Source organism: Stenotrophomonas sp. STM01, assembly GCF_014852135.1.
Classification (GTDB): Bacteria; Pseudomonadota; Gammaproteobacteria; order Xanthomonadales; family Xanthomonadaceae; genus Stenotrophomonas; species Stenotrophomonas capsici.
On sequence record NZ_JACVBA010000001.1, the window covers coordinates 1138201 to 1252327 of the forward strand.

A 114127-nucleotide genomic window follows, 5' to 3' on the forward strand; every position below is an offset into this window, starting at 1 on the left:
TCTCGCTGGCGAGCAGGCCTTCCCACTCGCCATGGGCGATTTCCTGCAGGTCCGGCTCGGTCAGCAACATCTCCGCGCGGGCGGTGCCCAGCGCGGCCTTCGCCGTGCTCTGCGCGCGGCTCAGCGGCGAGGCGACGGCGCGGGTGATCTGCACATCCGCCAGGCGCTCGCCCAAGGCCTTGGCCTGGGCCTGGCCCACCGGCGAAAGGGGAATGTCGATCTGGCCCTGGTAGCGGCCTTCGGCGTTCCACGGCGTTTCGCCGTGACGGGCAAGCAGGATGCGCATGCAGCAAGTTCCATTCTTGGGTGTGGGGCCCGCCCGGTGCTGGCAGCGGGAGGCGCATCATAGCCCGAGCAGACGGTGACGCCGCCCACGGTTTCCTTCGATACGGATCCCCCGCGGCGCCCGGATCCGGCGCATCACCGCAACAGACCACAACATGCGTGACACAGTCGCGCGCCTGTTCCTCGCGTACGATAACGGCTCCCTATCGGTGCCACGGTGTCGCATGAGGGCCAGCACCCTCCACGCCCCCGACGCGGCATGAGCAGCCCTTCCCCACCTTCGACTCCCGTCCCCGCTGAATTCCGCAACGAACGCCGCGATCGCTGGTTCGCGGCGCTGATCAGCCTGCAACTGCACCTGCTGATGCTGGTGCTCCTGCTGCACTCCAATCCACCGGTGGTTTCCTCGCCGCAAGGCGCTTCCGGCGGTGGCGGGCGGGTCAAGGTCGATTTCGTCGGTGAAGCGCCGCCGTCGCCGCGACCGGCCCAGAAGCCGCCGCAGCCCAAGCCCAGCACCACCCCGCGCGCGCAGCCCAAGCCGCAGGCCCAGCGCCGCAGCGAGGACCGCAAGCCGGTGCCCGAGGCCCGTTACATCGAGCCGCCCAGCGCTCCGGAACCGGACAATACGCAGGCACCGGTGCAGGCGCAGGCCGAGGCCACCCCGGCGACGGCGGAAGCTCCCTCGGACAGCGTGCAACGCCGTCCGCAGACCTGGACCGGGCGCCCGCCCGGCTGGGTGGAGAAGCCCACCGTCCCGGAAGACGGGGTTTCCAGCGGCATGGGCAACCGCACCGGCAACCGCGTCGACCGCAGCGGCGGCGAGCCCTCCATGGAAGTGGGCGGCTACCAGATCATCTACGACCTGATCAGCGACACCAAGCTGCGCACCTGGATGGAACAAGGCAAGACGGAACTCTCCATCCCGCTGCCCGGCACCACCTACCTGATGGTCTGCCCGGCCGAAGTCGCCCTGCGCCGCGGCTCCAGCAAGTGCCGCATGGTGCCGGCCGGCTCACCCGAGCTGAAGGACATCGGCGACGCGCGCGATTTCGTCATCGTGATGTACGTCTACCGCTACGGTGAACTGCTGTGGCGTGGCCCCGGGCCGTATCGCTGAGGCAGGTGACGGCGGCCGGAGCCCTGCCGCCCCACACGCAGAAGGCCCGGGCAGTCTCCCGCACGGGCCTCCATTCAAGCGAACCGACGCGCGCTTACTTCGACGCTTCGTCCATTTCCTTCAGCAGCTGCGGTGCCGGCGCCACTTCCTGCATGATCCAGCGCATGTAGCGCTCGTCCACCGAGATCATGCGGGTCATCACCGGGTCGAACACCCAGTTGCTGGCGACCGATTCCCAGATGCCGTCGAAGGCCAGGCCGACCAGGCGACCGTGCGCGTCGAGCACCGGCGAGCCGGAGTTGCCGCCGGTGATGTCCAGGTCGGACAGGAAGTTCACCGGCACGCTGCCCAGGCGGGCATCCTCGAAGCCGCCGTAACGTTTGGCCTTGACCGCATCGATCAGTGCCTTCGGCGAATCGAACGGATCGGCACCGGTTTCCTTGGCGACCACGCCTTCGACATTGGTGAAGGACGGCTGCACCTTGCCATCCAGGCCGGTGTAACCCTTCACGTTGCCGAAGGTGATGCGCAGCGACAGGTTGGCGTCCGGGTAAACGAACTCGCCCTGGCTCTTCTTGTAGTCGGCGATCGCCTGCAGGAACAGCGGACGCGCCACCAGCTCCTCACCGGTACGCACCTTGCGCTGGTGCTCGATCTCCAGCAGCGCCGGCATCACCGCCACCGCGTACTGGATGGCCGGGTCGGTGCTGGCCTCGAAGGCGGCCTTGTCGGCGTTGAGCCACTTCAGGCGTTCGTCCAGGTTGCCCAGCTTGGAGCCGTCCAGGCGCGCGACGGTCGCGTTGACCGCAGCGGCGTCGGTGCCACCGATCCACGTATCGAATGCGGCCAGGTGCTGGTTGGCCGGCAACTGCGCGTACTGCTGCAGCCAGTACTGCTGGAACTGGCGGTCCATCGCCGCCACGTAGCGGCGGTCCATCTGCTTCAGGCCACCTTCGATGGCCGGCAGGTCACGCTCCTGGTAGCCCTCTTCGCGCTGCGCGTCCGGCTTGGCCTTCTCGATGGCCAGGCGGTACAGGCGCACGGCGGTGCCCAGCGTACCGGTGCGGTTGAGCATGGCCAGGTTGAGGTCACGGGCCTGGTTGGCGCGCGACTGCAGGCCCAGTGCCTGCAGCTGGGCATAGGCATCGGCCGCCGGCTGGCCGGCGGCGCCGCGCCCGCGCAGCCATTCCAGCACCGCCGCTTCCTCGCGCTGCTTGTGCGCCAGCACGTTGTTGCGCTTGAAGCCGTCCAGCTGGCCGTCGTAGTTCTTGCTGGTGTTGTTCCAGCCGGCCATGCTGGCGGCGTACTTCACCGCGATGTCCGGGTTGTCCTTGCTGGCCGCCTCGACCATCGCGATCTGTTCCTTGTAGGCCTTGGCGATGCTCGGGTAGGTCCAGTTGGCGGTGTTCTCGAACTCGCTGACCAGCGCGTAGCGGTCGGTGCGGCCCGGGTAGCCGGCCACCATCACGAAGTCACCCTCGCCCAGCGGCTGGTTGGCCAGCTTCAGCCAGTGCTTGGGCTGGTACGGCACGTTGTCGGCGGCGAACGCGGCCGGCTTGCCGTCCTTGCCGACGTAGGCGCGGTAGAACGAGAAGTCACCGGTGTGGCGCGGCCACATCCAGTTGTCGATGTCGCCACCGAACTTGCCGACGCTGCCCGGGGGCGCATAGGCCAGGCGCACGTCCTTGATTTCCATGTTCTTGAACAGGCGGTAGGTGTTGCCGCCGGAGAAGCTGTACAGGGTGCAGCTGTAGGCGTCGTCGCTTTCGCACTCGGCGATCAGGCGCTTTTCCAGCGCTTCCAGCGCCTCGGTGCGCTTGAGCGGGTCGCGGCCGGCGCCGGCGATGGCAGCCTTGGCCTGGGCGGTGACGTCGGTGATGTCATCGAGCACGTAGATGCGGGCGTTCGGGCCGGCGCTCAGCTCGTCCTGCTGGGTCGGCGCGTTGAAGCCGTCCTTGATCAGGTTCTTCTCGGCGGTCGAATTCAGCTGGATCGAGCCGTAGGCGCAGTGGTGGTTGGTGACCACCAGGCCCTGCGGCGAGACGAAGCTGGCGGTGCAGCCGCCCAGCGCGACCACGGCGCCCATCGGGTCGCCGGTCAGGTTGGCCAGCTGTTCCGGGTCCAGCTTCAGGCCGGCCTGCTTGAGCGGGCCGGCGATCTCCGGCAACTGCTGCGGCACCCACATGCCTTCAGCGGCCTGGGCGGCCTGGGCCATGCCCAGCCCGGCGACGATGGAAAACGCAAGCAAATTCACGCGCATGAGGCAGTTCCGAAAGGTTGGAACGGCCGATTGTAACGATTGGAACCGCCAGCTTCCCCTGCCATCGGTCAGTACGGGGCGGTTACGGCGTCGGGCATATAATCGCGGCTCTTTTTCACACTGCGGTTTTCCTGCAATGGCACAGACGATGAAGGCGCTGGTGAAGCGCGAAGCGACCAAGGGCATCTGGATGGAAGAGGTGCCGGTGCCCACGCCCGGCCCGAACGAAGTGCTGATCAAGCTGGAGAAGACCGCCATCTGCGGCACCGACCTGCACATCTACCTGTGGGACGAGTGGAGCCAGCGCACGATCAAGCCGGGCCTGACCATCGGCCATGAATTCGTCGGCCGCATTGCCGAAATCGGCCCGGGCGTGACCGGCTATGAAATCGGCCAGCGCGTCTCGGCCGAGGGCCACATCGTCTGCGGCCACTGCCGCAACTGCCGTGGCGGCCGCCCGCACCTGTGCCCGAACACCGTCGGCATCGGCGTCAACGTCAACGGCGCCTTCGCCGAGTACATGGTGATGCCGGCCAGCAACCTGTGGCCGATCCCGGACCAGATCCCGTCCGAGCTGGCCGCCTTCTTCGACCCGTACGGCAACGCCGCGCACTGCGCGCTGGAATTCGACGTGATCGGCGAGGACGTGCTGATCACCGGTGCCGGCCCGATCGGCATCATCGCCGCCGGCATCTGCAAGCACATCGGCGCACGCAACGTGGTGGTCACCGACGTCAATGATTTCCGCCTGAAGCTGGCCGCCGACATGGGCGCCACCCGCGTGGTCAACGTCGCCAACCAGTCGCTCAAGGACGTGATGAAGGAACTGCACATGGAGGGCTTCGACGTGGGCCTGGAAATGAGCGGCAACCCGCGCGCGTTCAACGACATGCTCGACTGCATGTACCACGGCGGCAAGATCGCCATGCTCGGCATCATGCCCAAGGGCGCCGGCTGCGACTGGGACAAGATCATCTTCAAGGGCCTGACCGTGCAGGGCATCTACGGCCGCAAGATGTACGAGACCTGGTACAAGATGACCCAGCTGGTGCTGTCCGGCTTCCCGCTCGGCAAGGTGATGACCCACCAGCTGCCGGTGGACCGCTTCCAGGAAGGTTTCGACCTGATGGAACAGGGCAAGGCCGGCAAGGTCGTGCTGAGCTGGAACTGATCGCCAGCGCGATGCACACGAAAGGCGCCGCAAGGCGCCTTTCGTACATCTGCAGCAGCCCCGCAGGAGCGGCCTTGGCCGCGAAGCAGATGGTGTTCCAGATGCCAGATGGCAGGCATGCCTGTCGCGGCATGGACGTCATGCTTCGCGGCCAAGGCCGCTCCTACCGATGAAATAAAAAAGGCGCCTTCCGGCGCCTTTTTCATTACGCATCAAACAAGGATCAGGGCACGTCCACCGACACGGTGAACACCACGCCCGGCTTGTAGGTGTCCGACTCGCGGCGCAGCGCCGGCGCGTCCGAACCGAAGGTGTCGTAATAGCCCAGGGTGGCGGTGGCCGGGCCAAAGCCCTTGGAGACCGACACCGAACCATCGTAGTAGTCCGAGCGGCGCGGCCATTCGTTTTCCTTGGCCTTGATGGTGGTGTAGCCAACCGAGGCGCCGACCGAGAAGCCGGTATCGCCGATGTCATAGCTGGCTTCCACGGCGCTGTAGGTCTGCTTGGCATCGCTGTTGCTGTAGTCGTCGGCATAGCCGAGCAGGCCGCTGACGGTCACCGGGCCGTTCCAGGTCACCTTGGCCAGGTATTCGTTGTAGTCGATGTTGCCGTAGCCGGAAGACGAACCGACGTAGGTGTAGCGGTTCACGCCCAGGTCCAGGTTCCAGCTGTCGGACAGGTCCTTGTTCCAGCCGACGGTGTAGTCGACTTCGAAGTTCGGGCCGCCTTCGCCGAAATCGACGTTGGAGCCCCACACGCCGGCATACAGGCCGAACGGAGCGGTGTAGGTGGCACCGGCCTGGAAGGCAGCGCTGTTGTCGCTCTGCGACACGCCACGGAACACGTAGTCGGTGGTCACCCCGTAGGTAAGGCTGAACGGGGAGCTCGACTCCTCGCTCTCCTGGGCGCAGACGGCGAACGGAACGGACAACAGGGCGGCGCAGGCTACGGCGACAAGGCGCTTGCTGTGCATCATGCGGATCTCCAGGCAGTGGGGGGCGTCGGCCGGCGGCAGCGCCGGTTCACGAATTTTTAACCACAATGATATTGCGATGCAACATCCATCGCCCCCACGCACACGCCCCTGCCCTGTTCAGCCGCTTTCGGCGGCGAACACACCGTAGCGGCGCGCCGCCAACCGGATGGCCTGCCCGGAGGCATAGGCCGGGCTGCCGGGCGGCAGTTCGACCTCCACGTCCGCCGCGCTTCCCTGCAGCTGCGCCCGCAGCCGTTGCCGCGGCCCGCTGCGCTGCACCGAGCCGACCGTGGCGGGCCAGTCGCCTTCGGCGTCCACCACCAGATCCTCCGGCCGCACGAAGACCTCCAGCGCCTCGGCATCCGGCAGCACCGCCGTCCGCGGCCACCGCGCGCCCGCCACCTCCAGCACCGGCCCCTGCAACCGCGCCGGCAAGCGGTTGGCCTCGCCGACGAAGCCATACACGAACGGCGACGCCGGCCGGTCGTAGACCTCGCCGGGCGTACCGACCTGCTCGATGCGGCCCCGGTTGAGGATCGCCACGCGGTCGGCCAGCTCCAGTGCTTCTTCCTGGTCGTGGGTGACGAACACGGTGGTCAGGCCGGTGCGGTCATGGATCTCGCGCAGCCAACGGCGCAGGTCACGCCGTACCTGCGCATCCAGCGCACCGAACGGCTCATCGAGCAGCAGCACCCGCGGCTCGATGGCCAACGCGCGGGCCAGGGCCACGCGCTGGCGCTGGCCGCCGGACAGCTGCGCCGGATAGCGCCCGCCCAAGCCTTCCAGCTGCACCAGCGACAGCAGTTCCTCCACCCGCGCGTTGATGCGCGCCTTCGGCCAGCGCTCGGCACCGCGCCGCACCTCCAGCCCGAAGGCGATGTTGCCGCGCACGTCCAGGTGCTTGAACAGCGCGTAGTGCTGGAACACGAAGCCGGCCCGGCGTGCCTGCACGCTCAGGTTGGTGGCGTCCTCGCCATCGAACAGCAGCTGCCCCTGCTCGGGTTGCTCCAGCCCGGCGATCGCGCGCAGCAGCGTGGTCTTGCCCGAGCCGGACGGGCCCAGCAGCGCCAGCAGCTCGCCGCTGCGGATGTCCAGGCTCACGCCATCCAGTGCCGGAAACGCACCGAAACGCTTGCCCAGATGTTGGATGCGGATGTTCATCGTGACTCCTCAGTGGCGGTGCGCGGCGGACAGCGATTGGCCGTGGCGCCATTCCAGGAAAGACTTCAGCACCAGCGTCAGCAACGCGGTGCCAGCCAGCAGCGAAGCGCAGGCAAATGCCGCGCTGTAGGCGTACTCGTTGTAGAGGATCTCCACGTGCAGCGGCAGCGTGTTGGTGCGCCCGCGGATGTGGCCGGACACCACCGACACCGCGCCGAACTCACCCATCGCCCGCGCGCTGCACAACAGCACGCCGTACAGCAGGCCCCAGCGGATGTTGGGCAGGGTCACCTTCCAGAACATCTGCCAGGCGTTGGCGCCGAGCGTCAGCGCGGCCAATTCCTCGTCGCTGCCCTGCTGCTCCATCAGCGGCATCAGTTCGCGGGCAATGAACGGGAAGGTCACGAACACCGTGGCCAGCACGATGCCGGGGATGGCGAACACGATGCGTGGCAGCTGCAACAGCGTGTCGCCCAGCACCGGCAGGTGCAGGCGCAGGCCGTCCTCGATCAACGGCCAGAACCAGCCATCGCGCCCGAACAGCAGGATGAACACCAGCCCCGCCACCACCGGCGACACCGAGAACGGCAGGTCGATCAACGTCACCAGCCAACGCTTGCCCGGGAAGCTGTGCTTGCTGACCACCCACGCCGCCGCCACGCCGAACACCAGGTTCAACGGCACCACGATGGCGGTGACCAGCAAGGTCAGCTTCACCGCGGACAGGGCGTCCGGTTCGCTGATCGCCACCCAGAACGCCTGCACGCCCCCGCGCAGCGCTTCGACGAACACCAGCAGCAGCGGCAACAACAGGAACGACAGCAGGAACCCCAGCGCACCGAGGATCAACAGCACCTGCACCCCGCGCGGCTCGCTGGTCACCTGCTGCCGCGCACGCACCTTTTCACCCTGCTCCACCTGCACCGGCAACTCCAGGACCTGTTCGTTCATCGCGTGCCCCGCCGTTGCAGCCAGGCCTGCAGGCTGTTGACCAGCAACAGCACCGCGAAGGACAACAGCAGCATCGCCCCGGCAATCGCGGTGGCGCCGGCGTAATCAAACTCTTCCAGGCGGATGGTGATCAGCAGCGGCGCGATCTCGGTACGGTTGGGCAGGTTGCCGGCGATGAAGATCACCGAGCCGTACTCGCCCACGCCGCGTGCGAAGGCCAGCGCGAAGCCGGTCAGCATCGCCGGCCACAATGCCGGCACCACCACCCGCGTGATGGTCTGCAGGCGCGAGGCGCCCAAGGTCGCCGACGCCTCTTCCAGCTCGCGCTCGGCCTCGGCCAGCACCGGCTGCACGATCCGCACCACGAACGGCAGGCCGACGAACACCAGCGCCACGACGATGCCCAGCGGCGTGTAGGCGATCTTCAGGCCCAGCGGTTCCAGCCATTGGCCCAACCAACCCTGGCCGCCGTACAACGCGGTCAGGGCGATGCCGGCCACCGCGGTCGGCAATGCGAAAGGCAGGTCGATCATCGCGTCGAACACACGCCGGCCCGGGAACGAATAGCGCACGAACACCCACGCCACCCATGTCCCCATCACCGTGTTGAACGCAGCGGCGGCAAAGGCCGTGCCGAAGCTCAGGCGCAGCGCGGCCAGCACGCGCGGCTCGGTCCAGATCTGCCAGATCCCGGCCAACCCCAGTCCGGAGGCCTTGAGGAACACGCCGGCCAACGGGATCAGCACGATCAGGCCCAGCCAGAACAGCGTCACGCCCATCCCAAGGCCAAAGCCGGGCAGGACCCGGCGTGGGTGCCGCACGCGCGGCGGCAGTGCTTCAGCGCTTGCGGCCACCGCTTACTTGCTCGCCTGGATCTGGTCGAACAGGCCACCGTCGGCGAAGTGCTCGGCCTGTGCCCGTTCCCAGGAGCCGAACGCCTGGCGGATGGTGACCAGCTGCACCTGCGGGAAGCGCGCGATGTCGGCCGGCGCGGCGTACTGCGGGTTGCGCGGCCGGTAGTAATGGCGGGCGGCGATGCGCTGCCCTTCCGGCGAATACAGGTACTGCAGGTAGGCCTGCGCCACCTCGCGGGTGCCATGCCGGTCGACGTTGCGGTCCACCAGCGCCACCGACGGTTCGGCCAGGATCGACTGGCGCGGCACCACGATCTCGAACTTGTCCGGGCCCAGTTCTTCCTGCGCCAGGAAGGCCTCGTTCTCCCAGGCCAGCAGCACGTCGCCGATGCCGCGCTGCACGAACGTGGTGGTCGCGCCGCGCGCGCCGGTATCGAGCACCGGCACGTTGCGGAACAACGCGCGCATGTAGTTCAGCACCTTGTCGCGGTCGCCCTTGAAGATATGGTCGGCGTAGGCCCAGGCGGCCAGGTAGTTCCAGCGCGCGCCGCCGGAGGTCTTCGGGTTCGGCGTCACCACCGACACGCCGCTGCGCAGCAGGTCCGGCCAATCGCGGATGCCCTTCGGATTGCCCTTGCGCACCAGGAACACGATCGTGGAGGTGTACGGCGCGCTGTTGTCCGGCAGGCGGCTTTCCCAGTTCGCCGGCAGCAGCTTGGCCTTGTCGGCGATCGCATCGACGTCATAGGCCAGGGCCAGCGTCACCACGTCGGCCTCGATGCCATCGATCACCGCACGCGCCTGCTTGCCCGAGCCGCCATGCGAGGTTTCGATGCTGACGGTGTCGCCCTTGGTTTCCTTCCAGTGCTTGGCGAAGGCGGCATTGAAATCACGGTACAGCTCGCGGGTGGGGTCGTAGGAAACGTTGAGCAACTGCACGTCACGCGCGACGGCGGTGCCGGCTCCGAGGGTCAACAGCAGGGCCAGCGTGGCCACGCCGATGCGGGGGAGGAAGGAATGCTTCACGAAGGCTCTCCGTCAGAAGGAAACTTGCAGGCGCGAGAAAACGGCTTTTTCATCCGGCAGCCGTGCGGCGCCGGCAGTGGCATCGAAGCGGCTCTGCAGGTAGTTGGTGGCCAGCTTGAGGTTCGGCGTCAGGTACCAGTTCGCCCCCACCGTCCAGGCGCGGATGTGCGAGGCCGAGGTAGCGGGATCGGCGTAGAACGGGAATGCCGCCTCGTCGATCTCCAGTTCGCCATAGCGCGCGGTGAGTTCGAACGCACCCCGCCCGCCGTTGACGCCAAACGGGCGCGACGGTGTCACTCCGCGGTAGCTGGCGTCCTCGCCGCTCAGCACGTAGCTGGCCGTGGCCTGCCAGGCGCGGTGTTCCAACGCCGTGCGCCGTGCATCCCGCGCCACTTCCTGCCGCGAGGCAATGTACTCGGCCTGCAGGCCGAAGCCATTGCGGTAGAACCACCCCTGCGGCGACCAGCGCAGCGTGTCGCCGTCGGCGATCACCGCGCTGCGGTAGTTGAAGAACGTCGCCTGGCCGGGCGAGCGGTAGCGCGGCAGGAAGTTGTTGCCGCTGCCATGCTTCTGCCCGGCGCTGGCCCCCAGGCCGAAGCCCAGCCCTGCCCACGCGCTGTCCGTGCCCTTGAGCGGCTCGAAGAACACGCGACCGGCATACTCGAAATCATCGTCCGGGTTGCTGGTCACCGCATCACGGCCATCGACCGTGCCGTTGAACACGCCCACCGCGTAACTGAAGCGGCCCTTGCCCAGCTCACCCTGCAGCTGCACGCCCAGGTCACGGTTGGGCGCCAGCTCGCTGACCAGCGCCCGCTCGACGTCCACCAACGCGGCCGACGACTGCAGGCGTTCCAGCCCGACCGGCGAGGTGAACTTGCCCACCCGTACCGTGTAGGCCGGATCGAACCGCAGATCCGCATAGGCATCCACGATGGTGGCGCTGTCTCCGGCGAACTCCGGGGTGAAGCGATAAGCCACCCGCTTGCCCAGCGAACCTTCCAAGGTCGGTCGTGCGGTACGCAGCAGGAAGGTGTCGTTCTGACTGCTGTTGCCGACGAACACGCGGGCATCGCCCTGCAGCAGGCCGCGCAGCTTCAGTTCGTAGTTGCCATCGCCGGACTTGAACGAAGCCCCCTTCTGGTCGACGGTGATCTTCGGCGCGGCCTTGGCTGCGGCCACGCGTTCCTCTTCCTGCAGTTCCAGACGGCGCTCGATGATGCGCAGACGCTGGTCCAGATCGGCCAGACCGGCACCTTCGGCCGGCGTGCCGTCGGACACCCCGGCCAGACGCTCCAGACGTTCCAGACGCTGCTGCAGTTGCTCGACCGTCAACTGCTGCGCCTGTGCCGATGACCAGGCCCCACACACCGCCAGGGCCAGGCTGAGGGACAACAGCTTCCTGGTCGGCAGGGTGAACAGGGGGCGTGGCGCGGTCATCGACGGCTCCTGGCGGGCATTGGGCAGGCTGCTGATGCTGCGGGCGCACACGTCCGGGGAGAAATGACTTCCGGCGCGGCGCTTATAGCCATCGCGCATGACGCCCGCCGCGCTCACCCCGGTGCCGGTAAAATCGGCGTTCCTTTCCACCGCAAGACCCTGCCATGACCGCAACCGCGAACACCTCCCCGCTCACCCGGCACTACGCCGAGGAACTGGACACCATCCGCGCGCAGGGGCTGTTCAAGTCCGAACGCATCATCACCAGCCCGCAGTCGGCCGAAATCACCCTGGACGATGGCCGCAGCGTGCTGAACTTCTGCGCCAACAACTACCTGGGCCTGGCCGACCACCCGGACCTGATCCAGGCGGCCAAGGATGCGCTGGACACGCACGGCTTCGGCATGGCCTCGGTGCGCTTCATCTGCGGCACCCAGGACCTGCACAAGCAGCTGGAGAAGCAGATCGCCGAGTTCTTCGGCAAGGACGACACCATCCTCTACGCCGCCTGCTTCGACGCCAACGGCGGCCTGTTCGAACCGCTGCTGGGCGAGAACGACGCGATCATCTCCGACGCGCTCAACCACGCCTCGATCATCGACGGCGTGCGCCTGTGCAAGGCCAAGCGCTTCCGCTACGCCAACTGCGACATGGCCGACCTGGAAGCCCAGCTGCAGGCCGCCGACGCTGCGGGTTGCAAGACCAAGCTGATCACCACCGACGGCGTGTTCTCGATGGACGGCTTCATCGCCCCGCTCGATGAAATCACCGCGCTGGCCAAGAAGTACAACGCGCTGGCGCACATCGACGAATGCCACGCCACCGGCTTCCTCGGCGACACCGGCCGTGGCTCGGCCGAGGTGAAGGGCGTGCTCGACAAGATCGACATCATCACCGGCACCCTCGGCAAGGCCATGGGCGGTGCACTGGGTGGCTTCACCTGCGCCAGCGCCGAAGTGGTCGAACTGCTGCGCCAGCGCTCGCGCCCGTACCTGTTCTCCAACTCGCTGCCGCCGCACGTGGTGGCCGCCGGCATCAAGGCCTTCCAGATGCTGGCCGCCGCCGACGACCTGCGTGCCACTCTGCGCGAGAACACCGCGTATTTCCGTGAAAGGATGACCGCCGCCGGTTTCGACGTGAAGCCGGGCGTGCATCCGATCAGCCCGGTGATGCTGTACGACGCGCCGCTGGCGCAGAAGTTCGCGCAGCGCCTGCTCGAGGAAGGCATCTACGCGATCGGCTTCTTCTTCCCGGTGGTGCCGAAGGGCCAGGCGCGCATCCGCACCCAGATCAGCGCCGCGCACAGCCGCGCCCACCTGGATCGCGCGATCGATGCCTTCACCCGCATCGGCAAGGAACTGGGCGTGATCAAGGGTTGATCCAGCCCCACCGCGACAAACGAAAACAGGCGCCCCAGGGCGCCTGTTTTTTTTCTGCTGGCGCGGCGCCGGGTTCCGCTGGCGCCTTACCGATTTGCCCGGGCATCGCCTGCCAGGCCTGGCCCATCACACCAGGCCCTCACCTGCATCAGTTCTTGGCCGCCGCGTCCGCCGCTGGCGCGCCCTTGGCCACGCGGATGCCGTTGGCCTTCATCCAGGCGTCGAACTGGTCGGCGCTCATCCTGTTCTCACCCTGCTGCATCAGGAACCGGTAATTGCCCAAGGCATCCTTTTCGGCGGTCGGTTCCTGCACGGTCACCGTGATCGGCTTTTCCTCGACCTGTGCCACCGGCTTGCCCGACGACGCGCAACCCACCATCGCCGCCAACGAACCCATCAACACCGACACTCCGGATACGCGGATAAGAGCTTGCATGACCATCACCTCTGGAAAACTGAGGGCCAGTCTAATCCATCACTCCAACAAATCCAGCTATTTCACTGAATTCTATGGAATAAATCAGCCGCAAGGTGCGCGTAGCGCATTCAGCTCCGCGGCATCCAGTTCCCGCCACTGCCCCTTGCCCAGCGTCCCCAGCTGCACCGGGCCGATCGCCACCCGCATCAACCGCAGCACGTCGAAGCCCAGCACCTTGAGCAGCCGGCGGATATGCCGGTTGCGGCCCTCGTCGAGCACCACTTCCAGCCAGGCATTGCGTCCGCCCTGCTGCAGCACCTGCACCGAATGCGCGGCAAGGTGTTCACCGGCATCGTCGATCCCTTCGTGCATGCGTGCCAGCTGCGCCGCATCCGGCACGCCGTCGATCTGCACGCGATAGGTCTTCAACGGCCCCGTCGCCGGGTCGGTCAGGCGCGCGGCCCACTCCGGGTCATTGCTGAAGAACAGCAGCCCTTCACTGGCCTTGTCCAAGCGCCCGACCGGCGCCAACCACGGCAAGCCCGCCCCGTCGAAGCACTGGTATACCGTCTGCCTGCCCTGCTCGTCCTGCACTGTGGTCACCAGGCCGCGCGGTTTGTTCAGGGCGATGTAGATGCGCCTTTCCGCCACCAGCGGCTGGCCATCGAGCAGCACCACGTGGCGTCCGGCAACCACGGGGAACTCCGGGTCGCGCACCAGGCGCCCATCCACGCTCACCCGCCCCTCCAGCACGCGCCGGGCCGCTTCGCTGCGCGAGCACACCCCGGCCTTGGACAGCACCCGCGCCAGTCCGTGCCGCACCTGCGTCGCCGCGGCGCCCTTGGCCGAATGCAAACGCCCGCCTGGCTTGGCCGGGCGGGCGTTCGGGGAAGACGTGGGCTTGCGCGGACGCATCAGCAGCGGCGCACGGCGCCTTCGTCCTTACTTGGTTTCGGTGGCCGGCTGCGCTGCCGGTGCCGCCTCGGCGGTGGCGGCCGCATCCGGGGCCGGGCGCGCCTTGACCACGCGCACGCCACGCGCCTTCATCCAGGCATCGAACTCCTCGGCGGTCATGCGCTTGCCGTTCTGGCTCATGTCAAAGCGCCACGGCGTGTTGTCGAACTCGGTCTGCGGCTTGTAGGCGGCCGGGTCATTGGCATTGATCGCCGGGCGGGCCGGGATCGCGCTGGCGACGTTGTTGCAGCTTTCCACGCGCAGGCGCATCAGCACGCGGTCCAGCGACTGCTCCTCGCCACCGGCCGAACTCAGCACGCCGGACGGCATGCCCAGCTGGCCCGGGCGCACGTACAGCTCCGAGGCAACCGGGGCGATCACCGTGGCCGGCAGCGGAGCGGGCTGCATCGACGGCGCCGAGCAATCCACTGCTGCGTGGGCGGCCGGCACAGCGGCCAGCACGACGAGACCAGCCAGGGCGATACGCAGCATCAGCAATTCCATTAGCGAAGAGAACGCGGCGAGTGTAGGCAGCCCCCGCACCGCTTTCAACCGCTACGTGCAGCTGTCTGCGGCTGACTGCGATCCACGTCATGCCATGCACGGTGCCGGCGCAAAAAAACAAGGCCCGGCTTTCGCCGGGCCTTGCATTGCATCAAGTGAAGCGTCCGATCAGTTCTGGACGTTCAGCTCGGTGCGGCGGTTCTTGGCGCGACCTTCCGGGTTGTCCGAACCATCAGCATTGGTGTTCGGAGCAATCGGACGGCTCTCGCCGTAGCCGATCGGGCCCTGCAGACGCGAAGCCGACACACCGTTGGTGGTCAGGTAGTCATACACGGCCTTGGCGCGGCGCTCGGACAGCTTCTGGTTGTAAGCGTCGGTACCCTTCGAGTCGGTGTGACCGGCAACTTCAACGCGCAGATCCGGGTAACGCTTCAGGATCTCGGTGGCCTCGCTCAGGATCGCAACAGCGTCCGGACGCAGGGTGGCCTTGTCGAAGTCGAAGTTCACGCCCTTCAGGTCGATGGAGACCGGCACCGGGCAACCGTCCGGACCGATGGTCTGACCCGGCTGCGAGTTCGGGCACTTGTCGTCGCAGTTGTTGACGCCGTCACCGTCGTCATCCAGGTCAGCGCAGCTCGGAGCAACCGGAGCCGGTGCCGGAGCAACAGCGGCAACCGGGGCCGGGCCCAGCGGGATCACGACGCCGACCGAAGCCAGCACGTCGCCGAACCAATCCTGGTCGTCGCCAGCCAGCGACGGAGCGATGCTCTTGTCGTCGAAGTCAGCGCGGTAGGCCAGTTCGGCACGAACGGCAACACGCTTTTCGAAGGTGGTCTGCAGACCGACGCCGACCTTGGCGGCCAGGTTGCCGTCCTTGCGGTCCAGCAGGTTGCCGGCCTGGGTCAGGTACTCTTCTTCAGACTTCTGGTAGCCCAGGCCTGCCAGCAGGTACGGGTTCCAGCCACGGCCTTCCTGGATGAAGTGGCGACGCAGGTCCAGCGAGACGCCGTACTGCGACCAGTTCTGGTCCTGGTTCTTGTCGAAGTTCGGGTTCTGGTAGTTCAGCTCACCGTCCAGCGACCAGTTCGGGCTGATGAACTTACCCAGGCCCAGCGTGGCGAACGGGGCATCGTTGGTGCCGCGATCGCCGTCCTGGAAGTTGAAGCCGGCCGAACCGGTCAGGTACCAGCGGTCGTCGAATTCCTGGGCCGAAGCGGCCTGGGCGAAAGCCAGACCACCGAGCAGTGCGGCGGTAAGGATCTTCTTGTTCATGAAATACAGCTCCTTGTTTCGGGGGTATGAAACCGGTAGAGGCATGGTCCAGCACAGCGATATCGTTCGTCGCGTTCAGAGACGGCCGTTTCCGCACGCCATCGCGGTGCACATTATGCGCTGGGCCGTGAAGGCGATGTTAACGGTCATATAACAAATTGCGCGACCACCAGACCTCTACGTGTCCGGCTGAGCGCACCGTATACAGCTTCATCAACCCGTGCAAGAGCCTGACACAGCAGGGTTTCCCGGCTTTTTGCTGCAATGCGGTCAATTTCGTCCGTTAAGCCCGTGAAAATACTGGGATGCCGTCGCAGTTACCGCCAGCTGAACCGTTTGCTGAGTATGATCCGGCGATCCCCCCTGCAACGGAACTTTCCCGCATGAAAGCGATCGGCCTGACCCGTTACCTGCCCATCGAAGATCCCGATTCGCTGCAGGACCTGTCCGTGGACCCACCTGCCAGCCCACAGGGACAGGACATCCTGGTCCAGGTACAGGCGGTATCGGTCAATCCGGTGGACACCAAGCTGCGCGCCCCCAAAGCCGGTGAGGAAAGCCCGGCCCGCATCCTGGGCTTTGACGCCGCCGGCATGGTGGTCGCGGTCGGCCCGGAGGTCACCGCGTTCGAGGTCGGCGACGAGGTGTACTACGCCGGTGACGTGACCCGCCCCGGCTGCGACGCGCAACTGCAGCTGGTGGACGAACGCCTGGTCGGGCGCAAACCCACCACGCTGGACTTCGCCGAAGCCGCCGCGCTGCCGCTGACCACCCTGACCGCCTGGGAGCTGCTGTTCCAGCGCATGCCGTTCCAGCTGGATGGCCGCCGCAATGCCGGCAGGACCCTGCTGGTGATCGCCGGTGCCGGCGGCGTCGGCTCGATCGCGATCCAGCTGGGCCGGCATGCCGGCTTCACCGTGGTGGCGACCGCCTCGCGCGAGGCCAGCGTGCAGTGGTGCCGGCTGATGGGGGCCGAACATGTAATCGACCATCGCCAGCCGCTGGCCCCGCAACTGCAGGCACTGGGCATCACCCAGGTGGATGCGGCACTGAACCTGGCCGACACCGACCTGTACTGGCAGCAGCTCGGCGAGCTGCTGGCGCCGCAGGGTCATGTCGGCCTGATCGTCGAGCCGTCCGGCGCGTTGCGCATCGGCGACCCCTACAAGGCCAAGTGCATCGGCATCCACTGGGAAATGATGTTCGCCCGTGCCCGCTTCCGCACCGCCGACATGATCGAGCAGCACCGCATCCTGACCCGCGCTGCCAGCCTGATCGATGCCGGCGAACTGCGCACCACGCTGACCGGGCGGCTCGGCAGCATCAACGCCCGGAACCTGCGCCAGGCGCACCAGCAGCTCGAGTCCGGCCGCACCATCGGCAAACTGGCGCTGGAAGGCTGGGACTGACCCCGCCGCGTTGCAGCCTGCCAGGCGGTGTCGCCGGACGATGCCGCCTCCCTTCCTGCAGGGCCGTCGCACGCGCGGCGGCCCGCCACTGGTCGACGTCCATGCCCCGCCTGTTCTTTCCCCGCCTGCTGCAACTGCTGCTCGGGCTGTTCCTGTTCGGCATCGCCTCGGCGCTGATGATCCGTGCCAGCATCGGCATCGCCCCGTGGGACGTGCTCAGCCAAGGCGTTTCCCTGCGCAGCGGGTTGTCGTTCGGCTGGGTCACCAACCTGATCGGCGTGGCGGTGCTGCTGATGTGGCTGCCACTGCGCCAACGCCCCGGGCTGGGCACGGTACTCAACGTCCTGTTGATCGGCCCCAGCGCGCAGCTCGGCCTGAACCTGCTGCCGCCGGCCAGTGGCCTGGTCTGGCAGGTCCTGCTGTTCGCCGCCGGCCTGCTGCTGATGGCGCTGGCCACCGGCCTCTACATCGGCGCCCGATTCGGTCCGGGCCCGCGCGACGGCCTGATGACCGGGTTGCATGCACGTACCGGCTGGCCGATCTGGAAAGTGCGCACCCTGATAGAAGCCAGCGCGCTGCTGCTGGGGTGGTGGCTGGGCGGCAACGTCGGCTGGGGCACGCTGGCCTTCGCCGTGTTCATCGGCCCCTTGTGCGGGCTGACCCTGCCGCTGTTCGATCGCCAGCGCGCGCTGTCCCCTGCCGCGGACGGCCGCCGGGCCTGAGCCCGTTCGCGCGGTATTGCCCAAGGCAACACACCGGACCTCAGCGCCGCTTCTGCAGCACCTGGTCGCGGATGTACCAATCGCGCAATGCCACCCCGGCAGCGACGCGGCGTGCGCGGGCCGCGGTCGCCGCGTCCGGTGCGACGCCTTCGACGGCCAGGTGACGGGCGTCCTTCCACGCATGCAATTGGGGGGTGGCGAGCGGCCACAGCACGCCCTGCGGGGTGTACAGGCGATCGAACTGGGCCAGTGCATCGCCGCCGTCCCCGGCGGCGCCCCACAGGTTGCGACCGGTGGCGAAGTACGACTGCCCCGGCAACGCCAGCGACACCACGGTCGGGATCAGGTCGGCATGCCCGGCGAAGGCGCGGGTATCGGGCACGCTGCCCGCGGGAGCGAAGGCCTGCGGCACCCGCAGCCAGGCGAACACGCGGTCCACGTCGACCTGCTCGGCCGGCAGGTCGTAGCGGTAGTGGGTCCGCAGGTTGTGGTCGCCGGCCGCGGCGATGATGGTGCGCTCGCCGAGCGGGCTTTCCCGCAACGTCTGCAGGAACGCGCCGAACTCGTCGGCCTGGTACTGGTAGGTGGTCAGCATGCGCCGCAGCTCGGCGGTGTCGGGCAGCGCGCGCGGGCCCAGTGCCGCCGGATCCTGCGGCAGCGCGCGGTGCGCGGTGTCCAGTTGGAACGGCGGGTGGTTGCTGGTGGTCAGCAACACCAGGAACAGCCGCTCGCCATCGGCATCGGCCTTGGCCAGCAGCGCCTGGGCGAAACGGAACAGCCAGGCGTCATACAGGCCCCACTCGGTGCCATCGGCCTTGGGGAACTGCTGGCGGATGTCACGCGCGTCGTAGACGCGGTCGAAGCCCTGGCGGGTGAACGTGGTGCCGATCTCACGCCAGTCGCTGCCACCGCCGTAGACGAAGGCGGTGCGGTAGCCGGCGCGCTTGAACGGCAACGCGGCGGAACTGTCGAAGGTGATGCGTGCGTTGCGGCCGACGGTCAGCGGCGTGATCGGCGACCCGAGCAGCAGGTTCTCCAGTTCCGGGTGAGTGCCGTTCTGGCCGGCGATGAAGTTGTCGAAACGGTAGCCATGGGCGAGCTCGCCACGCAGGCGTCCCAGCATGTCGTTGCCGGGGCCGTCGCTGTACAACAGGTCCTGGCCGAACGACTCCAGCAACCCGACCACCACGTGCGGCGAGCGGGACAGCGTGCGCGGCGTACCGGGTGCGGTCGGGAACAGCGCGGCCCGTACATGGCCCGGTTCACCGGAAGGCAGGCCCGCGGCGTGGGCCGCTTCCTGCAGGCTGGCGAACCCGAGCCGGTGCACGCCGACCAGCGGGTCGGTGCCGACGTCGGTTTCCTTGGCGCGCACGCGTGCGGCGCGGTAGAGCGTCAGCGGCGCGTTGAGCACCAGCGCATTGACGAACGGGTCGGCCGAGACGGTGACGTCGCGACGCACCAGCGGGAAGGTCCCCACCGAACCGCGCGCCAGCAGCAGCAACAGCACGCACTGCACGACCAGCACGGCGGCCTTGCCCCAGCCACCGGACCCGGCCGGCCAGCGCAGGCCCAGCCATTGCCCCAGCCGCGGTACCAGCCAGCCCAGCGCGAGGCCGGCAACCAGCAGGGCCAGCACGCCGGGGACGACCGGGTAGTCGTCCCAGACGGTCTGCAGGATCGCCCCGGTATCGTCCTCGAACATGCCGAAGACGATCGGGTCGAACCGCGTCTTGTAGAAGGCGTAGTAGAAGTGCTCGCAGATGGACAGTAGCGCGAACAGCAGCAGGATCGCGACCAGCAGCCATTGCGCGCAGCGCACCGCCTGCTCGCGCCGGCCCGACAACCACAGCGGTGCGGCCAGCAGGGCCACCAGCAGCGCGGACACCGCGCCGGCCACCAGGTCATAGCGCATGCCCTGCCACAGCACCGGCCACAGCAGCTCGCTGCCCCGGCCCGCGCCGGCATAGGCCAGCCACATCGAGACCCGCGCCACCGCACCGAACATGGCAATCCCTGCCACCAGCAGCCACAAGCGCGGGAACAACCTCGCCCCTGCGGGCGAAGAAATCTGTGTATTCAAAATAATGACGCCCCTGTCCTGCCAGCGCTGGAACCCGGCCGGCCGGCACGGATTGTAATCCGTTGGCAACAACCATTTGCTAGGCGGGGCGCCTTCCCCGCCAGCGGTTCCGGCGGGGTGCCAGAGCGAGGATTGAGAAAAGGCGGCCTTGCCCCTCAGAATGGGGGCATTCCGTACGCAAGCGTATCCAAGATGACGCCAGCCACCGACACCGCCTATCCGCACCTGTTCGCACCGCTGGACCTGGGCTTCACCCAGCTCCGCAACCGCATCCTGATGGGCTCGATGCATACCGGCCTGGAGGACCACAGCCGCGACTTCCCCAAGCTGGCCGCCTATTTCGGCGAGCGCGCGGCCGGCGGTGCGGCGCTGCTGGTCACCGGCGGCTTTTCACCGAACATCGCCGGCTGGCTGGCGCCGTTCGGCAGCAAGCTGTCCTGGCCCTGGGAAGTGGGCCGGCACCGCCCGGTCACCGCGGCAGTCCACGCGCACGGCGCCAAGATCTGCCTGCAGCTGCTGCATGCCGGCCGCTACGCCTACCATCCGTTGCAGGTGGCCCCCTCGAAGCTGAAGGCACCGATCAACCCGTTCACCCCGCGCGCGCTGAGCAGTTGGGGCGTGGACCGCCAGATCGCCAGCTACGCCCGCGCCGCCCGGTTGGCCCGCGAGGCCGGCTACGACGGCGTGGAGGTGATGGGCTCGGAGGGCTACCTGATCAACGAGTTCATCGCCCCGCGCACCAACAAGCGCAGCGATGCCTGGGGCGGCGACGCCAGCAAGCGCATGCGCTTTGCCGTGGAGATCGTGCGCCGGATCCGCGAGGCCTGCGGCCCGGACTTCATCATCATCTACCGGTTATCGCTGCTGGACCTGGTCGAGGACGGCAGCAACTGGGAAGAGATCCTGCTGCAGGCCAAGGCCATCGAAGCGGCCGGGGCCACGATCATCAACTCCGGCATCGGCTGGCACGAGGCGCGGGTTCCGACCATCGCCACTTCGGTGCCGCGCGCGGCGTTCACCGGCGTGACCGCCAAGCTGCGTCCGCACGTCAACGTGCCGGTGGTGGCGGTCAACCGCATCAACATGCCGGACGTGGCCGAACGGGTGCTGGCCGATGGCCACGCCGACATGGTCTCGCTGGCACGCCCGTTGCTGGCCGACCCGCACTGGCCGGCCAAGGCCCGTGCCGGGAAACCGGAGACCATCAATACCTGCATCGCCTGCAACCAGGCCTGCCTGGACCACATCTTCGTCAACAAGCGCGCTACCTGCCTGGTCAACCCGCGCGCCGCGCACGAGACTGAACTCGTCTACCGCCCGACCCCCGCGCCCAAGCGGGTAGCGGTGGTCGGCGCCGGCCCGGCCGGCCTGGCCTGCGCCACGGTCGCGGCCGAGCGTGGCCACCAGGTCACCCTGTTCGATGCCGCCGACGAGATCGGCGGGCAGTTCAATGTCGCCAAGCGCATCCCGGGCAAGGAAGAGTTCCACGAGACCCTGCGCTATTTCCGCCATCGCCTGGCCGACACCGGCGTGGACGTGCGCCTGGACACCCGCGCCGACGCCGCCACGCTGGCCGGCTTCGACGAGGTCGTGGTCGCCACCGGCATCCTGCCGCGCCGGGTGGACTTCCCCGGTGCCGACCACCCGATGGTGGTGAGCTACCTGGACGTGCTGCTGGGCCGGGTCCACGCCGCCGACAAGGTGGCGATCATCGGCGCCGGCGGCATCGGCTTCGACGTCGGCGAATTCCTGGTCCACGAAGGCCCTTCGCCGGCGCTGGACCCGGCACGCTGGATGGCCGAATGGGGCGTGGACCCGAGCTTCAGCAACCGGGGCGCGCTCACCCGCCCGCAGCCCGAAGCGCCGGCCCGCAAGGTCTGGCTGCTGCAGCGCAGCCCGGGCAAGCCCGGCGCGCGCCTGGGCAAGACCACCGGCTGGATCCACCGCGCCACGCTCAAGGCCAAGGGTGTGCAGATGCTGGGCGGGGTCGAGTACCTGGGCGTGGACGACCACGGCCTGCGCATCCGCGTGGATGGCCAGGAGCAATTGCTGGACGTGGGCACCGTGGTGGTCTGCGCCGGCCAGGAGCCGCAGCGCAGCCTGGCCGCCGAGCTGCAGGCGCAGGGCCGCAGCGTCCACATCATTGGCGGTGCCGACGTCGCCGCCGAACTGGACGCCAAGCGGGCCATCGACCAGGGCAGCCGGTTGGCCGCGGCACTCTGAGGGGCCTTGCACGCCGGGCAACCCGCCCGGCGGCGCCGCGTCACCGACCTGCGCGGCACGCACTGCCGTCCTTTCCGTGATGCAAAGCACAGTCACGGCCCGGGCGGCGGGGTCGAAAACGGTCCTGCCGTCCGGTTCCGGCCCCTGCAACAAACCTGAATGTCAAGAATCCGCATTCAGGAAAAGTTTGGGATCACCCCCCTACCTTGCGCGCACTTCTCGCTCACCCACCAGTTCCGGTGAGCAAGGCGCGGCCCTCCCCGATCTGATCGAGGGCCGCCCACGGGGCGGCCCCGATGCCACGGCCGCCTCCCCATAACGCCAAGTCGCGGTTGTCCCTGGTTCCATCCGATATCCGGAACCCGGCGGCCGTGGCCCACACGGAGCAAGGAGATTTATGAAACTGGCCTGGATTCTCTGGCTGTCGCAGATGTTGCCGCAGCCGGCAGCCGACTCGTTGTGCCTGAGCACCACCGTTTACCTGGAAGCCCGCGACCAGACCCTGCGCGGCCAACAGGCCGTCGCCGAAGTCGCCCTGCGCCGCCTCGACAGTGGCCTGTGGGGGGACTCGATGTGCCAGGTGGTGACGGCACGCAAGCAGTTCGCCCCTACCCTGGTGGCACCGGGTACCCAACTGCGCAATGACGACGCCTGGGCCGAAGCCGTCGACGTGGCCTTCGCCGCCGAGCGCAACTGGGCGCTGCCGGCCGGGGAGCGCAAGGAGATCGTGCCGGGCGCCAGCCACTTCGCCGCCCACGCCATCGCCAGCCCAAGCTGGCGCAACGCCTATCAGGTGGCCACCATCGGCGGGCACACCTTCTATAAGGTGCAGTCGCTCAAGCCGCGTTCGTCCTGAGCCCGCGTCCCAGCGTCCGGACAGTGCGTGCCACCGCGCCATCACCGGTCATTCCCCGGTTGTGGCGATAATGCGGGTCCATTCCTTTCCTCCAGGACCCGCATGAAGCTCTACACCAAGCCAGGCGCCTGCTCGCTGGCCGACCACATCACCCTGATCTGGTCCGGCCTGCCGTTCGAGGCGGAGGTTGTCGACTACGCCACCATGAAGTCGCCGGAATTCCTGGCCAGGAACCCGGCCGGTGCGGTGCCGGTGCTCGAGGACGACGGCTGGGTGCTGACCCAGAATGCCGCCATCCTGCACTACATCAGCGGCAAGGCCCCTCAGGCCGCGCTCGATGGTGGCAGCGACCTGCGCACCCGTGCCGAAGTGGACCGTTGGCTGTCCTTCGTCAACGCCGACGTGCATCCGGCCTTCCACCCGATCTTCGGTTCGACCAAGTACCTGGGCGACGAGGCGGCCATCGCGCTGACCCAGCAGAACGCGCGCGAGAAGCTGCGCGGCTACTTCCAGCGCATCAACGACCGCGTGGCACAGGTCGACTGGCTGGGCGGCACGCCGCGCCCGTCGATCGCCGATGCCTATGCCTTCGTGACCCTGCGCTGGGCCCGTGGCACCAAGGTCGACCTGAGCGGCCTGGACGCGCTGGACCGCTATGAGCAGCGCCTGCGCGCCGACGCCGCGGTGCAGGCCGCGATGCAGGCCGAAGGCCTGAGCTGAGCCTCGCGCCACCGCGCACATCACGGGCCGCCGGTACAGTTGCCGGCGGCCCGTTGCGTTTTCGGCGCCCTCGCCGGCTCAGCGCACCGACACCGTCATCATCAGCTGCGGCGTCTGCCGGTACAGGGCCGGGTACTGCTGCCTGAGCGCCTCCACCTTCGGCAGGTCGTTGATGCGCACGTACAGCGCATCCGGATGCAGCGCGAGGTAGTTCTGGTGATAGCCCTCGGCCACGTAGAACGCCTTGCCTCCGTCCACGCGGGTGGCCAATGGCGCGGGGAACACGCCACTACGCTGCAGCTGCGCGATGTAGGCCAGGCTCGCCGCACGCATGCCCGCATCGTCGGCATAGATCGCCGAACGGTACTGGCTGCCATGGTCCGGCCCCTGCCGGTTCAACTGGGTCGGGTCGTGCACCACCGAGAAGAACACCTGCATCAGCTGCGCGTAACTGACCTGGGCCGGGTCGTAGGTGACCTGCACCGCTTCGGCATGGCCAGTGGTTCCGCTGCTGACCCGCGCATAGTGGGCGTCGGCAGCGCTGCCACCGATGTAACCGGACGCCGCGCTCTGCACGCCCTTCACGTGCTGGAACACGCCCTGCACGCCCCAGAAGCAGCCACCGGCAAACACCACCCGGGCGTGCCGCATGCCAGGCTGGTGCAGGTCCGCCGCGCCGGCGGCGGCCGGCACCGGGACCTTGGCCGGCGCCGCCTGCACCGGCCGGCCCATGCCCAGCACCATCGCCATCAGCAGGCCGGCAACGGCCATCGCTATGCCGCCGGCCACCCATTTTTCCGTTGCGATCTTCATCGTCTGCTCCCGGTTCAACCAAAGGTGAAGGCGTAGGCACGCACGTCCGGATCCAGGAATTCGATCTCGAAGCTGCGTTCCTGGACATCGCCGTGTTGGCGGATCAATTGGTACAGGCGGTTCTCGTCGACACGGCCCTCACCGCTGGCCGATACGTCGCCGCCGGCGTCGGCACCGGGTGCCTTGCCATCGATGCGCACGCGGAAGCGCACCGGATGGGCCGGGTCGCGGGGCGCCAGCACCAGATGCAGGTCACGGGCATGGAAACGGAACACGATGCGACCGCCGCGCTGCTGCAGCTGCGCGTCTTCGCCCTCCACTTTCCAGCGGCCGGCGAGCGCCCACTGGTTGAGCTGCAGCGACGTCGGCGCCCGGTAGTCAGCCACCTGGCCGGGCTTCTGCCCGCCCGGCGAGGCAAAGTGCTCGGCGCGCGCATGGCCGATGTAGGTTTCCGGCGACCGCAGGTTGTCCATGTCCGCCTGCAAGGCCACGCCTTCCTGTGCGCCACCCATCATGGTCGGCGCCTCGCCGGGCAACGGGTTGCCCGCCTCGCGCAGCAGCTGGCGGATGATCTGCTCGGAGTTGGCGTAGTCGCCCTCACCGAAGTGGTGGGCACGGATGCGCCCCTGCGCATCGATGAAGTAGTGCGCCGGCCAGTAGTGGTTGTCGAAGCCGCGCCAGATCGCGTACTCGTTGTCGATGGCCACCGGATAGGTGATGCCCAGTTCCTTCACCGCACGCTCCACGTTGTCGCGGTCACGTTCGAAGGCGAACTCCGGTGCATGCACGCCGATCACCACCAGCCCGTGGTCGCGGTAGCGCTCGGCCCACTGCCGCACGTACGGCAAGGTGCGCAGGCAGTTGATGCAGGAATAGGTCCAGAAATCGACCAGCACCACCTTGCCGCGCAGCGTTGCGGCCTCCAGCGGCGGGCCGTTGAGCCAGGCCGTTGCACCGGCCAGCGAAGGCAATGCGCCCTCGACCGGCAAAGCCGCACCCGCGCTGGGGTCAGCGGCCATCATCATCATCGCCGGCCCCGCCCCGCGGGCAGGCGTGTGCCAGCGGTCCAGCAGGCCCTGCTCCAGCCGGGTGGTACTGGGCGTGGAGGCACGGGTCAGCAGCCCGGTGTCCCAGCCCATTGCGATCGCAACCACCGCCAGCAATGCCGCCGCGCCCAGGCCCCGCCGGATCCACTCGCTGGTCCCCAGCCGCCGCTTCAACGCCGCGAACACGCGCCCGCCGACCCACACTGCCAATCCCAGCGCAGTGGCCGCGCCCAGCGCATAGGCCAGCAACAGCCCGGAGGTGCCGGCATTGGCGCCCTGCAACGCCGCGCCGGTCAGGATCAGGCCGAGGATCGGCCCGGCACAAGGCGCCCACAACAGGCCAGTGGCCACGCCCAGCAGCAGCGAGGTCATCACCCCGCCCCGGCCGGCATCGGCGGCACTGTCAGCCACCGTGCCCAGCCGCGCGCCCAGCCGCTGCAGCGGCGACAACAGGCGCTCAGCCAAGGCCGGCCACAACAACGCCAGCGCGAACAGCGCCATCACCACCAGCGCGATCCAGCGCCCGACCTGGTTGGCCTGCACCACCCAATGGCTGCCGACCGCCGCCAGGCTCGCCACCACCGCGAACATCAACGCCATCCCCAGCAGCAACGGCAGGCCGCTGCGCAGGAACGGCCGGTCGGCCCGGGCGAACACGAACGGCAGCACCGGCAGGATGCAGGGGCTGAGCAGGGTGAGCACGCCACCCAGGTAAGCAAGCACGAACAGGAGCATGGAGGAATCCTTGTCGGGGAACGTGGACGGCGCTCAGGCCGCCATGAACTGCAGGGCCACGCCGTTCATGCAGTAGCGCAGGCCGGTCGGGCGCGGGCCGTCATTGAAGACATGGCCGAGATGGCCGCCGCACCGGTGGCAGTGCACGGCCGCACGCACCATGCCGAAGCTGGTGTCGCGCGCCTGTTCCACCGCGCCGTGCAGCGGTGCCCAGAAACTGGGCCAGCCGGTGCCGCTGTCGAACTTGGTGGCCGAGGAAAACAGCGGCAGCGCGCAACCGGCGCAGGCAAACGTGCCGCGCCGATGCTCGTCGTTGAGCGGGCTGCTGAACGGCCGCTCGGTGCCCTGCCCGCGCAACACCGCGTACTGCCCCGGCGTCAGCAGCTGCCGCCATTGCGCCTCGCTGTGCATGACCTCGAAGCGGTGCCCGGTGGCGGCGGTCGCCGGCGCGGCACGGCCGCAGCCACTGAGGCCGAACAGGCTGGCCGCGGCCAGGCTGCCACCGATGCCCAGCAATCTGCGACGGGTGAGGGACATGGCCAATCTCCTGGTAGGGATGATGTGCCCATGCTGTGCCCGCGACGGTCAACGAATCCTCACGCAGAGTTAAATTTTCCGTGACACATCGCCGCCGTTATCCATCGACAATGGCGCCATCTCCCCGCTGGCTCCGACCTGCCGATGAGCAGTGCAAAACGTGTCCTGATCGTCGAAGACGATGCCCACATCGCCAACCTGCTGCGCATGCACCTGCGCGACGAAGGCTATGACGTCACCCACGCCGCCACGGGTGACGAAGGCCTGCGCCTGCTCGAGGACCAGCAATGGAGCGCGCTGGTGCTGGACCTGATGCTGCCCGGCGTGGACGGGCTGGAGATCTGCCGGCGTGCGCGTGCGATGACGCGCTACACGCCGATCATCATCACCAGCGCGCGTGCCAGCGAGGTGCACCGCATCCTTGGCCTGGAACTGGGCGCCGACGATTACCTGGCCAAGCCGTTCTCGATGCTGGAACTGGTGGCACGGGTCAAGGCGCTGCTGCGCCGTGTCGAAGCCATGGCGCAGAACGCCCGCGTCGATGCCGGCGAGATCGAGACCGCCGGCGTCCGCATCGACCCGGTGGCACGCACCGCCCAGGTGGACGGCACCCCGCTGGACCTCACTCCGCGCGAGTTCGACCTGCTGTACTTCTTCGCCCGTCATCCGGACCAGGTGTACTCGCGCATGGACCTGCTCAACCAGGTCTGGGGCCATCGCCATGATGGCTACGAACACACCGTCAACACCCACATCAACCGCCTGCGCAACAAGATCGAACGCGACCCGGCCGAACCGCGGCGCATCCTCACCGTGTGGGGGCGCGGCTACAAGCTGGCCAGCGACGACGGGAGCACGGCATGAACCGGCTCACCCTCTCCCAGCGCCTGTCGGTGGTGTTCTGCGCATTGCTGCTGGTGTGCTGCGGCGCGTTGGCGTGGATACAGATGCGCAGCACGCGCATGCACGAGCAGGAAACCGTGCAGCGCCTGTCGCGCGGCCTGGCCGAGCACATCGCGCGCCGCGGCGAATTGATGGATGCCGGCGGCATGCGCGAAGGCGAGGTCCGCGCGCTGTTCGGCAAGCTGATGGCGGTCAACCCCAGCGTCGAGGTCTACCTGCTCGACGACCAGGGCCGCATCCTCGGCCACGACGCGCCGGATGGGCACCTCAAGCGCGACCGCGTCGACCTGGCCCCGGTGCAGGCGCTGCTGGCTGGCGCGGCCTTGCCGATCCTCGGCGACGACCCGCGCAGCCTCGGCGGGCGCAAGGTGTTCAACGCCGCGCCGCTGGTCGTGCAGGGCCGCCAGGTCGGCTACATCTACGTGGTGCTGGTCGGCGAACAACACGAGGCATTGGCCGCGAACGTCGCCGCCAGCACCAGCCTGCGCACCACGTTGTGGTCGCTGGCCATCGTCGCGGGGGTCGGCCTGCTCGCCGGCGTGGTCGCCTTCCGCTGGGTGACGCGGCCGCTGCGCCAGCTCACCGATGACATCCAGGCCTTCGACATGGAAGCCGGCGCACCGGCCAGGCTGCCCGCACCGCGCGCCCCGCGGCCGGGCGAACGCGATGAACTCACCATCCTGCAGCACAGCTTCACCCACATGGCCCAGCGCATCGGCGAGCAATGGCAGCAGCTGCGCCAGCAGGACCTGCAACGACGCGAACTGGTCGCCAACATCTCGCACGACCTGCGCACGCCGCTGTCCTCGCTGCATGGCTATCTGGAAACGCTGGCGCTCAAGGACGCCACGCTCAGCCCCGAGGAACGCCAGCGCTACCTCGCCATCGCCCTGTCACAGAGCAACAAGGTCGGCCGGCTGGCGCAGGCACTGTTCGAACTGGCGCGGCTGGAGCACGGCGGCGTGGTGTTGGACCTGCAGGCCTTCTCGCTGCCGGACCTGGTCCAGGACGTGTTCCAGAAATTCGAACTGGCCGCGCAGGCGCGCCGGCAATCGCTGCGCGCCGGGATCCCGGCCGGGCTGCCCGCCGTGGAGGCCGACCTGGGACTGATCGAGCGCGTGCTGACCAACCTGCTCGACAACGCCATCCGCCACACGCCGGAAGGCGGGCACGTGCAGGTGACCCTGCAGGCCGTTGCCGGCGAGGTACAGGTCAGCGTTTCCGATACCGGCCCGGGCATTGCCCCGGAGCGGCGCGCGCAGTTGTTCAGCACGCCGCCGGCACTGGGCAGCCAGCGCCCGGACAGCGGCGGGCTGGGCCTGTTGATCGTGCACCGCATCCTTCAGCTGCACCACCGCCGGATCACGCTCGCCGACGGCGACGAAGGCGCGCGCTTCGAGTTCTCGCTGCCCGTCGCCGGAAGGCACCCGCGCCCGTCCGGCAACTGATCGCCGTCCATCACCGGCGGCCATGCCTCAACCAATCTCGCGGATCACCTCACCCTGCCCGTCGCGCAGCAGCGTCGGCCGTACCTCCACCTGCAAGCGTCCGCCCGGCAGCGGGTAGAGGCCGCGCTCGGGCCGCACACTGGCCAGCATCGCCGCCAGGCTGGCATCGGACAGCACGCAGCGCACGCTGTCGGCGTCACTCTGCACATCGTCGGCGACACCCGGCTCGAAACGCCACTGGCGGTCATTGGCCAGGATCAGCAGCGGTTTGTCGTGATGCAGGCGCAACGGCAGCAGTTCCAGCACGCTGGCGACCTGGCCGGCGCCCAGCACCAGCGTGGTCAGTGGCCCTTCGACCGACCAGTCCAGCATCTCCACGAACAACATGCCGGTGCTGGAGCCTTCCCGCTGGCTGCCTGCCTCCAGTTGCGCCGCCACCGCCGGATCCTCCAGCAGCGAGGGCCGCGCCAGCTCGGTGATCCACAGCGGCATCGCCGGCAGGAACACATCCAGCACGCCCTGCGTGGACCAACGCTTGACCGCCGCCATCTCCTCGTCGGTCAGGCCGACCAGCTGCAGGAACGCGAGCCGGCCGTTGGCGCTGGGGATCGGCGGCAGCTGCGGGTCGTTCACGAATGCCAGGTGGCGCAGCTGGGTGGGGCTGTCCAGCGCGATCGGGCCATTGGCATCGAGGTGGTGCCCGGCTTCGAACACGTTGCCACTGCTGAACACATAGCGCGCGAGGTTCTGCAGCAGGTTCATCGGCCAGCTCGGCGGGGTGCCTTCACGGTGTTCGCCAGGTTGGGCGGCCAGCCGGAAGGTCAGCTCGAAGCCGAAGCCGCTTTCCTCCAGGTCCTCGCTCTGCTTGTCGTACAGCTCGGAGAACCCGTAGGTGACGTAATGCCAGTGCGGCTGCGGCGCATCGTTCCAGTAGATGCTGATCCCATCCAGCGGATCATTGCCACCGAGCGTATGCGACACCACGGTGCCGTAGTGCCTCGGCTCCTGCCCCGGGTACAGCGCCGCCAACGCGGCGTTGATGGCATCCCATCCCGCGGTGCTGATCCCGCCGTTGTCCTGCTGGTCCATGCCTGCTGCTCCACTGGGTACGAGCGGCCATGATAGTGCCCGTGCGGTGGATCGCCGGCATGCCGCGCGGCGGTCAGGCCAGTACCTTGGCGCGCGTCTCTTCCAGCCAACGGCTGGCGAATGCCGGGCTCTTGGCCTTGCCCAGCGCACCGGCCACGTCCGGCCACAGCTGTTCCAGCCCCGGTGCATCGCGGCAACGGTCGATCCTGAGCTGGATCATGTAGCCCTTCAGGCCCAGGTGCTTGCGAACCGTTTCGGACATCCAGTCACGCAACTGCTGGTAGCGCAGCGGATCGTCGCCCAGATGGCTGGTCAGCGGAGCCACCGGCGCCGCCGGTGCCCGATCGACGCTGCCACCGACCACTTCGATCAGCCCCAGCGCCGAGAGTTGTTCAAGCACGTCATCCGGCGCACGCAGCCCCAGCGCCATCTGCCGCAGTTCGTTGCCGTCACGCTGCCCGTCCACCAGCAGCAGTACCGACCGCAACCCTGCGGCCAGGCGCAGGCCACGGTCCTCGATTTCCTGGCGGCCAGCGGCCGTCTTGGCATGGATCAATGCCATTCCCCCTCCTCGGTTGTGCATCGCAAACACGGCACGCGCCATTGACCCGGGGCCCCCGCCCCGGATCCGCTTACCTGTACACGTACCGCCCCCTTGCGATCGCCGCCCTTGCGGCCCACCGGCCCGGCTGCGCTAGGTCCCCAGCGCGCGGCGGATTTCCTCCAGAGCGCCCGGGTCGTCGAGTGTCGACAGGTCCCCCGGGTCGCGCCGTTCCGCCAATGCCTGCAACGAACGCCTCAGCAGCTTACCCGAACGCGTCTTGGGAAGCGCGTTGACGATATGCACGTGGGCCGGACGGGCCACCGCTCCCAGCGAGCCGGTCACCCGTTGCACCATCTCCGCGGCCAGCCCCTCGACCTCCTCGGCCGTGGCGGCCTGCTTCAGGGTGACGAACACCAAGGGCACCTGGCCCTTGAGCTCATCGTGCACGCCGATCACCGCCGCCTCGGCCACCCGTGGATGCCCGGAGATGGCCTCCTCGATCTCGCGCGTGCCCAGCCGGTGCCCGGCCACGTTGATCACGTCATCGGTGCGGCCAAGGATGAAGGTGTAGCCGTCCTCGTCGCGGATCGCCCAGTCCAGCGAGCTGTACAGCAGCTCCTTGAAGTGGCTGAAATAGCTCTTGAGGAAGCGATCGTCGTCGTTCCAGACCGTGCTCATGCATCCCGGCGGCAACGGCGGCTGGATCACCAGCACGCCCTTCTGGCCCGGTGCCACTTCCGCCCCGCTCTGCTCGTCGATCACCTTCATCCGGTAACCCAGGTTGGGGAAGCCGGGGGAGCCGAACTTCACCTGCTTCATCTCCAGCCCCGGCAACAGGGTCAGCGCCGGCCAACCGGTTTCGGTCTGCCAGTAGTTGTCGATCACCGGTTTGTGCAGCGCACCGCTGATCCACTGCGCGGTCGGCTCGTCCAGCGGCTCGCCGGCCAGGAACAGGTACTTCAGCTCGGACAGGTCGTGGCGATGGATGAAGTCTACGTCGTGCTTCTTCAACACGCGGATGGCCGTGGGCGAGGAGAACATCGTGCGCACGCCGTACTGCTCGCACAGCGCCCACCAGATGCCGGCATCCGGATGGATCGGCAGGCCTTCGTATAACAGCGACGTGCAGCCACCAATCAGCGGCCCGTACACGTTGTAGGAATGCCCCACCGCCCAGCCAACATCGGACGTGGAGAACATCACCTGCCCCGGCGCGCAGTCGAACACCGTGCGCATCGACTGCGCCATCGCCACCGCGTAGCCCCCCACGTCACGCTGCACGCCCTTCGGCTTGCCGGTGGTGCCCGAGGTATACAGCAGATAGCTGGGCTCGTTGGATTCCAGCCACTCCACCGGCACCTCCGCCTCACCCACCTGCGCGCGCAGCGTGGCGTAGTCCTCGTCACGGCCGGGCACCTTCGGCTCGGCGGCATCCAGCCCGCGCGAGACGATCAGCACCTTCGGCGGCGGGGCCTGCGCTTCCGCACAGGCGGCATCGACCATCGGCTTGTAGGGGATCACCTTGCCGCCGCGCATGCCGGCATCGGCGGCGATCAGCAGCTTTGGCTGGGCATCGTCGATGCGCAGCGCCAAGTTGTGCGCGGCAAAACCGCCGAACACCACCGAGTGCACCGCGCCGATGCGTGCGCAGGCGAGCATCGCGAACACCGCCTCGGCCATGTTCGGCATGTAGATCACCACCCGGTCACCACGGCCGACCTCCAGCCGCTTGAGCACCGCGGCGAAGGCGTTCACTTCGCGGTACAGCTCGCGGTAGGTGATCTCGCGGGTGATGTTGGTCTCGGTGGAAATGGCGACCAGCGCCAGCTGGTCGGCACGTTCGGCCAGGTGCCGGTCGACCGCGTTGTAGCAGAGGTTGGTTTCACCACCGACGAACCAACGCCGGAACGGTGGATTGGAGTAGTCCAGGATCTGCTGCGGTGGACGATGCCAATGGATCGCCTTGGCCTCCTCGGCCCAGAACGCCTCCGGCGCTTCGATGGAACGGCGGTAGATCTGCTCGTACTGCATGACACCCTCCGGAACCTGCCTGGCCTGAGCCGAGCATAGTCCGGAGGACTGGGCCGCTCCCTGCGACGATGGTCGTACGACCAAAGCCGGCCCTCACCCCAACCCCTCTCCCGCGTGCGGGACTAGTGCCGTACGCGCCGCAGCAATTCGAGCCCCTCTCCCGCACGCGGGAGAGGGGTTGGGGTGAGGGTCGCTCCTGCCTCAAAAAGGGCTTTTCGAAACAAACTCCACAACCTGCCCGCTCACCGGGTGCACGAACCCCAACCGGCACGCATGCAGCTGCACGCGCCCTGCCGGCTGCGCCCCGTACATCACGTCACCCACGATCGGGTGGCCCAGGCTGGCCATGTGCAGCCGCAGTTGGTGGCTACGCCCGGTCACCGGCTCCAGCTCGACCCGCGTGCGTTGCGCCTCCACATCCCGCGCCAGCACCCGCCAGCGCGTCAACGCCGGCTTGCCGCGTTCGAAGTCCACCATCTGCCTGGGCCGGTTCGGCCAATCACAGATCAAAGGCAACGCGACTTCACCGGCATCCCCTTCGATCACCCCCTGCACCACGGCCTCGTAGCGCTTGCTGACCACGCGCTTTTCGAACTGCGCCGACAACGCCGCCTGTATCCCCTTGCCGCGCGCATACAACATCAGCCCCGAGGTCACCTGGTCCAACCGGTGCACCGTCAACGCATCCGGATACAGCACCTGCAGGCGCGACACCAGGCAATCCTGGTTCTCCGGCAGGCGGCCGGGCACGGACAGCAACCCGGCCGGCTTTTCGGCGACCAGCAGGGAGTCGTCAAGGTAATGGAGGATGGTTTCGTCGTTCATGCCGATCAACACAGCGCCTGGCATTGCAATACGCAGTGCCCTACAAAAAAGGGGAAGCCGTAGCTTCCCCTTTCCATTGCATCACGCTGGCGCGCTGCGATCAGAGCAGGTCGGCCACGCCGGCGCGCTCTTCTTCCAGCTCGCCCAGGGTGATGTCGATGTACTTCTTGGAGAAGTCGTCGATCGGCAGGTCCTTGATGATCGTGTACTGGCCGTTCTCGGTGGTCACCGGGAAGCCGAACACCACGCCTTCGGGGATGCCGTAGGAGCCGTCGGACGGCACGCCCATGGTCACCCACTTGCCGTTGCTGCCCAGCACCCAGTCATGGACGTGGTCGATGGCGGCGTTGGCGGCCGAGGCGGCCGAGGACAGGCCACGGGCGGCGATGATGGCCGCGCCGCGCTTGCCGACGGTCGGGATGAAGGTGCTGGCGTTCCATTCCTGGTCGTTGATCAGCTCGGCCACCGAGGCGCCGCCGGTGGTGGCGAAGCGGTAGTCCGGGTACATGGTCGGGCTGTGGTTGCCCCACACGGTGAACTTCTCGAAGCTGTCCACGGTCTTGCCGGTCTTGGCAGCCAGCTGGCTCAGCGCACGGTTGTGGTCCAAGCGCAGCATGGCGGTGAAGTTCTTCGGATCCAGGTCCGGGGCCGACTTCATGGCGATGTAGGCATTGGTGTTGGCCGGGTTGCCGACCACCAGCACCTTCACATCGCGCTTGGCGACGGCGTTCAGGGCCTTGCCCTGCACGGTGAAGATCTTGGCGTTTTCCAGCAGCAGGTCCTTGCGCTCCATGCCCGGGCCGCGCGGACGCGCGCCAACCAGCAGGGCCACGTCGACGTCCTTGAAGGCCACCAGCGGGTCAGCGGTGGTCACCACGCCGGCCAGCAGCGGGAAGGCGCAGTCTTCCAGTTCCATGACCACGCCCTGCAGGGCGGCCTGGGCCTTTTCGTTGTCGATCTCGAGCAGCTGCAGGATGACCGGCTGGTCCTTGCCCAGCATTTCGCCGGAAGCGATGCGGAACAGCAGGGCGTAACCGATATTGCCGGCAGCGCCGGTTACGGCAACACGAACGGGTGCTTTCATGGGGGTTTCCTCTGCTAAGAAGCGTTTTGTGGGGTCAAACCCGGCCGCCGCCGCACGGCGGAAACCGGGCCTCAAGCAAAAACGGCCGCCTGCACGGCGACCGTCGAATCCGGATCAGGCCGAGAGGACCTTGTTCCACTCAGCGACGCGGTCGGCCTTGGCGGCCAGCACGGCGTCGACATCGCCTTCGATGGTGATCTTGTTGATCGCATCACCCTGCTTGACCGCATCGACCACGTCCAGGCCTTCGAGCACCTTGCCGAACACGGTGTGCTTGCCGTCCAGCCAATCGGTCTTGATGTGGGTGATGAAGAACTGGCTGCCGTTGGTGTTCGGGCCGGCATTGGCCATGGACAGCACGCCGCGCTCATGGCGCACGCCGTTGTTGGTCTCGTCCTCGAAGCGGTAGCCCGGGCCGCCGCGGCCGGAGCCTTCCGGGCAGCCGCCCTGGATCATGAAGTCGGCGATCACGCGGTGGAACGCCAGGCCGTCGTAGAAGCCGTGCTTGGCCAGGTTGACGAAGTTGGCGACGGTCAGCGGCGCCTTGTCGGCGAACAGCTCGACCTTGATCGGGCCGCGGGACGTATCGAAGTGGGCGATCAGGGACATGTGGATCCTTGGGAAGTGTGTGTTTCCAGAGCCGCCTAGTTTACACCTCACTTTCCGGCCTCGCCCCCTGCCCAGGCGCCGGAGGCTGGCCTGTCGGGGGGCGTCAAGGCTTGCTGAATGGGCCATTCCGCCGGTCACACGGATTTTTCGCGAAACGTCATTGTCGACGTATAATGTTGAACTCATTTCTCCAAATCCGGCGCCGACTGGCCCCCTTTCGCATGTCCATCGAAAATCTTCGCAACATCGCCATCGTCGCCCACGTCGACCATGGCAAGACCACCCTCGTCGACCAGCTGCTCAAGCAGTCCGGCACCCTGTCCGAGCGCACCGTGCTGGCCGAGCGCGTGATGGACAGCAACGACCAGGAAAAGGAACGCGGCATCACCATCCTGGCCAAGAACACGGCCATCAAGTGGAATGGCAACCGCATCAACATCGTCGACACCCCCGGACACGCCGACTTCGGCGGTGAAGTGGAGCGCGTGCTGTCGATGGTCGACTCGGTGCTGATCCTGGTCGACGCGATGGACGGCCCGATGCCGCAGACCCGCTTCGTCACCCAGAAGGCCTTCGCGATGGGCTTCAAGCCGATCGTCGTGGTCAACAAGGTCGACCGCCCGGGCGCCCGTCCGGACTGGGTCATCGACCAGGTGTTCGACCTGTTCGACAAGCTCGGCGCCACCAACGAGCAGCTGGACTTCCCGATCGTCTACGCCTCGGGCCTGAACGGCTACGCCGGCCTGGAAGACACCGTCCGTGACGGCGACATGACCCCGCTGTACGAAGCGATCATGAAGTACGTGCCGGTGCCGGAAGTCGAGGCCGATGGCCCGTTCCAGATGCGCATCAGCCAGCTGGACTACAACAACTTCGTCGGCGTGATCGGCATCGGCCGCATCCAGCGCGGCAAGGTCAGGAAGAACCAGCCGGTCATCGTGATCGACCGTGAAGGCAAGAAGCGCCAGGGCAAGGTCCTGCAGGTGCTGGGCTTCATGGGCCTGGAGCGCATCGAGGTCGAGGAAGCCCAGGCCGGCGACATCATCGCCATCTCCGGCATCCAGGAGCTGACCATCTCCGACACCGTCTGCGCCCTGGACAACCCCGAAGCGCTGCCGGCGCTGACCGTCGACGAGCCGACCATCTCGATGACCTTCCAGGTCAACAACTCGCCGTTCGCCGGCAACAAGGACCTGTCCGGCGGCAAGTTCCTGACCAGCCGCCAGCTCAAGGAGCGCCTGGAGCGCGAGACCGTGCACAACGTGGCACTGAAGGTCGAGCAGCTCGAAGACGCCGACAAGTTCCTGGTCTCCGGCCGTGGCGAACTGCACCTGTCGGTGCTGATCGAAACCATGCGTCGTGAAGGCTACGAGCTGGCCGTCTCGCGCCCGGAAGTGATCATCAAGGAAATCGACGGCCAGATGATGGAGCCGATCGAGCAGCTGGTGGTGGATATCGAAGAGCAGCATCAGGGCGGCGTGATGGAGAAGCTCGGCACCCGCAAGGCGCTGCTGGAGAACATGGAACCGGACGGCAAGGGCCGCGTGCGCCTGGACTTCAAGATCCCGGCGCGTGGCCTGATTGGCTTCCAGAACGAGTTCAAGACCCTGACCCAGGGTTCGGGCCTGCTGTTCCACGTGTTCGACCACTACGGCCCGAAGGAACAGGGCGCCATCGCCAAGCGCCTGAACGGCGTGATGATCGCCAATGCCCCGGGTGCCACCCCGGCCTACTCGCTGGGCCCGCTGCAGGAACGCGGCAAGCTGTTCGCCGCTGAAGGCGACAACGTGTACGAAGGCCAGCTGATCGGCATCCACTCCAAGGACAACGATCTGACCGTCAACGCGATCAAGACCAAGCCGCTGACCAACATGCGCGCTTCGGGCAAGGACGACGCGATCCAGCTGACCCCGGCGATCAAGTTCTCGCTGGAACAGGCCCTGGACTTCATTGATGACGACGAACTGGTCGAAATCACCCCGAAGGAAATCCGCCTGCGCAAGAAGCACCTGACCGAGAGCGACCGCAAGAAGGCCTCGCGCGCGGGCTGATCCACTTGGCCGGCAACACGCCCTACAACCCGGATCCGCATGCGCATCCGGGTCTGGCAGCCATCGCGCTGCTGGAAGCGGGAAAGGCCGTCCTGGCCTTTCTCGCCGCCGCTGGCCTGGAAATCTCCGGGCCGGCGCCGCTGCGCACCATCATCAATGCGCTGATCCTGCGCATCGGCGGCGATCCCGAGCAGGGCTCGTTCTCCTCGCTGCTGAACCTGATCACCCCCGACACCGTGCACCTGGGCGCCGCCGCCCTGGTCGGCTATGGCCTGCTACGCGTGCTCGAGGCCTGGGGCCTGTGGCGCGCCAAGGCCTGGGCCTCCTGGCTGGGCTGCATCTCCGCCGCCCTGTACCTGCCACTGGACGTGTACGCCATCATCAAGCACCCCGGCTGGGCCTCCTGGCTGCTGCTGGCGGTCAACGTCCTCGTGGTCTGGGTCCTGGCCCGCGATATCGGCAAGCGCCGCAAGCACTGAGCCACGCCTGGTCGTGCCGAGTCATGCTCGGCATGGGCCTTCCCCGCAAAGCGTCAGCGGCGCATGGCCCCGCTCCAGGCTCTAGCGAACGCCCTGCTTGCGCACGATCGCCATCGCGATCTCCAGCGACTGCTCGTAGTTCAAGCGCGGATCAACACTGGAACGATAGGCACGCTCCAGGTCACGCTCGGTCAGCTCCCGCGCGCCGCCGGTGCACTCGGTGACGTCCTCCCCGGTCAGCTCCAGATGCACGCCGCCCAGGCGCGTACCGGCCGCGGCATGCAGGTCGAACGACAGCTCGACCTCGTTGCGGATGTTGTCGAAGCGGCGCGTCTTGAAGCCATTGCTGGTGCTCTCGGTATTGCCATGCATCGCATCGCACACCCACAGCACCCGCCGGCCGTCGCGCTTCACCGCGTCCAGCAAGGGCGGCAGCTTCTCGACGATCTGCGTCGCGCCCATGCGGTGGATGAAGCTCAGTCGGCCCGGCTCATCGTCCGGGTTGAGCACGTCGATCAGGCGCAGCAGCTGGTCCGGCTGCACCGACGGCCCCACCTTGATCGCGATCGGGTTGCGAACGCCGCGCAGGTACTCCACGTGTGCACCGTCCAGCGCGGCGGTACGCATGCCGATCCACGGGTAATGCGTGCTGAGGTTGAACCAGCCGGTCTGGCGCGGCACCTGCCGGGTCAACGCCTGCTCGTAGGGCAACAACAGCGCCTCGTGCGAGGTGTAGAAATCCACCCGGTTGAGGTTGTGCACCTGCGCGCCGGAGAGCGTCTCCATGAAGCGCACCGCATCGCCGATCGAGGCCACCATCTCCTGGTACTCCCCGGCCAGCGGCGAGCAGCGCATCCACGCCAGGTTCCAGTACTCTGGGTGGTGCAGGTCGGCGAAGCCTCCATCGATCAACGCCCGCACGAAATTCATCGTCAGCGCCGAGCGCGAGTGCGCGGTGATCATCCGCTGCGGGTCCGGCACGCGCGCGGCCTCGGTGAACTCCGGTGCATTGATCACGTCACCGCGATAGCTCGGCAGGGTCACGCCATCGCGTGTCTCGGTATCGGCAGAACGCGGCTTGGCGTACTGGCCGGCGAAGCGTCCGACCCGGATCACCGGCTTGCGCAGGCCGTGCACCAGCACCAGGCTCATCTGCAGCAGCACCTTGAGCCGGTTGGAGATGGTGCCCGACCCGCAGTCGGCGAAGTTCTCGGCGCAATCGCCCCCCTGCAACAGGAAGCGCTTGCCCTCCTGCGCCTCGGCCAACTGCTGCTTGAGCGCGAAGATCTCCCAGGAGGTCACCAGCGGCGGCAGTTGCCGCAATTCGGCCAGCGCCGATTCCAGCGCCGCCGCATCAGGATAGGCCGGCATCTGCAACGCCGGCCGGCCACGCCAGCTGTCGGGCGCCCAGGTCGAATCGATGGCGGCCACGGGCTGGGAGGGGGACAAACTCATGGGGATTACCGTTTCAGTACGTGGGAAATAGTCAGAACAGGCGCGTCTTGCGCGCGCGGAAGCCTGCATACAGGGCACCCAGGCCCAGCAGCACGAACCACACCAGGCTCCACATCGGCATGCTCAGGCCCAGGAACGTCCAGTCGATGTTGCCGCAATCACCGGTGCCGGTCAGCACGGTGCGGAACACCTCGAACGGGCCCATCGTTTCGGCCAGGAAGCTCAGCGGCGGACCACAGCTGCTGCCCAGGTCCTTCGGCAGCAACTGCACGTAGACGTGGCGCCCAGCGATGCCCATGCCGACGGCCGCGGCGAGGAACACCAGCACGCCATAGAACGCGCGCCCGCCGCGACTGGCCGGCCCGTGCAGGGCGCCGAGCAGGAACAGCACGCCCACCGCCGCAAAGGCGATGCGCTGATAGATGCAGAGCGGACACGGCTCCAGGCCCATCCTGATCTGCATGAAGATCGCGAACGCCAACAGCCCGGCGCAGACCAGGAAACCGGTCAGGCACTGGGCCCGAAAACTCCACCGCAAAGGATTCATCACATCAACCCGTTTCAACCATCCGGCAAGAGTACCAGCCCGGCCGCAGTGCAACAGCACCTGCGGCCATGACGACTTCCCATAAGCAGAAAGCCCGGCCAAGGCCGGGCTTCTGTTTCATCCCTTGCAGGATGGAAGGTCGCGATTACTCGGCGACTTCTTCAGCAACGGCGGCCGGACGGTCGACCAGCTCGACGTAGGCCATCGGAGCGTTGTCGCCGGCACGGAAGCCGCACTTCAGCAGGCGCAGGTAGCCGCCCGGACGGGTGGCGTAGCGCGGGCCCAGGATGGTGAACAGGTTGCCGACGGCTTCCTTGTCACGCAGGCGGGCAAAGGCCAGGCGGCGGTTGGCGACGGAGTCGACCTTGGCCAGGGTGATCAGCGGCTCGGCAACGCGGCGCAGTTCCTTGGCCTTCGGCAGGGTGGTCTTGATCAGCTCGTGCTTGAACAGCGAGGCAGCCATGTTCTTGAACATCGCTTCGCGGTGGGCGCTGGTGCGGCTGAACTTACGGCCAGACTTCTGGTGACGCATGGGACAGATTCCTTAGATTGAATGATGAGACGTTGGACTTCGTTGTCGCCGTCGTGGCGTTGCTGCATGGACTGCGGATGGTCCTGGCCGCCCTATCCCTGGACGACCGGCGCAGCGGCCTTGTCAGCCGTCTACGCGGGTACTGCCTACAACATTCCCCCGCATGGTCACCCATGCGGGGGAACAGATGCTGCTATCAACCAAGCATGCCGTGAGCGGCGACACCGGCCGGCGGCCAGTTCTCCAGCTTCATGCCAAGCGACAGGCCACGCTGAGCCAGCACTTCCTTGATTTCGGTCAGCGACTTCTTGCCCAGGTTCGGGGTCTTGAGCAGTTCCACTTCGGTCTTCTGGATCAGATCACCGATGTAGTAGATGCTCTCGGCCTTCAGGCAGTTGGCCGAACGCACGGTCAGCTCCAGGTCGTCGATCGGGCGCAGCAGCACCGGATCCACGCCGTTGTTGGCCGGCTTGGCCGCACCGCGATCGCGGTGGGTGAAGTCACCGAACACCGACAGCTGATCGCTGAGGATGTCGGCCGCGGTGCGGACGGCTTCCTCGGCATCGATCGTGCCGTTGGTTTCGATATCGATGACCAGCTTGTCCAGGTCGGTACGCTGCTCGACGCGGGCCGCTTCCACCGAATAGGCGACGCGACGGACCGGCGAGAACGAAGCGTCCAGCACCAGACGACCGATCGCACGCGACTCTTCGTCCGGACGGCGGCGCGAGGCAGCCGGCTGGTAGCCGAAGCCACGCTCGATCTTCAGACGCATGTTGATCGCCGCGTCCTTGGTCAGGTGGCAGATCACGTGGTCGCCGTTGATCACTTCGACGTTATGGTCAACCTTGATGTCGGCAGCGGTCACGATGCCCGGGCCCTGCTTGGACAGGGAGAGCGTGGCGCTGTCGCCGGAATGCATGCGAATGGCCACGTCCTTCAGGTTCAGCAGGACTTCGAGCACGTCCTCCTGCAGGCCTTCCAGCGTGGTGTACTCGTGAAGCACGCCGTCGATCTCGACTTCGGTAATGGCGAAGCCCGGGATGGACGACAGCAGCACGCGACGCAGGGCGTTGCCCAGCGTATGCCCGTAACCACGCTCCAACGGTTCGATCACGACCTTGGCGCGGGTCTCGGTAAGGCGTTCGATCTGCGGACCGCGAGGACGCAGAACCTGGTTTGCGGTAACCGTCATGTTGCGGGTTCTCCTGCGAACCTCCGGTGCAACCCGGAGGTTCTCCATTGTGAATTACTTCGAATACAACTCGACGATCAGCGCTTCGTTGATATCCGCAGGCAGGTCGGCGCGATCCGGAACGGCCTTGAACACGCCGCTGAACTTCTTCGAATCGACTTCGACCCACGACGGGCTGAGGTCGTGCTGTTCAGCGACAACCAGGGCTTCCTGGACGCGCAGCTGCTTGGCAGCCTTCTCGGACAGGGCGATCGCGTCGCCAGCCTTGACCTGGTACGAAGCCAGGTTCACCGACTTGCCGTTGACCGTGACGCCGCGGTGCGAGACCAGCTGACGGGCAGCCGGACGGGTCACAGCGAAGCCCATGCGGTAGACGACGTTGTCCAGACGGGTTTCCAGCAACTGCAGCAGGTTCTCGCCGGTGTTGCCCTTCTTGGTCGAGGCCTTCTTGTAGTAGTTGCGGAACTGACGCTCCAGCAGACCGTAGATACGCTTGACCTTCTGCTTTTCACGCAGCTGGGTGGCGTAGTCGGACAGCTTGCCCTTGCGGGCGGTCGCGCCGTGCTGGCCGGGCTTCTGCTCCAGCTTGCACTTGGAGTCCAACGCGCGGGCCGGGCTCTTCAGGGAGAGGTCGGCGCCTTCGCGGCGGGCGAGCTTACAGGTAGGACCGATATAACGAGCCATTTCTTATCGCTCCTTTAGACGCGACGCTTCTTCGGCGGACGGCACCCGTTGTGCGGGATAGGCGTCACGTCGATGATGTTGGTGATCTTGTAGCCGACGTTGTTCAACGAACGCACGGCCGACTCACGGCCCGGACCCGGACCCTTGATGCGGACTTCCAGCGACTTCAGGCCGTAGTCCAGCGCAGCCTTGCCAGCCTTTTCGGCGGCAACCTGGGCAGCGAACGGAGTCGACTTACGCGAGCCACGGAAACCGGCGCCACCGGAGGTCGCCCAGGACAGTGCATTGCCCTGGCGGTCGGTGATGGTCACGATGGTGTTGTTGAACGAAGCGTGGACGTGGGCAACGCCGTCGGTGACGACGCGCTTGATCTTCTTCTTGGTCTTAGCAGCAGCGGGCTTAGCCATTTTCTAGGGTCCCTTACTTCTTCAGAGCCTTGCGCGGACCCTTGCGGGTGCGAGCATTGGTCTTGGTGCGCTGGCCGCGCAGCGGCAGGCCGCGACGGTGACGCAGACCGCGGTAGCAGCCCAGGTCCATCAGACGCTTGATTGCGATGCCGACTTCACGACGCAGGTCGCCTTCGACGATGTACTTGCCCACTTCAAGGCGCAGACGGTCGATTTCCGGCTCCGACAGGTCGCGGATCTTGGTGGTCGAAGTAACGCCTGCGGCTTCGCAGACCTTCTTCGAGCGGGTACGGCCGATGCCGTAAATGCTTTGCAACCCGACCCAGACATGCTTCTGGGCTGGCAGGTTGACGCCTGCAATACGCGCCATGACGCGGTTCTCCAGCTGAGTGATGGCCGAATACGCACCGACAGGCGCGCCAATCCGGCAGGATGGATCAAAAAAGTGAACTAGCGATACTAACAAGGTCTTGGTTTGCTTGGAAGCCCGTGGAACACAAGGTTCCATGGACCCGGCATGGGGAGTGTGCCCATGCTCCGGCGCCGGATGTGCCTGGCAGGAAGGTTGCCCTTCAAGCCGCCCGCGCTACTCCCGCGCGGAACAACCACATCGCACCCCCACCCAAGACCGCTGCGGGGACCGCCCTTCTGTCTGGAAGGCCTGCCCCGGGTACCGGGGCGGCCTTGACCGCTATGAAGCGGAAAGTATACCGGGTGAATCAGCCGCGTGCAAAACCGCCGCGGTTGCCGCCCTTCAGGTTGGCCTTCTTGAGCAGGCTCTCGTACTGGTGCGACATCAGGTGGGCCTGGATCTGGGCAATGAAGTCCATCACCACGACCACCACGATCAGCAGCGAGGTGCCACCGAAGTAGAACGAGGCATTGAGCTGCGTGCGCATGATTTCCGGCAGCAGGCAGACAATGACCAGGTACAGCGAGCCCGCGGCCGTCAGGCGGGTCAGCACGGCGTCGATGTATTCGGCGGTGGCCTTGCCCGGACGGATACCCGGGATCAGCGCACCCGACTTCTTGAGGTTGTCGGCGGTTTCCTGCGAGTTGAACACCAGCGCGGTGTAGAAGAACGCGAAACCGGTGATCAGCGCGGCGAACACGATCATGTGCAGCGGCTCGCCCGGACCCAGCGCGTTGGCGACCTTTTGCAGCCAGGTCGCGGAGCTGGCCTGGCCGGACCACATCGCCAGGGTGGCCGGGAAGGCCAGGATGCTGGAGGCGAAGATGGCCGGGATCACGCCCGCCATGTTCAGCTTCAGCGGCAGGAACGAGGTCTGGTTCATGTACGCATTACGGCCACCCTGACGGCGGGCGTAATTGACGGTGATGCGGCGCTGGCCGCGCTCGACGAACACCACGAAATAAGTGAAGGCCAGCACCACCAGGGCGATGATCAGCAGCGAGATGAAGCTCATGCTGCCGTCGCGGAACGCTTCCACGGTGTGGATCACGGCGGCCGGCAGGCCTGCCACGATGCCGGCGAAGATGATCAGCGACACACCGTTGCCGATGCCACGCTCGGTGACCTGCTCGCCCACCCACATCAGGAACATGGTGCCTGCGGTCAGCGCCACGATGGCGGTGAACACGAAGGCCAGGCCCGGGGCGTACACCACCGGGGCACCGCCCGGCGACAGCTGGTTCTGCAGCGCCAGCGCGATACTGCCGCCCTGCACCACCGCCAGCAGCACCGCGCCGATGCGCGAATACTGGGTGATCTTGCGACGACCGGACTCACCTTCCTTCTGCATCGCCTTGAGCGCGGGGAAGATGTGGACGGCCAGCTGCATCACGATCGATGCCGAGATGTACGGCATGACGTTCAGCGCGAAAATGCTGAAACGGTGCAGGGCGCCGCCCGAGAACATGTTGAACATGTCCACGATACCGCCGCCCTGCGCCTGCATCAGCGCAAGCATGGCATCGGGATTGACGCCCGGCACCGGCACGTAGCAGCCGATGCGATAGACGAGCAATGCCCCGAGTACGAACAGAAGACGCTGGCGAAGTTCCGTGAACTTGCCCATCCCGCCCGCGAGGTTACCGATGCCAGCTTGCGCCATGTTCCAGTTACTCCTGTACGCTGCCGCCGGCAGCTTCGATCGCAGCCTTGGCGCCGGCGGTAGCCGCAACACCCTTCAGGGTGAACGCCTTGGTCAGCTCGCCCTTCAGGACGACCTTGGCCTTCTTGGCAGTGGACGGGACCAGCTTGGCGGCACGCAGTGCCGCGAAGTCGATCTCACCCGCTTCCAGACGGTCCAGGTGGTAGGACAGCACTTCAGCGGTGTCCTTGGCCATCTTGGAACGGAAGCCGATCTTCGGCAGACGGCGCTGCATCGGGGTCTGGCCGCCTTCGAAGCCAGCCTTGATCTTGCCGCCACCCTTACGGGCGAACGAACCCTTGTGGCCGCGGCCGGCAGTCTTGCCCAGGCCCGAGCCGATACCGCGACCGACGCGGGTACGCTCGGTGCGGGCGCCCGGTGCCGGGCTCAGTTCATTGAGACGCAGAGTCATGGTCGATTACTCCTCAACCTGGACGAGGTACTGAACCTTGTTGATCAGGCCGCGAACCTGCGGGCTGTCCTTCAGTTCACGCACATCGTTGAGCTTGTTCAGGCCCAGGGCACGCACCGACAGGCGGTGACGCGACTGGGTTCCACGCAGGCCGCGCACCAGGCGCACCTTCACGGTCTTGTTGGACTCATTAGCCATGGTTGAGTTCCTCCACCTTCTTGCCGCGCTTGGCCGCGATGCGAGCCGGCGACTGCGCAGCAGCCAGGCCCTTCACGGTGGCACGCACCAGGTTGATCGGGTTACGCGAACCGGTGGCCTTGGCCAGCACGTTCTTCACGCCAACGGCTTCCAGCACGGCGCGCATGGCACCGCCGGCGATCACGCCGGTACCTTCGGAGGCCGGCTGCATGAACACGCGGGCTGCGCCGTGACCATCCTTGATGGTGTGCCACAGGGTGCCGTTGTTCAGGTCAACGTTGACCAGGTTCTTGCGCGCCTGCTCCATCGACTTCTGGATGGCGACCGGCACTTCGCGGGCCTTGCCATAACCAAAACCGACCTTGCCTTCGCCGTCGCCGACCACGGTCAGGGCGGTGAAGGTGAACTGGCGACCGCCCTTGACGGTCTTGCTGACGCGGTTGACCGCGACCAGCTTCTCGATCATGCCGTCGTCGACTTTCTCTTCGCGGTTACGGTCGCGATCACGACCCCGCTGCTGACGTTCTTCTGCCATGTTGATTCCTTGATTGGTTGGGTATGTACGGCTCGGGGCCGCTTATGGTTGTGGTTTACAGCGGTGTTTCACCGGCAACTGCAGAAGAGTTGCCGGTGCCCGGTACGACCTGTACCGGCAGGCAGGCGGAAAGGGGCACACGGCCCCTTCCCTATTCCTTAGAACTGCAGGCCGCCTTCGCGGGCAGCTTCGGCCAGAGCCTTGATGCGGCCGTGGTAGCGGTAGCCCGAGCGGTCGAAAGCGACCTTCTCGATACCGGCAGCCTTGGCGCGCTCGGCGATGATCTTGCCGACCTTGGCAGCAGCGTCGCAGTTCTTGCCGTTCTTCAGGCCTTCCTTGACGTCGGCCTGGGCGGTGTTGGCCGAAGCCAGCACCTTGGAGCCGTCGGCAGTGAAGATCTGCGCGTACAGGTGCTGGCCGGTACGCAGCACCGACAGGCGAGCAACGCCCAGGGTACGGATGTGCGAACGGGTCGACTTGGCGCGACGCAGACGGGCGATGTTCTTGTTCATGTTCTTTATCCTCGAAAGCTGAAAACCTAGGAATTAGGCCTTCTTGGCTTCCTTGCGAATGATGACTTCACCGGCGTACTTCACACCCTTGCCCTTGTAGGGCTCCGGCGGACGGTAACCGCGGATCTTGGCAGCGACTTCACCGACGACCTGCTTGTCGGCGCCCTGCACGACGATTTCCGTCTGCGTCGGGGTCGACAGGGTGATGCCTTCCGGCGCCACGAACACGACAGGATGCGAGAAACCCAGCGACAGGTTCAGGTCCTTGCCCTGCATGGCAGCGCGGTAACCCACGCCGACCAGCTCGAGCTTGCGCTCGAAACCTTCGGACACTCCCTGGACCATGTTGGCCAGGATGGCGCGCACGGTACCGGTCAGGGCATCAAAGGAGATGTCCTTCGGGTTCAGGGTGACAACGCCGTTGTCGATGGAGATTTCAACGCCGGCGGCCTTGTTCAGCGACAGGGTGCCCTTCGGGCCCTTCACGCTGACGGATTCCGGCTGGATGTTCAGTTCAACGCCCTTGGGCAGGTTGATCGGCTTCTTGGCTACGCGGGACATAGTGGACTCCTTCCCTTAAGCCACAAAGCACAGGACTTCGCCGCCGACGCCCTGCTGGCGCGCCTGCGCATCAGTCATGATGCCCTTGGAGGTGGAAATGATGGCGATGCCCAGGCCGTTGAGGACCTTCGGCAGCTCGGACTTGCCACGGTACTGGCGCAGACCCGAACGCGAGAAGCGCTTCAGGGTAGCGATGACCGGCTTGCCCTCGAAGTACTTCAGGACGATTTCGAGCTCGGCCTTGTTGTTTTCCAGCTTGTTGACGCGCAGGTCGGCGATGTAACCCTCGTCCTTCAGGACCTGGGCAATTGCCACCTTGATCTTGGACGACGGGGCTTTCACCGTCTGCTTGCCAACCGCGGCCGCATTCTTGATGCGGACCAGCAGGTCGGCGATGGGATCAGTCATGCTCATGTAGATACCTTTGAGTGCACCGATATCCGCTTTCGCGAAAATCTCGTGTTTTCCTGGGATGGGCCAGGGCCCTTACCGCACCGGCCAGCCCATTTCGGGCAGGCAAGAAGCGGGATTATACGACAAAAAGTCCGACTTGCGTCGGACTCTTTGAATTACCGTCAGGTTGCCCTTCCGGCGACCTGGCCGGGCCTTGCGGCCCGGACCGGGTTGTTGCTTACCAGCTGGCCTTGCGCAGGCCCGGCACGTCGCCGCGCATGGTGGCTTCGCGCAGCTTGTTGCGGCCCAGGCCGAACTTGCTGTACACGCCACGCGGACGGCCCGACAGCTCGCAACGGTTGCGCTGGCGGCTCGGCGACGAATCGCGCGGCAGCTTGGACAGCTTGGTTGCGGCTTCGATCTTCTCTTCGTAGGTCGCGTCAACGGAGGACACGATCTTCTTCAGAGCTGCACGCTTGTCGGCGTACTTCTTGGCCAGCTTTTCCCGCTTGATGTCGCGGTTGACCATGGAGGTCTTTGCCATTTCGGTATCCTCGACGAATCAGTTACGGAACGGGAACTTGAACGCTGCCAGCAGCGCTTTGGCTTCCGCGTCGGTCTTGGCGGTGGTCGTGATGGCGATATCCATACCGCGGATCGCGTCGACGGCGTCGAAGTCGATTTCCGGGAAGATGATCTGTTCCTTCACGCCCATGTTGTAGTTGCCACGACCGTCGAACGAACGACCCGACACGCCGCGGAAGTCACGCACGCGCGGCAGCGAGATGTTGATCAGGCGGTCCAGGAACTCGAACATGGTGTCACGACGCAGCGTGACCTTGCAGCCGATCGGCCAACCATCACGGATCTTGAACGAAGCCACCGAGACGCGCGACTTGGTGACCACCGGCTTCTGGCCGGTGATCTTGGTCATGTCGGCAACGGCGTTCTCAAGAACCTTCTTGTTGGTTGCAGCTTCGCCCACACCCATGTTCAGGGTGATCTTGACCAGGCGCGGCACTTCCATCGGATTGGTGTAGCCGAACTGCTTGGTCAGCGCCGGCACCACTTCTTCCTTGTAAAACTTTTCGAGACGGGAATTCATCAATTCATTCCTCAGGCGTCGAGCGCCTCACCGCTGGAGCGGAACACACGCAGTTTGCGTCCATCCTCCAGCACCTTGAAGCCAACGCGCTCGCCCTTGCCCGTTGCCGGGTTCAGGACATTGACGTTGGAGATATGGATCGAAGCTTCACGCTCGACCACGCCGCCGGCAACGCCTGCCTGCGGGTTCGGCTTGGTGTGGCGCTTGACGATGTTCACGTTGGCGACGACCACGCGGTCGCCGTCGACGCGAACGACTTCGCCCTGCTTGCCCTTGTCCTTGCCGGTGTTGACGACGACCTGGTCGCCCTTCTTGATACGGTTAGCCATGATTATCTCCTGGCGCTCACAGAACTTCGGGAGCGAGCGAGACGATCTTCATGAACTTCTCCGAACGAAGTTCACGGGTCACCGGCCCAAAGATGCGGGTGCCGATCGGCTCTTGCTTGTTGTTGAGCAGGACCGCGGCGTTGCCGTCGAAGCGGATCAGCGAGCCATCGGCGCGACGCACACCCTTGCGGGTACGCACCACGACGGCGTCATACACTTCACCCTTCTTGACCTTGCCGCGCGGAATTGCGTCCTTCACGGTGACCTTGATGATGTCGCCGATGTGGGCATAACGGCGCTTGGAACCACCCAGCACCTTGATGCACATCAGTTCCTTGGCACCGGAGTTGTCCGCGGCGTCGAGGTAGCTCTGCATCTGGATCATGATTCAGATCTCCTTATTCAGCCGCACGCGTGATGACTTCCACCACGCGCCAGTTCTTGGTCTTGGACATCGGAGCAATCTCGGTCACGCGCACGATATCGCCTTCGTTGCAGGCGTTTTCGGCGTCGTGTGCGTGCAGCTTGGTCGAACGCTTGATGTACTTGCCGTACAGGGCGTGCTTGACCTGGCGCTCCACCAACACGGTGACCGTCTTGTCCATCTTGTTGCTGACGACACGGCCTTCGACCGTGCGCAGCGTCTTGCTTGCGTTATTTTCGCTCATAGCAGCCATCCTTACTTCGTGCTGCCGATCAGGTGCTTGACGCGAGCAATCTCGCGGCGCACCCGGCGGGTTTCATGGGTCTTCGGCAGCTGGCCGGTGACCTGCTGCATGCGGAGCGAAAACTGCTCCTTACGCAGGTCGGTCAGGTGGGCCTTGAGTTCGTCAGCCGACTTCTCGCGGAGTTGTTTGATGTCCATCAGCGCACCGTCCGGGTCACGAAAGTGGTGGTCACCGAGAGCTTGGCAGCGGCCAGGCGGAACGCCTCGCGTGCCACTTCCTCGGTAACGCCCTCGACTTCATAAATCATGCGGCCGGGCTGGATCTGAGCGACCCAGTATTCCACGCCACCCTTACCGGCACCCATTCGGACTTCGATGGGCTTCTTGGTGATGGGCTTGTCGGGGAACACGCGGATCCACATCTTGCCGCCGCGCTTGACGTAGCGGCTGATCGAGCGGCGAGCCGCTTCGATCTGACGCGCGGTCAGCTGACCGTGAGCGGTTGCCTTCAGGCCGTACTCGCCAAAGCTGACGGCATTCGCGCTCCAGCTCAGGCCGTCGTTACGGCCCTTGAACATCTTGCGGTATTTGGTTCGCTTGGGTTGCAACATTGCCGTTACCTCGCTTCACGAGCCGGGCGCGACGGACGGTCGCCACGGTCGCCGCGATCGTTACGATCGTTGCGCGGGCTGTCGTCCTGCTTTTCCTGGCCAACCTGGGAGAAATCAAAGACTTCGCCCTTGTAGATCCAGACCTTGATGCCGATGATGCCGTAGGTGGTGCTGGCTTCAGCGAAACCGTAGTCGATGTCAGCGCGCAGGGTGTGCAGTGGCACGCGGCCTTCGCGGTACCACTCCGAACGGGCGATTTCGGCGCCGTTCAAGCGGCCAGCCACGTTGACCTTGATGCCCAGGGCACCCAGGCGCATCGCGTTGCCGACCGAACGCTTCATCGCGCGGCGGAACATGATGCGACGCTCCAGCTGCTGCGCGATCGACTCGGCAACCAGCTGTGCATCCAACTCAGGCTTGCGAACTTCGGTGACGTTGATGTGCGCCGGGACGCCCATCATCTCGCTCACTTCCTTACGCAGCTTTTCGATGTCCTCACCGCGCTTGCCGATCACCACGCCCGGGCGGGCGGTGTGGATCGTCACGCGTGCGGTCTTGGCCGGACGCTCGATCAGGATCTTCGAGATGCCGGCCTGAGCCAGCTTCTTGCGCAGCATTTCGCGCACTTTCAGGTCGGCTGCCAGGTAACCAGCGAACTCGGCCTTGTTGGCGTACCACTTGGAGTTCCAGTCCTTGGAAATACCGAGGCGGATACCAACCGGATGAACTTTATGACCCATGGTCTTTATCCTTTCCGCTTACTTGCCGGCGCCCACAACCACAGTGATGTGGCTGGTGCGCTTGAGGATGCGGGTACCGCGGCCTTTCGCCCGCGCCATGAAACGCTTCAGGGTGGGACCTTCATCAACCATGATGGTCTTGACCTTCAGCTCGTCGACGTCAGCGCCCTGGTTGTTTTCGGCATTTGCGATAGCCGACTCCACCACCTTCTTGATCAGGTGGGCAGCCTTCTTGTCCGAAAACTTCAGCAGGTTGACCGCACGCTCGGCCGGAAGGCCACGGACCTGGTCAGCGACCAGACGTGCCTTCTGCGGGGAGATGCGCGCGGTGCGCAGGATTGCTTTCGCTTCCATTGTCATCTCTCCTTACTTGCCCGACTTCTTGTCAGCGCCGTGACCCTTGAAGGTCCGGGTGACAGCGAATTCGCCGAGCTTGTGACCGACCATGTTCTCGTTGACGAGAACCGGGACGTGGTTCTTGCCGTTGTGCACGGCAATCGTGAATCCAACCATTTCCGGCAGGATCATGGAGCGGCGCGACCAGGTCTTGATCGGCTTCTTGCTGCCCGCAGCGGCCTCCACCTTCTTGACGAGGTGGTGATCGACGAACGGGCCCTTCTTGAGTGAACGTGCCATGGTCGATTAGCCCCTACGATCGCGGACGATGAACTGCTGAGTGCGCTTGTTATGGCGCGTCTTGTAACCCTTGGTCGGGACACCCCACGGGGTGACCGGATGCGGGTTACCCTGGCCGGCCTTGGCCTCACCACCACCGTGCGGGTGGTCAACCGGGTTCATGGCCGCACCGCGGACGGTCGGCTTGACACCGCGCCAACGCTTGGCACCGGCCTTACCCAGCTTCTCGAGGTTGTGCTCGTCGTTGCCGACTTCACCAATGGTGGCGCGGCATTCGACCGGCACCTTACGCATTTCACCCGAGCGCAGGCGCAGGGTGGCGTAGATGCCTTCACGAGCAACCAGCTGCACGCCTGCACCAGCGGCACGGGCGATCTGGGCGCCCTTGCCCGGCTTCAGCTCGATCCCGTGGACGGTGGTACCGACCGGGATGTTGCGCAGCGGCAGGGTGTTGCCGGTCTTGATCGGGGCGTGAGCACCCGAGATGACCTGGTCACCCGCCTTGAGGCCCTTCGGGGCGATGATGTAGCGACGCTCGCCGTCGACGTAGCACAGCAGGGCGATGTGGGCAGTGCGGTTCGGATCGTATTCGATACGTTCCACGCGTGCCGGAATGCCTTCCTTGTTGCGCTTGAAGTCGATCAGACGGTAGTGCTGCTTGTGACCACCGCCCACGTGACGGGTGGTGATGCGACCGTGGTGGTTACGACCACCGGACTTGCTCTGCGGCTCCAGCAACGCTGCGTGCGGTGCGCCCTTGTGCAGATCGGGCGTGACCACGCGCACGGCCGAACGACGGCCTGCGGAGGTGGGCTTGAATTTCATCAATGGCATGGGATGTACCTCAGGCCTTGGCCGTTACATCGATGGACTGGCCATCGGCCAGACGCACGTACGCCTTGCGCCAATCGCCGCGACGGCCAGCGCGGTTACGGAAGGACTTGTTCTTGCCCTTGACGTTGACCACGTTGACGGCCTCGACCTTGACGTCGAACAGCTGCTCAACCGCGGCCTTTACATCGGCCTTGGTGGCTTCGTTCGAGATCTCGAAGACGTACTGGTTGGAGAGTTCCTGCAGGCGCGCGGTCTTTTCGGAGACTCGCGGAGCGCGCAGCACGCTGAAGATTTTTTCGTTGCTGCTCATGCCAGCCACTCCTCGACCTTCTTGACCGCGTCAGCGGTGATGACGACCGTGTCGGCACCGACCAGAGCGACCGGATCCAGGCCCTGGACGTCACGCACCTGCACGTAGGGCAGATTGCGGGCCGACAGGTACAGATGCTCGGAAGCTTCTTCGGTGACGATCAGCGGACGCTTGCCCACTTCCAGGCCAGCCAGCTTGCCGATCAGACCCTTGGTGCTGGTCGCTTCCACGTCGAAGGACTCGACGATGGTCAGGCGGCCCTGGCGGTTCAGCTCGGACAGGATGGCGCACATGGCGGCGCGATACTGCTTGCGGTTGACCTTCTGCTCGAAGCTGCGCGGCTTGGCCGCGAAGGTGACACCACCGCCGACGAAGATCGGAGCGGTCAGGGCACCGTGACGTGCGCCACCACCCTTCTGCTTCTTCGACTTCTTGGTGGTACCAGCCACTTCAGAGCGCGTCTTCTGTGCCTTGGTGCCGGCGCGAGCGGCGTTGCGGTAAGCAACGACGACCTGGTGAACCAGATCTTCGCTGAAATCGCGGCCGAACACGGCTTCGGAGACCGAGACCTTGTTGTTGCTACCCGTGATAACGAGTTCCATCGTCATCTCTCCTTATGCCTTGCTCGCCGGACGCACGATCACGTCACCACCGGCTGCGCCAGGCACGGCGCCGCGGATGGCAATCAGACCACGCTCGACGTCGACCTTGACCACTTCCAGGTTCTGCGTGCTCTGCTGCACGGCACCCATGTGGCCGGACATCTTCTTGCCCGGGAAAACGCGACCCGGGGTCTGGCGCTGACCCAGCGAACCCGGCGCGCGATGCGACAGCGAGTTACCGTGGGTTGCATCGCCCATACGGAAGTTGTGGCGCTTGATGGTGCCCTGGAAGCCCTTACCCTTGGTGACGCCCTGGACGTCAACCGTCTGGCCGACTTCAAAGATGTCTGCCTTGATTTCGCCGCCGACGGTGAAATCACCGACCTGGGCGTCTTCAACGCGGAATTCCCACAGGCCGCGGCCCGCTTCCACCTTCGCCTTGGCGAAGTGGCCGGCTTCCGGCTTGTTGACCAGCGCAGCGCGACGGGCGCCGACGGTCACCTGCACGGCGCTGTAGCCGTCGGTTTCGACGGTCTTGATCTGCGCGATGCGGTTCGGGGTGGCTTCAATCAGGGTCACCGGGATGGAGCGACCATCTTCGGTGAAAACGCGGCTCATGCCGGCCTTGCGGCCCACGAAGCCCAACGAATACTTCTTCGTCATGGTCGTAGTCCTCAGGTCAGCTTGATCTGCACGTCGACGCCGGCAGCCAGTTCGAGCTTCATCAGCGCGTCCACGGTCTTGTCGTTGGGGTCGACGATGTCGAGCACGCGCTTGTGCGTGCGGGTCTCGTACTGGTCACGCGCGTCCTTGTCGACGTGCGGGGAGACGAGAATGGTGTAACGCTCGATCTTGGTCGGCAGGGGGATCGGGCCACGCACTTGCGCGCCGGTCCGCTTTGCCGTTTCAACGATCTCGCTGGCCGAACGGTCGATCAAGCGATGATCGAACGCCTTCAACCGAATCCGGATCTTTTGGTCCGCCATGACGGTGTTCCTATAGGTCTAAAGAGCGACGGGACTGGCCTCTGTGTGTACCAGCCCCCATGAAAACGACGGTCGGCGCCAAAGCACCTCCCGCCAACGAGAATCCCTTCAAAACAGCAAGGCGGCCCGGTTACCCGGCCCGCCCCAGACATCTTCAAACGCACAGAAAACACCCCGTATTACCGGAGTGCCCCATGCGACCTGTCCTTGTCTGGCGAATACGAGGTACGTCCTGTGCCTCATTTCGCTGGTTGCGAGGGCCATGAAAACCATGACCTTCGCGAGTGGTCGTGCATTCTGTCAGTATTTTCCGGCACTTGCAAGCCAAGCCCTGGCGACGTCACCAACGCTTCAGGTTCGGGCCAGCCAGGCGAGCCTCGCCCCTATTCGTGCGCAGCGGTCCCGGTGGCGCCAGCCTGCAGCAGGCTGTTGAACAGCAGCTTGAACGAGGCATGGGTCTGGGCCCGGAAGGTGATGTCGGTCCCGAAGAACGTCAACCGCCCTGCCCCCATCCCGGCTTCGGCCGCCAGCACGCCGCCCTGCAGGTGTTCCTGGCCCCAGGCCCAACCACTGCGCAGCGGCCTGGGGCCGTCGAAGCGCAGCAGCGGCTGGATGTCGGCGCGGCCGGCGGGCAGATCCAGCACCGGCGCATTATCCCAGCGACCGTCGGAGAAATACACATCCAGCCGTGCCGGCAGCCCCCAATTCAGCGGCTGCGCCTTGTCCACCGCCACCTCCAGCACACTGCCGGGGATGTAGTACTCCCGCTGGCTCAATGGCTTGAGTTGGCCGGCAGCATCGGGCTTGCGCAGATGGCTGGCCACCGGCAACCCCAGCTGCAGCGCCAGGCCACTGGAAGAACCGGTCGCGACCACGTGGCCGCCCTGCCCCATGAACTGGCGCAGCGCCGCCACCGCAGGCTCACCCTGCAGTTCGCCCAGCATGGAGCGATACTCCGCCGGGATGGTCGCCGGATCCGGCGAAGCCGGCGTACGCCCGGCCTTGCCCTCGATGGCCAGCTCGGCCGGCAGCGGCAACGCGCCACTGGGCAGCAGCAGGACGTCGAAGCGCTGGCGCAGCTCCCCGGCCAGGATCTGCTGCGGGTAGACCACTTCGTAGTCGAAGCCGAAGTTCTCCAGCACCAGCCGCGTCCAGCCGGACACCATCGAACCGCCATAGCGGTCCCACAGCGCGATCCGCGGCGCGCGCAGCGGCGCCTCAGCCACCACACCGGCAGGCGCGACGGCGGCGGCCACACCCGTCCCCTGCAGGGCCACCGCCAGTGCATCAGCCTCGACCCCGGCAACCAGGAAGGCGCCATCGCGCGACGGCACCCGGCTGACCCGGGCCCCGGCCTTCAGCAGGCGATTGACCGCAATGAACGCATTGTTGACCCGCGCATCCAGCAACCAACCGCGGGACGACGCCGGCACCGGCACATCGGCCGGCGCCTGCAACTGGCCGACGGGCAGCACCGCGAACGGACCCTCGAAGGCCTCCAGCACCCGGTCGAAGGCCACGCCCATCTGGAAGGCCAGGGTCCAGCCCGCCGAATCGTACGGAGCGATCGGCGGCCCGCCTTCATACTCGAAGTCGTGCGGGTGGTCCTGTGGCTCGAACATGTCACGCACATGGGCACGGAACGCCTGGTCGGCACGCACCACGAACGAACCGGCCGGATACGACTTGCCGGCCACCACGAATGCACGCGATGCGCGCTGCACCTCCACGCCGGCCAGCTGCAGCGCGTTGACGAAGGCCACCGCGGTGGGCAGGTCGGCCTGGTCGGCCGGAATGATGTAGCCACGGGCATCACGCTGGTCCGGGCGCTGCAGCCACTGCGCCACCTGCCGCGGCCCCAGCCCGTCCTGCGGCGCGTCCGTTGCAGCGGCCTTGGCCTGCGCAGCCGCTTCGGCCAACCGCGTCGGGCTTGCGGTCCAGGTGTCGGTGCTGCCGCGCGCGATGGCATTGCGCCCCATCCAGTAGATGTTCCACAGCAGCTGCTCGCGGTGACGCGAGGCGTAGTCCAGCAACGCCCAGTTCGCGGTCAGGCTGTAATCGATGGATTGGCGGAAATGCCAGGTCTGCGCCGCCACCGGCGCCGGCAGGTTGCTGTCCGGCAATTGCCGCTCCGGCAGATAAGGGATCTGCATCGGCGTCGGATTGCCGACAATCTCGGTCAGCACGCCCAGCATGTTGTGGAAGTACGGCATGGTGCGCAGCCCGCCATTCCACCAGGTCGAGTACACGCTGCCGCCCTTGGACACCGCGCCAGGCTTGTTCTCCTGCAGGTAGCGCAGGTTCATCGCCGAACCCAGCGCCTCCAGCCCCACCGGGATCATCGGGTCGATGTTGTAGTTGTACGGGTCGCGATACGGCGGTATCACGATCACCGTTCCCTTCGGCGCGGCCTGGTGGTGGTTGTAGACGATCTGCGGGTACCACCGCGTGTACATGGCCAGGTTCATGTTGCGCGTTTCCTGCAGCGCCGCCATGTAGAAGTCACGGTTGTTATCGTGCCCGGCGTATTTCTGGTAGAGCCGCTGCGGCTTGTCCAGCACCCGCTTGGCCGGCACCGGCTCGCGCATGTACCAGTCCGAATACAGCTCCTGGCCGTCGGGGTTGGCATGTACCAGCAGCACGATGGTGTCATCGAGGATGCGGCGGGTCTCGGCATCATCACGACTGGCCAGCTGCCACACCGTCTCGATCAGCTGGTGCGGCCCGACCGTCTCGTTGGCATGCAGGCCGCCGTCGATCCAGACCACCGCCTTGCCCTGCTCGGCCAACGCACGCGCAGCCTGCGCGTCGTCACGCGCCCGCGCCAGCCGCTCGGAGATGCCGCGGTATTCCTCCAACCGTGCAAGATTGGCCGGCGAAGAGGCGATCAGCATCAACTGCGGGCGCCCTTCGGAACTCTTGCCCAGCTCCACCAGGCGGAACCGGTCCGAGCTGGCCGCCACCTTGCGGAAGTACGCCTCGGTCTGCGTGTAGTTGGCCAGCATGTAGTCGTCGCCGATGTCGAAACCGAAGTGTGACTTCGGTGATGGCACGGCCGCCTGCAGCGTACCCACGCCCGCCAGCGCCAGCCCGGCCACCAGCAGTGAACGCCGCAGCGTCTCGAAAAAGCCCATCCCAGTTCCTCCCTAGCAATCATCGGACAGTACCACCGGCGTGTCCGGATGATCCGCTGCCCTGTCAGAGAGAAAGAGGAACAAAGGCGCCGCTTCCGCCATTCGTACGCCCAAGGCGGAGCAACCGGCGCGATGCCCGCCCACTCATCCAGGATCCCACAGCACCCCTCGACATGCCGATGCCGGGCTCACCTCCCCGCCTGCGCATGCGGCCCTGGACGAAAAAAAGGGCGACCCGAGGGCCGCCCTTCTCTCAACACCTGCTTCCGGAATGAAGCGTGGCGCTATTACTTGATGATCTTCGAGACCACGCCGGCGCCGACGGTACGGCCGCCTTCGCGGATGGCGAAGCGCAGACCTTCGTCCATTGCCACCGGGTTGATCAGGGTGACAGCCATCTTCACGTTGTCGCCCGGCATCACCATCTCAACACCTTCCGGCAGCTCGACCGCACCGGTGATGTCGGTGGTACGGAAGTAGAACTGCGGACGGTAGCCCTTGAAGAACGGGGTGTGACGGCCGCCTTCGTCCTTCGACAGCACGTACACTTCGGCGTCGAACTGGGTGTGCGGGGTGATCGAACCCGGCTTGGCCAGAACCTGGCCGCGCTCGACGTCGTCACGCTTGGTGCCGCGCAGCAGCAGACCGGCGTTGTCGCCTGCCTGGCCCTGATCCAGCAGCTTGCGGAACATTTCCACGCCGGTGACGGTGGTCTTCTGGGTCGGACGGATACCGACGATTTCGATTTCTTCGCCGACCTTGATCACGCCGCGCTCGATACGACCGGTCACCACGGTGCCGCGGCCCGAGATCGAGAACACGTCTTCCACCGGCATCAGGAACGGCTTGTCGACGTCACGCTCCGGGGTCGGGATCCAGCTGTCCAGCGCCTCGACCAGCTTCAGGATGGCCGGCACGCCGATGTCGCTCTGGTCGCCTTCCAGCGCCAGACGGGCCGAACCGTGCACGATCGGGGTGTCGTCGCCCGGGAAGTCGTACTTGCTCAGCAGCTCGCGTACTTCCATCTCGACCAGTTCCAGCAGCTCGGCATCGTCCACCATGTCGGCCTTGTTCAGGAACACGACGATGTACGGCACGCCGACCTGACGCGACAGCAGGATGTGCTCGCGGGTCTGCGGCATCGGGCCGTCAGCGGCCGAGCACACCAGGATCGCACCGTCCATCTGGGCGGCACCGGTGATCATGTTCTTGACGTAGTCGGCGTGGCCCGGGCAGTCAACGTGGGCGTAGTGACGGCTCTCGGATTCGTACTCAACGTGCGCGGTCGAGATCGTGATACCACGAGCCTTCTCTTCCGGCGCGGCGTCGATGGACGAGTAGTCCTTGAACTCGCCGCCGAAGCGCTCTGCACCGATCTTCGTCAGTGCGGCGGTCAGGGTGGTCTTGCCATGGTCAACGTGACCGATGGTGCCGACGTTGACGTGCGGCTTGGTACGTTCGAACTTGCCCTTGGACATGTTTCTATTCCTTGATTAGCTGATTTTTGTTTGGAGAGCCTGAGTCAGATGACTCAGGCCTTCTTCATGACAGTTTCGGCGATGTTGGTCGGCGCCGGCTCGTAATGGTCGAATTCCATCGTGAAGGTCGCGCGACCCTGGGTCTGCGAACGCAGCGCGGTGGCGTAACCGAACATTTCGCCCAGCGGGATCATCGCGTTGATGATGCTGGCCGAACCGTCACCGGTGGTGCCCGAACCCTGCAGCACGCCACGACGGCGGCTCACGTCGCCCATCACGTCACCCTGGTAATCCTCCGGGGTCACGATCTCGACCTTCATGATCGGCTCCAGCAGCACCGGCTTGGCCTTGGCGAAGCCCTGCTTGAAGGCCATCGACGAGGCGAGCTTGAACGCCATTTCCGAGGAGTCGACGTCGTGGTACGAGCCGAACACCAGCTTGACCTTGACGTCCACCACCGGGAAGCCAGCCAGCGGACCGCTGGTGATGGTTTCGCGCAGGCCCTTTTCCACGGAAGGAATGAATTCCTTCGGGATCACGCCGCCGGTGATGTCGTTGATGAACAGGAAGTCGTCCTTGATGGCGGCAGCCAGCTTCGGATCGGCGCGGTCTTCAGCGGTGATCGGCGACAGCTCGATCACGACGTGACCGTACTGACCCTTACCACCGGACTGCTTGGCGTGCTTGTAATCCGACTTGACGTCAGCCTGCTGGATGGTCTCGCGGTACGCGACCTGCGGCTTGCCGACGTTGGCTTCAACGTTGAACTCGCGCTTGAGGCGGTCAACGATGATGTCCAGGTGCAGCTCGCCCATGCCCGAGATGATCGTCTGGCCGGATTCTTCGTCGGTCTTCACGCGGAACGACGGATCTTCCTGCGCCAGGCGGCCCAGTGCCAGACCCATCTTTTCCTGGTCCGACTTGGTCTTCGGCTCGACCGCCATCGAGATCACCGGCTCCGGGAAGGTCATGCGCTCAAGCACGATCGGTGCATCGATCGAGCACAGCGTGTCACCGGTGGTGGTGTCCTTCAGGCCCACGGCAGCAGCGATGTCTCCGGCCAGAACTTCCTTGATTTCCTCGCGGTTGTTCGAGTGCATCTGCAGGATGCGGCCGATGCGCTCCTTCTTGTTCTTCACCGAGTTCAGCACGGTGTCGCCACCGGTCAGCACGCCGGAGTAGACGCGGAAGAAGGTCAGCGCGCCGACGAACGGGTCGGTGATGATCTTGAACGCCAGCGACGAGAACGGAGCCTTGTCGTCCGACTTGCGGGTCATCTCGATGGTGTCGTCGTCGACGTCCACGCCCTTCACGTCCGGCACGTCGACCGGCGACGGCAGCAGCTGGATCACGCCGTCGAGCATGGCCTGCACGCCCTTGTTCTTGAACGCCGAGCCGCAGAACATCGGCACGATCTCGGTGGCCAGGGTACGAACGCGCAGCGCCTCGATGATTTCAGCCTCGGCCAGCTCTTCGCCGCCCAGGTACTTTTCCATCAGCTCTTCGCTGGCTTCGGCCGCGGTCTCGATCATGAAGGTGCGGGCTTCTTCAGCCTTCTCCACCAGGTCGGCCGGGATGTCGCCGTACTCGAACTTCATGCCCTGCGAAGCCTCATCCCAATGGATGGCCTTCATCTTGAGCAGGTCGACCACGCCCTTGAAGCCTTCCTCGGCACCGATCGGCACCTGCATCGGCACCGGCACGGCGCCCAGCTTGGCCTTCAACTGGTCACGGACCTTGAAGAAGTTGGCACCGGTACGGTCCATCTTGTTGACGAACGCGATGCGCGGCACGTGGTACTTGTTGGCCTGGCGCCACACGGTTTCCGACTGCGGCTGGACGCCACCGACGGCGCACAGCACGAACACGGCACCGTCGAGCACGCGCAGCGAGCGCTCGACTTCGATGGTGAAGTCAACGTGCCCGGGGGTGTCGATGATGTTGAAGCGGTGCTCCGGCAGGGACTTGTCCATGCCCTTCCAGAACGCGGTGGTGGCAGCAGACTGGATCGTGATGCCACGCTCCTGCTCCTGCTCCATCCAGTCCATGGTGGCGGCACCGTCATGCACTTCACCGAGCTTGTGGCTCTTGCCGGTGTAGAACAGGATGCGCTCGGACGTGGTGGTCTTGCCGGCATCGATGTGAGCCATGATGCCGAAGTTGCGGTAACGCTCGATGGGAGTAGTACGGGCCACGGGGAGCCTCTCAAATTTCTTGGAATTCGGATGGCCGAACGCCGCCTTGCGGCGGCCTTCGGATTGAAGCGGCGCTCAAAGCGCCACAAGTGACACCAGATGGGTGTCAGGGGCCCTGTTTCCAAGGCCCCTTCGAAATCACCAGCGGTAGTGGGCGAACGCCTTGTTCGCTTCCGCCATACGGTGGGTTTCTTCACGCTTCTTGATGGCGCCGCCACGGTTTTCCGACGCGTCCAGCAGCTCGGCTGCCAGCTTGCGCGGCATGGTGTTTTCACCACGCTTGCGAGCCGAGTCGATCAGCCAACGCATGGCCAGGGCCATCTTGCGCGAAGCGCGCACTTCGACCGGCACCTGGTAGGTGGCACCACCGACGCGACGGGACTTCACTTCGACGCCCGGAGCGACGTTGTCCAGTGCCTTCTGCACCAGCTCAACGGCGTTCTGGTTCTTCTCGCTGATCACATCCATGGCGCCATAGACGATCTTTTCAGCAACGGACTTCTTGCCGCTCAGCATCACCATGTTGATGAAGCGGGCGATGGTTTCACTTCCGTGCTTCGGATCGGGCAGGACCGAACGCTGGGGGGTATTACCTTTACGGGACATGTCTTACTCCTCAGGCCTTCGGACGCTTGGCGCCGTACTTGGAACGCGCCTGGCGACGCTTGGCAACGCCGGCGGCGTCGAGCGAGCCACGGACGGTGTGGTAACGCACACCCGGCAGGTCCTTGACGCGACCGCCGCGAATCAGGACCACGGAGTGCTCCTGCAGGTTGTGGCCTTCACCACCGATGTAGGAAATCACTTCTTCCTGGTTGGTCAGGCGGACCTTGGCAACCTTGCGCAGAGCCGAGTTCGGCTTCTTCGGAGTGGTGGTGTAGACACGGGTGCAGACGCCACGGCGCTGCGGGCACTTGTCGAGGGCCGGGGAGGCACTCTTGTAGGTGGTCGCTTGCCGAGGCTTGCGTACCAGCTGGTTGATCGTCGCCATCAGTAGGTTCTTCTGATTGGGGCCGTAAAAACGGCCAAGGATGCGGAAAATGTAAAGCAGGCCAAATTTTTGGCCTGCTGAGACAGACGATTGTAGCAACTTGTCAAGTAGGCAGTCAAACACCCACCCTCCAAGCCAGCCCTGATCCAGGACTGTTACAGGGGCGCCTCCATGTACCCCGTTCAGGTTGAGCGGGCCGGCCCGCGAGCGGACCGGCCAGCCCCACTATCTTACTCCTCGCCGCCCGTTGCCTGCTCGGCTTCCGGCGACGCGGTTTCAACATCGGCAACCGCTGCCGTGCCGGCCAGGGTCTGGATTTCCGATTCCGTCAGGCCCGAGGCACCGCGACGACGCTTGGCGTGGTACGCCAGGCCGGTACCGGCCGGGATCAGGCGACCGACGATCACGTTTTCCTTCAGGCCGCGCAGGTTGTCGGCGGTGCCGCGCACGGCAGCCTCGGTCAACACGCGGGTGGTTTCCTGGAACGAAGCGGCCGAGATGAACGATTCGGTTGCCAGCGAGGCCTTGGTGATGCCCAGCAGGACCGGATCGAACTGCGCCGGCAGCTCGTTGCGGGTGGCCAGCTTGGCATTTTCCTCGATGACGCGCTGGCGTTCAGCCTGCTCGCCGTTCAGGAACTTGCTGTTGCCCTGGTCGGTGATTTCAACCTTGCGCAGCATCTGACGCGAGATCACTTCGATGTGCTTGTCGTTGATCTTCACGCCCTGCAGGCGGTACACGTCCTGGATTTCCTTGACCAGGTAGCGCGCCAGCTCTTCCACGCCCTTCAGTCGCAGGATGTCCTGCGGGCTCGGCTCGCCGTCCACGATGGTTTCGCCGCGGGTCACGTGCTCGCCTTCGAACACGATGATCTGGCGGTACTTCGGGATCAGCTCTTCGTGCTCGGAACCATCGGTGTCCTTGATGATCAGGCGCTGCTTGCCCTTGGTGTCCTTGCCGAAGCTGATGATGCCCGAACGCTCGGCCAGGATCGCCGGATCCTTCGGCTTGCGCGCTTCGAACAGGTCGGCCACGCGCGGCAGACCACCGGTGATGTCGCGGGTCTTGGACGCTTCCTGCGGGATCTTGGCGACCACGTCGCCCACGCCCACCGGGGCGCCGTCCTGCAGGTTGACGATCGAACGCGGCGGCAGCAGGTACTGCGCCGGCAGGTCGGTGCCCGGGATGGTCAGGTCATTGCCCTTGCCATCGACGATGCGGACCAGCGGACGCAGGTCCTTGGCCTGCGAGCCACGACGCTTCGGGTCGGTGATTTCACGCGAAGCCAGGCCGGTCAGTTCATCGGTCTTCTCGATGACGGTGATGCCGTCGACGAAGTCGATGAAGCGCACGAAGCCAGCCACTTCCGACACGATCGGGTGGTTATGCGGATCCCAGTTGGCCACGGTCTGGCCAGCCTTGATCTCGGCACCGTCCTTGACGGTGATGGTGGCGCCGTACGGCAGCTTGTAGCGCTCACGCTCACGGCCGTGCGGGTCGAGCACGGAGATTTCGCCCGAGCGCGACACCGCGACCAGCGAACCGCTGACCTGCTCGACGTGCTTGAGGTTGTTGAACTTGACCGAACCGGTGGTCTTGACGGTGATGTTGTCCACCGCCGCCGCACGCGATGCCGCACCACCGATGTGGAACGTACGCATGGTCAGCTGGGTACCCGGCTCACCGATCGACTGGGCGGCGATGACGCCGACCGCTTCACCGATGTTGACGATGTGGCCACGGGCCAGATCGCGGCCGTAGCAGCGCGAGCACACGCCGAACGCCGACTCGCAGGTGATCGTCGAGCGGACCTTGATGGTCTGCACGCCGGCTTCTTCCAGCTTGTTCACCCACTGCTCGTCGAGCAGCGTGTTGCGGGTCACGATCGGATCCTCGTCGTTGCCCGGCAGGAACACGTCCTCGGCAACCACGCGGCCCAGCACGCGGTCCTTCAACGGCTCGACCACGTCGCCACCTTCCACGATCGGGGTCATGGTCAGGCCTTCGACGGTGCCGCAGTCGACTTCGGTGATCACCACGTCCTGCGCCACGTCGACCAGACGACGGGTCAGGTAACCCGAGTTCGCCGTCTTCAGCGCGGTATCGGCCAGACCCTTACGGGCACCGTGGGTGGAGTTGAAGTACTCCTGCACGTTCAGGCCTTCGCGGAAGTTCGCCTTGATGGGCGTCTCGATGATCGAGCCGTCCGGGCGGGCCATCAGGCCGCGCATGCCGGCCAGCTGACGGATCTGCGCCTGGCTACCACGCGCGCCGGAGTCGGCCATGATGTACAGCGAGTTCATCGACTTCTGGTCGACGATCTTGCCTTCCGAATCCTCGACCTTCTCGGTACCGATGGTTTCCATCATCGCCTTGGCGATGCGCTCGTTGGTGCGCGACCAGATGTCGACCACCTTGTTGTAGCGCTCGCCCGCGGTGACCAGACCGGACTGGTACTGCTCCTGGATTTCCAGCACTTCCTGCTCGGCTTCGCCCAGGATGCCCTTCTTCTCGTCCGGGATCAGCATGTCGTCGATACCGATCGACACGCCGGCGCGGGTTGCGTAGGCATAACCGGTGTACATCAGCTTGTCGGCGAACACCACGGTGTCCTTCAGGCCAAGCAGACGGTAGCTCTGGTTGATCAGGCGCGAGATGTTCTTCTTGGTCATCTCGGTGTTGCACAGCTCGAACGGCAGGCCCTCGGGCATGATCTCGCTCAGCAGCGCACGGCCGACGGTCGTGTCCTGGATCGAGGTCTTGGTGACCTTGTTGCCTTCCTCGTCGCGCTCGACCTGGGTGATGCGCACCTTCACCTTGGCGTGCAGCTCGACCAGACGGTTGTCGTAGGCGCGCTTCACTTCGTCGGTGTTGGCGAACACCATGCCCTCGCCCTTCTTGTTCACCAGGGCGCGGCTCATGTAGTACAGGCCCAACACCACGTCCTGCGACGGCACGATGATCGGCTCGCCGTTGGCCGGTGACAGGATGTTGTTGGTGGACATCATCAGCGCACGCGCTTCGAGCTGGGCTTCCAGCGAGAGCGGCACGTGGACGGCCATCTGGTCACCGTCGAAGTCGGCGTTGAACGCAGTACAGACCAGCGGGTGCAGCTGGATGGCCTTGCCTTCGATCAGCAGCGGTTCGAACGCCTGGATGCCCAGACGGTGCAGGGTCGGCGCGCGGTTCAGCAGCACCGGATGCTCGCGGATGACTTCTTCCAGGACGTCCCAGACTTCGCCTTCCTCGCGCTCGACCAGCTTCTTGGCGGCCTTGATGGTGGTGGCCAGGCCACGACGCTGCAGCTTGGCGAAGACGAACGGCTTGAACAGCTCCAGCGCCATCTTCTTCGGCAGGCCGCACTGGTGCAGCTTGAGGTACGGACCGACGGTGATCACCGAACGGCCGGAGTAGTCCACGCGCTTGCCCAGCAGGTTCTGGCGGAAGCGACCCTGCTTGCCCTTGATCATGTCGGCCAGCGACTTGAGCGGGCGCTTGTTGGTGCCGGTGATGGCACGGCCGCGACGGCCGTTGTCCAGCAGGGCGTCAACCGATTCCTGCAGCATGCGCTTCTCGTTGCGCACGATGATGTCCGGCGCGTTGAGCTCCAGCAGGCGGCGCAGGCGGTTGTTGCGGTTGATGACGCGGCGGTACAGGTCGTTCAGGTCGGAGGTCGCGAAGCGGCCACCGTCCAGCGGCACCAGCGGACGCAGGTCCGGCGGCAGCACCGGCAGCACGGTCATCACCATCCATTCCGGGCGGTTGCCCGATTCCAGGAAGGCTTCGACCAGCTTGATGCGCTTGGTCAGGCGCTTGAGCTTGGTTTCCGAACCGGTCGAGGCGATTTCCTCGCGCAGGCGGACCATCTCGGCCTGCAGGTCGATGGTGCGCAGCAGCTCGTAGACGGCCTCGGCGCCCATGGCGGCGTCGAAGTCATCGCCGTGCTCCTGGCGGGCCTGCAGGTACTGTTCTTCGGTCAGCAGCTGGCGGCGCTCCAGGGCGGTCAGGCCCGGCTCGGTCACCACGTAGGCTTCGAAGTACAGCACGCGCTCGATGTCGCGCAGGGTCATGTCCAGCATCAGGCCGATGCGCGAGGGCAGCGACTTGAGGAACCAGATGTGGGCGACCGGCGAAGCCAGGTCGATGTGGCCCATGCGCTCGCGGCGCACCTTGGCCAAGGTCACTTCGGTGCCGCACTTCTCGCAGACCACGCCGCGGTGCTTCATGCGCTTGTACTTGCCGCACAGGCACTCGTAGTCCTTGACCGGTCCGAAGATGGCGGCGCAGAACAGGCCGTCACGCTCCGGCTTGAAGGTACGGTAGTTGATGGTTTCCGGCTTCTTCACTTCGCCGAAGGACCACGAACGGATCAGGTCCGGCGAGGCCAGCGCGATCTTGATCGCGTCGAAGTCCAGCGTCTGGCGCTGCTGGTTGAAGAGGTTGAGCAGGTCTTTCATGGTGTTCTCCGAAAGGAGGAAATCTTTGTCGATGGGCTGTCAGGTCGCTGCTGGCGGCGCTGCTGCATCACTGCAGCAGCGCCTGCCCGATCAGTTGTCTTCCAGTTCCATGTTGATGGCCAGCGAGCGGATTTCCTTCACCAACACGTTGAAGGATTCCGGCATGCCCGCGACCATCTCGTGCTCGCCGTCGACGATGTTCTTGTACATCTGGTTGCGGCCCTGCACGTCGTCGGACTTCACCGTCAGCATTTCCTGCAGGGTGTAGGCCGCGCCGTAGGCTTCCAGCGCCCAGACTTCCATTTCACCGAAGCGCTGGCCACCGAACTGCGCCTTGCCGCCCAGCGGCTGCTGGGTGACGAGCGAGTACGGGCCGGTCGAACGGGCGTGCATCTTGTCGTCGACCAGGTGGTTCAGCTTCAGGTAGTGCATGTAGCCGACGGTGGTCTTGCGGTCGAATGCTTCGCCGGTGCGGCCGTCGAACAGCTGCATCTGGGTCTTGCTGCCGTTGAAGCCCAGCACCTCGGTCTCCGGGGCACCGTCCGGGTAGGCGAGGTTCAGCATTTCGCGGATCTCGTCTTCCAGCGCACCGTCGAACACCGGGGTTGCCATCGGCACGCCGTCGGTCAGGTTCTTGGCCAGGTTGATCAGTTCCTCGTCGCTGAACTGCGTCAGGTCGACGCGCTCACCGGCCAGGGCCGAGTCGTGGTTGTAGACCTTGCCCAGGAACTCACGCAGCTCGCTGACGGCGCGCTGCTGCTCCAGCATGCGCTGGATGCGCTTGCCCAGGCCCTTCGCGGCCCAGCCAAGGTGCACTTCCAGGATCTGGCCGATGTTCATACGCGACGGCACGCCCAGCGGGTTCAAGCAGATGTCCACCGAGGTGCCATCGGCCATGTACGGCATGTCTTCGACCGGCACCACGTTGGAGACCACACCCTTGTTGCCGTGGCGGCCTGCCATCTTGTCACCCGGCTGGATGCGACGCTTCACGGCCAGGAACACCTTGACCATCTTCAGCACGCCCGGTGCCAGGTCGTCGCCCTGGGTGATCTTGCCGCGCTTGTCGGCGAAGCGGCGCTCGAATTCCTTCTCGTGTGCCTGGATCTGCATCTGGGCACGCTCGATGGCTTCGGCTGCGTCGTCGTCCTTCATGCGCAGGGTGAACCAGTCGGACTTCTTCAGGCCGTCCAGGAACGCGTCGGAGATCACGTCGCCCTTCTTCAGGCCGGCGCCGCCGTTGACCACCTTGCCCACGATCTGCGAACGCAGACGGGCGTAGATGGCGCCTTCCAGGATGCGGAACTGGTCGTCGAAGTCCTTCTTGACGCGCTTGATCTCGTTCTCTTCGATCTGGCGGGCGCGCTTGTCCTTCTCGATGCCATCGCGGGTGAAGACCTGCACGTCGATGACGGTGCCGTCCATGCCCGGCGGAACGCGCAGCGAGCTGTCCTTAACGTCCGAAGCCTTCTCGCCGAAGATGGCGCGCAGCAGCTTCTCTTCCGGGGTCAGCTGGCTTTCGCCCTTCGGGGTGACCTTGCCGACCATGATGTCGCCGGCGCGCACTTCGGCACCGATGTACACCACGCCGCTCTCGTCCAGGCGGTTCAGCGCCTGCTCGGAGACGTTCGGGATGTCGGCCGAGATTTCCTCCGGCCCCAGCTTGGTGTCACGCGCGACGCAGGTCAGCTCTTCGATGTGGATCGTGGTGTAGCGATCCTCTTCCACCACACGCTCGGAAAGCAGGATGGAGTCTTCGAAGTTGTAGCCGTTCCACGGCATGAACGCGATCAGCATGTTCTGGCCCAGCGCCAGTTCACCGATGTCGGTGGACGGGCCGTCGGCCAGCACGTCGCCACGCGCGATCACGTCACCCACGTTCACCAGCGGACGCTGGTTGATGCAGGTGTTCTGGTTCGAGCGGGTGTACTTGATCAGGTTGTAGATGTCCACGCCGGCGTCGGCGGCGTCGGTGATCTCGTTCTCGTTGACCTTGACCACGATGCGGCCGGCGTCGATCTGCACGATCTCGCCACCACGACGGGCGTTCACGGTCACGCCCGAGTCACGCGCCACGGCGCGCTCGATGCCGGTACCCACCAGCGGCTTCTGCGAACGCAGGGTCGGCACGGCCTGGCGCTGCATGTTCGCGCCCATCAGTGCGCGGTTTGCGTCATCGTGCTCCAGGAACGGGACCAGCGCCGCAGCGACGGACACGGTCTGCATCGGCGAGACGTCCATGAAGTGGACTTCCGCCGGCGGCTTGAGCAGCGACTCACCCTGGTAACGGCACGGCACGAACAGCTCGGTGAGCATGTTCTTGGCGTCGGTCAGGGCGTTGGCCTGGGCGATCACGTACTCGTTTTCCTCGATCGCCGACAGGTACTCGACGTCGTCGGTGACCTTGCCGTCCACGACCTTGCGGTACGGGGTTTCCAGGAAGCCGTACTTGTTGGTGCGTGCGAACACGGCCAGCGAGTTGATCAGGCCGATGTTCGGGCCTTCCGGCGTTTCAATGGTGCAGACGCGGCCGTAATGGGTCGGGTGCACGTCGCGCACTTCGAAGCCGGCGCGCTCGCGGGTCAGGCCGCCTGGGCCCAGTGCCGAGACGCGGCGCTTGTGCGTCACTTCCGACAGCGGGTTGTTCTGGTCCATGAACTGCGACAGCTGCGAGGAACCGAAGAATTCCTTGATGGCAGCGGCGACCGGCTTGGCGTTGATCAGCTCCTGCGGGGTCAGGCCTTCGGACTCGGCCATCGACAGGCGTTCCTTGACCGCGCGCTCGACGCGGACCAGGCCCACGCGGAACACGTTCTCGGCCATTTCGCCGACCGAACGTACGCGACGGTTGCCCAGGTGGTCGATGTCATCCACCACGCCACGGCCGTTGCGGATCTCGGTCAGCACCTTGATCACGTCCAGGATGTCGGACGATTCGCCGTGGGCGCCAACCAGGCGCTTGGATTCTTCGTCGTTGCGCTCGCCGAAGTACTTGCTGTCGTACAGCACGGCTTCGCCGGTGACTTCCTTGCGGCCGACACGGCGGTTGAACTTCATGCGGCCGACCGTGGACAGGTCGTAGCGCTCGAAGGTGAAGAACAGGTTGTGGAACAGGTTCTGCGCGGCGTCCTTGGTCGGCGGCTCGCCCGGGCGCATCATGCGGTAGATCTCGACCAGGGCTTCCAGCTGGGTCTTGGTCGGGTCGATGCGCAGGGTGTTGGACAGGTACGCGCCACGGTCCAGGTCGTTCACCCACAGGGTGCCGACCGCGTCAACGCCCGCCTTGCGGAAGTTCTGCAGCTGCTCGTCGCTGATCTCGTCGTTGGCCTGGGCCAGCAGTTCACCGGTGTTCGCATCGACCACGTCGTGCGACAGGATGCGGCCGACCAGGTAGTCGTCCGGCACGGCCAGGGCGGCGATGCCCGAGGCCTGCAGCTGCTTGATGTGGCGCGCGGTGATGCGCTTGCCGGCTTCCACGATGACCTTGTCACCGTCGGCCAGGTCGAAGCCCAAGGTTTCACCACGCAGGCGCTCCGGCACCAGCTCCAGCTGCACGCCTTCGTCCGGGTTGATGTGGAACGTGTTGATCTCGAAGAACTCGGCCAGCATCTCTTCGTTGCTGTAGCCAAGCGCGCGCAGCAGGATCGACACCGGCAGCTTGCGGCGACGGTCGATACGGGTGAACAGCGCGTCCTTCGGGTCGAACTCGAAGTCCAGCCAGGAGCCGCGGTAAGGAATGATGCGGGCGCTGTACAGCAGCTTGCCCGAGCTGTGGGTCTTGCCGCGGTCGTGGTCGAAGAACACACCCGGCGAACGGTGCAGCTGCGACACGATGACGCGCTCGGTACCGTTGACGATGAAGGTGCCGTTTTCGGTCATCAGCGGGATTTCGCCCAGATAGACCTCCTGCTCCTTCACGTACTTGATCGCCTTGGTGGACGACTCGCGGTCGTAGATGACCAGACGCACGGTCACGCGCAGCGGCGCGCCGTAGCTCATGCCGCGCTGGCGGCATTCACGCTCGTCGAACACCGGGTCGCCCAGCTTGTAGCCCACGTACTCCAGGGCGGCATTGCCGCTGTAGCTGGAAATCGGGAACACCGACTTCAGCGCGGCGTGCAGGCCGTGGTCGGTGCGCTTGGCCGGGTCGACGTTTTCCTGCAGGAAATCGCGGTACGAGTCGACCTGGATGGCCAACAGGAACGGCACCTCGAGGATCGAGCGCTGCTTGCCGAAATCCTTGCGGATGCGCTTTTTTTCGGTGTACGAATAGGACGTCATGAGGTCTTCCACCTTGTTGTGCGGGCCGTGCGTCCACGACCCGTAGGGAAACTTGAAATTGTCAGTTGGAAGTCGCTGGTATTGCCGGCACCAGCACGCCTTCTCCCGCTACTTCCAACTGCCAACTCGCTTGTGCCCGTGTTCGCTCATTCCCGGAGGAGGCGGCGACGGACACCTGCCACGTTGGACTTTCTACATCTACTGCCTGCCGGGCGTGGCCCGGCCCTACCCGTCCTGGTGCCCGGCCAAGCCCGGCATCACAACGTTTGAAACGACCAAAGGCCGGGGGTTTACACCCCCAGCCCTGGCTGCATCGCCGCGAAACAATGGCGACGCAAGGAACTGATTACTTCAGCTCGACGGTCGCGCCAGCGGCTTCCAGTTCCTTCTTGAACTTGTCGGCTTCTTCCTTCGAAGCGCCTTCCTTCACGACGCCACCGGCTTCGGTCAGGTCCTTGGCTTCCTTCAGGCCCAGGCCGGTGATGGCGCGGACGGCCTTGATGACGTCGACCTTCTTGGCGCCGGCGTCCTTCAGGATGACGTTGAATTCGGTCTGCTCTTCAACCACAGCGGCCGGGCCGGCAACGGCAACGGCAACCGGGGCAGCGGCGGAGACGCCGAACTTCTCTTCGATGGCCTTGACCAGCTCCATCACTTCCATCAGGGACTTCTCGGCGATGGCGTCGACGATCTGTTCGTTGGTAAGGGACATTTTGATTACCTTTGGAAAATATTCTGGATTGAGGTTCCGGACGGAACCACGGGGACGTCGAACTTAGGCGGTTTCAGCAGCCGGCTCGGCAGCTGCTGCTGCACCACCGTCCTGCTTTTCACCGACAGCCTTGACGGCGCGCGCGAACATGGTGACCGGCTCGGTCAGGACGCGGGCCAGCATGGCCAGGGCCTGATCACGGGTCGGCAGCGATGCCAGCACTTCGACGTGGCTGGCCGGGAAGATTTCCCCGCCGATTGCCACGACCTTCGCCTTCAGCTTGTCGTTGCCCTTGGCTGCATCCTTGATCAGGCGACCGGCTGCGCCGGGCTCCTCGAGCGAAAACGCGTACAGCAGCGGACCGACCATCTGGTCCTTTGCAACTGCGAAATCGGTGCCTTCAACGGCGCGCGCGGCCAGCGTGTTCTTGACAACCTTCAAGAAAACGCCGGTTTCGCGGGCCTGCTTGCGCATCGCGGTCATCTGGGCGACCGTGGTGCCAGCGTATTCGGCTGCGATCAAGGAGTGGGCCTTGGCGGCGACGTCTGCCAGTTCGGCGACTACTTCTTGCTTCTGGGACAGATTGAGAGCCATTGCACTCCTCCGTTAAAGCGGGGACCGGGAAGGGTGATCCGGTTTCGGCCGGAAGCGAAGCCGCCTCCACACCGCACCCACATCGAATCCCGAATCCCTGCTTCAAACAAACTCCGCTCACGGCTCCCTGCCGCTTACGGTCCATGGCAGCATCCTTCCTGGACGCCGGGAACATCGGAACGATGCTCCTGTGGTGGCCGTTCTAGACCTGGAGTGGGCCAACCCGGGTTACCCCAGACGTGCGTTAAACCAGAAAACTCCAGAAGGGCATCACCATCTACGCAGGGTGATCCACGAGTGGATCGATTAAGCGATCCCGCTATGCCGGCGGCGACTCCTTGCCAGATCGAGCTTCCGTGCCCGTCGCCGGTATGCGCTGACCGCGCCTGCGGTCTTTGACGGCTATCGCGCCGGCGGACCGGCGCGATGCCTTCAAATGTCCAGCATCGCCCTGACGGGTGACACTGCTGTTGCGGTCCCGTGGAAGCAGCATCCGGCGGCATGGCCGGGCTCGGGTGCTGCTACCGCGGAGGTACTGCATTCATGGCGCCGCGTGCCGGCAGGCACGCGGGCCACCACATCACTTCAGGGTCAGCGACGACTGGTCGACGGTGACGCCCGGGCCCATCGTCGAGCTGACCGAAACCTTCTGCAGGTAGGTGCCCTTCGAGGTAGCCGGCTTGGCCTTGATCAGGTCCAGCAGCAGCGCCTGCAGGTTCGACTGCAGCGCGGCGTTGTCGAAGCTGGCCTTGCCGATGGTGCAGTGGATGATGCCGGCCTTGTCGGTGCGGTAACGCACCTGACCCGACTTGGCATTCTTCACGGCTTCGGCCGGGTTCGGCGACACGGTGCCAACCTTCGGGTTCGGCATCAGGCCGCGCGGGCCCAGCACGGTACCCAGCTTACCCACGACGCGCATTGCGTCCGGGGTCGCGATGACCACGTCATAGTTCAGATCGCCGGCCTGCATCTTCTCGGCCAGGTCGTCCATGCCGACGGCTTCGGCGCCAGCGGCCAGGGCTTCGTCAGCCTTGGCACCGGCCGGTGCGAACACGGCGACGCGGACCGACTTGCCGGTACCGGCCGGCAGCACGGTCGAACCGCGCACCTGCTGGTCGGACTTCTTGGCATCCACGCCCAGACGCACGGCCACGTCGATCGACTCGACGAACTTGGCCTTGGCGGCGGTCTTCAGGATGTTGATCGCTTCTTCGAAGGCGTAGGCCTTGCCCGGAACGACGGCGGCCTTGATGGCCTTCTCACGCTTGGTCTGTGCCATCAGATTAACCCTCCACCACCAGGCCCATGGAACGGGCAGAGCCCGCGATCGTACGCACGGCGGCGTCCAGGTCAGCAGCCGTCAGATCCGGCTCCTTCGCCTTGCAGATTTCTTCAAGCTGCTTGCGGGTGACCTTGCCCACCTTGTCGGTGTTCGGGCGCTTGGAACCGGAGGTGATACCGGCAGCCTTCTTGAGCAGCACGGTGGCCGGGGTGCTCTTGGTGATGAAGGTGAAGGTACGGTCCGAGTAGGCCGTGATGATCACCGGCACCGGGATACCCGGCTCCAGCTTCTGCGTGGCGGCATTGAACGCCTTGCAGAATTCCATGATGTTCAGGCCGCGCTGACCCAGCGCAGGACCCACCGGCGGCGACGGATTGGCCTGACCGGCCTTCACCTGCAGCTTGATGTAACCGACAACTTTCTTTGCCATTTTTATGCTCTCCGGGTGCTAGCGCCTTTCGACAACAGGCTCCCCATCGGACCGGGAATCACGCGTCCCGGCATTCGCGTTTTGAAATCCTTGAATCGCACCAAAGGCCACCTCGCGGCAGCCTTCGATTCAGCCCCATGACAGGGAGCCGGTAATTCTAGCAGTTTTTTCGACCTCAACCTGAACAGGCCAGGCCGCGAACTCAGACCGCCTTTTCGACCTGGCCGAACTCGAGCTCGACCGGGGTAGCGCGACCGAAGATCAGCACCGAGACGCGCAGGCGGCTCTTCTCGTAGTTGACCTCTTCCACCACGCCGTTGAAGTCATTGAAGGGACCTTCGGTGACACGGACCATCTGGCCCGGCTCGAACAGGATCTTCGGACGCGGCTTCTCGACACCTTCCTGAACGCGATCCAGGATCGCTGCGGCCTCTTCGTCACGGATCGGCAGCGGACGGTCGGCAGTGCCACCGATGAAGCCCATCACCTTGGAAGTGTCCTTCACCAGGTGCCAGCTTTCGTTGTCGATGCGCGGGATGCCGGCTTCTTCGTGGGTCTCGATCTGGACCAGCACGTAACCCGGGAAGAACTTGCGCTCGGAACGGCGCTTCTGGCCGGAGCGCATTTCGACCACTTCTTCGGTCGGGACGAGCACGTCGCCGAAGCGGTCCTGCATCTCGTCGCGCACAATGCGATCGCGCAATGCCTGCGCCACCGACTTCTCAAAACCTGAATAGGCGTGAACGACGTACCAACGCTTCACTGTTATCTCCTCAACGACCCAGGAACCACTGGGTCAGCTTCTGGATCGCGAAGTCAAACCCACCCAGCAGCAGGCTCAACACGATCACCACCACGATCACCACCCACGTCATGCGGATGGCTTCCTGGCGGGTCGGCCACACGACCTTGCGCAGCTCGAAACGGGATTCGGAAAGGAATTCACGCGTCTGACGACCCTTGGCGGTCAGCATGAACACGGCGCCACCGGCGACCAGCCCCACCACCACGGCCAGGGCACGCAGCTGGCCCGACCAGGCACCCAGCTGAGCCGCCTTTTCCGGCGAGGAGAACCAGAACCAGACGAACAGACCCGCCAGCACCAACAGCGCGGCGCCAACATACTTGACCATATCGCCGCCGGAAGCAGCGGACTTGGAATGTTCGATCTTGCTGTTCATCCGACTCTTGTTGCTGGTGCGACCAAGGTCACTGGATAGAGAGGTGCAAGTGGCACGCCAGGAGGGACTCGAACCCCCAACCTGCGGTTTTGGAGACCGCTGCTCTGCCAATTGAGCTACTGGCGTATGACTTGACTTGTTTACACGTCCCTTAGACGGCGAAGGCGGACCGAGGTTCCCGGCCCGCCGTTCGCGTAACCAGCAGCAGAGTTACCGCTGGGTACTGCAGGCTTATTACTTGATGATCTTCGAGACCACGCCGGCGCCGACGGTACGGCCGCCTTCGCGGATGGCGAAGCGCAGACCTTCGTCCATTGCCACCGGGTTGATCAGGGTGACAGCCATCTTCACGTTGTCGCCCGGCATCACCATCTCAACACCTTCCGGCAGCTCGACCGCACCGGTGATGTCGGTGGTACGGAAGTAGAACTGCGGACGGTAGCCCTTGAAGAACGGGGTGTGACGGCCGCCTTCGTCCTTCGACAGCACGTACACTTCGGCGTCGAACTGGGTGTGCGGGGTGATCGAACCCGGCTTGGCCAGAACCTGGCCGCGCTCGACGTCGTCACGCTTGGTGCCGCGCAGCAGCAGACCGGCGTTGTCGCCTGCCTGGCCCTGATCCAGCAGCTTGCGGAACATTTCCACGCCGGTGACGGTGGTCTTCTGGGTCGGACGGATACCGACGATTTCGATTTCTTCGCCGACCTTGATCACGCCGCGCTCGATACGACCGGTCACCACGGTGCCGCGGCCCGAGATCGAGAACACGTCTTCCACCGGCATCAGGAACGGCTTGTCGACGTCACGCTCCGGGGTCGGGATCCAGCTGTCCAGCGCCTCGACCAGCTTCAGGATGGCCGGCACGCCGATGTCGCTCTGGTCGCCTTCCAGCGCCAGACGGGCCGAACCGTGCACGATCGGGGTGTCGTCGCCCGGGAAGTCGTACTTGCTCAGCAGCTCGCGTACTTCCATCTCGACCAGTTCCAGCAGCTCGGCATCGTCCACCATGTCGGCCTTGTTCAGGAACACGACGATGTACGGCACGCCGACCTGACGCGACAGCAGGATGTGCTCGCGGGTCTGCGGCATCGGGCCGTCAGCGGCCGAGCACACCAGGATCGCACCGTCCATCTGGGCGGCACCGGTGATCATGTTCTTGACGTAGTCGGCGTGGCCCGGGCAGTCAACGTGGGCGTAGTGACGGCTCTCGGATTCGTACTCAACGTGCGCGGTCGAGATCGTGATACCACGAGCCTTCTCTTCCGGCGCGGCGTCGATGGACGAGTAGTCCTTGAACTCGCCGCCGAAGCGCTCTGCACCGATCTTGGTCAGTGCGGCGGTCAGGGTGGTCTTGCCATGGTCAACGTGACCGATGGTGCCGACGTTGACGTGCGGCTTGGTACGCTCGAACTTACCCTTGGACATGGCTGCTTCTTCTCGGTAACAAGTTGGTTATGGCATTTACAGCAAGATGGTGCTCACGAAAGGAATCGAACCTTCGACCTCCTCCTTACCAAGGAGGTGCTCTACCGACTGAGCTACGTGAGCGAGTTGTCTATTATGGCAGCTTTTTCATAATGTTCAATGGAGCGGGAGACGGGAATCGAACCCGCACCATCAGCTTGGAAGGCTGAGGTTCTACCATTGAACTACTCCCGCAAGGGAACTGCCACAACGTAAAACTGGTGGAGGGAGGTGGATTCGAACCACCGAAGGCGTAAGCCAGCAGATTTACAGTCTGCCCCCGTTGGCCGCTTGGGTATCCCTCCGCACCACTCCCTTGTCTAGGACCTTGGCCGAACCGGTCAGGGGTGGGTGAGCCCGCTATTCTGGTGATATGCCCTCATGCTGTCAACAGAAATCTTCACATCCGTTGAAGTTTTTTGGCGGGCCCCGCCCTGCCCCATCATTCGCCCGGCATCTTGAATTTTTCGTCCGCGAAGATGGCCACGTGCGGCACGCCGTCGGCACCGATCCAGCCCCGGTACATGCCTTCGGTATTGAAGGGCGTTGCCGCCTCGCCGTCGGCGGACAGCACGATGGCGCCACCATCGCCCCCCAGCTCCGGCACACGTTTCACCACGACCTCGTCACCGGCCTGGGCGGGGCTCTCGTGCAGGTACTTCATGCGCGAACAGACTTCATGGGCCACCGACAGGCGGATGTAGAACTCGCCCCAACCGGTGCCGGACACCGCGCACTGGTCGCTGGCGTACGTCCCGGCGCCGATGATCGGCGAGTCACCCACGCGACCGTAGCGCTTGTTGGTCATGCCACCGGTGGAGGTGCCCGCCGCGAGCTTGCCCTGGGCATCCAGGGCCACCGCGCCCACAGTACCGAAGTGCTTGGCGGTCTCCAGGTTGGCGTGCGCCTGCCCCGCCGCCTCCTCCTTCAGTGCTTCCTGCAGCTGCTGCCAGCGCTTCTCGGTGCGGAAATAGGACGGATCGACCAGTTCGATCTTCTGCTCGGCCGCAAACAACTCGGCACCCTCCCCGACCATCATCACGTGCGGCGACTGCTCCATCACCGCGCGCGCCAGCAGGATCGGATTCTTCACCGTATGCACGCCGGCCACGGCACCGGCGCGCAGGGTGGCGCCGTCCATCAGCGAGGCATCCAGCTCGTTCTTTCCGTCGTGGGTGAAGACGGCACCGCGTCCTGCATTGAACGTGGGATCGTTTTCCAGCACGGTGATCGCGGCGGTCACCGCATCCATCGCCGGCTTGCCCGCCATCAACGCCTCATGGCCGCGGCGCAACGCTTCGGTCAATGCCGCACGTGCCGCACGTTCTTCTTCCGCACTGAAACCCTTGCGCTCCACGCCGGCACCGCCATGGATGACCAGCAGGGGGGAGGCCGGCGCCGCCCAGGCAGCCCCCGCAGACAACGACGCCAGGCCCAGCAGTACCGCGGAAGTCAGCTTCATGTTTCATCACTCCAGGTAGGAACGGCGATTCTAGGCACGCCTTCGACAGGCTGAACAGTGGCCCACGAAAAAGGGGCCCAAGGCCCCTTCTTTCCGGTCAATCGCACCGCGACTTCAGTTCGGGCGCAGTTGCAGCTCGCCATCGACCACGCTGGCCACCGCGGTGAAGGCCGCGTTGTCCACCTTGAAGCCGTCCAGGTGCAGGCGGCTGCCGGTACCCACGCCGGTCACCGGGATGGCATTGAACTCCAGCGGCGCGCCGTCGCTGAGCCGCTCGGCGGCGCGCTGCGGCATCACCAGCCAGGCGTAGCCCCCGTTGAGCGAATACACCCGCGCACGCCCATCAGCTTCCACACACAGGGCCGTATCCTCGTCCACGCCGATCCCGACGATGCCGCCCTTGCCGCTGTCCTGGACTGCACGGGCGACGAAGACAATCAGCCGACCCAAGCGGTCGCGCTTGGCGAAATGGGTGTCGGTCACGACATTGGACAGGAAAGGCATGGTGAGGAAATCCTTATCCATGGTGACTTCGCTGCCCATCGGGTCGCCCAGTGCGGATACCGAATCGACGCTCCCGCCATCCAGCGCGCCATAGGCATAGGCCCCGAGGATGGCCAGCCCGGCACTGGTGCCGCCAATCGGCTTGCCCGCCCGCACATGCGCATTCAGTGCGTCATTGAGCTGCGTTCCCTTCCAGAAACGGATGTAACGCGCCTGGTCACCGCCGGCGATGAAGATCGCGTCGGCGCCACGCACCACGCGCAACACCTCCGGATCATCGGCGGCGGCGCGATTGTCGAACACCAGCGTCTGCACCGCGGTCACGCCACCGACGTCGTTGAATAGTTCCTTCTGCAACTCATCGTCGCCGGAAGCCCGCAGGATCACTACCCGCCCATGGCCGGCACGCTCGACCCACCAGTGGAATGCCTCCGGGGCCCAGTCGCCGCCGCCCATCAGCAGCATCGCCGCCTCCGTCTTGCCCGGGCGCGGCGCGTCGAGGTTGCCGATCTCGTAATAGCGGTAACCGTTCTGCGATGCAGCACCGGCCTGTGCCACGGCGGTACCGGCGATGCCCAGCGCCAACAGCACCAGCGCCAGCCGCCCAAGGCAGAAATTCACGCGTTTCATCCCCATCATCCACCGATCACATGTAATCGCTTTCAGGCGTAATGCCAGACTTTTCGGCAGTGGTCAAGCATGTAAAAAAGGTGTTAGATGCAGGAACCCCATTCACAGTTTCTGACAGGGGTAGGCGGCATTTCCTGACAGGAACTGCCGGGGGGATTTCCAGAACACTTTTCATCAGAGAGCTGATTCATGCGTAAGCACGCAATGGTGTGTTCGATACAGCTGGCCCTGCTCGCCATGACCGCACCGGCCATGGCCCAAACCACTTCGGGGAGCCAGCCCCAACAACTGGATACCGTGCAGGTCACCGGTTCGCGCATCCCGCGCGCACAGGTGGAGGGGCCCGCACCCATCAGTGTCATCAATGCCGAACAGATCAAGGCCGCCGGCCTGACCTCGGTACCCGATGTACTTCGCGCACTCAGCCAGAACAACGGCTACACGCAGGGACAGCAGAACACCACCGGCGCACAGTCCACGCCCGGCGCACAGGCCGTGGACCTGCGCGGACTCGGACCGAATCACACGCTGGTGCTGATCAACGGCCGCCGCATCGCCGACTTCCCCCTCCCGCTCAACGGCAAGAGCAACTTCACCGACGTCGGCAACATTCCGCTGGGAATGATCGACCGCATCGAAGTGCTGACCGGCAGCGCCTCGGCCGTGTACGGCTCCGACGCGATGGCTGGCGTGATCAACTTCATCCTGAAGAAATCCACCGATGGCACCACCATCGACTACCGCTACGGCGACACCAGTCGCGGCGGCAGTGAATCGCATGACCTGACCCTGACGACCGGCTTTGACCGCGGCAACTTCACCGGCATCGTCGGCGTGGAACTGATCAACAAGCGTCCGCTGTGGGGCAGCGATCGCAAGGCCCAGGATTCCACGTTCGACGGCCCGACCGAGCGCAGCCGGCTACCGCACCTGGTGGCCCGTCGCTATGACGTGGACGATGACGTGGCGATGGACCCGGAAGGCGCATGCGCGAACCTGGGGGCGCTCAATGGCGGCAGCACCACGCTGGCCGCCGACCGCTATGGCGAGCCGTACTGCGGCAGCGACCGCGTCGTCGGCTATCGCACCATCGTCAACGAGCGCAAGGGCGCCACCGCCTACGGTTCGTTCGAGTACCGCTTCAACGACGCGCTGTCGTGGTTCGCCGATGTCCAGCTGGGCCACCAGAAGGTCAAGCTGATGACCGGCAACGGCGGCAACAATGCGGTCAGCGACAACATGGGCTGGGAGTTCCACGACCCCGCCTCGACCGACAACAACGACAAGGTGTTCTACAACGCCGGCACCGGCCACTACGAGATCTGGCAGCGGCAGTTCAGCCCCGAGGAAGTCGGCGGCCTGGGCAACCGCATGAACACCACCACCCAGAAGACACTGGCGGTGACCACCGGCCTGAAGGGCATGTTCGGCGAGAACTGGAACTGGGAAGCGGCCTACAACCATTCCCAGTACAAGGCCGACGTGAAGATGCCGCGCATCAAGGCCGACGCCGCCAACCGCTTCTTCCTGGGCGAACGCCTGGGTTACGACGCCGATGGCTATGCGATCTACAACCCCGATCCGGCCCGCCTGTACACCCCGCTGACGGCGGCGCAGTTTGCCTCGTTCGCCGCCATGTCCACCTTCCGCCCCGAGGCGAAGAACGACAACGTCAGCTTCACCGCCGACAATGGCTCGCTGTTCTCGTTGCCGGCCGGTGACGTGGGCTTTGCCGGCGTCATCGAGTACGGCCGCCAGTCGTATGCGATCAATCCCGATCCGCTGGCATTGACCGCCGATGCTTACTACGGCCCGCAGTACGGCGATGGCGATGGCAGCCGCAACCGCTGGAGCGCGGCGGGCGAACTGCGCGTGCCGGTGACCTCGAACCTGGAAGCCAGCCTGGCCGGCCGCTATGACCGCTACAGCTTCGGCAACCGTAACCCCGGCAAGTTCACCTACAGCGCCGGCCTGGAATGGCGTCCGTTCGACACCCTGCTGGTGCGCGGCTCGTACGGCACCGGCTTCCGCGCGCCGGACATGCACTACCTGTTCGCCGGCGATGATTTCTACCGCAAGGTTTCCACCGATTACTACCAGTGCCGTACCGATGAACCCGGCTTCAACAACGGCAAGTGCTACGACGAGGGCGACTGGGACACCAACACCCTCGACGTCTATGCCGGCAACGAGGAGCTGGACGTGGAGACCAGCAAGTCGTTCACGGCCGGCTTCGTGTGGTCGCCGATCGACGGCCTGGACCTGGCGGTGGACTACTACAAGATCAAGGTGATGAACCAGGTGCAGTCGCAGGACCGCGAGGTGCTGCGCATCACCGAAGCCAACTGCCGGCTGGGCGTGACCGACAGTGGTGCGGCGGTGGACATCAACTCGCCGACCTGCGTCGATGCGCTGGCCCGTGTCATCCGGGACGCCGACGGCACCATCACCAGCGTCCACTTCGCGCCGATCAACATCGCCCGCGAGGAGACCTCGGGCGTGGACGTGACCGCCAACTACCGCCTGCCGACCACCCGCATCGGCAACTTCAACCTCAGCGGCAGCTACACCTGGGCACGCAACCACACCCGCCAGCAGTATCCCGGCGACCCGACCGAGGACATGCTGGCCGTCACCTTCGTCGACACCACCATGCCGCGCGTGAAGTCCAACCTGGGCGTGAGCTGGGACCGTGACCAGTGGGGTGCCAGCCTGTTCGGCAACTACCTGGGCCGCGTCGCCAACTACGACAACGACGCGTGGACCGAGGCCACCTGGCGCTTCAACGCCGCCGCACGGTATGACATCACCGACCACCTGCGGGTGTCGCTGACGGTCAACAACCTGTTCGACAAGATGCCGCCGAAGGATGCCACCTGGGCTGCCTATCCGTACTACAACACCTCGTGGTTCGACACCATCGGCCGCAGCTACTTCGTGCAGGTGACCTGGAAGCTGGGCGGCAAGCCGCTGTGATCATCGACTGACCTGCCGTACCCGAAGCCCGCCGCAAGGCGGGCTTCGTTTTTCCGCCATCCACCGGCGCCTCCTGTTCTCGGATGGCAATTTAGGAATCCACTGATGTGCGCGTCAGTGGCCGCTCCCTAGCATGCAGCGATGCACCGCCTTCTTCCCCGGCGTCATGCCATGGACGCCCCCGTGGTCGCCGCCAGCGTCCTGCTGCGCGCACTCTCGCTGTGTGTGCTGTTGTGCCTGCTCGGAACCGCCGTCTTCTACCTGTTGGGCCAGCTGGACGAAGCAGTGTCGCAGCACCGTCGCGACATGAACGCCCGCGCCTACCGCACCCAGCTCTACTTCGACCAGCGCGAAGCGTTGCTGAACTACCTGGCCGATTCGGTCGTGCAGGTGCCCTTGCGGGAGGACGCTCCCCTCCCGGTGATCGAAGGCGCGGTCCGGCACCTGCCGCTGGGCCAGGTTGGCAGCCGCCAGCAGTTGCAGCTGCTGCTGCCCGCGCGGGCCGAGCGCACCTTGCGGGAACTTGGGGTGCGGCTGATCCACGTGGGCCCGGGCACTGATGCCTCCGGGCGCTGGCTCTCCCCGATCAACACCGAAACCGCAGGCGCCCCCATCGGCGTGGATGCAACCCTCCTGCGCCTGCATGCCGCGCCCGGGCAGAGCCCGCCACAGGTGCAATGGCTGGCCTCGCCCCAGGCGCCCGGTACGATCCACCTCTATCGCGCCATCGATGATGCCGCCGTACCGCAGCACTGGCTGGTACTGGCGCTGGATGCCGCAGCATCCGCCGCCGTCATCGGTTGCGGCACCACCAGCGCCTGCGCGCTGCTCGATGCCAGTGGACAGCCGGTGCCTCCTGCAAACCCTGGCAAGGGAGCGCCGCCCTCCCCATGGCTGCGCGAACTGCAGGGCGATCGCTTCGGCTTCGCATGGCTGCACGGGCTGTCATTGCTGAAAGGGATCGGCCAGGACGACTGGCGATGGTACAGCATGTCCGTCCAGCGCGGCTGCTGAAGGACATCGGCCTGCCCCTGGCGGTGACCCTGCTGTTGTGCGCGGCGGCGGCCGTCACCCTGCGCGCACTGACGCTGAAGCTTGACCGCCAGATCATCGGCCCGGCACGTGACCAGCACCGGCAGCTGTTGGAGAGTTTCCATTTCGGCAGCACGGTCGTGGAGATGGCGCCGGTCGGCATCTGCGTGCTGCGCTGCCACGATGGCCAGATCATGCTGGAGAACCAACTGGCACGCGACTGGTTGGGCGCAGACCACCGCGGCGAGGACTGGAATGCGGCGTGGCGCAACATCGCCCGCAGCAGCCATGCGTCCACCGCGGCCCGGCAGGCGCGCGACTTCACCACCCACGATGGCCGCGAGCTGCAGGTGCTCTACAGCGCCACCCGCTACCACAATGAAGACGTACTGCTGTGCGTGTTCAACGACATCAGCCGCCACCGCCAGATCCAGGCCGCGCTGGCCAACGCAAAGTTGGCCGCCGACAACGCCAGCAAGGCCAAGAGCGCATTCGTGGCGACGATGAGCCATGAGATCCGCACGCCCCTGCATGGCCTGCTTGGCACGCTGGAACTGCTTGCCGGCACCTCGCTGGATCCACGGCAGGCGCGCCTGCTGGAAACCCTGCAGCAGTCCTCGGCGGTCCTGCTGCAGCTGATCAGCAACGTACTGGACGTCTCGCGGATCGAATCAGGACAGCTCGGCATCCGTCCGGCGCCGTTCTGCCCGCTGGACCTGGCCGAGACGACGCTGCGCGGCTATGCCGATGCAGCGCTGCGCAAGCAGCTGCAGATCATGGTCTGCACCGACCCGACCCTGCCGATGCATGTCACCGGCGACGCCGACCGCATCCGCCAGATCCTGGGCAACCTGCTGAGCAATGCGATCAAGTTCACCGACAGCGGGCGGATCGTGATGCGGGTCTGGCCCGAGCAGGACGAGGCCGGCACGCAGCGCATCTGCTGGCAGGTCACCGACACCGGCGTGGGCATTCCCGTAGCAGCCCAGGCACACCTGTTCAAGCCGTTCCAGCAGGTCGAAGGCCAACATCGCGCGGAGGGCAGCGGGCTGGGGCTGTCGATCAGTCGCCATCTGGTCGAACAGATGCACGGCGAGCTGCAACTGGTCAGCGCCCCCGGATTGGGCAGCAGCTTCACCATCCGCCTGCCGTTGCCCAGCGCCGCGGAAGAGGACGGGAACACGCCGCGCCTGCTCGCCGAACCGGTGGTGTATGTGCGCTGCCCGGTACTGGAACTGACCGAGAGCGCCTGCCAATGGCTGCAACGCTGGGGCGCCACGGCGCGACCATGGCCGGGACTGATGCAGGCCATTGAACCTGGCGCCATCCTGGTGGACAGCGATCCCGGCGGTGCAGCGCCCCTGTCCTGGTCCGGCCCGCGCGTGGTCACCACGCCCGATGCCGGTGATCAGCCCATCGCTCATCCGGCGCGGCCGGACGAACGCATCGTCAGCCTCTTCAGCATCCGCGCCATCGCCGCCGGCGTGGCACAACTGCAGCAGGGGGTGCTGTTGCCTGCGCCCACCGCTGCTTCCCGTCATGGACATGCCCTCGGGTTGCAGGTGCTGGTGGTCGAGGACAACCCTATCAATCGCTTGCTGCTCCAGGAGCAGCTCGAAGCGCTCGGCTGCCAGCCGACCCTGGCCGCCGATGGCTGCGAGGCATTGGCCTGCTGCCGCGCACGCGACTTCGACGTGATCCTGAGCGACATCAACATGCCGCGGATCGACGGCTACGCATTGGCGCGTCGCCTGCGCGCGGTCGGCATCTCGACGCCGATCATCGGCGCCACCGCCAACGCCACGCCCGAGGTCCGCGTGCTCTGCCACGAGGCAGGCATGGACGACTGCCTGTTCAAGCCCATCACCCTGCAAGCCTTGCAGGCGAAGCTGGTGACGCTTGGCCTGCCCGCCCGGCCTGCGGTGCAGGAACCCGCCCTCACGCCTGCTTCCTGCACGGCCACGGAGGCGTTGCAGGTGCCAGCGGACGTACTGCAGGTGTTCCTCGACACGATGCATTCGGACATCGGCCAACTGGGTGTGGCGATGGCCGATGCCGAGCGCCCGCTGGCCTCACAGTTGCTGCACCGGATCCGAGGCGCGCTGGTGGTGGTCTCGGCCGTCGGCCTGGCCGATGCCGCCCAGCTCGCCGAGCAGCAGGTGGCCGGTGCTGCGCCCTGGGCCGATGCCATCGATTCAACCAACACATTCGTCTTCCGGCTGGAGGGCGCGCTGCGCCAGCTGGAGACGGCCGGCCCGGCAGCGTCGCCACCTGCGCCGATGCCCGCAGCAGGGACGGAGGACGCTGATGCACGCAACCGTAGTGATCGCTGACGATCACCCGATCGTCCTGGCCGGCATCCGCCACGCCATCGAGCGCGACCCCCGGCTGGAAGTGGTCGGCCAGGCGCAGGACCCCTCCTCGCTGGTGGCGCTGATGCATGCGCATGCCCCGGACATCGTCATCACCGACTACAACATGCCGGGTAACGACGCACTGGGCGATGGAATCAAGCTGGTCTCCTATCTGCTGCGGCATTTCCCGCACAGCCGCCTGCTGGTGCTGACCATGGTGTCCAACCCGTCGATCATCGCTGCGATGTATCGCGCCGGTGCCGGTGGCGTGGTGCGGAAAAGCGGTGACTCCGCCGAACTGGGGCTCGCGCTGTCCGCGCTGCTGGCACGCCGCATCTACCGACCGGTGGAGCAGACATGGGCTGACCGCGCCGCGGTATCCATGACGCCTGCCGCGCGGTTGTCGCCACGCGAGTTCGAAGTGCTGCGCCTGTTCGCCAACGGCCGCTCGGTGGGGGATATCGCGCGCCTGCTCAGCCGCAGCATCAAGACGGTCAGCACGCAGAAGGTCAGCGCCATGCGCAAGCTGGGTACGCGCACCGACCAGGAACTGATCTCGTTCTGCCTGGCGTCGGATCTGTTCCGGTGATCGCAGTCTGCGTTGTCGCGTACCAGGCGGGAACCTGCCGCTGATCACGGCGTGGACGCTGCATTGCCGGGGGAAACCGTGGTGCGCATGCAGTTTTCCACATGGCATGTGGAGAGTGATGGGAGAAGCGTGTGGATAACCGCGTGCAGCCCCTGCGCTGCAAGGGTTTCGAAAGCGTGATCATATTTTCGCCAGCGTGCAATCCCGGCACCGGCAGCGAGCGCCTCGTCCCCCGCCCTCCCCTTGGTTTCGCCAGAGGGAGGGGATGGATGCCAGCACTCGGACGGTTTTCCACACCCCATGTGGAAAGCGATGGGAGAAGCATGTGGATAAGTGCTTGCAACCCTTGCGCGACAAGGCGCTTCAACCACTGATCAATAATTCGCCATATCGTGCGCGGGCACCATCGGGCAGAAACAACAAGGCCCCGCGGTGCGGGGCCTTGTGATGCGGCAAACGTCCGCGAATCAGACGTTGAAGCGGAAATGCAGGATGTCGCCTTCCTGCACACGGTATTCCTTGCCTTCCAGCCGCAGGCGACCGGCTTCCTTGGCACCGGCTTCACCGCGGTACTTGATGAAGTCAGCGTAGGAAATGGTCTCCGCGCGAATGAAGCCCTTTTCGAAATCGGTGTGGATCACCGCCGCGGCCTGCGGTGCGGTGGCACCCTTGCGTACGGTCCATGCACGGACTTCCTTCACGCCAGCGGTGAAGTAGGTCTGCAGGCCCAGCAGGTTGTAGGCGGCACGGATCACGCGATTCAGGCCCGGCTCTTCCAGGCCCAGGTCGGCCAGGAAGGTGTCACGGTCTTCGTCGTCCAGCTGCGACAGCTCTTCCTCGATGGCCGCCGACACCGGCACCACTTCGGCACCTTCGGTGGCGGCACGCGCACGCACGGCCTCCAGGTGCGGGTTGTTGTCGAAGCCATCCTCCAGCACGTTGGCGATGTACATCACCGGCTTGAGGGTGAGCAGGAACAGGTCGCGCACCAGCGCCTTTTCTTCATCGTCCAGCCCGACGCTGCGGCCGGACTTGCCGTCGGACAGCGCCGCCTGCAGCTTGGCCAGCACCGGCTTGCGCGCGGTCGCTTCCTTGTCGCCGCCCTTGGCGGCACGCTCGGCGCGGTTGAGCGCCTTCTCGACGCTGTCCAGGTCGGCCAGCGCCAGTTCCAGGTCGATGGTGTCGATGTCGGCGATCGGATCGACGCGGCCGGCGACGTGGATGATGTCGGTGTGTTCGAAGCAACGCACCACATGGGTGATCGCGTCCACTTCGCGGATGTGGGCCAGGAACTTGTTGCCCAGGCCTTCACCGCTGGCGGCACCGGCCACCAGGCCGGCGATGTCGACGAACTCAACCGCGGTCGGCACGACCTTCTGCGGGTTGATGATGCCGGCCAGTTCGTTCAGACGCTGATCCGGTACCGGCACGATGCCGACGTTCGGTTCGATCGTGCAGAACGGGAAATTGGCCGCGGCGATGCCCGCCTTGGTCAGTGCATTGAACAGGGTCGACTTGCCGACGTTGGGCAGACCGACGATGCCGCATTTGATACCCATGCTAACTCCACGATTCGAGATTCCGGCTTGCGCTCTCCCGCGGGCCATCGCCCGGGAAACCGCAAGCCGCAATCATGGCCGGGCGGTATGCAACCGCTTCATGGCCTCATTGAAATCCCCTGCCACCGCCAACGGCATCACGTCGATGGCCGCATCGATGGCCTGGTCCATCAGCACCGCATCCTGCGGCGACGGGCGGTTCAACACCCAGCCCACCACGCGGTCCTTGTGGCCGGGATGGCCGATGCCCAGGCGCAGGCGATGGAACTTGCCGTGACCGAGCAGGCGGATGGTGTCACGCAGGCCGTTCTGGCCACCGTGGCCGCCATCGAACTTGAGCCGTGCCACGCCGGGCGGCATGTCCAGTTCATCGTGCGCGACCAGGGTCTGTTCGGGCTCGATCTTCCAGAAGCGCTGTGCGGCGGTGATCGACTTGCCGGAAAGATTCATGAACGTCGACGGCTTGAGCAGCCAGACCGACTGGCCACCGATCTCGACCTTGGCCACTTCGCCGAACAACTTGCTTTCCAGCGTCCAGCGCGCGCCCTGCCGCTGTGCCAGGGCCTCTACGAAATGAAACCCGGCATTGTGCCGGGTCCGGGCGTGCTCGGGGCCGGGGTTACCCAGGCCGACGATCAATCGCAATCCAGTCATCTGTACGAATCATCTGCCTGGCCCGCCCCGAAGGGCGGACCGGGCATTGCCGATTACTCGGCCGATGCTTCTTCAGCGCCGGCGGTCTTGGCGATGACCACGGCGTCGTCGTGGCTCTTGCCCAGCTTCAGCGCCGGGATTTCCACACCGGCCGGCAGCTTCAGGCCCGACAGGTAGATGATGTCGCCAGCCTTCAGCTCGCCCAGGTCGACTTCGATCGACTCCGGCAGGTCCTTCGGCAAGCAGGCGATGCTCACTTCCTTCAGTTCGTGGGTGACCAGCACGTCGGCGGACTTGCCGGCCGGCGAGGTGTCTTCGTTGATGAAGGTCAGCGGCACCGAGGCGTGCAGCACTTCGTTGTCGTTCACGCGCTGGAAGTCCAGGTGCATGACCAGCTGCTTGTACGGGTGACGCTGCATGTCACGCAGCAGCACCTTGTGGATGGTGCCGTCGAGGTTCAGGTCGATGATCGACGAGTAGAACCAATCGTTGAACTGGGCCAGCCAGATTTCGTTGTGGTTGAACTGAACCTTCACCGGCTCGCGATCACCACCGTAAACGATGCCCGGCACCACGCCAGCGTGACGCAGGCGGCGGCTCGCACCCTGACCTTGCACGTCACGACGGGCGACCTTGATTTCGTGAGACTTTGCCATTGTTGACTACTCTAGGTTGATGCACCGCCTCGCGGCGCTGCGTAAAGACTCTTCCGCGACCAGAAGAGCCTGTTGTGATCCCCGGCCGATGCCAGGGACCGGAAAATCAATCCACGTACATCGAGCTGACCGACTCACCGAAGGCGATGCGGCGCATCGTCTCGGCCAGCATCTCGGCCACGCTGATCTGGCGGATCTTGGGACAGACGCGGGCCACTTCGGACAGCGGGATCGTGTCGGTCACCACCAGCTCGTCCAGCTGGGAGTTGTTCAGGTTGTCCACCGCCGGGCCGGAGAGCACGGCGTGGGTGCAGTACGCGGCGACCTTCAGCGCGCCACGCGCCTTGAGGGCGGCAGCGGCGGCGCACAGGGTGCCGGCGGTGTCGACGATGTCGTCGACCATCACGCAGGTCTTGCCCTCGACGTCACCGATGATGTTCATCACGGTGGCGACGTTGGCACGCGGACGGCGCTTGTCGATGATGGCCAGGTCGGCATCATCCAGGCGCTTTGCCACGGCGCGGGCGCGTACCACGCCGCCGACGTCCGGGCTGACCACGATCAGGTTGTCGGTGCCGTAGGCGCGCCAGATGTCGGCGAGCAGCAGCGGCGAGGCGTACACGTTGTCCACGGGCATGTCGAAGAAGCCCTGGATCTGGTCGGCGTGCAGGTCGACCGTGAGGATCTGGTCGGTGTTCACGGCCGAGAACATCTTGGCGGCGACCTTGGCGGTGATCGGCACGCGCGAGGAACGCATGCGGCGATCCTGGCGGGCGTAGCCGAAGTACGGCACCACCGCGGTGACGGAGGCGGCGCTCGCGCGCTTGAGCGCGTCGATGATCACCAGCAGTTCCATCAGGTTTTCCGCGCTCGGCGCGCTGGTCGGCTGCACCACGAACACGTCCTGCTTGCGGACGTTCTCCTGGATCTCGACCTGCACTTCACCGTCGGAGAACTTCGACACCAGGGCCTTGCCCGGGCGGACCCCCAGCTCCTTGCAGATGCTTTGCGCAAGGCGCTTGTTGGCATTGCCGGAAAAGACCAGCAGGTTCGGGGAGTCTTGCATGACAGCTCTCTCGGGCGGGGGACGAGTAGCGGAAGGATCGGCGGGTTACTGCAGAGATGATGCGTGTTCCGGGGCGCGCACATCCGTTGCGCTTACAACCACAGGGAAAGGAATGGCAGGGGCGGTAGGATTCGAACCTACGAATGCCAGGATCAAAACCTGGTGCCTTGGGCCTCTTGGCGACGCCCCTGCATCAAACTATTCCCGTCGTCTCCAGCGCATCGAGCAGTGGCGAGTGGTCAACACCCGCGGCCACCCAAGCCCGCAGTTCCTTCGGCAACTCCGCCAATGCCTGCTCTGCGGCAGCGCGCGTGGCGAACTCGACGAAACAACCGCTTCCCGACCCCGTGAGCCGTGCCCGACCGATACCTGACAGGGCCTGGAACGCCGCCTCGATGGCAGGTTCCCGACGCCGCAGCACCGGTTCGAACGCATTCCCGAGGACGGTCCCGGAAGCGAAGTCCGCTATTTTCACGGGCGCGGCATCCCGCGTCAAATCCGGCGAACGGAAAAGTTCAGCCGTGGGCACGTGAACCCCCGGATCGGCCAGCACATACCAGGCCTGCGGCAGCCGGATCGGCAGCAGTTCCTCGCCCACGCCCTCGGCCCAGGCGCTGCGGCCGCGCACGAACACGGGCACGTCGGCACCCAGCGCCAGACCGAGGGTGGCCAGCGCATCCTCGTCCAATCCCGTGCCCCACAGCGCATTCAGGGCGACCAGCACCGTAGCGGCATCGGATGAGCCACCGCCGAACCCGCCGCCCGCAGGAATGCGCTTTTCAACGCGGATATCGACACCTTGGGCGCAATTGGCGGCACTTTTAAGCCCGAGCGCCGCGCGCACCACCAGATCATCGGCCTCGGCCACACCCGGCACCGAGGACCCCTCGCGGTGAACCTGACCATCTTCACGCACGCGCAGGCCGATGCGGTCACCCCAGTCCAGCAGCTGGAACACGGTCTGCAGCACGTGGTAACCATCGGGGCGGCGCCCGGTGATGTGAAGAAACAGGTTCAGCTTGGCCGGGGCCGGCCAGAACGACCAGCCTGCGGCGTCGAGACGAAGGCTCATGGTGCGCCGATGCTCCATTCATCGACGATCAGGCGCACCTTGGCGTCGCCATTGACCGCTTCGATGCGGCGCGGCAGTGCAGGCCGGCCGGCTTCGGCCGGGTACCAGTCCAGGTAGTCGACCTGCCAGCCCTGCTGCCGCAGCACGCGCGGGCGCCCTTCGGCATCGAACCCCAGGTGTTCCGGGGCGATGGCCCCTTGTGCAGGCAAACCACGCACCCAGTCCGGCAACTGCTCGACCGGGATCTCCCAGCCGGTCGCCTCGGCCAGCACCTGGCCGGCGTCGTCACCACTGCGCGGACCACCGTCCAGCCCTTCCAGGCGGGCCGGCTGCCCGTCACCACCGCTCAGCTGCCAGCTCTGCCGGGTCACCGGCGCGGCGAGGCTGATCTGGTAACCGCCCCCCTGCTGCTGCCAGTCGATCCGACCATTGCCGCCGTTGCGGCCCTTGCTGATCGCCACGCGCCCCTGGAACGCCCAGGCCGGCTGCGCGCGCAGCGCATCGCGCCGGGCCTGCTCGGCGGCCTGTGCCTGCGCCGACACCTCGGCCACTTCCGGCGTGACCGGCGATGCCTGCCGCGTTGAAACCGAGCCACAGGCACTGAGCACCCCGGCCATCACCAGCACCCACGGCGCCCGCCACGTCATCTGATTCATACACCCAGTTTCTCGATCGCGCGCAGCAGCGCGCGGTTGTCCGGATCCAGTTTGCGGGCCTCGTCGAAGAAGCGCCGCGCCTCTTCCTTCTGCCCCGTCACCCACAGCACTTCACCCACGTGCGCGGCCACTTCCGGATCCTTGGTCAGGCTCCAGGCGCGGCGCAGCTGCACCAGGGCTTCTTCGTTGCGCCCCAGCCGGTACAGCACCCAGCCATAGCTGTCGATGATGGCCGAGTTGTCCGGCTCGGCGACGCGCGCACGCTCGATCAGCTCCAGCGCCTCCTGATAGCGATGGGTGCGATCGGCCAGGGTGTAGCCCAGTGCATTGAGCGCGGCCACGCTTTCCGGCTCGGCGACCAGGATCTTGCGCAGGTCCGCCTCGGCGCGCGGCACGTCGTCCTTGCGCTCCCAGGCCAATGCACGCGCATACAGCAGCGCGCTGTCATCCGGGTAGGCGGACAGGCCGCGGGTCAGCACGTCCACCTCGGCGGCGCTGTCGCCGTCACGCTGCTGCAGGTCCGATTCGAGCAGGTAGGCGTCCCGGCGAACGTCATCGTCGACGGAAGCATCACCCTGCACCTCATGCACTTCCTTGAAGGCCTGGACCTTCTCGCCCATCAGGTGCAGCGCGTTGACCGCGCGCAGCTGCGCCTCGCCACGCTGGTCGCCACCGGGCACGCCGTGGTACCAGTCCACCGCCTCCTGGTACCGCTTGAGGTATTCGGCGATCTTGCCCAGCAGCAGGCGCTGCTCCGGGTCCGGCTTGCTGGCCTTGGCCGAGATGTCCTCGTACAGCGCGAGCAGCGCGGCATCGTCCTTCTGCTTGGCCATCAGCGAGGCACGCATGCCCCAGCTGTGCAGGTCCTGCTCGCCCTGCGCCAGCACCTGTTCGGCGGCCTTGGGCTCGCCGAGCGCGTCGTAGGCGATGGCCAGGGCATTGCGCAGCTCGACGTCGGCCGCGGCCTTGGGCTCGATGTCCTTGAGCAGCGCCAGCGCCTCCTCCTTCTTGCCCGCCTGGTTCAACTGCGTGGCGTGCAGCAGCACCACCCGCGGTTCCTCGGGGAAACGCCTGACCACTTCACCCACCATCCGCTGGGCCAGCTCCGGGCGCTCCATGCGCAGCGCCAGGCGGCCGAACTCCTGCCAGGCCTCCAGGTCCTCGGGAATCGCATTGGCATCGATCAGCATGCCCAGCACCTGCGCCGGCACCGCCGGGTCACGCCCACCGGTGGCCAGCGCCAGCAGGGCGTTGCGCCAGGCGTTCGGCTCGGGGGAACGCAGCACCACCAGCAGTTCCTTGCGCGCGGTTTCGACATCGCCCTTGCGCATGGCCAGCGAGGCCCGGGTGGCACGTACCGCGATCGCGCCCGGATCACGCTGCGCCCACAGCGCCAGCGCCTGGGTGGCGCGCTCGTCGTCACCGGCCAGCATGGCGATGCGGGTGGCCCGTTCAGCCAGCCCCACGTCGCCGCGCGCCTCCTGCGCGGCCTGCAGGTACCAGCTGGCGGCATCGGGCAACTTGCCGGCCTGCAAGGAAAATTCACCGGCAAGGACTGGTGTCAGCGGCGGCGCGGCTTCGGCCGCCGGCCGCGCCTGGGCGGCCTTGGCCGGGGCCGCCGACAGCGGGAAAACCGGCAGGGAAAGCAACAGAACGGTGCATATGCGATGGAATACGGGCATCTGGCGCAACCGGGCCGTAAAATGGCGGCCTTCAACAGCCAGCAGCTTATCGCAAGCAACTGAACAGATGACCCTCTGGGTGCTCGGACTGAATCACCACACTGCGCCGGTGGAACTGCGCGAACGCGCCGCCTTCGGTGGCGACGTGCTGCCGCGCGCGATGGATTCATTGCGCCAGAGCCCGCAGCTGTCCGAGGCGGTCCTGCTGTCCACCTGCAACCGCACCGAGCTGTACGCGGTGGCCGAGGATGGCCAGGCCCTGCAGCAGTGGCTGGAGCAGCATGCCGGCGACCTGCAGGGCTACCTGTACCAGCACGCCGACGGCGAAGCGGTGCGCCACCTGTTCCGCGTCGCCACCGGATTGGACTCGATGGTGCTCGGCGAGCCGCAGATCCTTGGCCAGGTGAAGGACGCCTGGTCGCTGGCCCACGACAGCGGCGCCATCGGCCACCAGCTGGACAAGCTGTTCCAGCAGACCTTCTCCGTGGCCAAGCGCGCACGCACCGATACCCGCGTGGGCGCCAACCCCATCTCGGTGGCTTCCACCGCGGTACGGCTGGCGCAGGACTCGTTCGCACGCATGGACGAATCCACCGTGCTGCTGGTCGGCGCCGGCGAGACCATCGAGCTGGCCGCCAAGCACCTGGGCGAAGCCCGGGTGAAGCGCCTGCTGATCGCCAACCGCACCCTGGCCCATGCGCAGGACCTGGCCACCCGCCACGGTGGCGTGGCGTTGCCGCTGACCGAGCTGGAACGCCACCTCGGCGAGGCGGACGTGGTGTTCTCCGCCACCGCCGCACGCGAGCCGGTGATCCTGCACCGCCAGGTCGCCAGCGCCCTGCGCAGCCGCAAGCACAAGCCGATGCTGTTGTTCGACCTGGCGGTACCACGCGACATCGAGGCCGAGGTGGGCACGCTGTCCGACGCCTACCTGTACACGGTCGATGACATGGAGCGTGCCGTCGAGGAAAACCGCCGCAGCCGCCGTGAGGCCGCCGCCGAGGCCGAGGCGATCATCGACCTGCAGGTCTCGCGCTACCAGGACAACCTGCGCGCGGCCAGCCTGCAGGCCCCGATGCGCCAGCTGCGCGCCTTCGGCGAGGCCACCCGCGCCGAACTGCTGGCCAAGGCCCGGCAGCAGCTGGCCCATGGCAAAGAGGCCGATGAAGTCCTCGAGCAACTGGCGCACGGCCTGACCAACCGCCTGCTGCACCCGCCCACCGCGGCGCTTCGCCAGGCCGCGCTGGAAGGCGATACTGACCTTACCCGCGCCGCCGAGCGCCTGTTCCCGGCCACGCCCGGGTACCACCACCCCGTAGCGAGAACCGATGACGCCGACCCTGCGCCATAAGTTGCTGGCCCTGGCCGAGCGCCGTGAAGAACTGGAACGTCTGCTGGCCGACCCTTCCGTGGTCGCCGACAACGAACGCTTCCGCAATTTCTCCCGCGAGTTCGCACAACTGGAACCGGTGGCCAACGCGCTGGCCGAGGAGTCGCGCGCCAAGGCCGACCTGGCCTCGGCCGAGGCCATGCGCGGCGACCCGGAACTGCGCGAGCTGGCCGAGGAGGAAATCAACGCTGCCCAGCAGCGCCTGCACGCCCTGGACGAGGAACTGGCGCTGCTGCTGGTGCCGCGCGACCCACGCGATGAAGGCAACCTGTTCCTGGAAGTGCGCGCCGGCACCGGTGGCGACGAGGCGGCGATCTTCGCCGGCGACCTGTTCCGCATGTACGCCCGCTACGCCGAACGGCAGGGCTGGAAGGTGGAAATCGAGTCGGACAACCCCGGCGAGCACGGCGGCTACAAGGAAGTGGTGGCACGCGTGGTCGGCCGCGGCGCCTACTCGCGGCTGAAATTCGAATCCGGCACGCACCGCGTGCAGCGCGTGCCCGCCACCGAATCGCAGGGGCGCATCCATACCTCGGCGGCGACGGTGGCGATCATCCCCGAAGCCGACGACGTGGAAGACATCACCCTCAACCCGGCCGACCTGAAGGTGGACACGTTCCGCTCCTCGGGCGCCGGCGGCCAGCACGTCAACAAGACCGAATCGGCGATCCGCATCACCCACGTCCCGAGCGGCGTGGTGGTCGAATGCCAGACCGAGCGCAGCCAGCACGCCAACCGCGACAAGGCGATGAAGCGACTGAAGGCGCTGCTGCTGGACGCAGAGCGCAGCAAGCAGGCCGCGGCGCAGGCGGAAAGCCGACGCCTGCAGGTCGGCAGCGGGGACCGCAGCCAGCGCATCCGCACCTACAACTTCCCGCAGGGCCGCATCACCGACCACCGCGTGGAAGGGCTGACGCTGTACGACCTGCCCAACATCATCGAAGGCGAGTTGGATGCGTTGGTGAGCCGCCTGCAGCACGAGCACCAGGTGGACGAGCTGGCGCGGTTGGCCGAAGGCAGCTGAGGCCTTGTTCTACGGCCTCGCGTGAGGCTGCGGGGAAGGTTTCGAAACAAACGCGGAACCCCCCTCCCCAACCCTCCCCTTCGCTACGCGAAAGGGAGGGGGCCGACGCGTCGACTGCCGGTTGACTTCCGGCTTCCCGCTGTCGCTGTTGCTTCTACTGTTGCTCTGCCCCCTCTCCCGCACGCGGGATGGCTGGGGTGAGGGCAGCCTTTGCTTCGAAGCCTCCTTCACGGCGCCAAGCGATGGAGATCGAACAGCAACGCGGGGTGACCTTCCTGCACGACCCGGGCGACCCAAGCAAAAACCACGCAGGCACGGCAGAATCCCCTGCAGTACCGTCCGTCGCCGTTGATCCCATGTCCCACGCTTCCAGCGAACGCGCGCAGCTGCGCGCCGCCGTCACCCGCCAACCCGCGGACTTCATTGCCTGGGTCATGCTGGCCGATGCCGAACTCGGTGCCGGTGACATCCCGGCCGGCGAGCAGGCCGCGCAACGTGCCCTGCGCCTGCGACCGGACCACCCCGAAGCCCTCGCCCGCCTCGGCCGTGTGCGCTGGATGCAGCACCAGCATCAACAGGCGGCCGAACTGCTGCAACGCGCCTGCCAGCTCGCCCCGCACCATCCGGGCATGGCGCTGTGGCTGGGCCACGTCCTTGAGGATGCCAACCAGCCGGAGGCTGCCGCCGAGGCGTATCGGCGCGCACACGCGCTCGCCCCCGACGAGCCCTACATGGCGGCACAGTTGTTGAACTGGCAACGCCGCCTGTGTGATTGGCGCAACCTCGACGCGCTGTCACGCCAGGTGCGTGATGCGGTCGCACATGGCAACCCCGCCGTCGAGCCATTCGCCTTCCTCAGCGAGGACGCCAGCCCCGCCGAACAGCTGGCCTGCGCGCGCCAACGCGCACAGGTGCTAGCGCAATCCGTTCCGCGCCTGCCGCCACGCCCGCTGCGCAGCCACGGCCCGTTGCAGGTGGGCTTTCTTTCCAATGGCTTCGGCGCGCATCCCACCGGCCTGCTGACGGTGGCGCTGTTCGAACAGCTGCGCCGGCAACCGCAGCTGCAGGTACAGCTGTTTGCCCTCAACGCCGATGACGGCAGCCCGATCCGGCGACGCCTGCAGGCCGCCGCGCACGTGCTGCATGTGCTTGCAGGCCAACCGCATGCCGCCATCGCGCAGCAGATCCGCGCGGCCGGCATCGACATCCTGTTCGACCTGCGCGGCTGGGGCGGTGGCGGCACCCCGGAAGTACTGGCGATGCGGCCGGCGCCGCTGCAGGTCAACTGGCTGGCCTACCCCGGCAGCTCCGGCGCGCCGTGGATCGACTACCTGCTGGCCGACGGCTTCGTCGTGCCGCACACGGCCGAAGCGGGCTTCAGCGAGAAGGTGCTGCGCCTGCCGCGCGCCTTCCAGCCCTCGGACAACACCCGCAAGGTGGAGCCCGCGCCGACGCGCGCCGAGTGCGGGTTGCCCGCACAGGGCGTGGTGTTCTGCTGCTTCAACAACAGCTACAAGCTCAATCCGCGCAGCGTCACCCGGTTGTTGCAGGTGCTGGCCGGCGTGCCCGGCAGCGTGCTGTGGTTGCTGTCCGGCCCCGGCCAGGCCGATCAGCGCCTGCGCCAGGTTGCCCGCCAGCAGGGCATTGATCCGGAGCGGCTGGTGTTCATGCCCAAGTTGCCGCATCCGCAGTACCTGGCCCGCTATCGCCACGCCGACCTGTTCCTGGACACGCACCCTTACAACGCACACACCACGGCCTCCGATGCACTGTGGGCTGGCTGCCCGGTGCTGACCACGCCCGGGCAGACCTTTGCCGCGCGGGTGGCCGGCAGCCTCAACCATCACCTCGGGCTGGACGCGATGAACGTCGCCGATGACGCCACCTTCGTCGCCACCGCCATCGCGCTGGGCAATGACCCGGACGCACTGCAGGCAGTGCGCGGGCAGCTGGCGATCGCCCACGAGCAATCCGGCCTGTTCGACATGGCCGCGTTTGCCGAGGACTTCACCGCCCTGCTGCACAGCCTGGCCCGTGGGCATGGCTGGCAGGGCGATGACGCCGGCTGACACAGGGCTGCGCTAGTCTCGGCATTCCAGACCGGGAGCCATCATGGGCAAGCTCAAGCGCAAGGAATACGAACAGCTGCTGGAACCAATGCAGCTGGAACTGGCGAACATGGCCCGCTGGGCCCAGCATTGCGGGCAGCGCATCCTGGTGCTGTTCGAGGGCCGCGACACCGCCGGCAAGGGCGGCGTCATCCAGGACGTGGCCAAGCACCTGAACCCACGGCAATGCCGCGTGGTCGCCCTGCCCAAGCCCACCGAGCGCGAGGACACGCAGTGGTACTTCCAGCGCCACGTCGCGCACCTGCCGGCCGCCGGCGAGATCGTGCTGATGGACCGCAGCTGGTACAACCGCGCCGGCGTGGAAAAGGTGATGGGCTATTGCACCGAGGCCCAATACCACGCCTTCCTGCAGCAGACGCCGGTGTTCGAGAAGCTGCTGGTGGACGACGGCATCCTGCTGTTCAAGTACTGGCTGTGCGTGGACCAGGTGCAGCAGGAGAAGCGCTTCGCCGAGCGCCGCGAGGATCCGCTCAAGGGCTGGAAGCTCTCGCCGGTGGACCTGAAGTCACGGCTTGCCTATGCCGACTACACCACGGCACGCGAAGCCATGCTGCAGGCCACCCACACCGCCCACGCGCCGTGGACGCTGGTGGATTTCAACGACCAGAAACATGGCCGCCTGACCCTGATCCGCGACCTGCTCGACCGGCTGCCCGACACCCGCGTCGACGAGCCGCTGGTCGCGCTGCCGCCGCTGCCGGGCAAGCCGAAGAAGGAAAAGTACGGCGTGGTGAAGCCGATCGCGTCGGTGCCGATCGGCATCGATTGAGGCCTGCCGGCAACCGCATCGCCCCCGCCATGGCACATGGGCGGGGTTGGGAACCCGGCCTACGTCGGCGCGTTCCGCGGGCCGGGTCAGGCCGCCTTGCCGCCGGCCGCGCTGATGGCCTGCTCGATCTCCTGCGCGTTGACCGGGCCAACGAACTGCTTGGCCACCTTTCCGTCCGGTGCGATCAGGTAGGTCATCGGCAGGCCACGCGGGGTCGCGAAGTCCTTGGGCGGGTCGTAGACATCGAGGATGGCGATGGGATAAGCCACCGGCCGGGCCTTGAGAAAGCCCTGCATCTCGTCCAGCTCGATGTCCTCGTAGGCCAGCCCCACCACCTCGACGTTGCTGCGCATGGCGTGCAATGCCGACAGCTCCGGCATTTCCTGCAGGCACGGCGCGCACCACGTCGCCCAGAAGTTAACCACCACCCACTTGCCGCGGTGGCTGGCCAGGTCGTAGGTCTTGCCGTCGACGGTGGCGACCTGCAACTGCGGGAACTCCGCGGTCTGCTGCACCGCTTCGACCGGCGCGTTGGCCGGTGCAGCCGGTGCGGCCGGAGCAGGTGTCGCCGCCTCCGGCGCGGCGGTGGGCGCCTGCGGCGTGCAGCCGGCCAGCACCAGTGCCAGCACGGCGAACGGAACGAGGGTGCGGTTCATCAGGTTTCTCCGGAAGAGGTATAGATATCGTCGACGCGGCGCTTGAGCAGGGTGCGCAGCGGTACGCGCAGCTCATCCAGCGCGCGGCATGCGGCCTGCCCGAGCAGGTCATCGCGGAATGGCAGGTATTCCTCGGCCACGGGGATGCGCAGCTGCGAGCTTTCGTACAGCTCGGCCAGGCTGAGGCCATCCAGGTCGCGCGCCAGCAGCCACTGCCCGCGCTCGTCGCGGCGCAGCAGGTCGATGCGCTCCATCTGCTCGAGCAGCTGCTGCAGCAGCGAGTCGGTCAGCATCGGTTCGAGCAGCAGGATCTGTTCCTCGTCCAGCCCCTTGCCGTCCTGGCGCGCCTCGCGGAACCGACCGATCAGGCGCAGCAGGCCGTACAGCTCGCAGCCCTGCGGCAGGCGCAGCGCAACCGGCTGGTAACGGAAGGCAGCGATCGAGGAGGCCAGCGAGGCCCCCATCAGCACCGATACCCAGCCCAGGTAGATCCACAACAACAGGATCGGCACGAAGGCCACCGTGCCATACAGCTTCTGGTAGGACTGGAAGCTGCCCAGGTACAGCCCCATGCCCCACTTCACCAGCTCCAGCATCACCACCGCCAGCAATGCGCCGGGGATGGCATGCCGCCACTTCACCGAGTGGTGCGGCACCACCCGGTAGATCAGCATCACGCAGGCCAATTCGATCAGCACCGGTGCCAGGCGCAGGCCCAGGTCGGCCAGCCAACGCCCTTCGTTGGTCCCGAACAGGGGCAGCGACAGCACCTTGGCCGAAACGGCCAACGACGCCGCCGCCAGCAAGGCGCCCAGCGTCAACACCGTCCAGTACACCAGGAAGCGGGTCAACTGCGGGCGCGCCGAAGCCACCCGCCAGATGCGGTTGAAGGTCTGCTCGATGCTGTTGAGGGTGATCAGCAGCGATGCCACCAGGGCGATGAAGCCGGCCGCGGTCAGTTGCCCGGCGCTGGCCGAGAACTGGCGCAGGTAGCCTTCGGCGGCGCGCGCGGCCGAGGGCACGAAATTGGAGAACACGTAGTCGCTGAGCGCTTCGCTCCAGCGGTCGAACATGGGGAATGCGGACAGCACGCCGAACACGACGATCGCCAGCGGCACCAGGGCGAACACCGTGGTGTAGGCCAGCGAGCCGGCGGCCTGGAACAGGCGGTCGTCGATGAAGCGGCGCCACAGGAAGCGTGCGAAGGTCGCCGTACGCGCCCGGTCACGCAGCCGCTCCGTCCATAGATTGAGTGAATCCAGAGGTTCCATTGGGGAAGGGTACCCGATGCAAAGCGCGGCCCGCATCGCCGATACTGCGGACTCCTGCGTGATGAATGGATGGTGTGATGGCGGAAATTCTGGTGCTGTACTACAGCCGCGGCGGTTCGGTGGCCCGGCTGGCCCGGCAGATCGCCCGTGGTATCGGCGAGGTGCCCGGCATGAGCGCCCGACTGCGCACGGTGCCGCCGGTGGCCGCCGTCACCCAGACCAGCGCCCCGCCGGTGCCCGAGGACGGCGCGCCCTACGTGGAGATCGCCGACCTGGCCGAATGCGATGGCATCGTGCTCGGCAGCCCCACCCGGTTCGGCAACATGGCCGCGCCGGTCAAGCACTTCCTCGATGGCCTGGGCGCGGAATGGGTGAACGGTACGCTGGCCGGCAAGCCGGCGGCGGTGTTCACATCCACCGCCTCGATGCACGGCGGCCAGGAATCGACGCTGCTGTCGATGCAGGTGCCACTGCTGCACCACGGCTGCCTGATCGTCGGCATCCCGTTCACCGAACCGGCGCTCAGCCATACCACCACCGGTGGCACGCCCTACGGCGCCAGCCACGTCGCCGGTGCACAGGACGACCCGCAGCCCAGCGATGACGAAGCCCACCTGGCCCGCGTGCTGGGCCGGCGCGTGGCCGACATCGCGCGGCGGTTGGCCGCGCCATGAAGTCACGGGCGCGCGACGGGGTCCTGGGCCTGGCGCTGCTGGCGCTGGCGGCCCTGTACGGCGTGTGGTTCCGTGCCGACCGTCATCTGGCCGCGGTACTGCTGGTGTTCGTGGCCCCGCCGCTGCTCCTGCTGGCCGGTGTCATCGCCCGGCGCGCCGGTGCCCGTTTCTGGGCCGGGGTGCTGGCCCTGTTCTGGTTCAGCCATGGCGTGATGAGCGCCTGGGCGCACCGCGAGCTCGCGCTGTACGCCTGGCTGGAGATCGGCCTGTCGCTGCTGGTGATCGGGCTGGTGAGCGTGCCCGGGGTACGTGCGCGGTTCGCGCGGAAGACACCGCGATAGCCGCTGGCACCGGGCCCTGCCCGGGTGGCGGCTTGGATTATCATGCGCAGCATCGCGGCATGGCGCCGCTGGCAGTCACCGCAAGGATTTACCGCAATGATGGAAGAACTCCTGGTCGTCACCACCGGCGGCACCATCGACAAGATCTACTTCGACGACAAGTCCGATTACCAGATCGGCGACCCGCAGATCGGCATGATCCTGCGCGAGCTCGGCGTGACCTTCCGCTTCAACGTGATCCCGATCCTGCGCAAGGACTCGCTGCACATCACCGACGACGACCGCGAGCTGATCCGCGCCACCATCGCCGCCCAGCCCACCCGCCACGTGCTGGTCACCCATGGCACCGATTCGATGGTGGCCACCGGCAAGGTACTGCAGACCATCGCCGACAAGACCATCGTGATGACCGGCGCACTCAGCCCGGCGCGGTTCCGCGGCTCGGACGCCGAGTTCAACATCGGCTGCGCGATCGGTGCGGTGCAGTCGCTGCCGCCCGGCGTCTACATCGCCATGAATGGCCGTATCTGGGACCCGACCAAGGTCCGCAAGAACGTGGACGCGAACCGCTTCGAAGCCGTCTGATGGCCAAGGGCACCCGCGCCACCGCGGCATTGGACAAGGCCGGCATCGCCCATGGGCTGCACGCCTACGATTACTCGGCCGACGTCGACAGCAAGGGCCTGGCGGCAGCGCAGGCGCTGGGCATCGACCCGGCGCGCATGTTCAAGACGTTGATGGCGTGGGTGGACAAGCAACCGGTGATCGCGGTGATCCCCAGCGACCGCCGGCTGTCGCTGAAGAAGCTTGCCGCCTGTTGCGGGGGCAAGCATGCACAGATGATGGACATCCCCGAGGCCGAACGGCGCAGCGGCTACAAGGTGGGCGGCATCAGCCCGTTCGCCCAGCAGCGCCCGGCCGGGGTGGTGTTCGCCCAGGACGCGCGGCTGCACGAGCGCCTGTACATCAATGCCGGACAACGCGGGCTGCTGCTGGACATCGCGCCCGACGCTGCCGTGCGTTTCCTGCAGGCCTCCCTGGTCGATGTCTGCGAAGACTGAGCCCTCGCACCAGCATCGCTGCACGCCCGACGCGTAAAAACGGCCCCGGCGGTGCCGGGGCCGTTACCTCATGCGCGTTGAGGACGACGCCACCGAGGGCGCCGTCGTTGCCGCCGGATCAGAACGTGATCGACCAGCGGTTGATCCTGCCGGTATCACCACTGGCCTTGTCGTTCACCCGCAGCTTCCAGGTGCCGTTGAGGGCTTCGCTGGACAGGTTCACGTTGAAGGTCTGCTTGATGTCGTCGGCGCTGCCGCCGGCGTAGTTGCTCAGCACGTACACGCTGCCGTCCGGCGCCACCAGGTCCACCTTCAGGTCCCCCTTCCAGGTGTGGCTGATGTCCACCGCCACCGGCGTGGAGGCGGGCGCATTGCCGCTGCGCCCGGACACGCTGATCGCGCTTTCCACCGTGGCGTTGTCGAGGATGTTCACCACCGTGGCGTTGCTGTAGGTCTGCGCGCCCCCGGTTCCGCCGCCGGTGCTCCAGCTGGCCTGCAGGGTCACCCCCGAATAGGCCGCGTAGGCGTTGAGCATCACGTGGTAGGTACCAGCCGTGGGCGTGGCGAACGTGCAGCTTTCCGCATTGCCGCTCTTGTACGGCCGGCAATCGTAGGTGGAGGTGGTCGGCTGGCTGCCGGCACGCACGTACAGGTCGGCATCTCCACTGCCACCGGAGCTGGCGATCACCAGGTTGCTGGCACCGGCAGGCACCTGCACGGTGTAGTACTGGCTGCTGCCGGCGGCGCCGGACTGGCCGGTCAACGGCACGCCGTTGCCAAGCACCGTGCCACCCGGGTTCGGCGTGGTCCCGCCATTGACCGCATCCACCACCGCCTTGGCATTGAGGATGCCCGGGCCGATGGACTGCGACGGGGTCGACGGGAACGCGGTCACGTTGGCCTTGATCAGCGCCTCCACCTGGGCCGGCGTCTTCGGCGTGGTGGCCACCGCCTGGATCAGCGCCACCACGCCAGCCACGTGCGGGGTGGCCATCGAGGTGCCGTTGTAGGCCGCGTAGGTTTCCGTGCCCGGCGTGGTGCTACCGGTGTTGAGCGTGGACAGGATGTTCGAGCCCGGCGCGGCGATGTCGATCAGCGCGCCGTAGTTGGAGAAGCTCGAACGCGCGCCGGTGCTGGTGATCGAGGCCACCGCGATGACGTTGTTGCAGTTGGCCGGCGAGGCGTTGGACACGTTGACGTTGTCGTTGCCGGCGGCGATGACCAGGGTGGTGCCACGGCCAACCGCGCTGTTGATCGCGTTCTGGGTGGTGGTGCCACAGGCACCGGAGCCGCCGAGGCTGAGGTTGATCACCTCGGCCGGGTTGGCATTGGCCGGCACGCCGGACACGGTGCCACCCGAGGCCCAGACGATGGCGTCGGCGATATCCGAGTCATAGCCGCCGCAGGTGCCGAGCACGCGCACCGGCACGATCTTGGCGCCGTAGGCCACGCCGGCCACGCCCTTGGCATTGTTGGTCACCGCCGCGATGGTGCCGGCGACGTGGGTCCCGTGCCAGCTCGACCCCTGCGCGGCATGGATGCCACCGCACTGGTTCGCGCTCACCCAGTCGCCCGGGTCGCTGGGGTCGCTGTCGCGGCCGTCACCGTCGTTGGAAACGCTGGTGTCGTTGATGAAGTCGTAGCCGGGCAGCAGGTTGGCGTTGAGGTCGCTGTGGTTGGTGATACCGGTGTCGAGCACCGCCACCACCGAGCCGGCCCCGTTGGTCACGTCCCAGGCCTGGTTGGCCTTGATGCCGTAGGTGCCGGAGTAGCCCCACTGCTCGCTGTAGCGCGTGTCATTGGGCGTCAGGCGGACCGTGTTGAGGCGATCGACCTCCACGTATTCCACGTTCGGGTCGGCGGCCAGCTTGCGCATCAGCGTCTCGGCGTCGGCACGGTCAAGCTGGGCATCGGCGCGGATCACGTCCGCCCCCACCGCCAGCCGGCGCAGGTGCTGCATGCCCACGCCCTTGCCCGCACGCACCGGCAGCGCGCGCGCCGCCGACCCCAGGGTCCGCTGCAGGGCGGCCTCGCCGGCGAGCTGCCGGCTGTCCTGCTTGTACTTGACGATGAAGCGCTGGTGCGTGGGCGCGCTGTCCAAGCCGGCCAGGTGGACATCACCGGCGAAGGCCGGCGTACACAACAACAGGGAGGACAACGACACCGTGCCTGCTACAACCAACCCACGGCCAAGCCTACGGTCTGATTTGCGTGACATTGATGAGCCCTTCTGCAAGAGGATGCCGCGTTGCGCGGCCAAGGTCCTGCCCGGGCTCCAGACATCGGTGGGGAAGCGTGTATTGCCCGGGTAGGACTACCCGAACCAGTCCCCTGTAACCGATCCGTCGGCCGAGAGTAAACGCCGGATAAACCCCTGCCAAGAGGGTTGCAGGCGAAACCATCGCTTCCGCCACTGCCATAAGTCGCTGTTTCACAAAACAAATGCGATGGAGTTCTCAGATCCTTACAATGAAAAACCCGCCCGGGCACAGGGCCCGGGCGGGTTGGGATCGGTCACGCCGTGGCGGATCAGGCCAGGCGCACCAGCCAGCCGTGGCGGTCCGGCAGGCGGCCGTACTGGATGTCGGTCAGTTCCTTGCGCAGCGACATGGTCACCTCGCCGGCCGGGGCGGCCAGGTCACCCACCGAGAAGCCTTCGCCCTTGAGCTGGCCGATCGGGGTGATGACCGCGGCGGTACCGCAGGCGAACACTTCGGTGATCTCGCCGGAGGTCACGCCCTGCTTCCACTCGTCGATGGACACCTTGCGCTCTTCCACGGTCATGCCGCGGTCGCGCGCCAACTGCAGGATCGACTCGCGGGTGATGCCTTCCAGGATGCTGCCCGACAGTGCCGGGGTGACCAGCGTGTTGGTCTTGCCGTAGACCAGGAACACGTTCATGCCGCCCAGCTCTTCAAGGTACTTGCCCTCGACCGGGTCCAGGAACAGCACCTGCGAGCAGCCCTGCGCCTGCGCCTGCTGTTGCGGCAGCAGCGAGGCAGCGTAGTTGCCACCGCACTTGGCCGCGCCGGTACCGCCCTTGGCGGCGCGGGCGTAATCGGTGGACAGCCAGATCGCCACCGGCGCCACGCCCTTGGCGAAGTACGGGCCGGCCGGGCTGGCGATCACGTAGTAGGTGGCCTTGTGCGCGCCGCGCACGCCGAGGAAGGCCTCGTCGCCGATCATGAACGGACGGAAGTACAGGCTGGCCTCGTCCGCGTCGGACACCCAGTCCTTGTCGACCGCGGTGATCTGCTTGAGTGACTCGACGAAGATTTCCACCGGCAGTTCCGGCAGCGCCAGGCGACGTGCCGAGCGCTGCAGGCGCGCACCGTTGGCTTCCGGACGGAAGGTCCAGATCGAGCCGTCGGCGTGGCGGTAGGCCTTGATGCCTTCGAAGATCTCCTGGCCGTAGTGCAGCACCGCTGCGGCCGGGTCCAGCGAGATCGGGCCGTACGGCGTGACCGCCGCATCGTGCCAGCCGGTGTCCTTGTCCCAGCGTACGGCCACCATGTGGTCGGTGAAGTACAGGCCGAAGCCCGGCTTTTCCAGGATCTTGGCGCGCTCTTCTGCGCTGCGCGGATGGTCCGAACGGGTGACGGCAAAACTCGGGGAAGACTGGGACACCGGATGATTCCTTCCAGATTGCGGGATGGGACACAACGCCGGCGCGGGGGGTCACCGGTTCCAACGCGTCCGGCCGGCGGCAGCTGCGGTACGGGAAATGCCGGTACCGCAGGCGCGCAGGCCAGCCGTTACAGCATGCCAGTTTCCAGACGGGCCGCCTCGGACATCATGTGACGCCCCCACGGCGGGTCGAACACCAGCTCGACGTCGGCCTGGGCCACCGTCGGGATCATCTCCAGCTTGCTGCGCACGTCGTCGACCAGGATCTCGCCCATGCCGCAGCCCGGCGCGGTCAGCGTCATCTTGACGTCCACCTCGCGCTGGCCGTCGTCCAGGTGCCTGAGGTCCACCTCGTAGATGAGCCCCAGGTCAACGATGTTGAACGGGATCTCGGGGTCGAAGCAGGTGCGCAGCTGCTGCCAGACCAGCTTTTCGACATCCTCGTCGCCGGCGTCGTCCGGCAGTTCCAGCCCCGGCGGCGGCTCCTTGCCGATCGCGTCGCCGTCCTTGCCGGCGATGCGGAACAGGTTGCCTTCGACAAACACGGTATAGCTGCCACCCAGCGCCTGGGTGATGTAGCCATAGCTGCCGGCGGGCAGGGTCACGCTGTCGCCCTGCGGCACCATCACGGCCGGGCAATCACGTTCGAAATGGACGGGTTCGCTGCTACGGGAATACATGTGGATCGATATGGGGACGCGGTCGCTACCCGCAAGACGGCCATTTTATCCGACTGGGCGCGTCGCCCGCTGAAGGGCTATGCTGCGGGACCTGTCCGGGAATGCTCATGTCCTCCGTTTCCTCGTCGGCGCGCGCCGTCCACCACTGGCTTTGGCCGCTGTTGCTGCTGCTGGGAAGCATCACCCTGACCGTTTTGTGGCTGCTGGTTGCCCTGTCGCTGGGCACCCAGGCCGGCTGGATGGCGATCGTCGCCGCGCTGGAAGCCGCGTGGATGCTGCGTCTTGGCGGCTTGCCCGGCGGCCGGGCGCGGGTCCTGATCACCCTGGCGGCCACCGTGCTGATCGCCGCAGCCACCAACTGGCTGATCGCCTCGGCCTACATGGGCGGGCCGATGGGGCTCACTCCGTGGGAATCTGCGTTGCGCATGGGGCCCCATCTGGCCTGGACCCTGCTGTCCATGGCCAACGGCCTGGCCGAGGGCATCTGGCTGCTGATCGCCCTGGTGGTCGGCTGGCGCATGGCCCGCTGAGACCCGCGGCCGGCAGCTCCGGCTCGCCACAGGCTCCCCTCCTCTCCCCCTGCCGACATGCCCGACGCCGCCGGTGGCAGGCTGTGGCGGGGGCCGACCTTGCCTGCGCGCAGGCCATGTGACGCCACGATCTCGTAATGTTTCAGACACTGCGAGACAAAATGTCAGTTCCGGCACATGGTTCCCTGCCGGAGACGCACATTTGTTGGAGTTAATAATTCGTAATTTCAAGGCTCCCCCGCACCAGCCAAGCGGAGTTGCCCGTGAGCATCAAGCCCCTGAGTCAGGCCGTACGTAGTGCATTGCTCCCCCTTTCCACCGCCGCCCTCGCATTGGGGGCCGCAGGCAGCGTCCTGGCCCAGGACACGCCGCCCAAGGAGGAAGCCACCAACCTGGACCGCATCCAGGTCACCGGCTCGCGCATCAAGCGCGCCGACCTGGAGACCTCCAGCCCCGTCTTCACGATCGACCGCCAGAACATCGAAAGCTCCGGTGCGGCCACGGTCGGTGAGTTCCTGCAACGCACGCCGGCCATCGCCGGTGCGGCCACCAACCCCCAGGTCAACAACGGCGGCGGCGCCGGCGCGGCGACCGTGGACCTGCGCGGCCTGGGCGTGAACCGCTCGCTGGTGCTGGTCGACGGCAAGCGCTGGATCGGCACCATCTCCAACGCCAATGGCGCGGTGGATGTGAACTCCATCCCGATGGCGCTGATCGAACGCGTGGAAGTGCTCAAGGACGGCGCCTCGGCGATCTACGGCTCCGACGCCATCGGCGGCGTGGTCAACTTCATCCTGCGCAAGGACTTCCAGGGACTGGAAGCCAGCGCCTTCTATGGCATTTCCTCGCGCGGTGACGCCGATACCCAGCGTTTCGACGCCACCTTCGGCATGCATGGCGACAAGGGCCGGCTGATGCTCGGCGCCAGCTATGACAAGGAAGACTCGGTCAGCGCCGCCGACCGCACCTACTCCAGCCAGCCTTACCAGCTGTATGCCGGCGAAAAGGGCATCGGCGGCACCAGCCGCATCCTGACCGGCCGCTACGTGGTGCCGCGCACCGCCGCCGGCGGCGTGGACCTGAGCGACCCGAACTGCGGCACTGGCGACAACGTCACCCTGACCCGCATCGATGGCCGCCCGGGCACGTCGCAATCGGACTTCCGCTGCTTCAACGCGGCCACCGACGTCTACAACTTCCAGGCCGACGGCAACCTCAACCTGACCCCTCAGGAGCGCACCTCGCTGTTCATGAGCGGCAACTACCAGCTCACCGACAACATCGAGGGCTTCCTGCTGGGTTCGTGGCTGCGCACCGAATCCTCGTTCTTCATCGCGCCGCTGCCGTTCGATGGCCGCGCGGCGGTGGACAACGTGCCGATCAGCGCGGACAGCATGTACAACCCGTTCGGCGTGGACATCACCGACGCACGCCTGCGCCTGCGTGACTTCATCCCGACCCGCACCACCCGCTTTGAAACCGAGACCTACCAGATCACCGCCGGCCTGCGCGGTGCCTTCGGCGACAGCAGCTGGAGCTGGGACGCCTCCTATGGCTACGGCCGCACCCCGCAGACCACCGCGGTCCGCGGCTACCTGTACAGCCCGGGCCTGACCGACGCACTGGGCCCCTCGATGGTCGACCCGGCCACCGGCAACCCGATCTGCGTGCGCACGCCCGGCGACCCGGCCACCGCCATCGCCGGCTGCCTGCCGGTCAACTTCCTTGGCCCGCCGCCGGACCCGAGCACTGCCGCCGGCCAGGCCCAGCTGGCCGCGCTGGAGCTGATCAACCCGACCATCCACAGCAGCAGCGAGAACGACCTGAAGGTCTTCAATGCCAACGTCACCGGCGACCTGTTCCAGTTGCCGGCCGGCGCTGTCTCGCTGGCGGTGGGCGTGGAACGCCGCGAGGAATCGGCCAGCTCCAGCAGCGATTTCCTGACCATCATCCCGCCGGGCGAGACGGTCTGCCTGATCACCCAGGAAGCCTGTACGTTCGGCGACATCAACGGCAAGTTCGACGTCAACGAGATCTACGCCGAAGCACTGATCCCGCTGCTGGCCGATGCGCCGTTCGCCGAGAAGCTCAACGTCTCGCTCGGCACGCGTTACTCGGACTACTCCAACTTCGGCGGCACCACCAATTCCAAGATCGGCATGGAATGGAAGCCGTTCGCCGACCTGCTGATCCGCGCCACCTACGCCGACGTGTTCCGCGCCCCGACCATCGGTGACCTGTACGCCCCCACCGTGCCCAGCGCCAGCACCTACACCGACCCCTGCAACGGCTACACCGGCGGCAACCCCAACGCCTGTACCGGCGTCCCCACCGACGGCTCGTTCCGGCAGAGCAACAACCAGGTCACCTCCTTCCAGGTGGCCAACCCGGACCTGCTCCCGGAAGAAGGCGACGTGCTCACCTACGGCTTCGTCTACAGCCCGAGCTGGCTGGAGGGCTTCAGCATCACCGCCGACTACTGGCGCGTGAAGCTGGACCAGTTCATCACCAACCTGCCGGAGAACGTGCTGCTCAACCAGTGCTTCAACTTCGGCCGCTTCTGCGACACCTTCGTCCGCGACGATGCCGGCGACGTGGCGCAGATGACCAACGTCACCGGCAACTTCGGCACGCTGAAGACCGCGGGCATGGACATCGGCTTCCGCTACCTGTTCCCGGAAAGCGCATGGGGCAAGTTCAGCTGGAACCTGGATACCACCTACCTGGCCCAGTACGACGTGCAGCTGCTGTCCGGCGACCCGAGCAGCAACGTCGGCGCTTTCCCGGGCATTCCGGGCAGCACCGGCCTGGCCGGCACGTTCGTCGACAACGCCTCCTCGGGCTTCGGCAACATGGCCCGCTGGCGTGCACTCAACGACATCAGCTGGTCGCGCGGCAACCTCAGTGCCAGCCTCACCACCCGCTACGTACACCACGTGTACGAAGCACCGGACGTGGCCGATGTCACCGAGCCCGGCTACGTGGCCAGGCGCCGGGTGCCGTCCTTCACCCAGACTGACCTGCAGATCGGCTACCGCTTCGAGGACCTGAACAACAGTTCGATCCAGATCGGCGTGCGCAACCTTACTGACCGTCAGCCGCCGTTGATCTATTCTGGCTTCAACGCCTCGACGGACATGCGGACCTACGATGCAATCGGACGTTACTACTGGATGCGCTGGACAGCCCGCTTCTGATCCCGCAGCCGTCACCGCCCCTTCCGCCGCGGCCCCGGCCGCGGCGGAAGGACACGGCGGCGACCTTCGCCACTACATCCGCACCTACGATGACAGCCTGCCAACGGAGATGTGCGGCAGGTTGATTGCATCGTTCAACGCGTTGGGCCGCTTCCAGCAACGCAACGGGCGTGGCGTGCGCGCCGGGCTCGAACAAAGCGCCTGGACCGAACTGGACATCAGCCGGCTCTCCGATGCGCCGTTCCTGGCCTTCTTCCGGCAGCTGATCAGCCAATCGCTGCAGCGCTACAACGCCGATGTCGGGCTGCCGCTGGCCCTCCCCGACAGCCCCCTGCTCAGCCCGCTCATCCTCAAGCGCTACCGCGCCGGTGGCGATGAGAGGTTCCAGACCCATTTCGATGCCATCAACGAGGTCTGCGACCGCTACCTGGTGTTCCTGTGGTACCTCAACGACGTCGGGCACGGCGGCCAGACCTGGTTTCCCGGCCTGCACACCGGCGTGGCCCCGCGTGCCGGCCGGCTGCTGATGTTTCCGCCGTACTGGATGTACGCCCACCAGGGCCAGCCGTCGCCGGACCAGGACAAGTACATCCTGTCGACCTACCTGCGCTTCCCGCAGCGTCACTCCATCGTGTAGCCGAACCGCCTTGCCCACGGCTCCAGTTCGGCCAGCACGGCATCGCCAAAGAAGGCGCGGTAGCGCTTCCAACGGCCCACCGCGTTGGCATTCACCGGCTCGATCACCTGCGAATAGCTGGGCGTGTTGATGCGCCGGCTGCGCTGCGCCGCGGCATGGTGCGACTGCAGCTGCGCGGCCTGCATCGGCAGCGACAGGAAGCCCATCAGCGCCTCCAGGCGCTGCGCCGGGGCCTGCACCAGGTCTTCGTAGCGCAGCACATGCACGCGCGCCGGTACCCGTTCGCGCTGCGCATGCCACCATTCCATCACCCGGACGTAGGTGTGCGCCGTGGACGCCAGCGATTCGAAGGCCAGCGCGCCGCCGTTCAAGCCGAATGCCTGCATGTGGCAGCTGAGTACGCAATCGCAGGGGTGGCGCAACAGCAGCAGCCAATCGGCCTGCGGAAACAGGCGGGCCACGTACGGCAGCCGCGTCATCGTCAGTGGGTACTTGTCCACCAGCCGCCCCTGCGGCACGAGGTGGCGATGGACCTGTTTCCAGTAGTCGGCGCGCGCCTGGTCCACCGCGGCGCCGGGAAGACCATCCAGCGACGCATCCAGTGCCGCGTCACGCCAGCCATCGCGCCTGCGCAGGTTCTCGATCATCACTTCCAGCGCTGGCCGCTCATCGAGCACGTCCAGCGCGCTGTGCGCATCGAGCATGCGCTCCAGCAACGTCGTACCGGAACGCGGGAACCCCACCAGGAACACCGGATCGGGCGGCCCCTGCCGCTTGCCTGCATCGACCGCCACGGCCGGCGCGTGCCGCCGGCGCTGGTCCAGCCAGCCCAGCACGGCCGGCAATACCGTTTCCGGCCAGCGTGCCTGGAACGCAAGGCGAGCCTGTGCGTGCGCGTGTTCGAGCGCATGGATCGCAGCAGCCGCGTCGCCTTCCTGATCATGGTCCTTCGCCATCTCGAACCAGAGCTGGGCGCGCATGGCCGGGTCAGCCCCGGACGGCAATGCGGCCTGCGCTAGCGCGGCCGCCGTGCGCGGCTGCCCGCTGCGTCGCGCGATCCGTGCCGACGCCAGTGCCAGCATCGCCCGCCCGTCATCCGACGCCGGTGGTGGCAGACCGGCCAACACCTGCGCCGCCTCGTCCACGCGGTTGAGCCGTTCCAGCAACAGCGCCAGCTGGATACGCGGTTCCGCATCCTCCGGCATCTGCCCGATCAACCCGATGTACAGCGCCAACGCCGCCTCGTCCTGGCCGCACTGCATCTGCAGCCACGCCAATGCCTTGCGCTGCTGCCCGCCCAGGTGGCCGGCTTCCAGCCCCGCCAGCACCTGCGCCGCGTCGTCAAAGCGTTCGAACTCGACCAGGCAGCGTGCGTAGGCCAGGCGTACGTCCGCCGCCTCCGGTTCCAGCGCATACGCCTGCACAAGCAACTGGCGCGCAGGGGCGAACCCGCCCTTGCCGAGGCAGGCCAGCCCATGCCCGAGCAGGTAGGCCACTCCCTCCGCGCCCTGGCGGCGCGCGTTCTCGAATGCCTGCACGGCCGCGTCGATGTCATCCAGTTCCAGGCAGGCGTTGCCGAGATTGATCCAGGCCTCGACCAGGTCCGGCTGCAGGCGCAACGCGTGTTCGAGCAGCGGCCGGGCATGCCTGGCCTGGCCATGCTGGAGATGGAACGTCGCCAACAGCGCCAGGCCGGGCGCGAATGCCGGCGCCACCTGTACCAACCGTCGAGCCAATGCTTCGGACTGTGCGCACTGGCCGTCATGCCACAACGCCAACGCCTGCTCGTAGAGATCGCGCACCTGTCATCGCCCCTGGAAGTTGCATGGGAAATCATCACAACGCTCGACGCGGAATCGCAATAAATGCAAATCAAGCTGCAAACCCATGCACGCGCGGCTTGCGCCTGCGGGTTCAGCATGGGCCATCCGGCCTCCTGGCAACTCTCTCCCAGGCGAGACCTTCCTCAGCCCCCGGCGTAATGGGGAAAGCAGGGCCAAAAAAACCGGATCTGCCCGGCTCGTCCGGGCTATTTTTTTTCCTGCGATTTGGTCATACGCTACACCCGATTGATGTCGCGGGCAGGAACACGCAAGGGCATTCCCAGCAGCGCTGCTTTTCACGTTGAAGCCATCCATCCACGACACGGTCGGGACCCCCGACGGTGGAGGCGCAGTGAAGATCCGGCACCACCAGCTCCACGGATCGCAGGCCCTGAGCCTGCCTTCCGGTCCCAGCGACAGCGTGCATGTTGTCGCCAGTTCAGGACGCGGGACACGCCTGCAGGTGCCGGCAGGCTGGGTAAGCGTAACGGCCATTCTGCATGGCGAACTCGAACTCTCCAGCAATGACACGCCCTGGCTGCTGCCTTCGCGCCACGTGCAGGTCTGGCTGGAGGGCGGGCTGCGGCATCACAGCCGCTGCCATGCGCGCTGGATATGCATCACCGCCCCGCTGCAGACGTGGCGCCAGGCACACCCCGGCCCGCTGCCGGGCAGTGCGTTGATCCCACGCCAGGAACACTGTCCGCACGCCCTCGCCCGCCCGATCGTGCACCTCACGCGCACGCGCTGGTTCCCGACCGACGCCGATACCCCCGAGGCAGCCGACGCGTTCATGCAATTGCACGACGCCCTCATCGAGCAGCAGCAGGCACTGCAGGGCGAGCTGGAACGCTGCAGCGGGCGTACCGCCGCGCGCCGGCACCAGACGC

107 protein-coding genes, 5 tRNA genes and 2 pseudogenes (2 of these 114 running past the window's edge) are annotated in these 114127 nt (G+C 66.1%); 28 read left to right on the plus strand and 86 right to left on the minus strand.

Going from position 1 to position 114127, the window contains the following annotated elements; all coding sequences use genetic code 11:
- Positions 1-286: the beginning of a histidine phosphatase family protein gene (locus IB227_RS05300; protein ID WP_192286565.1), read on the minus strand. 359 nt of this gene lie to the left of the window's left edge; only the first 286 of its 645 coding nucleotides appear in the window; the start codon lies at positions 284-286; its stop codon lies beyond the left edge, outside the window.
- Between the two features lie 258 nt (positions 287-544).
- Here IB227_RS05300 and IB227_RS05305 point away from each other — a divergent pair, with 258 nt between their 5' ends.
- Positions 545-1402: a type II toxin-antitoxin system RelE/ParE family toxin gene (locus tag IB227_RS05305; RefSeq protein ID WP_192286566.1), complete on the plus strand. Its 858-nt coding sequence runs from the start codon at positions 545-547 to the stop codon at positions 1400-1402.
- A 94-nt stretch (positions 1403-1496) separates the two neighbouring features.
- Here IB227_RS05305 and IB227_RS05310 read toward each other — a convergent pair whose 3' ends face one another.
- Complete coding sequence (locus tag IB227_RS05310; protein ID WP_192286567.1) at positions 1497-3662, minus strand: S46 family peptidase; 2166 nt, start codon at positions 3660-3662, stop codon at positions 1497-1499.
- Between the two features lie 136 nt (positions 3663-3798).
- On the opposite strand from IB227_RS05310, the gene tdh reads away from it, so the two are divergent.
- A complete protein-coding gene (gene tdh, locus IB227_RS05315) occupies positions 3799-4833 on the plus strand; it encodes an L-threonine 3-dehydrogenase (protein ID WP_165931098.1) in 1035 nt (344 codons plus the stop codon).
- A gap of 223 nt (positions 4834-5056) precedes the next feature.
- Here the strand turns inward: tdh and IB227_RS05320 are convergent, their stop codons facing one another.
- The 6 genes from IB227_RS05320 to IB227_RS05345 form a co-directional block, all read right to left on the minus strand.
- Entirely contained in the window at positions 5057-5809 is a 753-nt protein-coding gene (locus IB227_RS05320; protein ID WP_192286568.1) for a TorF family putative porin, read from the minus strand.
- Between the two features lie 117 nt (positions 5810-5926).
- Positions 5927-6970 carry a sulfate/molybdate ABC transporter ATP-binding protein gene (locus IB227_RS05325; RefSeq protein WP_192286569.1) on the minus strand — a complete coding sequence of 348 codons (1044 nt, stop codon included), beginning with the start codon at positions 6968-6970 and terminating at the stop codon, positions 5927-5929.
- Positions 6971-6979: 9 nt separating this feature from the next.
- Positions 6980-7921 (minus strand): sulfate ABC transporter permease subunit CysW, encoded by a 942-nt coding sequence (gene cysW, locus IB227_RS05330; protein ID WP_192286570.1) that lies wholly within the window; start codon positions 7919-7921, stop codon positions 6980-6982.
- Positions 7918-8754 (minus strand): sulfate ABC transporter permease subunit CysT, encoded by an 837-nt coding sequence (gene cysT / locus IB227_RS05335; RefSeq protein ID WP_263863705.1) that lies wholly within the window; start codon positions 8752-8754, stop codon positions 7918-7920. The genes cysW and cysT overlap by 4 nt, the downstream gene beginning before the upstream one ends.
- Before the next feature lie 24 nt (positions 8755-8778).
- Positions 8779-9801 carry a sulfate ABC transporter substrate-binding protein gene (locus IB227_RS05340; protein WP_318639523.1) on the minus strand — a complete coding sequence of 341 codons (1023 nt, stop codon included), beginning with the start codon at positions 9799-9801 and terminating at the stop codon, positions 8779-8781.
- 12 nt (positions 9802-9813) lie between these two features.
- Positions 9814-11340 carry a porin gene (locus tag IB227_RS05345; RefSeq protein ID WP_225591595.1) on the minus strand — a complete coding sequence of 509 codons (1527 nt, stop codon included), beginning with the start codon at positions 11338-11340 and terminating at the stop codon, positions 9814-9816.
- A 65-nt stretch (positions 11341-11405) separates the two neighbouring features.
- Between IB227_RS05345 and kbl the strand changes: the two genes are divergently transcribed.
- The gene (gene kbl / locus IB227_RS05350) at positions 11406-12620 is read left to right on the plus strand and encodes a glycine C-acetyltransferase (protein WP_192286571.1); all 1215 of its coding nucleotides are present in this window, start codon (positions 11406-11408) and stop codon (positions 12618-12620) included.
- A gap of 148 nt (positions 12621-12768) precedes the next feature.
- Here kbl and IB227_RS05355 read toward each other — a convergent pair whose 3' ends face one another.
- From IB227_RS05355 to IB227_RS05370, 4 genes are all read right to left on the minus strand, one after another.
- Entirely contained in the window at positions 12769-13056 is a 288-nt protein-coding gene (locus IB227_RS05355) for a hypothetical protein (protein ID WP_132862539.1), read from the minus strand.
- Positions 13057-13140: 84 nt separating this feature from the next.
- Positions 13141-13953, minus strand: coding sequence for a pseudouridine synthase (locus tag IB227_RS05360; RefSeq protein WP_192286572.1), 813 nt, complete (start codon positions 13951-13953; stop codon positions 13141-13143).
- Between the two features lie 27 nt (positions 13954-13980).
- Positions 13981-14484: a hypothetical protein gene (locus tag IB227_RS05365; protein ID WP_192286573.1), complete on the minus strand. Its 504-nt coding sequence runs from the start codon at positions 14482-14484 to the stop codon at positions 13981-13983.
- A gap of 180 nt (positions 14485-14664) precedes the next feature.
- On the minus strand, positions 14665-15768 hold the full coding sequence (locus IB227_RS05370) for an OmpA family protein (protein WP_192286574.1): 1104 nt from the start codon (positions 15766-15768) through the stop codon (positions 14665-14667).
- 383 nt (positions 15769-16151) lie between these two features.
- Between IB227_RS05370 and IB227_RS05375 the strand changes: the two genes are divergently transcribed.
- The gene (locus IB227_RS05375) at positions 16152-17177 is read left to right on the plus strand and encodes a zinc-binding alcohol dehydrogenase family protein (RefSeq protein ID WP_192286575.1); all 1026 of its coding nucleotides are present in this window, start codon (positions 16152-16154) and stop codon (positions 17175-17177) included.
- A 101-nt stretch (positions 17178-17278) separates the two neighbouring features.
- Positions 17279-17899 carry a hypothetical protein gene (locus tag IB227_RS05380; RefSeq protein ID WP_192286576.1) on the plus strand — a complete coding sequence of 207 codons (621 nt, stop codon included), beginning with the start codon at positions 17279-17281 and terminating at the stop codon, positions 17897-17899.
- Between the two features lie 40 nt (positions 17900-17939).
- Here IB227_RS05380 and IB227_RS05385 read toward each other — a convergent pair whose 3' ends face one another.
- Positions 17940-19919, minus strand: coding sequence for an LTA synthase family protein (locus IB227_RS05385; RefSeq protein WP_192286577.1), 1980 nt, complete (start codon positions 19917-19919; stop codon positions 17940-17942).
- A gap of 252 nt (positions 19920-20171) precedes the next feature.
- Here IB227_RS05385 and IB227_RS05390 point away from each other — a divergent pair, with 252 nt between their 5' ends.
- From IB227_RS05390 to IB227_RS05400, 3 genes are all read left to right on the plus strand, one after another.
- Positions 20172-22202 (plus strand): NADPH-dependent 2,4-dienoyl-CoA reductase, encoded by a 2031-nt coding sequence (locus IB227_RS05390; RefSeq protein ID WP_192286578.1) that lies wholly within the window; start codon positions 20172-20174, stop codon positions 22200-22202.
- Between the two features lie 397 nt (positions 22203-22599).
- Positions 22600-23058, plus strand: a complete 459-nt coding sequence (locus tag IB227_RS05395; protein ID WP_132862532.1) for a cell wall hydrolase — start codon at positions 22600-22602, stop codon at positions 23056-23058.
- Positions 23059-23160: 102 nt separating this feature from the next.
- Complete coding sequence (locus IB227_RS05400) at positions 23161-23778, plus strand: glutathione S-transferase N-terminal domain-containing protein (protein WP_192286579.1); 618 nt, start codon at positions 23161-23163, stop codon at positions 23776-23778.
- 78 nt (positions 23779-23856) lie between these two features.
- Here the strand turns inward: IB227_RS05400 and msrA are convergent, their stop codons facing one another.
- From msrA to msrB, 3 genes are read right to left on the minus strand one after another with little or no spacing between them, the layout of a single operon-like run.
- The gene (gene msrA / locus IB227_RS05405; protein ID WP_192286580.1) at positions 23857-24591 is read right to left on the minus strand and encodes a peptide-methionine (S)-S-oxide reductase MsrA; all 735 of its coding nucleotides are present in this window, start codon (positions 24589-24591) and stop codon (positions 23857-23859) included.
- Between the two features lie 14 nt (positions 24592-24605).
- A complete protein-coding gene (locus IB227_RS05410; protein ID WP_192286581.1) occupies positions 24606-26372 on the minus strand; it encodes a cytochrome c biogenesis protein DipZ in 1767 nt (588 codons plus the stop codon).
- 33 nt (positions 26373-26405) lie between these two features.
- Positions 26406-26909 carry a peptide-methionine (R)-S-oxide reductase MsrB gene (msrB, locus tag IB227_RS05415; RefSeq protein ID WP_192286582.1) on the minus strand — a complete coding sequence of 168 codons (504 nt, stop codon included), beginning with the start codon at positions 26907-26909 and terminating at the stop codon, positions 26406-26408.
- Positions 26910-27053: 144 nt separating this feature from the next.
- Here msrB and IB227_RS05420 point away from each other — a divergent pair, with 144 nt between their 5' ends.
- Positions 27054-27773 (plus strand): response regulator transcription factor, encoded by a 720-nt coding sequence (locus IB227_RS05420; protein WP_192286583.1) that lies wholly within the window; start codon positions 27054-27056, stop codon positions 27771-27773.
- Positions 27770-29260 (plus strand): ATP-binding protein, encoded by a 1491-nt coding sequence (locus tag IB227_RS05425; protein ID WP_192286584.1) that lies wholly within the window; start codon positions 27770-27772, stop codon positions 29258-29260. The genes IB227_RS05420 and IB227_RS05425 overlap by 4 nt, the downstream gene beginning before the upstream one ends.
- Before the next feature lie 27 nt (positions 29261-29287).
- On the opposite strand, the gene IB227_RS05430 is transcribed toward IB227_RS05425, so the two are convergent.
- The 6 genes from IB227_RS05430 to IB227_RS05455 form a co-directional block, all read right to left on the minus strand.
- Positions 29288-30349: a suppressor of fused domain protein gene (locus IB227_RS05430; protein ID WP_192286585.1), complete on the minus strand. Its 1062-nt coding sequence runs from the start codon at positions 30347-30349 to the stop codon at positions 29288-29290.
- A gap of 73 nt (positions 30350-30422) precedes the next feature.
- On the minus strand, positions 30423-30911 hold the full coding sequence (locus IB227_RS05435) for a hypothetical protein (protein ID WP_192286586.1): 489 nt from the start codon (positions 30909-30911) through the stop codon (positions 30423-30425).
- Positions 30912-31043: 132 nt separating this feature from the next.
- The gene (prpE, locus tag IB227_RS05440; protein WP_192286587.1) at positions 31044-32924 is read right to left on the minus strand and encodes a propionate--CoA ligase; all 1881 of its coding nucleotides are present in this window, start codon (positions 32922-32924) and stop codon (positions 31044-31046) included.
- Between the two features lie 201 nt (positions 32925-33125).
- Positions 33126-33749, minus strand: coding sequence for an RluA family pseudouridine synthase (locus IB227_RS05445; protein WP_192286588.1), 624 nt, complete (start codon positions 33747-33749; stop codon positions 33126-33128).
- A gap of 100 nt (positions 33750-33849) precedes the next feature.
- On the minus strand, positions 33850-34833 hold the full coding sequence (locus IB227_RS05450) for a malate dehydrogenase (RefSeq protein ID WP_192286589.1): 984 nt from the start codon (positions 34831-34833) through the stop codon (positions 33850-33852).
- Positions 34834-34947: 114 nt separating this feature from the next.
- Positions 34948-35442 (minus strand): peptidylprolyl isomerase, encoded by a 495-nt coding sequence (locus IB227_RS05455; RefSeq protein ID WP_192286590.1) that lies wholly within the window; start codon positions 35440-35442, stop codon positions 34948-34950.
- A 221-nt stretch (positions 35443-35663) separates the two neighbouring features.
- Between IB227_RS05455 and typA the strand changes: the two genes are divergently transcribed.
- Together typA and IB227_RS05465 are read left to right on the plus strand one after the other, a co-directional pair.
- Positions 35664-37493: a translational GTPase TypA gene (gene typA, locus IB227_RS05460; protein ID WP_192286591.1), complete on the plus strand. Its 1830-nt coding sequence runs from the start codon at positions 35664-35666 to the stop codon at positions 37491-37493.
- Between the two features lie 5 nt (positions 37494-37498).
- Positions 37499-37972, plus strand: a complete 474-nt coding sequence (locus tag IB227_RS05465) for a DUF2127 domain-containing protein (RefSeq protein ID WP_132862518.1) — start codon at positions 37499-37501, stop codon at positions 37970-37972.
- Positions 37973-38053: 81 nt separating this feature from the next.
- Here the strand turns inward: IB227_RS05465 and IB227_RS05470 are convergent, their stop codons facing one another.
- The 49 genes from IB227_RS05470 to IB227_RS05710 form a co-directional block, all read right to left on the minus strand.
- The gene (locus IB227_RS05470) at positions 38054-39427 is read right to left on the minus strand and encodes a 3-deoxy-7-phosphoheptulonate synthase class II (RefSeq protein WP_192286592.1); all 1374 of its coding nucleotides are present in this window, start codon (positions 39425-39427) and stop codon (positions 38054-38056) included.
- A 31-nt stretch (positions 39428-39458) separates the two neighbouring features.
- Positions 39459-39974, minus strand: coding sequence for a disulfide bond formation protein B (locus IB227_RS05475; RefSeq protein WP_192286593.1), 516 nt, complete (start codon positions 39972-39974; stop codon positions 39459-39461).
- A 145-nt stretch (positions 39975-40119) separates the two neighbouring features.
- Positions 40120-40506, minus strand: coding sequence for a 50S ribosomal protein L17 (rplQ, locus tag IB227_RS05480; protein WP_132862515.1), 387 nt, complete (start codon positions 40504-40506; stop codon positions 40120-40122).
- A 196-nt stretch (positions 40507-40702) separates the two neighbouring features.
- Positions 40703-41701 (minus strand): DNA-directed RNA polymerase subunit alpha, encoded by a 999-nt coding sequence (rpoA, locus tag IB227_RS05485; RefSeq protein WP_132862514.1) that lies wholly within the window; start codon positions 41699-41701, stop codon positions 40703-40705.
- A 54-nt stretch (positions 41702-41755) separates the two neighbouring features.
- Positions 41756-42385 (minus strand): 30S ribosomal protein S4, encoded by a 630-nt coding sequence (gene rpsD / locus IB227_RS05490; RefSeq protein WP_057633112.1) that lies wholly within the window; start codon positions 42383-42385, stop codon positions 41756-41758.
- A 14-nt stretch (positions 42386-42399) separates the two neighbouring features.
- Positions 42400-42792 (minus strand): 30S ribosomal protein S11, encoded by a 393-nt coding sequence (gene rpsK / locus IB227_RS05495; RefSeq protein WP_054657227.1) that lies wholly within the window; start codon positions 42790-42792, stop codon positions 42400-42402.
- Positions 42793-42805: 13 nt separating this feature from the next.
- Entirely contained in the window at positions 42806-43162 is a 357-nt protein-coding gene (gene rpsM, locus IB227_RS05500; protein WP_054663350.1) for a 30S ribosomal protein S13, read from the minus strand.
- A 349-nt stretch (positions 43163-43511) separates the two neighbouring features.
- Positions 43512-44867: a preprotein translocase subunit SecY gene (gene secY / locus IB227_RS05505; protein WP_132862513.1), complete on the minus strand. Its 1356-nt coding sequence runs from the start codon at positions 44865-44867 to the stop codon at positions 43512-43514.
- Between the two features lie 7 nt (positions 44868-44874).
- Entirely contained in the window at positions 44875-45318 is a 444-nt protein-coding gene (rplO, locus tag IB227_RS05510; RefSeq protein WP_132862512.1) for a 50S ribosomal protein L15, read from the minus strand.
- 6 nt (positions 45319-45324) lie between these two features.
- Positions 45325-45516 carry a 50S ribosomal protein L30 gene (gene rpmD, locus IB227_RS05515; protein WP_005408214.1) on the minus strand — a complete coding sequence of 64 codons (192 nt, stop codon included), beginning with the start codon at positions 45514-45516 and terminating at the stop codon, positions 45325-45327.
- A complete protein-coding gene (rpsE, locus tag IB227_RS05520) occupies positions 45509-46051 on the minus strand; it encodes a 30S ribosomal protein S5 (protein ID WP_132862511.1) in 543 nt (180 codons plus the stop codon). The genes rpmD and rpsE overlap by 8 nt, the downstream gene beginning before the upstream one ends.
- 158 nt (positions 46052-46209) lie before the next feature.
- Positions 46210-46563, minus strand: a complete 354-nt coding sequence (gene rplR, locus IB227_RS05525) for a 50S ribosomal protein L18 (RefSeq protein WP_132862510.1) — start codon at positions 46561-46563, stop codon at positions 46210-46212.
- Positions 46564-46596: 33 nt separating this feature from the next.
- Positions 46597-47124, minus strand: a complete 528-nt coding sequence (gene rplF, locus IB227_RS05530; protein ID WP_192286594.1) for a 50S ribosomal protein L6 — start codon at positions 47122-47124, stop codon at positions 46597-46599.
- A 15-nt stretch (positions 47125-47139) separates the two neighbouring features.
- The gene (gene rpsH / locus IB227_RS05535; protein WP_132862508.1) at positions 47140-47538 is read right to left on the minus strand and encodes a 30S ribosomal protein S8; all 399 of its coding nucleotides are present in this window, start codon (positions 47536-47538) and stop codon (positions 47140-47142) included.
- Positions 47539-47755: 217 nt separating this feature from the next.
- Positions 47756-48061 (minus strand): 30S ribosomal protein S14, encoded by a 306-nt coding sequence (gene rpsN / locus IB227_RS05540; protein WP_132862507.1) that lies wholly within the window; start codon positions 48059-48061, stop codon positions 47756-47758.
- Positions 48062-48079: 18 nt separating this feature from the next.
- Positions 48080-48622 (minus strand): 50S ribosomal protein L5, encoded by a 543-nt coding sequence (rplE, locus tag IB227_RS05545; RefSeq protein ID WP_132862506.1) that lies wholly within the window; start codon positions 48620-48622, stop codon positions 48080-48082.
- Positions 48623-48633: 11 nt separating this feature from the next.
- Positions 48634-48951 carry a 50S ribosomal protein L24 gene (gene rplX / locus IB227_RS05550; protein ID WP_132862505.1) on the minus strand — a complete coding sequence of 106 codons (318 nt, stop codon included), beginning with the start codon at positions 48949-48951 and terminating at the stop codon, positions 48634-48636.
- 16 nt (positions 48952-48967) lie between these two features.
- On the minus strand, positions 48968-49336 hold the full coding sequence (gene rplN, locus IB227_RS05555) for a 50S ribosomal protein L14 (RefSeq protein ID WP_019186153.1): 369 nt from the start codon (positions 49334-49336) through the stop codon (positions 48968-48970).
- A gap of 13 nt (positions 49337-49349) precedes the next feature.
- The gene (gene rpsQ / locus IB227_RS05560) at positions 49350-49619 is read right to left on the minus strand and encodes a 30S ribosomal protein S17 (protein WP_132862504.1); all 270 of its coding nucleotides are present in this window, start codon (positions 49617-49619) and stop codon (positions 49350-49352) included.
- Positions 49620-49630: 11 nt separating this feature from the next.
- Entirely contained in the window at positions 49631-49816 is a 186-nt protein-coding gene (rpmC, locus tag IB227_RS05565; protein ID WP_054657204.1) for a 50S ribosomal protein L29, read from the minus strand.
- Positions 49816-50229, minus strand: a complete 414-nt coding sequence (gene rplP, locus IB227_RS05570; protein WP_057629593.1) for a 50S ribosomal protein L16 — start codon at positions 50227-50229, stop codon at positions 49816-49818. Before rplP ends, rpmC begins: the two co-directional genes overlap by 1 nt.
- Positions 50230-50234: 5 nt before the next feature.
- Positions 50235-50969: a 30S ribosomal protein S3 gene (gene rpsC, locus IB227_RS05575; protein WP_132862503.1), complete on the minus strand. Its 735-nt coding sequence runs from the start codon at positions 50967-50969 to the stop codon at positions 50235-50237.
- A gap of 18 nt (positions 50970-50987) precedes the next feature.
- Positions 50988-51323, minus strand: coding sequence for a 50S ribosomal protein L22 (gene rplV, locus IB227_RS05580; protein WP_132866034.1), 336 nt, complete (start codon positions 51321-51323; stop codon positions 50988-50990).
- Positions 51324-51335: 12 nt separating this feature from the next.
- Positions 51336-51605, minus strand: a complete 270-nt coding sequence (rpsS, locus tag IB227_RS05585; RefSeq protein WP_132862502.1) for a 30S ribosomal protein S19 — start codon at positions 51603-51605, stop codon at positions 51336-51338.
- 6 nt (positions 51606-51611) lie between these two features.
- Positions 51612-52439 (minus strand): 50S ribosomal protein L2, encoded by an 828-nt coding sequence (gene rplB, locus IB227_RS05590; protein ID WP_132862501.1) that lies wholly within the window; start codon positions 52437-52439, stop codon positions 51612-51614.
- 10 nt (positions 52440-52449) lie between these two features.
- On the minus strand, positions 52450-52749 hold the full coding sequence (rplW, locus tag IB227_RS05595; protein WP_132862500.1) for a 50S ribosomal protein L23: 300 nt from the start codon (positions 52747-52749) through the stop codon (positions 52450-52452).
- Positions 52746-53351 carry a 50S ribosomal protein L4 gene (rplD, locus tag IB227_RS05600; protein WP_054668595.1) on the minus strand — a complete coding sequence of 202 codons (606 nt, stop codon included), beginning with the start codon at positions 53349-53351 and terminating at the stop codon, positions 52746-52748. The genes rplW and rplD overlap by 4 nt, the downstream gene beginning before the upstream one ends.
- Positions 53352-53363: 12 nt before the next feature.
- Entirely contained in the window at positions 53364-54014 is a 651-nt protein-coding gene (gene rplC / locus IB227_RS05605; protein WP_132862499.1) for a 50S ribosomal protein L3, read from the minus strand.
- Between the two features lie 11 nt (positions 54015-54025).
- The gene (rpsJ, locus tag IB227_RS05610) at positions 54026-54337 is read right to left on the minus strand and encodes a 30S ribosomal protein S10 (RefSeq protein WP_010341589.1); all 312 of its coding nucleotides are present in this window, start codon (positions 54335-54337) and stop codon (positions 54026-54028) included.
- A 383-nt stretch (positions 54338-54720) separates the two neighbouring features.
- Positions 54721-57471 carry a M14 metallopeptidase family protein gene (locus IB227_RS05615; RefSeq protein ID WP_192286595.1) on the minus strand — a complete coding sequence of 917 codons (2751 nt, stop codon included), beginning with the start codon at positions 57469-57471 and terminating at the stop codon, positions 54721-54723.
- Between the two features lie 287 nt (positions 57472-57758).
- Positions 57759-58949, minus strand: coding sequence for an elongation factor Tu (gene tuf / locus IB227_RS05620; protein WP_192286596.1), 1191 nt, complete (start codon positions 58947-58949; stop codon positions 57759-57761).
- 53 nt (positions 58950-59002) lie between these two features.
- Complete coding sequence (fusA, locus tag IB227_RS05625) at positions 59003-61144, minus strand: elongation factor G (protein WP_192286597.1); 2142 nt, start codon at positions 61142-61144, stop codon at positions 59003-59005.
- Positions 61145-61282: 138 nt separating this feature from the next.
- Positions 61283-61750: a 30S ribosomal protein S7 gene (rpsG, locus tag IB227_RS05630; RefSeq protein WP_192286598.1), complete on the minus strand. Its 468-nt coding sequence runs from the start codon at positions 61748-61750 to the stop codon at positions 61283-61285.
- A 10-nt stretch (positions 61751-61760) separates the two neighbouring features.
- Positions 61761-62135, minus strand: coding sequence for a 30S ribosomal protein S12 (rpsL, locus tag IB227_RS05635; RefSeq protein WP_004145320.1), 375 nt, complete (start codon positions 62133-62135; stop codon positions 61761-61763).
- Between the two features lie 230 nt (positions 62136-62365).
- Positions 62366-66592, minus strand: a complete 4227-nt coding sequence (gene rpoC, locus IB227_RS05640; RefSeq protein WP_192286599.1) for a DNA-directed RNA polymerase subunit beta' — start codon at positions 66590-66592, stop codon at positions 62366-62368.
- Between the two features lie 90 nt (positions 66593-66682).
- On the minus strand, positions 66683-70873 hold the full coding sequence (rpoB, locus tag IB227_RS05645) for a DNA-directed RNA polymerase subunit beta (RefSeq protein ID WP_132862494.1): 4191 nt from the start codon (positions 70871-70873) through the stop codon (positions 66683-66685).
- Positions 70874-71219: 346 nt separating this feature from the next.
- Positions 71220-71585, minus strand: coding sequence for a 50S ribosomal protein L7/L12 (gene rplL, locus IB227_RS05650; protein WP_192286600.1), 366 nt, complete (start codon positions 71583-71585; stop codon positions 71220-71222).
- Positions 71586-71648: 63 nt separating this feature from the next.
- Positions 71649-72179, minus strand: coding sequence for a 50S ribosomal protein L10 (rplJ, locus tag IB227_RS05655; RefSeq protein ID WP_132862492.1), 531 nt, complete (start codon positions 72177-72179; stop codon positions 71649-71651).
- A 580-nt stretch (positions 72180-72759) separates the two neighbouring features.
- A complete protein-coding gene (gene rplA, locus IB227_RS05660) occupies positions 72760-73458 on the minus strand; it encodes a 50S ribosomal protein L1 (RefSeq protein ID WP_132862491.1) in 699 nt (232 codons plus the stop codon).
- Positions 73459-73462: 4 nt separating this feature from the next.
- The gene (gene rplK / locus IB227_RS05665; RefSeq protein ID WP_054663281.1) at positions 73463-73891 is read right to left on the minus strand and encodes a 50S ribosomal protein L11; all 429 of its coding nucleotides are present in this window, start codon (positions 73889-73891) and stop codon (positions 73463-73465) included.
- 202 nt (positions 73892-74093) lie between these two features.
- A complete protein-coding gene (gene nusG / locus IB227_RS05670; RefSeq protein WP_132862490.1) occupies positions 74094-74654 on the minus strand; it encodes a transcription termination/antitermination protein NusG in 561 nt (186 codons plus the stop codon).
- A gap of 10 nt (positions 74655-74664) precedes the next feature.
- Positions 74665-75072 carry a preprotein translocase subunit SecE gene (gene secE / locus IB227_RS05675; protein ID WP_132862489.1) on the minus strand — a complete coding sequence of 136 codons (408 nt, stop codon included), beginning with the start codon at positions 75070-75072 and terminating at the stop codon, positions 74665-74667.
- 50 nt (positions 75073-75122) lie between these two features.
- Positions 75123-75198 (minus strand) — tRNA-Trp (locus tag IB227_RS05680).
- Positions 75199-75306: 108 nt separating this feature from the next.
- Entirely contained in the window at positions 75307-76497 is a 1191-nt protein-coding gene (gene tuf / locus IB227_RS05685) for an elongation factor Tu (RefSeq protein WP_192286596.1), read from the minus strand.
- 47 nt (positions 76498-76544) lie between these two features.
- Positions 76545-76620 (minus strand) — tRNA-Thr (locus IB227_RS05690).
- Between the two features lie 37 nt (positions 76621-76657).
- Positions 76658-76731, minus strand: a tRNA-Gly gene (locus tag IB227_RS05695).
- Positions 76732-76755: 24 nt separating this feature from the next.
- Positions 76756-76841: transfer RNA gene (locus tag IB227_RS05700), tRNA-Tyr, on the minus strand.
- A 137-nt stretch (positions 76842-76978) separates the two neighbouring features.
- A complete protein-coding gene (locus IB227_RS05705) occupies positions 76979-77998 on the minus strand; it encodes an isoaspartyl peptidase/L-asparaginase (RefSeq protein WP_192286601.1) in 1020 nt (339 codons plus the stop codon).
- Between the two features lie 114 nt (positions 77999-78112).
- The gene (locus tag IB227_RS05710; RefSeq protein ID WP_192286602.1) at positions 78113-79132 is read right to left on the minus strand and encodes a cyanophycinase; all 1020 of its coding nucleotides are present in this window, start codon (positions 79130-79132) and stop codon (positions 78113-78115) included.
- Positions 79133-79321: 189 nt separating this feature from the next.
- Between IB227_RS05710 and IB227_RS05715 the strand changes: the two genes are divergently transcribed.
- The 4 genes from IB227_RS05715 (at position 79322) to IB227_RS05725 (ending at position 86083) form a co-directional block, all read left to right on the plus strand.
- A complete protein-coding gene (locus IB227_RS05715) occupies positions 79322-82108 on the plus strand; it encodes a TonB-dependent receptor (RefSeq protein ID WP_192286603.1) in 2787 nt (928 codons plus the stop codon).
- Positions 82109-82279: 171 nt separating this feature from the next.
- Positions 82280-83122 carry a hypothetical protein gene (locus IB227_RS18440; protein WP_225591596.1) on the plus strand — a complete coding sequence of 281 codons (843 nt, stop codon included), beginning with the start codon at positions 82280-82282 and terminating at the stop codon, positions 83120-83122.
- On the plus strand, positions 83089-85473 hold the full coding sequence (locus IB227_RS05720; protein WP_225591597.1) for a hybrid sensor histidine kinase/response regulator: 2385 nt from the start codon (positions 83089-83091) through the stop codon (positions 85471-85473). The genes IB227_RS18440 and IB227_RS05720 overlap by 34 nt, the downstream gene beginning before the upstream one ends.
- Positions 85448-86083, plus strand: a complete 636-nt coding sequence (locus IB227_RS05725) for a response regulator (RefSeq protein ID WP_132864882.1) — start codon at positions 85448-85450, stop codon at positions 86081-86083. Before IB227_RS05720 ends, IB227_RS05725 begins: the two co-directional genes overlap by 26 nt.
- Before the next feature lie 467 nt (positions 86084-86550).
- Here the strand turns inward: IB227_RS05725 and ychF are convergent, their stop codons facing one another.
- The 8 genes from ychF to IB227_RS05765 all read right to left on the minus strand — a co-directional run bounded on the left by ychF (position 86551) and on the right by IB227_RS05765 (position 93428).
- The gene (gene ychF, locus IB227_RS05730) at positions 86551-87642 is read right to left on the minus strand and encodes a redox-regulated ATPase YchF (protein ID WP_132864883.1); all 1092 of its coding nucleotides are present in this window, start codon (positions 87640-87642) and stop codon (positions 86551-86553) included.
- 72 nt (positions 87643-87714) lie between these two features.
- Entirely contained in the window at positions 87715-88296 is a 582-nt protein-coding gene (pth, locus tag IB227_RS05735) for an aminoacyl-tRNA hydrolase (protein WP_132864884.1), read from the minus strand.
- Between the two features lie 53 nt (positions 88297-88349).
- Positions 88350-88952: a 50S ribosomal protein L25/general stress protein Ctc gene (locus IB227_RS05740; RefSeq protein WP_192286604.1), complete on the minus strand. Its 603-nt coding sequence runs from the start codon at positions 88950-88952 to the stop codon at positions 88350-88352.
- A 106-nt stretch (positions 88953-89058) separates the two neighbouring features.
- A complete protein-coding gene (locus IB227_RS05745) occupies positions 89059-90018 on the minus strand; it encodes a ribose-phosphate diphosphokinase (RefSeq protein ID WP_132864886.1) in 960 nt (319 codons plus the stop codon).
- 113 nt (positions 90019-90131) lie between these two features.
- Positions 90132-90208, minus strand: a tRNA-Gln gene (locus tag IB227_RS05750).
- Between the two features lie 3 nt (positions 90209-90211).
- Positions 90212-91090 (minus strand): 4-(cytidine 5'-diphospho)-2-C-methyl-D-erythritol kinase, encoded by an 879-nt coding sequence (gene ispE, locus IB227_RS05755; RefSeq protein ID WP_192286605.1) that lies wholly within the window; start codon positions 91088-91090, stop codon positions 90212-90214.
- Complete coding sequence (lolB, locus tag IB227_RS05760; protein ID WP_192286606.1) at positions 91087-91746, minus strand: lipoprotein insertase outer membrane protein LolB; 660 nt, start codon at positions 91744-91746, stop codon at positions 91087-91089. The genes ispE and lolB overlap by 4 nt, the downstream gene beginning before the upstream one ends.
- A complete protein-coding gene (locus tag IB227_RS05765) occupies positions 91743-93428 on the minus strand; it encodes a tetratricopeptide repeat protein (RefSeq protein ID WP_192286607.1) in 1686 nt (561 codons plus the stop codon). Before IB227_RS05765 ends, lolB begins: the two co-directional genes overlap by 4 nt.
- A 67-nt stretch (positions 93429-93495) precedes the next feature.
- Between IB227_RS05765 and hemA the strand changes: the two genes are divergently transcribed.
- From hemA to ppk2, 4 genes are all read left to right on the plus strand, one after another.
- Positions 93496-94779 carry a glutamyl-tRNA reductase gene (gene hemA / locus IB227_RS05770; RefSeq protein WP_132864889.1) on the plus strand — a complete coding sequence of 428 codons (1284 nt, stop codon included), beginning with the start codon at positions 93496-93498 and terminating at the stop codon, positions 94777-94779.
- Positions 94757-95842: a peptide chain release factor 1 gene (gene prfA / locus IB227_RS05775; RefSeq protein WP_192286608.1), complete on the plus strand. Its 1086-nt coding sequence runs from the start codon at positions 94757-94759 to the stop codon at positions 95840-95842. Before hemA ends, prfA begins: the two co-directional genes overlap by 23 nt.
- Positions 95843-96198: 356 nt before the next feature.
- Positions 96199-97911: a tetratricopeptide repeat protein gene (locus tag IB227_RS05780; RefSeq protein ID WP_192286609.1), complete on the plus strand. Its 1713-nt coding sequence runs from the start codon at positions 96199-96201 to the stop codon at positions 97909-97911.
- A 43-nt stretch (positions 97912-97954) separates the two neighbouring features.
- Positions 97955-98740, plus strand: coding sequence for a polyphosphate kinase 2 (ppk2, locus tag IB227_RS05785; protein ID WP_192286610.1), 786 nt, complete (start codon positions 97955-97957; stop codon positions 98738-98740).
- 86 nt (positions 98741-98826) lie between these two features.
- Here the strand turns inward: ppk2 and IB227_RS05790 are convergent.
- Both IB227_RS05790 and IB227_RS05795 read right to left on the minus strand, forming a co-directional pair.
- Positions 98827-99312, minus strand: a pseudogene (locus IB227_RS05790) (TlpA disulfide reductase family protein); the annotation flags it as partial.
- An 83-nt stretch (positions 99313-99395) separates the two neighbouring features.
- Entirely contained in the window at positions 99396-100667 is a 1272-nt protein-coding gene (locus tag IB227_RS05795) for a YihY family inner membrane protein (protein WP_192286612.1), read from the minus strand.
- A gap of 77 nt (positions 100668-100744) precedes the next feature.
- Here IB227_RS05795 and wrbA point away from each other — a divergent pair, with 77 nt between their 5' ends.
- From wrbA to ybaK, 4 genes are all read left to right on the plus strand, one after another.
- Positions 100745-101341, plus strand: coding sequence for an NAD(P)H:quinone oxidoreductase (wrbA, locus tag IB227_RS05800; RefSeq protein ID WP_192286613.1), 597 nt, complete (start codon positions 100745-100747; stop codon positions 101339-101341).
- Positions 101338-101682: a DUF2069 domain-containing protein gene (locus tag IB227_RS05805; RefSeq protein ID WP_192286614.1), complete on the plus strand. Its 345-nt coding sequence runs from the start codon at positions 101338-101340 to the stop codon at positions 101680-101682. Before wrbA ends, IB227_RS05805 begins: the two co-directional genes overlap by 4 nt.
- 99 nt (positions 101683-101781) lie before the next feature.
- Entirely contained in the window at positions 101782-102267 is a 486-nt protein-coding gene (locus IB227_RS05810; RefSeq protein WP_132866171.1) for an asparaginase domain-containing protein, read from the plus strand.
- Positions 102267-102743, plus strand: a complete 477-nt coding sequence (gene ybaK / locus IB227_RS05815; protein ID WP_132864897.1) for a Cys-tRNA(Pro) deacylase — start codon at positions 102267-102269, stop codon at positions 102741-102743. Before IB227_RS05810 ends, ybaK begins: the two co-directional genes overlap by 1 nt.
- 118 nt (positions 102744-102861) lie before the next feature.
- On the opposite strand, the gene IB227_RS18445 is transcribed toward ybaK, so the two are convergent.
- The 4 genes and pseudogenes from IB227_RS18445 to sufT all read right to left on the minus strand — a co-directional run bounded on the left by IB227_RS18445 (position 102862) and on the right by sufT (position 107050).
- The gene (locus IB227_RS18445) at positions 102862-103248 is read right to left on the minus strand and encodes a proprotein convertase P-domain-containing protein (protein WP_318639536.1); all 387 of its coding nucleotides are present in this window, start codon (positions 103246-103248) and stop codon (positions 102862-102864) included.
- Positions 103228-104961 (minus strand): annotated as a pseudogene (locus IB227_RS05820) (S8 family peptidase); the annotation flags it as partial. The pseudogene IB227_RS05820 and the gene IB227_RS18445, both read right to left, overlap by 21 nt.
- A gap of 311 nt (positions 104962-105272) precedes the next feature.
- The gene (locus IB227_RS05825) at positions 105273-106370 is read right to left on the minus strand and encodes a branched-chain amino acid aminotransferase (protein WP_132864899.1); all 1098 of its coding nucleotides are present in this window, start codon (positions 106368-106370) and stop codon (positions 105273-105275) included.
- A gap of 128 nt (positions 106371-106498) precedes the next feature.
- The gene (sufT, locus tag IB227_RS05830) at positions 106499-107050 is read right to left on the minus strand and encodes a putative Fe-S cluster assembly protein SufT (RefSeq protein ID WP_132864900.1); all 552 of its coding nucleotides are present in this window, start codon (positions 107048-107050) and stop codon (positions 106499-106501) included.
- A 107-nt stretch (positions 107051-107157) separates the two neighbouring features.
- On the opposite strand from sufT, the gene IB227_RS05835 reads away from it, so the two are divergent.
- The 3 genes from IB227_RS05835 to IB227_RS05845 all read left to right on the plus strand — a co-directional run bounded on the left by IB227_RS05835 (position 107158) and on the right by IB227_RS05845 (position 111414).
- Entirely contained in the window at positions 107158-107580 is a 423-nt protein-coding gene (locus tag IB227_RS05835) for a hypothetical protein (protein ID WP_132864901.1), read from the plus strand.
- Between the two features lie 263 nt (positions 107581-107843).
- Positions 107844-110777, plus strand: a complete 2934-nt coding sequence (locus IB227_RS05840; RefSeq protein WP_192286616.1) for a TonB-dependent receptor — start codon at positions 107844-107846, stop codon at positions 110775-110777.
- A gap of 121 nt (positions 110778-110898) precedes the next feature.
- A complete protein-coding gene (locus IB227_RS05845) occupies positions 110899-111414 on the plus strand; it encodes a 2OG-Fe(II) oxygenase (protein ID WP_225591598.1) in 516 nt (171 codons plus the stop codon).
- Here the strand turns inward: IB227_RS05845 and IB227_RS05850 are convergent.
- On the minus strand, positions 111399-113216 hold the full coding sequence (locus IB227_RS05850) for a sulfotransferase (RefSeq protein WP_192286618.1): 1818 nt from the start codon (positions 113214-113216) through the stop codon (positions 111399-111401). The genes IB227_RS05845 and IB227_RS05850 overlap by 16 nt on opposite strands.
- 373 nt (positions 113217-113589) lie before the next feature.
- Here IB227_RS05850 and IB227_RS18600 point away from each other — a divergent pair, with 373 nt between their 5' ends.
- Positions 113590-114127, plus strand: partial view of an AraC family transcriptional regulator gene (locus IB227_RS18600; RefSeq protein WP_192286619.1) — the 5' portion only. It continues 398 nt past the right edge of the window; 538 of the gene's 936 nt are visible here — the first part of the coding sequence; it begins with the start codon at positions 113590-113592; its stop codon lies beyond the right edge, outside the window.

Bases quoted from the DNA above. Each gene is read 5' to 3' on its own strand.
- IB227_RS05420 (WP_192286583.1), top strand. From the start codon at position 27,054: ATGAGCAGTGCAAAACGTGTCCTGATCGTCGAAGACGATGCCCACATC.
- rpsD (WP_057633112.1), bottom strand. From the start codon at position 42,385: ATGGCTCGTTATATCGGTCCTACCTGTAAGCTCGCCCGCCGCGAAGGC.
- rpmD (WP_005408214.1), bottom strand. From the start codon at position 45,516: ATGGCTAATGAGTCCAACAAGACCGTGAAGGTGCGCCTGGTGCGCGGC.
- rplP (WP_057629593.1), bottom strand. From the start codon at position 50,229: ATGTTGCAACCCAAGCGAACCAAATACCGCAAGATGTTCAAGGGCCGT.
- IB227_RS05310 (WP_192286567.1), bottom strand. From the start codon at position 3,662: ATGCGCGTGAATTTGCTTGCGTTTTCCATCGTCGCCGGGCTGGGCATG.
- msrA (WP_192286580.1), bottom strand. From the start codon at position 24,591: ATGAAGATCGCAACGGAAAAATGGGTGGCCGGCGGCATAGCGATGGCC.
- rpsC (WP_132862503.1), bottom strand. From the start codon at position 50,969: ATGGGTCATAAAGTTCATCCGGTTGGTATCCGCCTCGGTATTTCCAAG.
- IB227_RS18440 (WP_225591596.1), top strand. From the start codon at position 82,280: ATGGACGCCCCCGTGGTCGCCGCCAGCGTCCTGCTGCGCGCACTCTCG.
- IB227_RS05345 (WP_225591595.1), bottom strand. From the start codon at position 11,340: ATGCGCGATGGCTATAAGCGCCGCGCCGGAAGTCATTTCTCCCCGGAC.
- prfA (WP_192286608.1), top strand. From the start codon at position 94,757: ATGACGCCGACCCTGCGCCATAAGTTGCTGGCCCTGGCCGAGCGCCGT.
- IB227_RS05390 (WP_192286578.1), top strand. From the start codon at position 20,172: ATGACGCCAGCCACCGACACCGCCTATCCGCACCTGTTCGCACCGCTG.
- rpsQ (WP_132862504.1), bottom strand. From the start codon at position 49,619: ATGAGCGAAAATAACGCAAGCAAGACGCTGCGCACGGTCGAAGGCCGT.
- IB227_RS05450 (WP_192286589.1), bottom strand. From the start codon at position 34,833: ATGAAAGCACCCGTTCGTGTTGCCGTAACCGGCGCTGCCGGCAATATC.
- secE (WP_132862489.1), bottom strand. From the start codon at position 75,072: ATGAACAGCAAGATCGAACATTCCAAGTCCGCTGCTTCCGGCGGCGAT.
- cysW (WP_192286570.1), bottom strand. From the start codon at position 7,921: ATGAACGAACAGGTCCTGGAGTTGCCGGTGCAGGTGGAGCAGGGTGAA.
- IB227_RS05805 (WP_192286614.1), top strand. From the start codon at position 101,338: ATGAAGTCACGGGCGCGCGACGGGGTCCTGGGCCTGGCGCTGCTGGCG.
- ychF (WP_132864883.1), bottom strand. From the start codon at position 87,642: ATGGGTATCAAATGCGGCATCGTCGGTCTGCCCAACGTCGGCAAGTCG.
- ispE (WP_192286605.1), bottom strand. From the start codon at position 91,090: ATGAGCCTTCGTCTCGACGCCGCAGGCTGGTCGTTCTGGCCGGCCCCG.
- IB227_RS05365 (WP_192286573.1), bottom strand. From the start codon at position 14,484: ATGCTGCGTATCGCCCTGGCTGGTCTCGTCGTGCTGGCCGCTGTGCCG.
- rpsH (WP_132862508.1), bottom strand. From the start codon at position 47,538: ATGAGCATGACTGATCCCATCGCCGACCTGCTGGTCCGCATCAAGAAT.
- rpoC (WP_192286599.1), bottom strand. From the start codon at position 66,592: ATGAAAGACCTGCTCAACCTCTTCAACCAGCAGCGCCAGACGCTGGAC.
- tdh (WP_165931098.1), top strand. From the start codon at position 3,799: ATGGCACAGACGATGAAGGCGCTGGTGAAGCGCGAAGCGACCAAGGGC.
- IB227_RS05720 (WP_225591597.1), top strand. From the start codon at position 83,089: ATGGTACAGCATGTCCGTCCAGCGCGGCTGCTGAAGGACATCGGCCTG.
- rpmC (WP_054657204.1), bottom strand. From the start codon at position 49,816: ATGGACATCAAACAACTCCGCGAGAAGTCGGCTGACGAACTCAAGGCC.
- IB227_RS05470 (WP_192286592.1), bottom strand. From the start codon at position 39,427: ATGAGTTTGTCCCCCTCCCAGCCCGTGGCCGCCATCGATTCGACCTGG.
- rplD (WP_054668595.1), bottom strand. From the start codon at position 53,351: ATGGAACTCGTTATCACGGGTAGCAACAACAAGGTCTCGGTCTCCGAA.
- IB227_RS05455 (WP_192286590.1), bottom strand. From the start codon at position 35,442: ATGTCCCTGATCGCCCACTTCGATACGTCCCGCGGCCCGATCAAGGTC.
- IB227_RS05835 (WP_132864901.1), top strand. From the start codon at position 107,158: ATGTCCTCCGTTTCCTCGTCGGCGCGCGCCGTCCACCACTGGCTTTGG.
- rplO (WP_132862512.1), bottom strand. From the start codon at position 45,318: ATGACTCTGCGTCTCAATGAACTGAGCCCGGCACCGGGCGCCCGCACC.
- IB227_RS05375 (WP_192286575.1), top strand. From the start codon at position 16,152: ATGAAAGCGATCGGCCTGACCCGTTACCTGCCCATCGAAGATCCCGAT.
- rplE (WP_132862506.1), bottom strand. From the start codon at position 48,622: ATGAATTCCCGTCTCGAAAAGTTTTACAAGGAAGAAGTGGTGCCGGCG.
- IB227_RS05370 (WP_192286574.1), bottom strand. From the start codon at position 15,768: ATGAACAAGAAGATCCTTACCGCCGCACTGCTCGGTGGTCTGGCTTTC.
- IB227_RS05325 (WP_192286569.1), bottom strand. From the start codon at position 6,970: ATGAACATCCGCATCCAACATCTGGGCAAGCGTTTCGGTGCGTTTCCG.
- rpsL (WP_004145320.1), bottom strand. From the start codon at position 62,135: ATGGCGACGATCAACCAGCTGGTACGCAAGCCTCGGCAAGCGACCACC.
- rpsK (WP_054657227.1), bottom strand. From the start codon at position 42,792: ATGGCTAAGCCCGCTGCTGCTAAGACCAAGAAGAAGATCAAGCGCGTC.
- typA (WP_192286591.1), top strand. From the start codon at position 35,664: ATGTCCATCGAAAATCTTCGCAACATCGCCATCGTCGCCCACGTCGAC.
- kbl (WP_192286571.1), top strand. From the start codon at position 11,406: ATGACCGCAACCGCGAACACCTCCCCGCTCACCCGGCACTACGCCGAG.
- IB227_RS05710 (WP_192286602.1), bottom strand. From the start codon at position 79,132: ATGAAACGCGTGAATTTCTGCCTTGGGCGGCTGGCGCTGGTGCTGTTG.
- rplW (WP_132862500.1), bottom strand. From the start codon at position 52,749: ATGAGCAGCAACGAAAAAATCTTCAGCGTGCTGCGCGCTCCGCGAGTC.
- IB227_RS05765 (WP_192286607.1), bottom strand. From the start codon at position 93,428: ATGCCCGTATTCCATCGCATATGCACCGTTCTGTTGCTTTCCCTGCCG.
- IB227_RS05795 (WP_192286612.1), bottom strand. From the start codon at position 100,667: ATGGAACCTCTGGATTCACTCAATCTATGGACGGAGCGGCTGCGTGAC.
- IB227_RS05355 (WP_132862539.1), bottom strand. From the start codon at position 13,056: ATGCAAGCTCTTATCCGCGTATCCGGAGTGTCGGTGTTGATGGGTTCG.
- rpsS (WP_132862502.1), bottom strand. From the start codon at position 51,605: ATGGCACGTTCACTCAAGAAGGGCCCGTTCGTCGATCACCACCTCGTC.
- rpoB (WP_132862494.1), bottom strand. From the start codon at position 70,873: ATGACGTCCTATTCGTACACCGAAAAAAAGCGCATCCGCAAGGATTTC.
- rplA (WP_132862491.1), bottom strand. From the start codon at position 73,458: ATGGCACAGACCAAGCGTGAGAAGGCCATCAAGGCCGCCGTCGTTCCG.
- rplJ (WP_132862492.1), bottom strand. From the start codon at position 72,179: ATGGCTCTCAATCTGTCCCAGAAGCAAGAAGTAGTCGCCGAACTGGCA.
- IB227_RS05475 (WP_192286593.1), bottom strand. From the start codon at position 39,974: ATGAATCCTTTGCGGTGGAGTTTTCGGGCCCAGTGCCTGACCGGTTTC.
- rplL (WP_192286600.1), bottom strand. From the start codon at position 71,585: ATGTCCCTTACCAACGAACAGATCGTCGACGCCATCGCCGAGAAGTCC.
- rplN (WP_019186153.1), bottom strand. From the start codon at position 49,336: ATGATCCAGATGCAGAGCTACCTCGACGCCGCGGACAACTCCGGTGCC.
- IB227_RS05430 (WP_192286585.1), bottom strand. From the start codon at position 30,349: ATGGACCAGCAGGACAACGGCGGGATCAGCACCGCGGGATGGGATGCC.
- IB227_RS05395 (WP_132862532.1), top strand. From the start codon at position 22,600: ATGAAACTGGCCTGGATTCTCTGGCTGTCGCAGATGTTGCCGCAGCCG.
- IB227_RS05425 (WP_192286584.1), top strand. From the start codon at position 27,770: ATGAACCGGCTCACCCTCTCCCAGCGCCTGTCGGTGGTGTTCTGCGCA.
- IB227_RS05705 (WP_192286601.1), bottom strand. From the start codon at position 77,998: ATGAAGCTGACTTCCGCGGTACTGCTGGGCCTGGCGTCGTTGTCTGCG.
- rpsN (WP_132862507.1), bottom strand. From the start codon at position 48,061: ATGGCAAAGACCTCCATGGTCAACCGCGACATCAAGCGGGAAAAGCTG.
- tuf (WP_192286596.1), bottom strand. From the start codon at position 58,949: ATGTCCAAGGGCAAGTTCGAACGTACCAAGCCGCACGTCAACGTCGGC.
- IB227_RS05435 (WP_192286586.1), bottom strand. From the start codon at position 30,911: ATGGCATTGATCCATGCCAAGACGGCCGCTGGCCGCCAGGAAATCGAG.
- msrB (WP_192286582.1), bottom strand. From the start codon at position 26,909: ATGTCCCTCACCCGTCGCAGATTGCTGGGCATCGGTGGCAGCCTGGCC.
- prpE (WP_192286587.1), bottom strand. From the start codon at position 32,924: ATGCAGTACGAGCAGATCTACCGCCGTTCCATCGAAGCGCCGGAGGCG.
- secY (WP_132862513.1), bottom strand. From the start codon at position 44,867: ATGGCGCAAGCTGGCATCGGTAACCTCGCGGGCGGGATGGGCAAGTTC.
- rplF (WP_192286594.1), bottom strand. From the start codon at position 47,124: ATGTCCCGCGTAGCCAAGAAGCCGATCAACCTGCCCAAGGGCGTTGAA.
- rpsE (WP_132862511.1), bottom strand. From the start codon at position 46,051: ATGGCAGAAGAACGTCAGCAGCGGGGTCGTGATCGCGACCGTAACCGC.
- IB227_RS05780 (WP_192286609.1), top strand. From the start codon at position 96,199: ATGTCCCACGCTTCCAGCGAACGCGCGCAGCTGCGCGCCGCCGTCACC.
- rplC (WP_132862499.1), bottom strand. From the start codon at position 54,014: ATGACGAAGAAGTATTCGTTGGGCTTCGTGGGCCGCAAGGCCGGCATG.
- pth (WP_132864884.1), bottom strand. From the start codon at position 88,296: ATGACTGGATTGCGATTGATCGTCGGCCTGGGTAACCCCGGCCCCGAG.
- lolB (WP_192286606.1), bottom strand. From the start codon at position 91,746: ATGAATCAGATGACGTGGCGGGCGCCGTGGGTGCTGGTGATGGCCGGG.
- IB227_RS05380 (WP_192286576.1), top strand. From the start codon at position 17,279: ATGCCCCGCCTGTTCTTTCCCCGCCTGCTGCAACTGCTGCTCGGGCTG.
- IB227_RS05320 (WP_192286568.1), bottom strand. From the start codon at position 5,809: ATGATGCACAGCAAGCGCCTTGTCGCCGTAGCCTGCGCCGCCCTGTTG.
- rplK (WP_054663281.1), bottom strand. From the start codon at position 73,891: ATGGCAAAGAAAGTTGTCGGTTACATCAAGCTGCAGGTGAAGGCCGGT.
- rplR (WP_132862510.1), bottom strand. From the start codon at position 46,563: ATGAACAAGAACATCGCCCGTCTGCGTCGCGCCAAGTCGACCCGTTCG.
- rplV (WP_132866034.1), bottom strand. From the start codon at position 51,323: ATGGAAGCGAAAGCAATCCTGCGCACCGCGCGCATCTCCCCGCAGAAG.
- IB227_RS05740 (WP_192286604.1), bottom strand. From the start codon at position 88,952: ATGGCAAAGTCTCACGAAATCAAGGTCGCCCGTCGTGACGTGCAAGGT.
- IB227_RS05810 (WP_132866171.1), top strand. From the start codon at position 101,782: ATGGAAGAACTCCTGGTCGTCACCACCGGCGGCACCATCGACAAGATC.
- hemA (WP_132864889.1), top strand. From the start codon at position 93,496: ATGACCCTCTGGGTGCTCGGACTGAATCACCACACTGCGCCGGTGGAA.
- sufT (WP_132864900.1), bottom strand. From the start codon at position 107,050: ATGTATTCCCGTAGCAGCGAACCCGTCCATTTCGAACGTGATTGCCCG.
- rplB (WP_132862501.1), bottom strand. From the start codon at position 52,439: ATGCCATTGATGAAATTCAAGCCCACCTCCGCAGGCCGTCGTTCGGCC.
- IB227_RS05400 (WP_192286579.1), top strand. From the start codon at position 23,161: ATGAAGCTCTACACCAAGCCAGGCGCCTGCTCGCTGGCCGACCACATC.
- wrbA (WP_192286613.1), top strand. From the start codon at position 100,745: ATGGCGGAAATTCTGGTGCTGTACTACAGCCGCGGCGGTTCGGTGGCC.
- IB227_RS05745 (WP_132864886.1), bottom strand. From the start codon at position 90,018: ATGCAAGACTCCCCGAACCTGCTGGTCTTTTCCGGCAATGCCAACAAG.
- rpoA (WP_132862514.1), bottom strand. From the start codon at position 41,701: ATGACGGTTACCGCAAACCAGGTTCTGCGTCCTCGCGGTCCGCAGATC.
- ppk2 (WP_192286610.1), top strand. From the start codon at position 97,955: ATGGGCAAGCTCAAGCGCAAGGAATACGAACAGCTGCTGGAACCAATG.
- IB227_RS05725 (WP_132864882.1), top strand. From the start codon at position 85,448: ATGCACGCAACCGTAGTGATCGCTGACGATCACCCGATCGTCCTGGCC.
- rpsJ (WP_010341589.1), bottom strand. From the start codon at position 54,337: ATGGCGGACCAAAAGATCCGGATTCGGTTGAAGGCGTTCGATCATCGC.
- rplX (WP_132862505.1), bottom strand. From the start codon at position 48,951: ATGGCTAACCGTATCAAGAAGGGCGACCAGGTCGTCGTCAACACCGGC.
- IB227_RS05305 (WP_192286566.1), top strand. From the start codon at position 545: ATGAGCAGCCCTTCCCCACCTTCGACTCCCGTCCCCGCTGAATTCCGC.
- rpsG (WP_192286598.1), bottom strand. From the start codon at position 61,750: ATGTCCCGTAAAGGTAATACCCCCCAGCGTTCGGTCCTGCCCGATCCG.
- rplQ (WP_132862515.1), bottom strand. From the start codon at position 40,506: ATGCGTCACCAGAAGTCTGGCCGTAAGTTCAGCCGCACCAGCGCCCAC.
- IB227_RS05410 (WP_192286581.1), bottom strand. From the start codon at position 26,372: ATGCTCCTGTTCGTGCTTGCTTACCTGGGTGGCGTGCTCACCCTGCTC.
- tuf (WP_192286596.1), bottom strand. From the start codon at position 76,497: ATGTCCAAGGGTAAGTTCGAGCGTACCAAGCCGCACGTCAACGTCGGC.
- ybaK (WP_132864897.1), top strand. From the start codon at position 102,267: ATGGCCAAGGGCACCCGCGCCACCGCGGCATTGGACAAGGCCGGCATC.
- IB227_RS05445 (WP_192286588.1), bottom strand. From the start codon at position 33,749: ATGAACGACGAAACCATCCTCCATTACCTTGACGACTCCCTGCTGGTC.
- IB227_RS05615 (WP_192286595.1), bottom strand. From the start codon at position 57,471: ATGGGCTTTTTCGAGACGCTGCGGCGTTCACTGCTGGTGGCCGGGCTG.
- IB227_RS05360 (WP_192286572.1), bottom strand. From the start codon at position 13,953: ATGCGTCCGCGCAAGCCCACGTCTTCCCCGAACGCCCGCCCGGCCAAG.
- IB227_RS05715 (WP_192286603.1), top strand. From the start codon at position 79,322: ATGCGTAAGCACGCAATGGTGTGTTCGATACAGCTGGCCCTGCTCGCC.
- rpsM (WP_054663350.1), bottom strand. From the start codon at position 43,162: ATGGCGCGTATTGCAGGCGTCAACCTGCCAGCCCAGAAGCATGTCTGG.